The 115343-nt window shown below is 47.8% G+C and carries 114 protein-coding genes, 7 tRNA genes, 1 rRNA gene, 2 pseudogenes and 2 riboswitches (1 of these 126 running past the window's edge); of the genes and pseudogenes, 46 read left to right on the top strand and 78 right to left on the bottom strand.

The window, feature by feature from the left end:
* The 9 genes from KNP96_RS11775 to KNP96_RS16935 all read left to right on the top strand — a co-directional run.
* Positions 1–382, top strand: partial view of an NAD-dependent succinate-semialdehyde dehydrogenase gene (locus KNP96_RS11775; protein WP_214770639.1) — the 3' end only. It extends 1058 nt beyond the left edge of the window; 382 of the gene's 1440 nt are visible here — the last part of the coding sequence; its start codon lies off the left edge, out of view; the stop codon is at positions 380–382.
* Positions 379–2004, top strand: coding sequence for an acetolactate synthase large subunit (locus KNP96_RS11770; protein WP_214770636.1), 1626 nt, complete (start codon positions 379–381; stop codon positions 2002–2004). Before KNP96_RS11775 ends, KNP96_RS11770 begins: the two co-directional genes overlap by 4 nt.
* 4 nt (positions 2005–2008) lie before the next feature.
* Positions 2009–2335 (top strand): bacillithiol system redox-active protein YtxJ, encoded by a 327-nt coding sequence (gene ytxJ / locus KNP96_RS11765; protein WP_029332401.1) that lies wholly within the window; start codon positions 2009–2011, stop codon positions 2333–2335.
* 226 nt (positions 2336–2561) lie between these two features.
* Positions 2562–4094, top strand: a complete 1533-nt coding sequence (locus tag KNP96_RS11760; protein ID WP_088836109.1) for a DHA2 family efflux MFS transporter permease subunit — start codon at positions 2562–2564, stop codon at positions 4092–4094.
* 128 nt (positions 4095–4222) lie between these two features.
* Positions 4223–4519: a metal-sensitive transcriptional regulator gene (locus KNP96_RS11755; RefSeq protein WP_088836108.1), complete on the top strand. Its 297-nt coding sequence runs from the start codon at positions 4223–4225 to the stop codon at positions 4517–4519.
* A 12-nt stretch (positions 4520–4531) separates the two neighbouring features.
* The gene (locus KNP96_RS11750; RefSeq protein WP_214770633.1) at positions 4532–6664 is read left to right on the top strand and encodes a heavy metal translocating P-type ATPase; all 2133 of its coding nucleotides are present in this window, start codon (positions 4532–4534) and stop codon (positions 6662–6664) included.
* Complete coding sequence (locus KNP96_RS11745; protein WP_214770631.1) at positions 6661–6867, top strand: cation transporter; 207 nt, start codon at positions 6661–6663, stop codon at positions 6865–6867. The genes KNP96_RS11750 and KNP96_RS11745 overlap by 4 nt, the downstream gene beginning before the upstream one ends.
* An 86-nt stretch (positions 6868–6953) precedes the next feature.
* Entirely contained in the window at positions 6954–7178 is a 225-nt protein-coding gene (locus KNP96_RS11740; protein ID WP_029332396.1) for a hypothetical protein, read from the top strand.
* A 209-nt stretch (positions 7179–7387) separates the two neighbouring features.
* The gene (locus KNP96_RS16935) at positions 7388–8695 is read left to right on the top strand and encodes a globin-coupled sensor protein (protein WP_088836105.1); all 1308 of its coding nucleotides are present in this window, start codon (positions 7388–7390) and stop codon (positions 8693–8695) included.
* An 86-nt stretch (positions 8696–8781) separates the two neighbouring features.
* On the opposite strand, the gene KNP96_RS11730 is transcribed toward KNP96_RS16935, so the two are convergent.
* Together KNP96_RS11730 and KNP96_RS11725 are read right to left on the bottom strand one after the other, a co-directional pair.
* Positions 8782–9408: a class F sortase gene (locus KNP96_RS11730; protein ID WP_251135775.1), complete on the bottom strand. Its 627-nt coding sequence runs from the start codon at positions 9406–9408 to the stop codon at positions 8782–8784.
* On the bottom strand, positions 9368–10162 hold the full coding sequence (locus KNP96_RS11725; RefSeq protein WP_088836104.1) for a DUF4397 domain-containing protein: 795 nt from the start codon (positions 10160–10162) through the stop codon (positions 9368–9370). The genes KNP96_RS11730 and KNP96_RS11725 overlap by 41 nt, the downstream gene beginning before the upstream one ends.
* Before the next feature lie 689 nt (positions 10163–10851).
* Here KNP96_RS11725 and KNP96_RS11720 point away from each other — a divergent pair.
* Positions 10852–11262, top strand: a complete 411-nt coding sequence (locus KNP96_RS11720; protein ID WP_214770629.1) for a transposase — start codon at positions 10852–10854, stop codon at positions 11260–11262.
* 86 nt (positions 11263–11348) lie between these two features.
* Here KNP96_RS11720 and speB read toward each other — a convergent pair whose 3' ends face one another.
* The 3 genes from speB to KNP96_RS11705 form a co-directional block, all read right to left on the bottom strand.
* The gene (gene speB / locus KNP96_RS11715) at positions 11349–12221 is read right to left on the bottom strand and encodes an agmatinase (protein WP_204251415.1); all 873 of its coding nucleotides are present in this window, start codon (positions 12219–12221) and stop codon (positions 11349–11351) included.
* A 60-nt stretch (positions 12222–12281) separates the two neighbouring features.
* Positions 12282–13121 carry a polyamine aminopropyltransferase gene (gene speE, locus KNP96_RS11710; protein WP_014969274.1) on the bottom strand — a complete coding sequence of 280 codons (840 nt, stop codon included), beginning with the start codon at positions 13119–13121 and terminating at the stop codon, positions 12282–12284.
* Between the two features lie 142 nt (positions 13122–13263).
* Positions 13264–13938, bottom strand: a complete 675-nt coding sequence (locus KNP96_RS11705) for an NAD(P)H-dependent oxidoreductase (RefSeq protein WP_088836102.1) — start codon at positions 13936–13938, stop codon at positions 13264–13266.
* Between the two features lie 397 nt (positions 13939–14335).
* Between KNP96_RS11705 and KNP96_RS11700 the strand changes: the two genes are divergently transcribed.
* Together KNP96_RS11700 and KNP96_RS11695 are read left to right on the top strand one after the other, a co-directional pair.
* Entirely contained in the window at positions 14336–15892 is a 1557-nt protein-coding gene (locus KNP96_RS11700) for a BCCT family transporter (RefSeq protein WP_088836101.1), read from the top strand.
* Between the two features lie 75 nt (positions 15893–15967).
* Entirely contained in the window at positions 15968–16810 is an 843-nt protein-coding gene (locus KNP96_RS11695) for a metallophosphoesterase (RefSeq protein WP_251135774.1), read from the top strand.
* 40 nt (positions 16811–16850) lie between these two features.
* Here the strand turns inward: KNP96_RS11695 and KNP96_RS11690 are convergent, their stop codons facing one another.
* Complete coding sequence (locus tag KNP96_RS11690; protein WP_214770625.1) at positions 16851–17345, bottom strand: YwhD family protein; 495 nt, start codon at positions 17343–17345, stop codon at positions 16851–16853.
* 68 nt (positions 17346–17413) lie between these two features.
* Positions 17414–17941: a hypothetical protein gene (locus KNP96_RS11685; protein WP_214767698.1), complete on the bottom strand. Its 528-nt coding sequence runs from the start codon at positions 17939–17941 to the stop codon at positions 17414–17416.
* A gap of 171 nt (positions 17942–18112) precedes the next feature.
* On the opposite strand from KNP96_RS11685, the gene KNP96_RS11680 reads away from it, so the two are divergent.
* Positions 18113–18298 carry a 2-hydroxymuconate tautomerase gene (locus KNP96_RS11680; protein ID WP_029332386.1) on the top strand — a complete coding sequence of 62 codons (186 nt, stop codon included), beginning with the start codon at positions 18113–18115 and terminating at the stop codon, positions 18296–18298.
* Positions 18299–18387: 89 nt separating this feature from the next.
* Positions 18388–19017, top strand: coding sequence for an NAD(P)-dependent oxidoreductase (locus KNP96_RS11675; protein ID WP_214770623.1), 630 nt, complete (start codon positions 18388–18390; stop codon positions 19015–19017).
* 80 nt (positions 19018–19097) lie between these two features.
* Here the strand turns inward: KNP96_RS11675 and KNP96_RS11670 are convergent, their stop codons facing one another.
* From KNP96_RS11670 to KNP96_RS11655, 4 genes are all read right to left on the bottom strand, one after another.
* A complete protein-coding gene (locus tag KNP96_RS11670) occupies positions 19098–19442 on the bottom strand; it encodes a YciI family protein (RefSeq protein WP_251135778.1) in 345 nt (114 codons plus the stop codon).
* A 255-nt stretch (positions 19443–19697) separates the two neighbouring features.
* Positions 19698–20876, bottom strand: a complete 1179-nt coding sequence (locus KNP96_RS11665; RefSeq protein ID WP_029332383.1) for a NupC/NupG family nucleoside CNT transporter — start codon at positions 20874–20876, stop codon at positions 19698–19700.
* Positions 20877–20999: 123 nt separating this feature from the next.
* Positions 21000–21851, bottom strand: coding sequence for a phosphotransferase family protein (locus KNP96_RS11660; RefSeq protein ID WP_214767694.1), 852 nt, complete (start codon positions 21849–21851; stop codon positions 21000–21002).
* Entirely contained in the window at positions 21835–23154 is a 1320-nt protein-coding gene (locus tag KNP96_RS11655) for an HD domain-containing protein (RefSeq protein WP_088836094.1), read from the bottom strand. Before KNP96_RS11655 ends, KNP96_RS11660 begins: the two co-directional genes overlap by 17 nt.
* A gap of 146 nt (positions 23155–23300) precedes the next feature.
* Between KNP96_RS11655 and lipL the strand changes: the two genes are divergently transcribed.
* On the top strand, positions 23301–24125 hold the full coding sequence (gene lipL, locus KNP96_RS11650) for an octanoyl-[GcvH]:protein N-octanoyltransferase (RefSeq protein ID WP_088836093.1): 825 nt from the start codon (positions 23301–23303) through the stop codon (positions 24123–24125).
* 13 nt (positions 24126–24138) lie between these two features.
* Complete coding sequence (locus tag KNP96_RS11645; RefSeq protein ID WP_088836092.1) at positions 24139–24987, top strand: DegV family protein; 849 nt, start codon at positions 24139–24141, stop codon at positions 24985–24987.
* Between the two features lie 112 nt (positions 24988–25099).
* Here KNP96_RS11645 and KNP96_RS11640 read toward each other — a convergent pair whose 3' ends face one another.
* From KNP96_RS11640 to KNP96_RS11605, 8 genes are all read right to left on the bottom strand, one after another.
* On the bottom strand, positions 25100–25510 hold the full coding sequence (locus tag KNP96_RS11640; RefSeq protein ID WP_088836091.1) for a hypothetical protein: 411 nt from the start codon (positions 25508–25510) through the stop codon (positions 25100–25102).
* Entirely contained in the window at positions 25507–27114 is a 1608-nt protein-coding gene (locus tag KNP96_RS11635) for a flotillin lipid rafts scaffold protein FloT (RefSeq protein WP_214770619.1), read from the bottom strand. The genes KNP96_RS11640 and KNP96_RS11635 overlap by 4 nt, the downstream gene beginning before the upstream one ends.
* Positions 27090–27611 (bottom strand): NfeD family membrane protein, encoded by a 522-nt coding sequence (locus KNP96_RS11630; RefSeq protein WP_088836089.1) that lies wholly within the window; start codon positions 27609–27611, stop codon positions 27090–27092. The genes KNP96_RS11635 and KNP96_RS11630 overlap by 25 nt, the downstream gene beginning before the upstream one ends.
* Positions 27601–27840: a hypothetical protein gene (locus tag KNP96_RS11625; RefSeq protein ID WP_029332376.1), complete on the bottom strand. Its 240-nt coding sequence runs from the start codon at positions 27838–27840 to the stop codon at positions 27601–27603. Before KNP96_RS11625 ends, KNP96_RS11630 begins: the two co-directional genes overlap by 11 nt.
* 143 nt (positions 27841–27983) lie before the next feature.
* Entirely contained in the window at positions 27984–29183 is a 1200-nt protein-coding gene (locus tag KNP96_RS11620) for a multidrug effflux MFS transporter (protein WP_088836088.1), read from the bottom strand.
* Positions 29184–29195: 12 nt separating this feature from the next.
* Complete coding sequence (locus KNP96_RS11615; protein ID WP_214770617.1) at positions 29196–30329, bottom strand: YfbR-like 5'-deoxynucleotidase; 1134 nt, start codon at positions 30327–30329, stop codon at positions 29196–29198.
* 58 nt (positions 30330–30387) lie between these two features.
* Positions 30388–31143, bottom strand: a complete 756-nt coding sequence (locus tag KNP96_RS11610; protein WP_088836086.1) for a TerC family protein — start codon at positions 31141–31143, stop codon at positions 30388–30390.
* A gap of 149 nt (positions 31144–31292) precedes the next feature.
* A complete protein-coding gene (locus KNP96_RS11605) occupies positions 31293–32150 on the bottom strand; it encodes a TerC family protein (protein WP_088836085.1) in 858 nt (285 codons plus the stop codon).
* Between the two features lie 306 nt (positions 32151–32456).
* Between KNP96_RS11605 and folE2 the strand changes: the two genes are divergently transcribed.
* Complete coding sequence (gene folE2, locus KNP96_RS11600) at positions 32457–33362, top strand: GTP cyclohydrolase FolE2 (protein WP_029332371.1); 906 nt, start codon at positions 32457–32459, stop codon at positions 33360–33362.
* 174 nt (positions 33363–33536) lie between these two features.
* On the opposite strand, the gene KNP96_RS11595 is transcribed toward folE2, so the two are convergent.
* The 8 genes from KNP96_RS11595 to pta form a co-directional block, all read right to left on the bottom strand.
* Positions 33537–33983: a GDYXXLXY domain-containing protein gene (locus KNP96_RS11595; protein ID WP_214770614.1), complete on the bottom strand. Its 447-nt coding sequence runs from the start codon at positions 33981–33983 to the stop codon at positions 33537–33539.
* A complete protein-coding gene (locus tag KNP96_RS11590) occupies positions 33980–35173 on the bottom strand; it encodes a DUF2157 domain-containing protein (RefSeq protein WP_214770611.1) in 1194 nt (397 codons plus the stop codon). Before KNP96_RS11590 ends, KNP96_RS11595 begins: the two co-directional genes overlap by 4 nt.
* A gap of 129 nt (positions 35174–35302) precedes the next feature.
* Positions 35303–37282, bottom strand: a complete 1980-nt coding sequence (locus KNP96_RS11585; RefSeq protein ID WP_214770609.1) for a methyl-accepting chemotaxis protein — start codon at positions 37280–37282, stop codon at positions 35303–35305.
* Positions 37283–37468: 186 nt separating this feature from the next.
* On the bottom strand, positions 37469–37768 hold the full coding sequence (locus tag KNP96_RS11580) for a rhodanese-like domain-containing protein (protein WP_029332367.1): 300 nt from the start codon (positions 37766–37768) through the stop codon (positions 37469–37471).
* 94 nt (positions 37769–37862) lie between these two features.
* A complete protein-coding gene (locus KNP96_RS11575) occupies positions 37863–39239 on the bottom strand; it encodes an amino acid permease (RefSeq protein ID WP_214770606.1) in 1377 nt (458 codons plus the stop codon).
* A 223-nt stretch (positions 39240–39462) separates the two neighbouring features.
* The gene (locus KNP96_RS11570; RefSeq protein WP_214770603.1) at positions 39463–40770 is read right to left on the bottom strand and encodes a nucleobase:cation symporter-2 family protein; all 1308 of its coding nucleotides are present in this window, start codon (positions 40768–40770) and stop codon (positions 39463–39465) included.
* Positions 40767–41351 carry a xanthine phosphoribosyltransferase gene (locus KNP96_RS11565; protein ID WP_088836078.1) on the bottom strand — a complete coding sequence of 195 codons (585 nt, stop codon included), beginning with the start codon at positions 41349–41351 and terminating at the stop codon, positions 40767–40769. The genes KNP96_RS11570 and KNP96_RS11565 overlap by 4 nt, the downstream gene beginning before the upstream one ends.
* Positions 41352–41427: 76 nt before the next feature.
* Positions 41428–41527, bottom strand: a riboswitch (purine riboswitch).
* 59 nt (positions 41528–41586) lie between these two features.
* On the bottom strand, positions 41587–42570 hold the full coding sequence (gene pta, locus KNP96_RS11560) for a phosphate acetyltransferase (RefSeq protein ID WP_088836077.1): 984 nt from the start codon (positions 42568–42570) through the stop codon (positions 41587–41589).
* Between the two features lie 344 nt (positions 42571–42914).
* Here pta and hemQ point away from each other — a divergent pair, with 344 nt between their 5' ends.
* Both hemQ and KNP96_RS11550 read left to right on the top strand, forming a co-directional pair.
* Positions 42915–43691: a hydrogen peroxide-dependent heme synthase gene (hemQ, locus tag KNP96_RS11555; protein WP_159173997.1), complete on the top strand. Its 777-nt coding sequence runs from the start codon at positions 42915–42917 to the stop codon at positions 43689–43691.
* Between the two features lie 93 nt (positions 43692–43784).
* Positions 43785–43934 (top strand): hypothetical protein, encoded by a 150-nt coding sequence (locus KNP96_RS11550; RefSeq protein WP_204251414.1) that lies wholly within the window; start codon positions 43785–43787, stop codon positions 43932–43934.
* 340 nt (positions 43935–44274) lie between these two features.
* Here KNP96_RS11550 and KNP96_RS11545 read toward each other — a convergent pair whose 3' ends face one another.
* Positions 44275–44643: a DUF423 domain-containing protein gene (locus KNP96_RS11545; RefSeq protein ID WP_029332361.1), complete on the bottom strand. Its 369-nt coding sequence runs from the start codon at positions 44641–44643 to the stop codon at positions 44275–44277.
* A gap of 2 nt (positions 44644–44645) precedes the next feature.
* A complete protein-coding gene (locus KNP96_RS11540; RefSeq protein ID WP_029332360.1) occupies positions 44646–45251 on the bottom strand; it encodes a trimeric intracellular cation channel family protein in 606 nt (201 codons plus the stop codon).
* A gap of 165 nt (positions 45252–45416) precedes the next feature.
* On the opposite strand from KNP96_RS11540, the gene KNP96_RS11535 reads away from it, so the two are divergent.
* From KNP96_RS11535 to KNP96_RS11520, 4 genes are all read left to right on the top strand, one after another.
* Complete coding sequence (locus KNP96_RS11535) at positions 45417–47045, top strand: ABC1 kinase family protein (RefSeq protein WP_214770600.1); 1629 nt, start codon at positions 45417–45419, stop codon at positions 47043–47045.
* A gap of 132 nt (positions 47046–47177) precedes the next feature.
* The gene (locus KNP96_RS11530; RefSeq protein ID WP_214770642.1) at positions 47178–48029 is read left to right on the top strand and encodes a GRP family sugar transporter; all 852 of its coding nucleotides are present in this window, start codon (positions 47178–47180) and stop codon (positions 48027–48029) included.
* A gap of 21 nt (positions 48030–48050) precedes the next feature.
* On the top strand, positions 48051–48836 hold the full coding sequence (locus KNP96_RS11525) for a glucose 1-dehydrogenase (protein ID WP_214770597.1): 786 nt from the start codon (positions 48051–48053) through the stop codon (positions 48834–48836).
* A gap of 39 nt (positions 48837–48875) precedes the next feature.
* On the top strand, positions 48876–49850 hold the full coding sequence (locus KNP96_RS11520; protein ID WP_088836072.1) for a cation diffusion facilitator family transporter: 975 nt from the start codon (positions 48876–48878) through the stop codon (positions 49848–49850).
* A 260-nt stretch (positions 49851–50110) separates the two neighbouring features.
* On the opposite strand, the gene KNP96_RS11515 is transcribed toward KNP96_RS11520, so the two are convergent.
* The 4 genes from KNP96_RS11515 to KNP96_RS11500 form a co-directional block, all read right to left on the bottom strand.
* Positions 50111–50857 (bottom strand): thermonuclease family protein, encoded by a 747-nt coding sequence (locus KNP96_RS11515; RefSeq protein WP_239456793.1) that lies wholly within the window; start codon positions 50855–50857, stop codon positions 50111–50113.
* A gap of 79 nt (positions 50858–50936) precedes the next feature.
* The gene (locus KNP96_RS11510; RefSeq protein ID WP_214770594.1) at positions 50937–51290 is read right to left on the bottom strand and encodes a thiol-disulfide oxidoreductase DCC family protein; all 354 of its coding nucleotides are present in this window, start codon (positions 51288–51290) and stop codon (positions 50937–50939) included.
* Positions 51287–51937: an SDR family NAD(P)-dependent oxidoreductase gene (locus KNP96_RS11505; protein WP_214767672.1), complete on the bottom strand. Its 651-nt coding sequence runs from the start codon at positions 51935–51937 to the stop codon at positions 51287–51289. Before KNP96_RS11505 ends, KNP96_RS11510 begins: the two co-directional genes overlap by 4 nt.
* 57 nt (positions 51938–51994) lie before the next feature.
* Positions 51995–52261, bottom strand: a complete 267-nt coding sequence (locus tag KNP96_RS11500) for a DUF5327 family protein (RefSeq protein WP_088836068.1) — start codon at positions 52259–52261, stop codon at positions 51995–51997.
* A 56-nt stretch (positions 52262–52317) separates the two neighbouring features.
* Between KNP96_RS11500 and KNP96_RS11495 the strand changes: the two genes are divergently transcribed.
* Entirely contained in the window at positions 52318–53283 is a 966-nt protein-coding gene (locus KNP96_RS11495) for a Gfo/Idh/MocA family oxidoreductase (RefSeq protein ID WP_214767670.1), read from the top strand.
* A gap of 36 nt (positions 53284–53319) precedes the next feature.
* Positions 53320–54978 (top strand): glycerol-3-phosphate dehydrogenase/oxidase, encoded by a 1659-nt coding sequence (locus tag KNP96_RS11490; protein ID WP_088836066.1) that lies wholly within the window; start codon positions 53320–53322, stop codon positions 54976–54978.
* Between the two features lie 88 nt (positions 54979–55066).
* Here KNP96_RS11490 and KNP96_RS11485 read toward each other — a convergent pair whose 3' ends face one another.
* The 5 genes from KNP96_RS11485 to KNP96_RS11465 all read right to left on the bottom strand — a co-directional run bounded on the left by KNP96_RS11485 (position 55067) and on the right by KNP96_RS11465 (position 61451).
* Entirely contained in the window at positions 55067–56356 is a 1290-nt protein-coding gene (locus KNP96_RS11485; RefSeq protein WP_214770591.1) for a DUF2252 domain-containing protein, read from the bottom strand.
* A 69-nt stretch (positions 56357–56425) separates the two neighbouring features.
* On the bottom strand, positions 56426–57373 hold the full coding sequence (msrA, locus tag KNP96_RS11480; protein WP_029332348.1) for a peptide-methionine (S)-S-oxide reductase MsrA: 948 nt from the start codon (positions 57371–57373) through the stop codon (positions 56426–56428).
* Positions 57374–57444: 71 nt separating this feature from the next.
* Positions 57445–57627 (bottom strand): hypothetical protein, encoded by a 183-nt coding sequence (locus KNP96_RS11475; protein WP_029332347.1) that lies wholly within the window; start codon positions 57625–57627, stop codon positions 57445–57447.
* A 56-nt stretch (positions 57628–57683) separates the two neighbouring features.
* Positions 57684–59444: a solute:sodium symporter family transporter gene (locus KNP96_RS11470; protein WP_214770588.1), complete on the bottom strand. Its 1761-nt coding sequence runs from the start codon at positions 59442–59444 to the stop codon at positions 57684–57686.
* Positions 59445–59969: 525 nt separating this feature from the next.
* Positions 59970–61451, bottom strand: coding sequence for an amino acid permease (locus KNP96_RS11465; protein ID WP_214767664.1), 1482 nt, complete (start codon positions 61449–61451; stop codon positions 59970–59972).
* A 112-nt stretch (positions 61452–61563) separates the two neighbouring features.
* Positions 61564–61748: riboswitch (Lysine riboswitch) on the bottom strand.
* Between the two features lie 171 nt (positions 61749–61919).
* Here KNP96_RS11465 and KNP96_RS11460 point away from each other — a divergent pair.
* Positions 61920–62375 (top strand): MarR family winged helix-turn-helix transcriptional regulator, encoded by a 456-nt coding sequence (locus tag KNP96_RS11460; protein ID WP_088836062.1) that lies wholly within the window; start codon positions 61920–61922, stop codon positions 62373–62375.
* Between the two features lie 156 nt (positions 62376–62531).
* Complete coding sequence (locus KNP96_RS11455; RefSeq protein WP_251132222.1) at positions 62532–63623, top strand: GGDEF domain-containing protein; 1092 nt, start codon at positions 62532–62534, stop codon at positions 63621–63623.
* A 72-nt stretch (positions 63624–63695) separates the two neighbouring features.
* Here the strand turns inward: KNP96_RS11455 and KNP96_RS11450 are convergent, their stop codons facing one another.
* The gene (locus tag KNP96_RS11450) at positions 63696–64310 is read right to left on the bottom strand and encodes a TetR/AcrR family transcriptional regulator (protein ID WP_029332343.1); all 615 of its coding nucleotides are present in this window, start codon (positions 64308–64310) and stop codon (positions 63696–63698) included.
* 193 nt (positions 64311–64503) lie between these two features.
* On the opposite strand from KNP96_RS11450, the gene KNP96_RS11445 reads away from it, so the two are divergent.
* The 4 genes from KNP96_RS11445 to KNP96_RS11430 all read left to right on the top strand — a co-directional run bounded on the left by KNP96_RS11445 (position 64504) and on the right by KNP96_RS11430 (position 68218).
* Positions 64504–65160: an HlyD family secretion protein gene (locus KNP96_RS11445; protein WP_159174007.1), complete on the top strand. Its 657-nt coding sequence runs from the start codon at positions 64504–64506 to the stop codon at positions 65158–65160.
* Positions 65161–65172: 12 nt separating this feature from the next.
* A complete protein-coding gene (locus KNP96_RS11440; protein ID WP_214770582.1) occupies positions 65173–66867 on the top strand; it encodes a DHA2 family efflux MFS transporter permease subunit in 1695 nt (564 codons plus the stop codon).
* A 122-nt stretch (positions 66868–66989) separates the two neighbouring features.
* The gene (locus KNP96_RS11435; protein ID WP_159174009.1) at positions 66990–67532 is read left to right on the top strand and encodes a hypothetical protein; all 543 of its coding nucleotides are present in this window, start codon (positions 66990–66992) and stop codon (positions 67530–67532) included.
* Between the two features lie 128 nt (positions 67533–67660).
* On the top strand, positions 67661–68218 hold the full coding sequence (locus tag KNP96_RS11430; RefSeq protein ID WP_088836057.1) for a nitroreductase family protein: 558 nt from the start codon (positions 67661–67663) through the stop codon (positions 68216–68218).
* Positions 68219–68465: 247 nt separating this feature from the next.
* On the opposite strand, the gene KNP96_RS11425 is transcribed toward KNP96_RS11430, so the two are convergent.
* The 3 genes from KNP96_RS11425 to KNP96_RS11415 are packed head-to-tail and all read right to left on the bottom strand — an operon-like array spanning position 68466 to position 71438.
* Positions 68466–69671 carry a CDP-glycerol glycerophosphotransferase family protein gene (locus tag KNP96_RS11425; protein WP_214770579.1) on the bottom strand — a complete coding sequence of 402 codons (1206 nt, stop codon included), beginning with the start codon at positions 69669–69671 and terminating at the stop codon, positions 68466–68468.
* A gap of 31 nt (positions 69672–69702) precedes the next feature.
* Entirely contained in the window at positions 69703–70728 is a 1026-nt protein-coding gene (locus KNP96_RS11420) for a ribitol-5-phosphate dehydrogenase (RefSeq protein WP_029332337.1), read from the bottom strand.
* Positions 70725–71438, bottom strand: coding sequence for an IspD/TarI family cytidylyltransferase (locus tag KNP96_RS11415; RefSeq protein WP_029332336.1), 714 nt, complete (start codon positions 71436–71438; stop codon positions 70725–70727). Before KNP96_RS11415 ends, KNP96_RS11420 begins: the two co-directional genes overlap by 4 nt.
* 309 nt (positions 71439–71747) lie before the next feature.
* Between KNP96_RS11415 and KNP96_RS11410 the strand changes: the two genes are divergently transcribed.
* The 3 genes from KNP96_RS11410 to KNP96_RS11400 all read left to right on the top strand — a co-directional run bounded on the left by KNP96_RS11410 (position 71748) and on the right by KNP96_RS11400 (position 75985).
* Positions 71748–73511, top strand: a complete 1764-nt coding sequence (locus KNP96_RS11410) for a CDP-glycerol glycerophosphotransferase family protein (protein WP_239456790.1) — start codon at positions 71748–71750, stop codon at positions 73509–73511.
* The gene (locus KNP96_RS11405; protein WP_088836055.1) at positions 73508–74569 is read left to right on the top strand and encodes an acyltransferase family protein; all 1062 of its coding nucleotides are present in this window, start codon (positions 73508–73510) and stop codon (positions 74567–74569) included. The genes KNP96_RS11410 and KNP96_RS11405 overlap by 4 nt, the downstream gene beginning before the upstream one ends.
* Positions 74570–74788: 219 nt before the next feature.
* Complete coding sequence (locus KNP96_RS11400; protein WP_214770576.1) at positions 74789–75985, top strand: MFS transporter; 1197 nt, start codon at positions 74789–74791, stop codon at positions 75983–75985.
* Positions 75986–76084: 99 nt separating this feature from the next.
* Here KNP96_RS11400 and KNP96_RS11395 read toward each other — a convergent pair whose 3' ends face one another.
* The 3 genes from KNP96_RS11395 to KNP96_RS11385 form a co-directional block, all read right to left on the bottom strand.
* Complete coding sequence (locus KNP96_RS11395) at positions 76085–76417, bottom strand: hypothetical protein (protein WP_214770573.1); 333 nt, start codon at positions 76415–76417, stop codon at positions 76085–76087.
* A 172-nt stretch (positions 76418–76589) separates the two neighbouring features.
* A complete protein-coding gene (locus KNP96_RS11390) occupies positions 76590–77042 on the bottom strand; it encodes a DUF4385 domain-containing protein (RefSeq protein WP_088836053.1) in 453 nt (150 codons plus the stop codon).
* Between the two features lie 53 nt (positions 77043–77095).
* Positions 77096–77722, bottom strand: a complete 627-nt coding sequence (locus tag KNP96_RS11385) for a TetR/AcrR family transcriptional regulator (RefSeq protein ID WP_088836052.1) — start codon at positions 77720–77722, stop codon at positions 77096–77098.
* Positions 77723–77832: 110 nt separating this feature from the next.
* On the opposite strand from KNP96_RS11385, the gene kynU reads away from it, so the two are divergent.
* The 4 genes from kynU to kynB are packed head-to-tail and all read left to right on the top strand — an operon-like array spanning position 77833 to position 82000.
* Positions 77833–79110 (top strand): kynureninase, encoded by a 1278-nt coding sequence (gene kynU, locus KNP96_RS11380; RefSeq protein WP_214767651.1) that lies wholly within the window; start codon positions 77833–77835, stop codon positions 79108–79110.
* Between the two features lie 10 nt (positions 79111–79120).
* Entirely contained in the window at positions 79121–80503 is a 1383-nt protein-coding gene (locus KNP96_RS11375) for an amino acid permease (RefSeq protein WP_214770570.1), read from the top strand.
* Between the two features lie 20 nt (positions 80504–80523).
* Positions 80524–81363, top strand: coding sequence for a tryptophan 2,3-dioxygenase (gene kynA / locus KNP96_RS11370; protein ID WP_214770567.1), 840 nt, complete (start codon positions 80524–80526; stop codon positions 81361–81363).
* A 13-nt stretch (positions 81364–81376) separates the two neighbouring features.
* Entirely contained in the window at positions 81377–82000 is a 624-nt protein-coding gene (gene kynB, locus KNP96_RS11365; protein WP_214770564.1) for an arylformamidase, read from the top strand.
* A 260-nt stretch (positions 82001–82260) separates the two neighbouring features.
* Here kynB and KNP96_RS11360 read toward each other — a convergent pair whose 3' ends face one another.
* On the bottom strand, positions 82261–82908 hold the full coding sequence (locus KNP96_RS11360) for a cyclase (RefSeq protein ID WP_214770561.1): 648 nt from the start codon (positions 82906–82908) through the stop codon (positions 82261–82263).
* A 150-nt stretch (positions 82909–83058) separates the two neighbouring features.
* Here KNP96_RS11360 and KNP96_RS11355 point away from each other — a divergent pair, with 150 nt between their 5' ends.
* Entirely contained in the window at positions 83059–83562 is a 504-nt protein-coding gene (locus KNP96_RS11355) for a hypothetical protein (RefSeq protein WP_214770558.1), read from the top strand.
* 59 nt (positions 83563–83621) lie between these two features.
* Here KNP96_RS11355 and cydC read toward each other — a convergent pair whose 3' ends face one another.
* A complete protein-coding gene (gene cydC / locus KNP96_RS11350) occupies positions 83622–85337 on the bottom strand; it encodes a thiol reductant ABC exporter subunit CydC (protein WP_214770554.1) in 1716 nt (571 codons plus the stop codon).
* Positions 85334–87064 carry a thiol reductant ABC exporter subunit CydD gene (gene cydD / locus KNP96_RS11345; protein WP_214770551.1) on the bottom strand — a complete coding sequence of 577 codons (1731 nt, stop codon included), beginning with the start codon at positions 87062–87064 and terminating at the stop codon, positions 85334–85336. The genes cydC and cydD overlap by 4 nt, the downstream gene beginning before the upstream one ends.
* Before the next feature lie 211 nt (positions 87065–87275).
* On the opposite strand from cydD, the gene KNP96_RS11340 reads away from it, so the two are divergent.
* Both KNP96_RS11340 and KNP96_RS11335 read left to right on the top strand, forming a co-directional pair.
* Positions 87276–87758 (top strand): Rrf2 family transcriptional regulator, encoded by a 483-nt coding sequence (locus KNP96_RS11340; RefSeq protein WP_088836043.1) that lies wholly within the window; start codon positions 87276–87278, stop codon positions 87756–87758.
* A gap of 14 nt (positions 87759–87772) precedes the next feature.
* Complete coding sequence (locus KNP96_RS11335; RefSeq protein WP_088836042.1) at positions 87773–88156, top strand: nuclear transport factor 2 family protein; 384 nt, start codon at positions 87773–87775, stop codon at positions 88154–88156.
* A gap of 54 nt (positions 88157–88210) precedes the next feature.
* Here KNP96_RS11335 and ypfJ read toward each other — a convergent pair.
* Positions 88211–89053 (bottom strand): annotated as a pseudogene (gene ypfJ, locus KNP96_RS11330) (KPN_02809 family neutral zinc metallopeptidase); the annotation flags it as partial.
* Between the two features lie 208 nt (positions 89054–89261).
* On the opposite strand from ypfJ, the gene KNP96_RS11325 reads away from it, so the two are divergent.
* From KNP96_RS11325 to KNP96_RS11315, 3 genes are all read left to right on the top strand, one after another.
* Positions 89262–90785 carry a methyl-accepting chemotaxis protein gene (locus tag KNP96_RS11325; RefSeq protein WP_214770548.1) on the top strand — a complete coding sequence of 508 codons (1524 nt, stop codon included), beginning with the start codon at positions 89262–89264 and terminating at the stop codon, positions 90783–90785.
* A gap of 272 nt (positions 90786–91057) precedes the next feature.
* Positions 91058–92173, top strand: coding sequence for a glycosyltransferase family 4 protein (locus KNP96_RS11320; protein ID WP_088836039.1), 1116 nt, complete (start codon positions 91058–91060; stop codon positions 92171–92173).
* A gap of 151 nt (positions 92174–92324) precedes the next feature.
* On the top strand, positions 92325–93659 hold the full coding sequence (locus KNP96_RS11315) for a sugar phosphate nucleotidyltransferase (RefSeq protein ID WP_088836038.1): 1335 nt from the start codon (positions 92325–92327) through the stop codon (positions 93657–93659).
* 130 nt (positions 93660–93789) lie between these two features.
* On the opposite strand, the gene KNP96_RS11310 is transcribed toward KNP96_RS11315, so the two are convergent.
* Entirely contained in the window at positions 93790–94425 is a 636-nt protein-coding gene (locus tag KNP96_RS11310; protein ID WP_088836037.1) for a peroxiredoxin-like family protein, read from the bottom strand.
* 64 nt (positions 94426–94489) lie between these two features.
* Complete coding sequence (locus KNP96_RS11305) at positions 94490–95533, bottom strand: YcjF family protein (protein ID WP_088836036.1); 1044 nt, start codon at positions 95531–95533, stop codon at positions 94490–94492.
* 123 nt (positions 95534–95656) lie between these two features.
* On the opposite strand from KNP96_RS11305, the gene KNP96_RS11300 reads away from it, so the two are divergent.
* Positions 95657–96262, top strand: coding sequence for a hypothetical protein (locus tag KNP96_RS11300; RefSeq protein WP_088836035.1), 606 nt, complete (start codon positions 95657–95659; stop codon positions 96260–96262).
* Positions 96263–96411: 149 nt separating this feature from the next.
* On the opposite strand, the gene KNP96_RS11295 is transcribed toward KNP96_RS11300, so the two are convergent.
* From KNP96_RS11295 to KNP96_RS11260, 8 genes are all read right to left on the bottom strand, one after another.
* Positions 96412–96891: a GNAT family N-acetyltransferase gene (locus tag KNP96_RS11295; RefSeq protein WP_088836034.1), complete on the bottom strand. Its 480-nt coding sequence runs from the start codon at positions 96889–96891 to the stop codon at positions 96412–96414.
* Positions 96892–96953: 62 nt separating this feature from the next.
* The gene (locus KNP96_RS11290; RefSeq protein WP_088836033.1) at positions 96954–97655 is read right to left on the bottom strand and encodes a YjjG family noncanonical pyrimidine nucleotidase; all 702 of its coding nucleotides are present in this window, start codon (positions 97653–97655) and stop codon (positions 96954–96956) included.
* A 3-nt stretch (positions 97656–97658) separates the two neighbouring features.
* Entirely contained in the window at positions 97659–98129 is a 471-nt protein-coding gene (locus tag KNP96_RS11285; RefSeq protein ID WP_088836032.1) for a DMT family transporter, read from the bottom strand.
* A gap of 12 nt (positions 98130–98141) precedes the next feature.
* Complete coding sequence (locus tag KNP96_RS11280) at positions 98142–98810, bottom strand: Crp/Fnr family transcriptional regulator (protein ID WP_214770546.1); 669 nt, start codon at positions 98808–98810, stop codon at positions 98142–98144.
* 12 nt (positions 98811–98822) lie between these two features.
* On the bottom strand, positions 98823–99248 hold the full coding sequence (locus KNP96_RS11275) for a DMT family transporter (protein ID WP_088836030.1): 426 nt from the start codon (positions 99246–99248) through the stop codon (positions 98823–98825).
* A gap of 143 nt (positions 99249–99391) precedes the next feature.
* On the bottom strand, positions 99392–99730 hold the full coding sequence (locus KNP96_RS11270) for a zinc ribbon domain-containing protein YjdM (RefSeq protein ID WP_088836029.1): 339 nt from the start codon (positions 99728–99730) through the stop codon (positions 99392–99394).
* Positions 99731–100018: 288 nt separating this feature from the next.
* Positions 100019–100870, bottom strand: coding sequence for a PPK2 family polyphosphate kinase (locus KNP96_RS11265; protein ID WP_088836028.1), 852 nt, complete (start codon positions 100868–100870; stop codon positions 100019–100021).
* Between the two features lie 77 nt (positions 100871–100947).
* Positions 100948–101805, bottom strand: a complete 858-nt coding sequence (locus KNP96_RS11260; protein ID WP_088836027.1) for an SDR family oxidoreductase — start codon at positions 101803–101805, stop codon at positions 100948–100950.
* Positions 101806–101931: 126 nt separating this feature from the next.
* Between KNP96_RS11260 and KNP96_RS11255 the strand changes: the two genes are divergently transcribed.
* Positions 101932–102246 carry a winged helix-turn-helix transcriptional regulator gene (locus tag KNP96_RS11255; protein WP_214770544.1) on the top strand — a complete coding sequence of 105 codons (315 nt, stop codon included), beginning with the start codon at positions 101932–101934 and terminating at the stop codon, positions 102244–102246.
* 52 nt (positions 102247–102298) lie between these two features.
* Here KNP96_RS11255 and KNP96_RS11250 read toward each other — a convergent pair whose 3' ends face one another.
* From KNP96_RS11250 to rrf, 19 genes and pseudogenes are all read right to left on the bottom strand, one after another.
* Entirely contained in the window at positions 102299–103288 is a 990-nt protein-coding gene (locus tag KNP96_RS11250) for an NAD(P)/FAD-dependent oxidoreductase (protein WP_088836025.1), read from the bottom strand.
* A gap of 67 nt (positions 103289–103355) precedes the next feature.
* Positions 103356–104252 (bottom strand): phosphotransferase enzyme family protein, encoded by an 897-nt coding sequence (locus tag KNP96_RS11245; protein ID WP_088836024.1) that lies wholly within the window; start codon positions 104250–104252, stop codon positions 103356–103358.
* Positions 104253–104377: 125 nt separating this feature from the next.
* Positions 104378–104939: pseudogene (locus KNP96_RS11240) on the bottom strand (isochorismatase family protein).
* Positions 104940–105332: 393 nt separating this feature from the next.
* Positions 105333–105908: a hypothetical protein gene (locus KNP96_RS11235; protein ID WP_088836022.1), complete on the bottom strand. Its 576-nt coding sequence runs from the start codon at positions 105906–105908 to the stop codon at positions 105333–105335.
* 81 nt (positions 105909–105989) lie between these two features.
* The gene (gene glmS / locus KNP96_RS11230; RefSeq protein ID WP_088836021.1) at positions 105990–107786 is read right to left on the bottom strand and encodes a glutamine--fructose-6-phosphate transaminase (isomerizing); all 1797 of its coding nucleotides are present in this window, start codon (positions 107784–107786) and stop codon (positions 105990–105992) included.
* A gap of 794 nt (positions 107787–108580) precedes the next feature.
* Positions 108581–109936 carry a phosphoglucosamine mutase gene (gene glmM, locus KNP96_RS11225; RefSeq protein ID WP_088836020.1) on the bottom strand — a complete coding sequence of 452 codons (1356 nt, stop codon included), beginning with the start codon at positions 109934–109936 and terminating at the stop codon, positions 108581–108583.
* A 29-nt stretch (positions 109937–109965) separates the two neighbouring features.
* The gene (locus KNP96_RS11220) at positions 109966–111252 is read right to left on the bottom strand and encodes a CdaR family protein (protein WP_088836019.1); all 1287 of its coding nucleotides are present in this window, start codon (positions 111250–111252) and stop codon (positions 109966–109968) included.
* Positions 111252–112076, bottom strand: coding sequence for a diadenylate cyclase CdaA (gene cdaA / locus KNP96_RS11215; RefSeq protein ID WP_204251426.1), 825 nt, complete (start codon positions 112074–112076; stop codon positions 111252–111254). The genes KNP96_RS11220 and cdaA overlap by 1 nt, the downstream gene beginning before the upstream one ends.
* Before the next feature lie 115 nt (positions 112077–112191).
* Complete coding sequence (locus KNP96_RS11210; RefSeq protein ID WP_088836017.1) at positions 112192–112806, bottom strand: polymer-forming cytoskeletal protein; 615 nt, start codon at positions 112804–112806, stop codon at positions 112192–112194.
* Positions 112807–112822: 16 nt separating this feature from the next.
* Complete coding sequence (gene sigW, locus KNP96_RS11205) at positions 112823–113386, bottom strand: RNA polymerase sigma factor SigW (RefSeq protein WP_214767576.1); 564 nt, start codon at positions 113384–113386, stop codon at positions 112823–112825.
* A gap of 125 nt (positions 113387–113511) precedes the next feature.
* A complete protein-coding gene (rocF, locus tag KNP96_RS11200; protein WP_088836015.1) occupies positions 113512–114420 on the bottom strand; it encodes an arginase in 909 nt (302 codons plus the stop codon).
* Between the two features lie 221 nt (positions 114421–114641).
* Positions 114642–114717 (bottom strand) — tRNA-Ala (locus KNP96_RS11195).
* A 16-nt stretch (positions 114718–114733) separates the two neighbouring features.
* A tRNA-Gly gene (locus KNP96_RS11190) sits at positions 114734–114805 on the bottom strand.
* A gap of 7 nt (positions 114806–114812) precedes the next feature.
* A tRNA-Lys gene (locus KNP96_RS11185) sits at positions 114813–114885 on the bottom strand.
* A gap of 4 nt (positions 114886–114889) precedes the next feature.
* A tRNA-Tyr gene (locus KNP96_RS11180) sits at positions 114890–114973 on the bottom strand.
* Between the two features lie 33 nt (positions 114974–115006).
* Positions 115007–115079: transfer RNA gene (locus tag KNP96_RS11175), tRNA-Thr, on the bottom strand.
* Positions 115080–115088: 9 nt separating this feature from the next.
* A tRNA-Glu gene (locus KNP96_RS11170) sits at positions 115089–115163 on the bottom strand.
* Between the two features lie 2 nt (positions 115164–115165).
* Positions 115166–115240, bottom strand: a tRNA-Asn gene (locus KNP96_RS11165).
* 16 nt (positions 115241–115256) lie between these two features.
* Positions 115257–115343, bottom strand: a 5S ribosomal RNA gene (gene rrf / locus KNP96_RS11160); the annotation flags it as partial.

The following is a 115343-nucleotide window of genomic DNA, read 5'->3' as shown; positions in this document are numbered from 1 at the left end:
AGATGAAGAAAAAGATGTCTACTATTATGAAGCAACGGTCCTCGCCGATGTCACACCGCAAATGTTAATCATGAATGAAGAAACATTCGGTCCCGTCGCTCCCGTTCAACGTGTCAGCTCTGACGAAGAGGCCATCCGTTATGCAAACCAAACGCCGTTCGGTCTTGCATCTTACGTCTTTACGAATAACTATGCCCGCGCGATGCGGACGATTGAACAATTGAACTACGGCATCGTCGGTTGGAATGATGGTGTTCCCTCTGCCGCACAAGCACCATTCGGCGGTATGAAGCAGTCAGGAATCGGACGCGAAGGTGGATCGGAAGGTCTCGAAGCGTACCTTGAAACCAAATATGTTTCGATTGGAGGAATGGACGCATGAATGCGGCAGAACGGTTCGTCGCCTGCCTCGAAGCAGAAGGGGTCACGCACATCTTTGGCGTCCCGGGAGAAGAAAACATTACGTTACTCGACGCCATCAGTGAATCGGATATTACGTTCATCACGACACGCCATGAAACAAATGCTGCGTTTATGGCAGCGATGTTCGGTCGCTTAAGCGGTCGTGCCGGTGTTTGCTTATCGACGCTCGGACCAGGTGCGACGAACATGATGACGGGCATCGCAAGTGCAACGATGGACCACTCGCCTGTTGTCGCGATTACAGGACAAGGAGCGACATGGCGCCAGCACAAGGCATCCCATCAAATGTTCGATTTAGTCGAGATGTACCGACCGATCACGAAGTCGAGTACATCGGTCGTCTCAGGAGAAGTCATCCCGGAAATCGTGCGTCAAGCGTTCGCCCAGTCTTGTTGTGATAAGCCGGGTGCGACACATATTTCTTTTCCGGAAGATATCGCAAAGGCAGATGTCGATGCCAAGACACCACTTTTAAGCGACAGTGAACCGGATACGTTACACCCGACATCCGTAAAAGACAGCGCGGTCTTAAAACAAATCGAACAAGCGGAGCGGCCCGTCGTGATTGCCGGCTTTGGAATCAACCGGAGCGAAGCGACCGCTGTGTTCCGGACGTTCGTTGAAAAGCTTGGAGCACCTGTTGTCGAGACGATGATGGGTAAAGGGGTCATCTCCTCGCAACATGCGCTCGCCGCCCATACAATCGGTTTACCGAATACCGACTACAATCAACGGATTCTCGACCAAAGCGATCTCATCATCGCCATCGGTTACGATATTACCGAGTTGCCGCCTTCGAAGTGGAATCCGGACCGGACACCTGTCATCCACATCGACACGAACCGGCATGAGATTGACCAGTATTATCCTGTCGTTGCGAACTTGGTTGGTCCGCTGTCTGATTCGTTACGTCTGTTAGCAGAAGCGATTCCGACGCGGGCCTGGGAAGGTTGGCAGGCGGACCGTGATAAGTTGCGACAAGAAATTCAAGCAACCTATTCGATGGCATTGCCCCTCCACCCTCAAAGTATCGTTCGTGCCCTCGAGACGGCGACGGGTGAAGACGGCATGTTGTTCTCAGACGTCGGGGCCCATAAAGTTTGGCTCGGTCGTCATTTCCAAACGACACGCCCTAATCAATTATTCATCTCGAACGGCTTTTCTTCGATGGGCTATGGTCTGTCGAGCGCGATTGCTGCAAAACTGCTGCACCCGGAGCGTCGGGTACTCTGTGCTTCTGGTGATGGTGCATTCTTAATGAATGGTCAAGACCTCGAGACAGCAGTTCGTTTGAAACTCCCCATCACTGTCGTCATTTGGCGTGATGGCACATACGGCTTGATTGAATGGAAACAACAGCAGGCTTATGGCCGGGCACCGTTTACAGAATTCGATAACCCTGATCTCGTCGAACTCGCGACGGCTTTCGGTGCACTCGGACTTCGTGTCGGAGAACACGGCAGTCTCTCGAACTGTCTCGAACAGGCTCAAAACAGTGACGGACCTGTTTTGATTGACTGTCCGGTCGATTACAGGGAAAATCTAAAGTTAAGCGAACGTCTACGGACGTATGGAGGATGATACTATGCCACAACTTAGAAAACTTCAATCGATTTCTGACTTTGATCAATTCGTTTCCGAACACGACTCGTTCGTGATTTGTAAACACAGTACGACCTGTCCAATCAGTGCCGCCGGTTTTTCTGAATACACGAAATTTGCTGACGCGACGTCAGTACCGACTGCCTACTTGCTCGTCCAAGAAGCACGGACGCTGTCGAATCACATCGCCGAACATTACAATGTTCGTCATGAATCACCACAAGTCATCTTCATCGAAAAAGGACGTGCGACTTGGTCCGCAGCTCATTATGACATTACAAATGATGCCCTAAACACGCATGTCGGCTGAGACCTTTCATCACTACTGACGGTTTACAAAAAACATCCTACTCTTTTTTAGAGTCGGGTGTTTTTTTACTTTCAATAAGCTTCAGAGCCATTCGTTCTTCATTAAAAATAAAATTACCTTTCTTAGTTATTAATGTTTGTATTTATCTTGAAATCAGATTAAGATATACAACAGATATAACGACCGTATAGAAATGTGTACCGTCAGTTCATTAAGGAGGAAAATCATGCAACACAAAAAAACTGCTTCTAATCGTCCCCCCTACGGTATCCTTTCCGTATTGATGATTGGAGCCTTCATCGCTTTTTTAAATAACACGTTACTTAACATCGCCCTTCCTTCGATCATGAAGGATCTCAACATCGAAACATCGACCGTCCAGTGGCTGTCGACTGGTTTCATGCTCGTCAACGGGATTTTAATTCCGACATCTGCTTTTCTGATTCAAAAATTTTCTGTTCGTCGTCTATTCATCCTCGCGATGACATTATTCTCACTCGGTACAATCCTTGCTGGGTTCGCAAGTGAATTCCCCGTCCTGTTGGCAGGACGAATGATTCAGGCTTCTGGTTCAGCAATCATGATGCCGCTCTTGATGAACGTCATGCTCGTCAGTTTCCCGATTGAAAAACGCGGGACGGCGATGGGCTTCTTCGGGCTCATTATGATGGGTGCACCCGCAATCGGACCGACTTTGTCAGGCTGGATCATCGAACACTATGATTGGCGGATGTTATTCCACTTCATCACACCAATCGCTTTAGTCGTTCTCGTTGCCGGAATCGTCTTACTCCGTGACGTCAAAGAACGGTCGGATGCTAAACTCGACTTCATGTCAGTTGTTTTATCCTCATTCGGTTTCGGTGGACTCCTATACGGGTTTAGTTCTGCCGGTTCTAAAGGGTGGGATAGCCCACACGTCACAATCGCGCTGACAATCGGTGTGATTGCGCTCGTTTCTTTCATCCTGCGTCAGTTACGGATGGAGCGTCCGATGTTGAACTTCAAAATTTATCAGTATCCGATGTTCGCTCTCTCATCTGCCATTTCAATCGTCGTCACGGTGGCGATGTTCTCCGGGATGCTGCTCTTACCGATCTACGTCCAAAATATCCGTGGCATTTCTCCACTCGATGCAGGGTTGATGTTACTACCGGGAGCCATCCTCATGGCAGTCATGTCACCGATCAACGGGAAGTTGTTCGATAAGATTGGCGGACGCCCACTCGCAATCACCGGTCTCTTCATCACTGTCGTCACGAGTTATTTCTTCAGTCAACTGAAGATGGACACGACGTATACACACTTAATCATCTTGTATTCACTCCGGATGTTCGGGATGTCGATGGTCATGATGCCCGTCTCGACAAACGGCTTAAACCAGTTACCGACGCGCTACTATCCGCACGGAACGGCAATGAACAATACGTTGCAGCAAGTATCCGGCGCCATCGGAACGGCATTACTCGTTACGATCATGTCGACGCATGCGAAGACACGTGGGACGGAACTTGCCGAAGAGGCCGCTAAAAACATGACAAGTCAACCGACAGCAGAGGCTGCTGCTGCGTTGAAACAACAAATCATGATGCAAGCGACACTGGACGGCATCAATTACGCCTTCCTCATTTCGACGTTCATTGCGGGTGTTGCGTTCATCCTTTCGTTCTTCATAAAACGAGCGACGCAAGCGGAAGATATCATCAGTGGTCGTTCGCGCAACGAACAAATCATCAAACCTCAAGTGTCTAATCAATAAGGTCCGACTGAATACGCCATCCCATTCGGGTGGCGTATTTTTTTAATCCTGCAAATCAATATACTTGTACCCCCTACCCCTATATGATACAGTGTAGACATCAACCAACAACAGAAAGAGGTGTTCCTATGCAACACGATCATCCACTCGTTCCCCGCTCTTCTGAAGAGCAGGACGCATTGACTAAACGTTTGAAGCGTATCGAAGGGCAAGTCCGTGGTATCGCCAACATGGTCGCTGAAGATCGGTATTGTATCGATATTTTGACACAGACGGCATCGATTCAAGCCGCTCTTCGTCAAGTCGAACTGCAAGTCATCGAACGTCATGTCAAGATGTGTATGCATGATGCAGCTACCGGACAGAAAGACACAGATCTTTATGTCGACGAACTGATGTCCGTCATCGCCCGACTCAAAAAGTAAGGAGGTATACGTATGTCAAAAACAATCGAATTGAACATCGAAGGCATGACATGCGCCGCCTGTTCAGCCCGAATCGAAAAAGTCCTGAACCGGATGGACGGTGTCGATGCGACGGTCAACTTACCACTCGAGACGGCGCGGATTGCAGTCCCCGACGAACTCGATGAACAAGCAATCATTGATAAAATCAAGAAGGTCGGTTACGGCGCGACCATTAAGTCGGCCCCTCATGAAACAGTGCAAGATCGGCGGATGCTCTATCGTTTTTTCATCGCCGCCTTGTTGTCGTTACCGCTCTTACTCAGTATGGTGTCGCACATTCCAAATAGTACGGTCCATCTGACGTTCCTGATGAATCCGTGGCTCCAGTTCGCACTGGCTACACCCGTTCAATTCATTATCGGGGCGCCATTCTATGTCGGTGCCTATAAGAGTCTCCGGAGCGGTAGTGCCAACATGGATGTCCTCGTCGCACTTGGGACGTCTGCCGCTTACTTTTATTCGGTCGCAGAAATGCTCATCCATCCGGCAATGCCGAACCTTTATTTTGAAACAAGTGCCATCTTAATCACGCTCGTCCTTCTCGGTAAAGTACTCGAAGATCGGGCAAAACAACAAACAACCGGTGCAATCAAAAGTCTCTTGTCCCTGCAGGCAACGGATGCCGTCGTCCTCGACAATGGCACGGAACGAACTGTCGCGATTGATCAGATTCAACCAGGCATGCAGATCGTCGTCAAACCGGGACAGAAAATTCCGATGGACGGGATGATTTTATCCGGTGATGCCTATCTCGATGAATCGATGCTGACCGGTGAACCGCTTCCTGCGCATAAAGGTGCCGATGATACCGTCATTGGTGGAACCTTGAATACGAATGGGAATTTGTTGATTGAAGCAACGAAAGTCGGTCAGGAGACGATGCTTGCGAACATCATCCGCGTCGTTGAACAAGCGCAGACAGAAAAAGCGCCAATCCAACGACAAGCCGACCGGATTTCAGGCATCTTCGTGCCAATCGTCGTCGCCATCGCCCTCATCACACTTGGTGCCTGGTGGTTGACGACTGGATCATTCGCTGAAGCAATTCGTCCTGCAATCGCTGTTCTCGTCATCGCTTGTCCCTGTGCATTAGGACTCGCGACCCCGACATCGATCATGGTCGGAACGGGTAAAGGTGCTGAGCATGGTGTGCTTTTTAAAGGCGGTGCCCAGCTTGAATCGTTACAACATGTCGATGCCGTCGTTTTCGATAAAACAGGTACACTAACCGTCGGACGCCCTGTCGTCGTCGAGACGTTCGGGAACGAACAAGCACTCGACTTCGCAGCAGCCATCGAAAAAAAATCAGAGCATCCGCTCGCTCATGCCATCACGGAAGAACGTGATGTCGTGTTCGATATCGAACAGTTTCAAGTCGATGCCGGTCGTGGTGTCAGCGGGATGATTCTCGGTCGCAACATCCTGGTTGGTTCTGAACGAATGATGCGGGATCAACAGTTCGATGTCCCGGACTGGTCTTCTGCCGGCGCGACATTCGTCTATGTCGCCGTCGACGGGCACGTTGAAGCCGGTTATGCGATTCGCGATGAACTGAAGCCGACGACGAAACACGTCATCACTCAAATTCAACAGACAAAAGCAGTCTATCTCTTGACGGGTGACCGAAAAGACGTTGCCCTCAATCTAGCGACGGAACTCGGTATTCCAACAGACCATGTGTTTGCAGATGTCTTACCCATCGAAAAAGCCGATCACATCAAAGCCCTTCAAGATGCGGGACACCGCGTCGCCATGGTTGGTGACGGAATTAACGATGCGCCAGCGCTTGCGACGGCTGACGTCGGAATCGCTCTTGGTAGCGGGACGGATGTCGCCTTAGAAGCAGCTGACGTCACACTGCTTGGACACGATTTACAACAAGTCGCGACGGCGATTCGGTTGAGTGAACAGACGATGAAGAACATTCGTCAAAATCTCTTTTTCGCACTCGCCTATAATACGATCGGGATCCCCGTTGCTTTTCTCGGACTGCTCGCTCCGTGGCTCGCCGGAGCAGCGATGGCATTTAGCTCTGTTTCCGTCGTCACGAATGCGTTACGCTTAAAACGTACCCCACTCACTAAAGGAGGAACTCACTCATGAAAGAAACGACTTTAAACGTCATCGGTATGACATGTAACCACTGTAAAGCAAGTGTCGAATCGGCACTGAACGAACTGGACGGCGTCACAACGGCGACTGTTTCGCTCCCTGACAATTCAGTCACTGTCGTCCATGAGGATCTCACACAAGAACGTCTCGTCGAAGCCATCGAAGAAATCGGCTATGACGTCGCGCCCGCTTAATTTTCTCAAGTCAAACTGTTGCTACCGCACAGTTTGGCTTTTTTAATTGCGGAAAAAGGGGAATGGACTAACAAGGAGGGGTTCGTATGGTACCGAAAATCGAATTCGTACAACACTTCGACGACAACAAAGGAAAACGATTTAAAATCGAACTTTGGAATCTCGGAACCTTCACATTTAGTGCCGAATCAGCCAAAGGCCCCGTCACGCGGTTTAGTTCGATTGATATCCAGTTCATTCAATCGTGCGTTAGCCGGATGCGGGCACTTAACGATGCAAAACAAGCCTTCCAAGAAGATCAACCGGTCTAACTTTCTTTCACTTTCTCTTTAAAAATACATGATGTACGATCGAACACGCTTCCGCTCATGATCCAGGATCATGAGCTTTTTTCGTTTAAGGTCAATATTTTTTAACTTCTAGAGAGTTTCCTTCTAAAAAAGATACTGTTTTTTCCTTTAGCAACCGATAAAGAATAAGACTATTACATTCTTAATTTGAAGAAAATCGGAGGCTTACTGTGCGCAACCCATTTAAAACTAAATCATCAAGCTCAACCTATCAGGCAAAAATCGGATTTCCCGATAAAAAATTCATTACAAAAACAAGTGATCCCACTTTAGCAGGACGCCTTGAATATATGGGCTACACTGAAGAACAATTGCAAACGTTAAAAGCGATGGCTCCTGTCGTCAATTCTGTATTAGACGAAGTCCTCGAACAAGTACTTGACCAACTCCTTCTCCACCCGGAAATGGTGCAGATTGCTGAAAATGCTTCGACACGTCAACGCCTGAAAAAAGTATTTGCCGACTATTTCGGTAGCCTCTTGACCGGAAATATGGACGAGAAGTTTCTTGCGATGCGAAAACGCATGGGTAAAACGCATAACCGGAATTTCGTCCCTGTTACGTGGTTCATCGCTTCTTACGCAGCATTCAACACCTTACTGATTCCTAAAGTCGTCGAGCATTTCCAGGAAGATCCGGAGCAACTTGCAACAGCAATCCTCGCGTTGACTCATGCGATGAACTTGGATGCGCAAATCGTTACAAGTCAGTATGTCGACGCACGATTAGAAGAAGTAGGTGCAGCCAATGAAGCACGCACACGACTTCTGCAAGACGTCGTCCGTGTCAGCCAGGAGGTCGCGAGTACGGTCGAACAAACAGAAGGGGCCATTCTCGAAACGAGTCAACGGGCGACACAAATCTTATCCGAGACGGATCAGACCGAGAAAACAAGTCGCAATCTCGTTGGCTTAACATCAGAAAATGAAGCACAGATGGACAAAATGGAACAACAATTCGTCCAATCGACGGGTCAAGTCAATACATCATTAACAAGCATCCAACAGTTAAAAACGACATCTGACGAAATCGTCAAGATGACACAAGGTATCGAAGACATCGCGAACCAAACGAATCTCTTAGCTTTAAACGCCTCAATCGAAGCAGCACGTGCCGGTGAGCATGGGAAAGGATTCTCTGTCGTCGCAATCGAAGTCCGTAACCTCGCTGAAAATGCGAAATTGTTAAGCAGCAGCATTAATACGCTCATCCAAAAAAATAATGTCAACATTACTCAACTCGTCTCACAGATGGAAGACATCACACGTTCGAACTCCGCCTCTCGGACAGAACTGCAACAAGTGAAGAGTGGGATTCACACAGTGAAAAAAGAGATGGAGAATTACTTGGAGATGTTCGGGCGCAATAAGAACGACTTAGGCCAAATCGTTCAGACGATTCAAGGAATCAGTCAAACGACACAAGGTCTCTCGGCTTTGACAACGAACCTCGTCGCAGCATCGGAATCGAACGCGTAAGTTTTTTTGATTTGTTCAGGTTGAGCTTCATCTAAAAAAAGACCAACCCATGACGGATTGGTCTTTTTTTGATTCCGTATTGCTTGTTACTCTTCCACTTGATCGGCGGTTACGACTAACCGTTCATCATACCCTTTTGATTTCGTAAACGTTCCGATACACGAAATCAACGTCAGGCGTTTAGCGACCGTTGTCCCAAAAATCGAACCAACGGGTGCTTCATCTACAGGATAGGAGGTTACGTTTGTCACCACGTAAGATATCGTCTGCCCTGCTTTTGATCGTAACTCGATTTGTTGTCCTTGTTTCATCTTTGCTAAATCGTAAAATACGGCGGGACCTTCCGTGTCATCTAAATGACCTGCGAGGATGACATTTCCGGTTTGGTTCGCCTCCGCGCCGTATCGGTACCAACCCACTTGATCGGTTTTTTTCGGAACATCCATCCGCCCTTGCTTGTCTTTCCCCACGATTTCAACCTTTGCTTGCACGTCAATCGCATCAATCGATAGTGTCGCCGGGATAAAACTAGCCGTTTCACGACTTTCTTGTACGGATTCAGGTATTGCTTGCTCGATTGCAGGTGTCGCTTGCTCGACTGGCTTCGAAGGAGGAACAGATTCTTCTGTTCCTCCACATCCAGCGAGAATGAGAAAGATCAGAAAGAAACTGTTACGCGTTTTGTTTACGGCGAATGACATAACTTGTTCCAACTAGGGCCGCTCCAGCAAGTGCTACAAGTGCCCAAGTCGTTGCCATTGAAGATGTGTCTGCTGATCCACCAAGTCCTGTGTCTGGCATCGCAGCCATTTCACCGCCATCTGGAATCAAGAGCACATCAAACGCGGGTTCTCCTTCAAGAAGACCGATTGCAAGCGCTGTATAGTTTTTACCGCTATCTAATTTAACACCGTCGAGTGCTTTGACAACATCCATCGCGCCCGCTGGTCGTACTTCAAGATCATACGTGCCGGCATCGAGTGTTCCATAGTCTGAGACTTTCGAGAATTCAAGGTCACTGAAGAGTGCGTCTCCACCTTTAGGGGCGACATCAACAGCTGGTGCGTCCGGTGCAAAGTGCGCGACACGAACCATTGATTTTCCATCTTCACCTTGACCATTGTCTTCCATGACAGCGAGTTTAATATCTGCTAATTTACCGATTGCCGCGACTGAGTAAAATTTTCCGGCTTCAATGTTGAGTGTTTGAGAAAGTACAGGATCTTCTGTTGTTCCTGCAGCGAAGACTTCAACTTTATGTTCTCCTGCCGGAAGAGTGAGATAGTCTGTGACAGCTTTGAATTCCGCTCCTGAGACAGCTGTTTCGCCATCGACGGCAATATCAACTGCCGGAGCATCTGGTGAAGCGTGAATTACACGCACCATTGCGTCATCTGCTGCACCTACCGGTAGCACGAATAGTGCAAACAAAAACGCAGCGGTAACGAACGATATGAATTTCTTCATCATTTTTTCCACCTCTCGTGTCATAATGTATTTCGCTTCTCAAGCCAACCTTTCATTCTAGAATAAAATATTTCATTCGCGGTGACATCTTGAATTTAAACTAATTTGCAGTACTTTGTAAATATTCCGATGTGCTGAGAGTAACAGTTGTACGCTATCCCCTTTCGGAGTCTCCAGCATCTCACTACCGTATTCCATTCACCCCACCTTCTTTAACTGAAACTGATAAACTGTACAAATGAAGAAATGTACTGCCCATCCTATGTCTTTTTAGACGCATCATGTTTTTCAGCACCACATGGATCGGTTTATCGATCATATGATTCAAGCGGCAATCTTTCGGGATGTTGTAAAAAAAAACAGGCAGGCGTCTATATGATTACACTACCCTTTGCTAAGCATTTGTAACGTCCGAATGTAGATTCGAGACGGATTGCGCTCTAAACAATCTACATGCCCGGCTTTCTGTCACGATGTTACCTAAAAAGCGTCACGTTTCGTTGACTCCTACGGGAAAAAGTGCGTTTTTAACGCACTTTCAGAGGCAGGCAAGACCCTGCTCATTGTCCGCTAGGATCCAAGGAGCAGCGGCTTGCGCCTCGCCCGAAGAAAGCAACGAAAAAAGACGCTTTATCTCCCAATAGCACGTTGTCTACAGTCTGAAAAAAGTAGCGTACAAGGACAACCCCTTGTACGCTACTTTTTTACATATCCCGCAATCATTTCGGCAATGGCCGAAAAAGAATGAGAAAGACATCGCAGATGTTTCAGATTTGTTATGCGAATATCCGGATCTTTCAATCCCATTCTGCTTCATCCAAGGATTCCGAGAAGCAATACGTGTGCGAGATAGTGATGAACTACTTCGTTTGATTATGAACCCGAAAGTCACGGCACATCCGAGACTCGCTCGTTTTGTGCGTCGCCTCAAAAAAGACCTTCCGGTCATTTTGGCAGCTTGTCAGTATGAAGAAAACAATGGCTACGTGGAGGGCAATGTCAATCGATTGAAAATGATCAAACGCCTCATGTATGGGCGTGCTAACTTCGATCTACTCCGTATTCGAGTGCTCTGTCGCAATCCAGATCCGGAGTATTAATATTTTAAGAAAATGATAGTGTTTAGTTGGGAATATGCTCGTCAACATTCACTAACATTGCGTAAGAACCATCATTTCAGACAAATTTACTTAATGAAACCAATCATCATTTCACGTAAGACTTTCGCAGCGGCAATCGCTGTCATGTCAGACTGATCATATGCCGGGCAGACTTCAACGAGATCGGCTCCGATGACGTCGACGTCAGCACGTGAAATCATGTGGACGACTTCAAGTAACTCTTTTGTTGTCACGCCGCCGATTTCCTGTGTACCTGTTCCTGGTGCAGCAGACGGATCGAGGACGTCGATATCAATCGTCACATAAACTTTTTTACCGGCAAGCTTCGGCAAAACAGTCTTTAACGGTTCAACGATTTCATACTTGAACAAATTGTAACCGGACGTCTTCGCCCACTCGAATTCTTCTTTCATCCCTGAACGGATGCCGAATGAATAGCAGTTTTCCGGTCCAATCAAGTTGGCGATTTTTTTGAGTGGTGTCGAATGCGAGAGCGGTTCACCTTCATACTCGTCACGTAAATCCGTATGTGCGTCAAAATGTAAGACGACGAAATCATCGTAGTGTTTATCAAAGGCTTTAACGACCGGCCACGTCACGAGGTGTTCGCCCCCCATACCGAGCGGGAACTTACCTGCCGTCAGTAACGAATCGACATACTCTTCAATCATGTCGAGTGACTTTTGGGCATTGCCGAACGGCAACGGAATGTCACCCGCGTCAAACAATTTCGCATCGGCGATATCGCCGTTTAAATACGGACTGTATTCTTCGAGACCAAGTGATACTTCACGAATCCGCGCCGGGCCAAAACGTGATCCCGGGCGGAAACTGACCGTCCAGTCCATCGGCATGCCGTATAACACACCTTTTGCATCTTCGTGAGTCGGTTGACTCGCGATAAAGACTTTACCTGAATATGCTTCATCAAAACGCATTTCTATTCCTCCAGTCATAGAAAGGAGTGTCCCTGAAAACGGAACACTCCTACTTTGAAATTAAATCGTTAAATCTTTGACGAACTTTGGCAACGCGAACGCTGCTGTATGAAGTTCCGGTGTATAGTACTTCGTTTCGATTTCATGGAAACGCTCTGGTGCGACAGCGAGTGGATCATGTTTTTTCGATCCAATCGTAAATGTCCACAGACCGCTCGGGTACGTCGGAACGTTCGCGATGTATAGTTTTGTGATTGGGAAGATTTCTTTGACGTCACGTTGTACATCACGGATCAAGTCTGGTGTAAACCATGGGTTGTCCGATTGTGCGACGAAAATACCGTCTTCTTTTAATGCTTTCGAGATTCCAGAGTAGAATCCTTTTGTGAACAGGTTGACGGCAGGACCGACCGGCTCTGTCGAATCGACCATGATGACATCGTATTCGTTGACCGCTTCCGCGATGTGCATGAATCCGTCACCCACAATGACTTCGACGCGTGCGTCGTCTAAACCACCTGCGATGTTCGGAAGGTATTTCTTCGAGTACTCGATGACCTTGCCATCAATTTCGACGAGAACTGCTTTTTCGACCGATGGGTGTTTTAAGACTTCACGGATGACTCCGCCGTCTCCCCCACCTACGACGAGAACCGATTTCGGGTTCGGGTGTGTGAACAATGGGACGTGTGCGACCATTTCGTGATACACGAACTCATCTCTGTCCGTTGTCATGACCATCCCGTCAAGTAACAACATTGTACCGAACTCGTCCGTCTCAACCATCTCCAGGCGTTGAAACTCCGTTTGTTCGCTCTCATAAACGTGGTTGACACGGAATGTGATACCGTAATCTTCCGTTTGGTGTTCCGTGAACCATAACTTTAATTTTTGTTCCATTTGCGATAGAACCCCTTTCTTTCTCAAGACAAAAGTTGTTCGTATGCGAGTGGCGTTTACGGCGCTTCTTAATCATACAAATGCGAGTATACCGAATTTTGAAAGAAACTTCTATATAATTCGAAAAAAACTATCTGAGTGTTTACTCGACGAAAGTGACGATTTCATCCAAGTCACGGCGTTGTTTCGCACGTTTCGGTTCATCCGCCCGGTAACCGAACGCTACCATGACAGGAACCGTAAATACAGTCCGGTCGAGTAAATCATGGTCGACTAAGATTTTTTCAATCGCCTCTTGATCAAATCCTTCAATCGGACATGAATCGATTCCGATTTGTGCTGCCGTCGACATCATGTTTCCGAGCGCGATATAGGCCTGTTTCGCTGACCAGTCTTCCATCGCTTTTTCATTATTCCCGATTTTAAAGTCTTCTTCGAGGAAAAGACCATACCGCGTCGTCCGCCCTTGTTTTGCCTCGTCTGACAAACCGAGTGCGTCCATCATGTGCGTGACATGCGGACCATCTGGTTGCATTTGCGCACCTGTCCGTGCAAGGAAAATGACATAATGGCTCGCTGTCGGCAATTGTCCTTGGGCACCCCACGAGACGGCACGAAGTTCTTCACGCAATGCTTCATTTTGGATGACGAGCATGTTCCAAGGCTCATAACCAAATGAACTTGGGGAGAGACGCGCGGTTTCTAAAATAAATGCGAAGTCTGCTGGTGTGATCTTTTTCGAAGGATCAAATGCTTTCGTCGCATGACGTGATTGAAAGGCTGCTAAAATAGCTTGTTTTTTCTGTTCGTGACTCATCGTTCGATTCCTCCAGTGATTTTGATCGATTATTTCACAACGATAGCAAATCTGAAATCACCCGTCTGCTATTCTGCTTGATATTAAATATTACAAATCAATCTTTTCGGGAAATACTAGAGAAACAAAAGAAAAATTAGATTTTTTCATTTTTTTCAAAAATCGCTACGCAAAGCCAGTTCAAACGACTGTACCACCCTATTTTTCTAGAAATCCCCATCTTTCATTACCCACAGCATTTGCCATCCTTACTATAAGTTTGTTACGGTAGTAACTTGCGTGATAAGGTTTTGTTTTTGAAGTTACGGGTATTACTAATCGTTGTATAGCAATTTTTCAGTATTTACAACATGAAACAAAACAAACATGTAAAATTCGAAAGAAGGTGTTGACCACGATGGAAAATAATCGAAAAAGCAAGATCACGAACGTCTTTATTGTATCCGTCATTTTCTGTGTGCTCTTTACCATATGGGGAATCTTACCTGAATCACTCATTGGTGCCGCAAATCTTGGCAACGTAACAGCAGTCGCACAAAACTTTGTTACAAATGGCTTCGGCTGGCTCTACTTATTCGGTATGAGCGTCTTTTTATTAGTTGCAATCTTCCTCGTCTTCTCGCGTTTCGGTTCTATCCGACTCGGAAAAGACTCTGATCGCCCTGAATATAACCTGATTTCTTGGTTCGCGATGCTCTTTAGCGCCGGTATGGGGATTGGGCTTGTCTTCTGGGGTGTTTCAGAGCCATTGACACACTTCCATACACCACCGGTTGCGACGAGTGACCCGACTGAAGCAGCACGTCTTGCGATGCGCTATTCATTCTTCCACTGGGGACTTCACCCATGGGCACTTTATGCAATCGTCGCTTTAGCAATCGCTTACTCGACATTCCGTAAAGGACGTCCTGCGACAATCGGCGATACTGTCGCTTCACTTATGAAACCGAAATATGAAGCTGCAGGTAAAGGGACAGTTGAAGTTCTCGCGATCGTCGCAACAGCATTCGGTGTTGCCACTTCACTTGGACTTGGCGCCCAGCAAATCTCGGGCGGTTTACATTTCCTCGTCGGAGGTATTCCAAACTCGTTCATGACCCAGCTCCTGATCATCCTTGTTGTTTCAGTCCTTTATATGATTAGTGCTGCTTCTGGTCTCGACAAAGGTATTGTACGCCTCAGCCACGCGAACCTTGTTCTCGCGGCGCTCTTGATGGTCGGCGTCTTGTTCCTCGGACCATTCAGTTTCATCATGGATTTATTCGTTCAAACAACAGGTGCCTATTTACAAAACCTGCCGATCATGAGTTTCCGTGCCTCAGCCTTCAATCCGGACGAACGTTCATGGATTAACGGCTGGACGATCTTCTACTGGGCATGGTGGATTTCTTGGTCACCATTCGTCGGTACGTTCATCGCACGTGTTTCAAAAGGACGGACGATTCGTGAATTCGTTCTCGGTATCTTGCTCGTCCCAACAATTTTCGGACTGCTCTGGTTCTCTGTTTTCGGTGGATCGGCAATCTGGAACGAACTTTTCAACAGCGTAAACTTAATTGATACAGTTAACGATAAAGGTGTCGAAACAGGTATGTTCGCCTTGTTCGAGACATTTGGTACACTTGGTACGATTCTTAGTATCGTAGCTGTCTTCTTGATTACGACATTCTTCATTACGTCAGCTGACTCAGCAACGTACGTACTCGGAATGCTCTCTTCAGGCGGTAGCTTGATGCCAAGCCTTCGAATCAAATTGACATGGGGTGTCATCCAGTCTTCAATCGCAGCTGTTTTACTTTATGCCGGTGGGCTGAGTGCTCTCCAAGCTGCCGCGATTTTAGCCGCCTTCCCGTTCATCTTCGTTGTCGGGATGATGGTCATTGCCTTGTTCATTGATTTGTATAACGAACCTGAAGAAAAGAAAGCATCTGATGATTTAAAGAAAGAAGCATAATCATGTCAGGCACCTCTTCCGCAATGCGGACTGAGGTGCCTTTTTGGTATGCTTAGTGAAGAGAGGAGTGAGGTCTTGCGCGTCAGAAAACGCTGGTTCGTTTCATTAGGGGTTCTTGTCTTAGGCGGTTGGTTTTTATATCAAGAAAATAATGTGATTGAAACGACCGCAATCACGATTGAAACAGAACGACTGCCAAAAGCATTCGATGGCTATACAGTCGTCCAAATCGCTGACTTACATGGGAAATCCTTCGATCCAAAACAAACGAAGCTACTCAAAAAAATTACTCAAGCACAGCCTGACCTCATCGTGATGACCGGGGATTTAATCGACTCTCGCCGAAACGGAGAAGCCGCTGCGCTGACTTTGATGAAACAATTGACTGCGGACTATCCTGTCTATTTCGTCACGGGAAACCATGAAGTTCGTCGCAACTTGACCCTTTTACCAAAACTCGAAGCGATTGGTGTACAAATTTTACAGAATACGGCAGTCCCGCTCGAATATAACGGTGCAAACATTGCTCTACTCGGCATCGACGACCCAACGACGACACGCTGGAGCGAAGGTCTCCAAGAGTCTGACGGAACTCGGAAAAGCCTCGCCTCCGCACAAGAAGCTGTCGATCGATCGACGTTTCAACTCTTACTCGCCCATCGTCCGGAATATGTACCGCTCTATGCGGAGCGGCAAATTGATCTCGTTCTGTCCGGTCATGCTCACGGCGGTCAAATCCGACTTCCCTTCACAGATGGCTTGTATGCACCTGGACAAGGATTTTTCCCGAAACGGACGGCCGGTCAATATACAATGGATACGACACAACTCATCGTCAGTCGCGGTCTTGGCAACAGTCTCTTCCCGTTTCGGTTGTTCAATCGTCCCGAAATCGTTGTCATCACTTTAAAGTCATGATAAAAAATCGCCGCCTCCTAGGAGACGGCGATTTTTTTAGTTATGCGAGTGCATCATGTAACTCAGGCTCTGCGTTCGCCCACATTTCCGGTTTATGTGTCATCAGGAATTCACGAAGCAGTCCTTTTGACGTATCGTCCATCTGATCGACGACGATGCGTCCCTTGAGTGACTTGTCCATCTTATTGACGTGATCAGCTAAGATTTTAAACCCGCGCCGTGTTTCGACATCGACTAATAAATCGCATGCTGCGACGCCTCCATAATAAAACCCTTCTGGCTTACGTCCTACCGTGACCCAAACGATCCAGTACAGTTTCCCATTCGGTGCGTCCGCTCGATCCGTCGTGAACTTAATCCGCTTCTCAATCGCTGCTTTCGCATGCATGGCACCCATATCGATGTATGCTTCGCCGTCCTCTGGCGAGATGATGACCGGTGACATACTGTTCAAACTGAGTGTCCCGACGCCAAATCCACCATGTCCGTCTGTTGAATTATCTGAAATGATATTGAAGTTAATCTTCTTTTCCATCTTTACTCGACCCCTTTTACAGCTGTTGCCTCTATCATACCGCATTCAACTGCTGACGCAAGTCCCGCTTAGCGTTTCACTTGTTCCAGCTGTTCTTTCGTCACACGCCGAATCGTCGGCAGACGGAGACATTCAAGTGAGGTCAATTCTTCATGCACAGGTGGATTTGATTCTTCCAAGCGTGTCAATGCCCGGTCGTAAAGTGTCTGTGCCGCACGACCAAACAAAATCACGCGTTCAAGCGACGAGCAACGAGACCGAATCGCCCGCAGTTGTTTAGCAAGCTCCCGGACACGCTCCTCGACTTCTGTTTCAATCTCAGGCGGTAACTTCCGATTTTGGAACAAGGGCTTAAAGCGGTCATCCTCTTCAAGCAACGTCACCATTCCATAACGTTTCGCTTCCGGCGTACCAACGAGTGCCGCTAATTCTTTATCCGTCACAAGTCGACCAAACGGAATGCTTTCATCAAAAATGACTTCTGCGACTTCCAAACCCTTCGTCCCCGATAGTGGATACGTCGTGTCCTCTGGTAATGCCCGGTCGAAAATAAGCAATGTATGAATCTTTTTTCGTATAACAGATTCCATTTCCATTGGTGTCACCTCTTCATCCTAAGTTTTCCTCTCGACTACTTCTCTTTTACATGCCCCCACTCCTGTCTTATACCCGTCTTTTCGTGTTTCGATGTCGCTGTTTGACGGCTCCCCTGCTCCATACGGTATACTGAGGGCGTATTGCCATTATGTTTTTAGGAGGAACGATTTATGCCTTACGTTACCGTTAAAATGCTTTCAGGACGGACTGTCGAACAAAAACGTGCACTGATCGAAAAAGTAACAGAAGCTGTTTCAGAAACAGTCAATGCTCCAAAAGAAAACATTACCGTCTTCATCGAAGAAATGGAAAAGACGGACTATGGACAAGCAGGCGTCATGTTTGCCGATAAATAAGGAACTAAAAAAGGATGGACGATGCGTGTTGCTCGACCATCCTTCTTTCTTATACCTATAACACCATGAACGAGAGAGGATGAATTATGATGGCAACGCTTAGCCTTTTAGGGGCAACGGGACGGACAGGGCGCCCATTGCTCGATTTATTGTTACAAGCCGGTCACAATGTCCGCGCGCTCGTCCGCTCGACCGATCACATGTTACCGGAGCACCCGCAATTGACGATCATTCAAGGAGATGCAACGGAAGTAACAGATTTAGAGAACGTCATTCAAGGTTCATCTGCCGTCTTCAGTTGTCTTGGTACGGATCAGCAACATGTTCTTTCAACAGCGATTCCCCATCTCGTCACGAAAATGAAGGAACAACAGATCGAACGGATCATCTTCATCGGGACGGCTGGCATTCTCGATGCCTCAGAAGAACCCGGGAAGTACCGCTTCCAGTCAAGCGAATCGCGCCGCCGTTCGACAGTGGCTGCTGAAGATCATTTGAAAGCTTATTTGACATTAAAGGATGCTGACGTTGACTTCACTGTCATCTGTCCGACTCAATTGACGGAAGACGATGAAATCAATGATCTCTTAATTGAAGCACCCCGCTTCACACAGGAGACAGGACCGATTCCTCGTCGCAACGTCGCCCGTTTTGCTTTTGAAGCCTATCACGAACATCTCTTCAGTCGTAAGCGCGTGGGGATTGCTTCCCATCAATGATTTCAAAAATCAACATGACGATGAATCCCGTGCGCCGTCAGGCATGCTGGATTCATCGTCATGTTTTAGTTTGCTTACTTTCAATCAAACACTTGTCGTAGTTCAATTTCCCCTTCACCACGCCCTTGCGGATCCGGCATCCGTAGTGCCCAGTCGATTGCTTCTTTTCGTGACGCGACATCGATCAAAATAAATCCAGCAATCAATTCCTCTGTTTGCATGAATGGTCCTTCCGTAACGATCGGTCGATCTCCAGGTCCACGATAAGAAAAGCGCATCCCGTTCGAGCTCGGATGGAGTCCTTTCGCCATCACATGTATCCCTGCATCGCGTAACGCTTGATTGTACTCGGACATCGCTTCCATAAGCTCAGGACTTGGACGCTCACCCGCTTCTGCACGCTTTGATCCTTTAACGATCAACATAAATAGCACGTTCAGCATCTCCCTTTCTCGAAAGTCGCTAAAATGATGTATTAACCAATTCCACCATCCCCTTCTCCGCAAACCAAGATGCATCTAACCAAATCAATTCTTGTGGCGGATGTTTCCGACATCCTCGCTTTCCAGGTAAGCCTGGAGAGAGCAACGAAAATAGATGACGCTTGTCTGGTCCACAATTTTTTTCTACAATCTAAAATACCCGCTGACAACGATGTCAGCGGGTATTTTAAGTTCTCATTAGATGATGACACTGACGACGATTGCTGTCAGAACACTGACAAGCGTCGCACCGTACAATAATTTAAGACCGAAGCTCGCAGCGACACTGCCTTGGCGATCGTCGAGTCCTTTAACTGCACCCGCGATGATCCCGATTGACGAGAAGTTCGCGAATGAAATCAAGAAGACCGATACGATTCCGAGTGTACGCTCTGAGAATTCTTTCGTGTACTCAGGAAGACTGAGCATCGCGACGAATTCGTTCGTGATCAATTTCGTTGCCATGATGCTACCAGCACTGACTGCTTCTGCCCATGGAACACCCATGATGAAAGCGAATGGCGCAAAGATGTACCCGAGAATTTCTTGGAACGAGATACCAAGAACCATCAAGAAGATGTCGTTGACCATCCCAATCAATGCGTTGTATCCGATTAACATCGCACCGACGATGATTGCGACTTTAAATCCATCCAAGATGTATTCGCCGAGCATCTCGAAGAACGTTTGTTTCTCTTCGACGATTTCTAAGATATCTTCGTTTGGATCGACTGTATACGGATTGATGATTGAAACAATCATGAATCCACCAAAGAGGTTTAAGACGATGGCCGTAACGACATATTTCGGTTCCACCATTGTCATGTAAGCACCGACGATTGACATTGAAACGGTCGACATCGCCGAAGCACACAATGTATAGAGACGGTTTGCCGGTAATTTACCGATTTGTTTTTTGACTGTGATGAAGACTTCAGATTGACCGATCGCTGCCGAGGCGACGGCGTTGTATGATTCAAGTTGTCCCATGCCGTTAATCTTCGACAAGACAAATCCGATTCCGCGCATTAAGAGCGGGAGGATTTTCGTGAACTGTAAAATTCCGATTAATGCTGAGATAAAGACAATAGGAAGAAGAACGTTGATGAAGAATGGCTGTGCCCCTTCATTCGCAAGTCCACCAAAGACAAAGTTAATTCCGATTGCTGCATAACCAAGTAACTTTTCAAAGACACTCGCTACACCGCGGATGATAATATAACCGAACGACGTGTTCAATAAGATGAATCCGAGAACGAGCTGAAGCACTAGCATGACCGCAAGCGGTTTCAATTTGATACTTTTACGATTGCTGCTGACGAGTAGAGCTAGTCCAAAAACGACGACCAGTCCGAGTAACGCGATTAAATATTTCATGAAGTACCCCTCAATCTATTAGTTGTTTATCAGTTGTACATAAGTACGATGTCTGACGTTTAATCTCTGTCCCAAGTACTAGAATAATCAACATTCGTCAGAACTGCAATAGGTAAAGTTCATTTAGTAACCGCTTTCGTTATTTTCATAAACTTTCAAGACAAAGTTTTCCAGGCGTTTCCGAACATTGTCCTGACTGAGGTTTCGCTTTCCATATGCTTCCCACCCCGGATATACAGTAATTGTTTCGGGTCCAAAATCGAAAACAGCATTTAAGTCCCATCTCCGATCGTAAGTAAGCCCGCTCATCGCCTGATAAAATTTTAAAAACCGGTCCGCAACTTCGACGGACTCGAGTAAAGCAAGGTTCAGCCGGCAATGCGCCACGTCTGCTTCAATCGGTCCAACACATGCACTCACCCAATCAACTACGTTATACTTTTCCCCTAAATCGTATAACACATTAACCGGATGGAAATCACGATGGATGAATCGAATCTGTTCACTAGGCGCTGGTGCTGGTGCACTTGCCCAGTCCCAGGCGGCGATTTCGGTTGCCCAGGTCGGAACGACACGGGTTTTACTATAGGGTTTATATACATACGAAGTTTTTGGGACCGGTAAGCGATGAATTGCGACTAACGTCCGTGCCAGTCGCTCCACATACAGATCGTCAAGTGGCGTAAGTTGCACCACCCCTTGGACATACGTCATCTGAAGCCAAGGTGGAATCTCGCCGATCCACGCTTCTTGATACTTGAGGACGCGCGGTGCAAGCGGCCCCGCCGTCTTTAGCGCAAAGACCTCGTGCGCGACGAGGTCCTGTTCTTGTTGCAACCAGTTTGGATTCGTATGGATTCGGATAACACTGTCGCCCGCCCGTACGACGAGCGACGAGGTCGCCCCGGGTAAAACTTCCGTCTCAATTCCGGACAACCCGACCTGTTCTAAAATCTGCTCAATGACTCGTTTCATTTGAGTATCCTCCGAGCAACAGTTGATCAATCTGCATCTTTTCATTAGCGAACTCACGTAAGTCATACAAGATTTCTTGCGGATAAAACAACTTTTCATCCGTCTGTCTTGAATTCGCGATCGCTTCGACGAGTGGGGAGACTTGTGAGATTTCTTTTTTCTGCCCGTCTTTCATTTGGAGCATGATCGGCTGTTTACTGATTTCTCCGTTCTCTCCATATAAATCATACGGAAGGCGACTTAATTTATCTTCTAACAAGTAATATGCCGGATCGAGTCCGATTTTATTGAACAGTTCTGCTAGTTTTTCATGGATTGCTTCCCGCTTTTCTGGTGGGTAGTCGACGTACTTAAATAATTTTCGATTGACGAACCGACGTGACAAGTCACTAAGAATCGCATCGTGTTCTTCCATCCATTGTTGGAAATAGAAATAAACAATCGTTTCATCAAGCGCGAGGTAATTCTTCAACGCCATCGTTTGGTCAAATAACGGAATCAAATGAACCGGATGGATGTCAAACACATAACCCGAGGTATACAGTTCCTTCGCCCGCTCGAGAATCGCTTTTAATAAGTAATCGCTCGATCGTGTGACCGGGTGCAGATAGACTTGCCAGTACATCTGATACCGGCGCATGATGTAGTCTTCAATCGAGTGCATGCCTGATTGTTTGACGACCATCTGATTGTGTGCGGGACGTAAGACACGCAACATGCGTTCTAAATCAAACTTCCCGTAACTGACACCGGCGAAATGGGCGTCACGCAATAAGTAATCCATCCGGTCGACGTCGAGTTGCGAACTGATCATCGTCACGAGCAACTGGTTCGGATGCGTCTTATTGATGACGGAGGCGACTTCTTCCGCAAAGCCTTCGCCAACTTGATCGAGGACTCGTTTGATTTCCGTATCCCCGAGAATGATTCGTTCCGTCCACTCCTCGTGATCGACACCAAAGACATTTTCGAAGGCATGGGAAAAGGGTCCGTGCCCGACGTCATGAAGCAAGGCTGCGACGAGCGTCAGCTCGCGGTATTGGTCATCCCAGTCAGCACGACCGTTAAAGACGTCAATCAGTTGGCGTGTAATCTCATACACACCAAGCGAATGATGAAACCGTGTATGCTCCGCTCCGTGAAACGTCAAAAAGGATGTCCCGAGTTGTTTGACCCTGCGAAGCCGTTGAAACTCCTTTGTTCCAATCAGTTGCCAAATCAATTGGTCGCTGACATAAATATAACGATGAACCGGATCTTTAAAGACCTTAGTTTCTCTTAATTGACCTAGTGACTGATACATGTCATTCTCCCCTTCATCTGGTCGTTCTCTTCGTTGTTTTCAATTTAGGGGCAGTCTGTTCCTGTCAGACTATCCGCTTCTTACATAAAGTTTACACTGGCTATGCTATAATGATGTCGCAAATCTACAAAAAAAGGAACGAGCCAATGGGAATCGAACTCTTAAAACAAGAACAATATCGTATTTTTGATCAAACGTCACTCGGAACGACATTTCATGCCACCCAATCGTTCGCGATGGACGACACGCTTTGTGCCTCCGTCGCAACAGAAGGTGCGGCACTTCGTTCTTGGGTGCACCACGAAACGGTCGTCCTCGGGATTCAAGATGCCCGTCTGCCTCACTTAACAGAAGGAATCGACGTCTTGAATACACACGGCTTTCACCCCGTCGTCCGAAATTCGGGCGGACTCGCGGTCGTCCTCGATGCAGGTGTCTTGAACATTTCGCTTGTCCTACCAGAACGGGGCGGCATTGATATCGACAGCGGCTACGAAGCGATGCTCGCCCTTGTGCAGCACATGTTCAGAGACGAAACCGATGCGATCGTCGCTGGCGAAGTCGTCGGCTCATATTGCCCCGGCTCTTACGACCTTTCGATATTCGGTAAAAAGTTCGCCGGGATTTCGCAACGACGTGTCCGCGGGGGGGTCGCCGTTCAGATTTATTTATGTGTCAACGGAAGCGGGAGTAAGCGCGCAGCACTCGTGCGCGACTTTTATGAAGCCGCCCTGCAAGGCGAGGAAACAAAATTCACGTATCCTGTCATCATTCCGGACACAATGGCCTCTCTTGAGGAGTTACTTCAACTTCCGCTTACGGTCGAACAGTGTTTACTCCGTGCTTACCGTGCCTTGATGGCACTCGGCACAAATTTAGTCCCGTCCGTCCTCGATGAAGTCGAAAATGAACGATTCGGTGTAAACCTGGGCCGGATGCTCGAACGAAACGAAAAAGCCCTAGGTAAGTAAAGGAGAGAACGCAATGGTACGATTCATTACCGATAGTGGTGCCGATGCACCGCAAGAATTATTAGATGCCCATGACATCACAATCATGCCGTTCGGTGTATTGATTGGAGACGACACGTATTTTGACGGCGAAACGATTTCGCCGGAGGAGCTCTATGCTAAAATGCGTGACGGTGCTGCGCCAAAAACTTTCCAAGTCGAGGTCACGCGGATCGCGGAAGTCTTCAAAGCACACTTCGAACAAGGGGAACCGTTCCTCTATCTCGCTTTTTCAAGTGATCTATCCGGCACCTATCAAACGGCAACGATGCTCGCAGAAGAACTCGCCGAACAATATCCCGATGTTCCGTACGCCGTCATTGATACGAAAACAGCATCGACCGGTCAAGGACTCTTCGTCCTTGATGTCGCGACCTTCGCGAAAACACATACGTTTGACGAAACAAAAGCCTATGCAGAACAAAAAGTGAATTCGATCCGTCACTTGTTCACGGTTGAATCACTCGAGTACCTGATGCGTGGTGGTCGTGTGTCACGTGCGAGTGCCTTCATCGGTGGATTATTATCGATTCTGCCGCTCTTGACGGTCGAAGACGGTAAGTTGATCCCGAAAGAAAAGATTCGTGGTCAGAAAAAGGTCATGAACCGGATCGTCGAATGGATGGAAGAAGCGCGTCCGATGATTGACGGACACCGCATCATCATCGGTCACGGTGACTCGATTGAACGGGCCGAGATGCTCAAACAATTGATTGAAGCCCAGTTCTCTCCAAGCGAAGTCTTGATTACGATTGCCGGAGCGGCCATCGGTTCGCACACCGGACCGGGACTGCTTGTCATCGGCTATGATTTGCCGGCCTGACAGCCGCTTGATTTTATCCACACTAAAAAATCCGAATGATTCCCCTCTTCTTTATCAGAAAAGGTTGGATCATCCGGATTTTTTTGTTTTTAAAACCTGTCATTTCACGGTTTCATCGTCTCGATGCATACGGTGTCCGCTCTGTTCTCGGTTCAAAAAGTCCGAGCAACAAAAAGCGGAACAATACATACACAAACAAAAGCAATGTCACCAGTTCAAAGAACAAATAGCCGACATCTTGCAAGGACAGTCCTGTCCGGATTCCGTTCCACAAGTAGGCCAGATCTATTGTCAACAGACCGATTAGACCGGCAGCGAGCGCTTCCGCCCGTGTCAGCGGATGGTGAAGCGAATAGGAAACCCGCTTGACGTTGAAGATGTTCTGGATTCCGTCCTCTGATGTATAGCCTTTATACAGCGCGAACGCCGAACCGATTGCTACGAGGAAAAGTGCCGAAAGCGGGGCAACCAGATTTACGATAACCAGCAGAAACAGCATCGGCAAGACAACGTTCGGTTTCATTCAGACTTCGTTCCCGACGCGACCGGTTCCCCTTGATTCAAGTTGACCGTCAACGGTTTGGCTGTCCCTTTTCCAGAAAAGTTCTCAATCAATTCTTTGACATCGATTCCGGAAGAAGCCTTCAACGTCTCTTGGAGTGACGCCATCAAGTCCGTCGCATAACCCGTCACACGGTTCGCACCGCCACCTTCACCGTTCCCTGTATCGACGACCGTGATCTTGTCGATGTTACCGAGTGGTGCTGCGATTTCTTTCGCATACTCCGGCATCATGCGAATGACCATGTCGATGTTACCGAGTGGTGCTGCGATTTCTTTCGCATACTCCGGCATCATGCGAATGACCATGTCGAGAATCGCCGCTTGTCCGAATTGTTCGAAGGCTTGGGCAATCTTCTCTTTTGCTTCTGCTTCCGCAAGACCTTTCAGGCGGATGATGTCCGCCTCGGTTTCCCCTTGTGCCCGCTCGGCGTCGGCTTTTGCGAGACCATCAAGGCGAATCCGTTCCGCATCGGCCTTCGCTGACGCTTCAATCCGGTATTTCGTCGCATCGGCTTCTGCATATTGTTTCGCCCGGTCCGCTTGTGCTGCCTGTTCGATCGAGTACCGATCGGCATCGGCACGTTTTTTAACTTCTGCGTCGTACTGTTTCTCGCGACGGAGAATTTCACGTTCTTCGAGTTCGATTTGTTTTTGCCGTTCGATGATTTTGATTTGCATTTGTTGCTCTGTGACTTCTTGTTGCGCGCGTGCATTTTCTAAGTCGTAGGCTTGGTCGGCTTTCGCCTTCGCGATGTCTTGTTCGCGACGATAGTCTGCCATCTTCAGCTGGTTTTCTTTTTCCGCTTCCGCGATTTCAGTCGCGCGCTCGAGCTCTGCTTTTTTCGCATCTTTTGAAGCTTCCGCCCGCTTGATCCGCGTTTCTTTTTCAGCATCCGCCGTCGCGATATCAGCGTCACGGCGTACTTGCGCGATGCGTGGTTTCCCGAGTGATTCGAGATAACCGTTTTTATCGCGGACATCTTTAATCGTGAACGAGACGATGATCAGTCCCATTTTCGCGAGATCTTGTGACGCGACACGTTGCACTTCTTGCGAAAATTTATCGCGGTTCTTATAGATTTCTTCGACCGTCATCGATCCAAGAATCGACCGCAAGTGACCTTCGAGGACTTCCCGCGCCTCACTTTCACGGTCTTCCTTTGATTTCCCGAGGAATTGCTCGGCTGCCGTCGCGATTTCCGAAATCGAGCTGCCGATTTTAATGATTGCCGTTCCATCCGCCATGACCGGAACACCTTGTTCCGTATAAACTTCAGGCGTTGTTACTTCGAGCTTGCTCGACAGTAAACTGAGCGGTGTCGCCTGTTGGAAGACAGGCAAGATGAATGCCCCGCCACCGCGAATGATTTTAACGCGGTTACCGGATTCATCCGTATTGACACTTGGACTATTTCCGAGATAACTCCCCGACACGATTAACGCTTCTTCTGGCCCAACTGTCCGATACTTCGTGATAAATAGAGCAACAAGCGCTAAAATGAGCGCGCCGGCGATAATCGCCACAATAATAACTGGATTCACGTAAACATCTCCTCTTTCCATTGGTTCGGGTAGGTCATGACGTGCGCCACCCCTTGTTTGATTTCAATGATGATGACTTTCGTTCCTTGATCGAGTGGCGGTCCTTCAAATAAAACGGCTGATTTTGAAATCCGTCCGGAGACATCATCGACTAAAATTTCTCCATATCCGTCACTCGGGATCGATAAAATGACCGTTGCACTTCTTCCTTCTAGCATCTGCTCGGAAAAACCCAGCGACTGCTCGGCTTCGGCAAGCGGTACAAAAATGAACAAGTGCACTAAGGTCGTCAAAATAAGACTGATGAATCCACTGAGCAATAAGATCATCAATGAGCTCATGGCTGTTAAATGCTCAAGTCCGAATCCGAAAGCCGACGTTAAAATGACGAATGATAAAATCAACGTCGGATGAAAAATTTGATCGACGCCCGGAACCAGGTCCGAGAACACGACCGATAACAAAACGCCACATCCTGCTGCTGCCAGTGCATAGAGATACAACGTACTAACGTCCATCTTCTGTCACCTCGATAAAAGCACTCGAGCCATAAAGCTGATGATAAATCCGTTTGTATTCATGCCGGTTTTCTTCATACAGCAGGTGTGCCAGCTCACGCTCACGCGGACTGGTGTCTTCTTGCAAACGCCGTGCATACTTTTTCTGTGCCGCGTAATGACGCGCTAGCAAACTTTCGAGTGCTCCTTGACTTGGCGTGGCCGCGACAGGTTGACGTCGTTTTCTCATCTTCGTGCTCCTTTCCTGTTTAATCCGTTCAGTTTTATGTACGCTAGTTTTTGGAAATGGTTTCAAAAACCAATTTCCTTTTTCCATTTTTCATGCGGATAAACAAAAAAACCGAAGAGCAATGCTCCTCGGTTTTAATCCGTTTACTTTTTCCGTTTAACAATCAAAACATAGTAGATGACGAGTGCTGCACAATCAAGTGTCATGATAATCAACCCCATCGGTAAAGCCGAGTCCTCGCCCATGATTCCGACGAGTGGTGAAACGAGTGAACCGACGAGCATCGGCAAGAGACCGAGCAAAGCAGATGCGCTCCCTGCCGTCTTCCCGTAGTTTTGCATCGCAAGTGTAAAACCAAGCGTTGAAATCAGACCGACGCTCGACACAACGAAGAAAAGTGGAATCATGACAAAAATCAAGGCATCGGATAAGGTCAAGCCGAGGAACAACAAGATGCTTGCCGTCGCAACAATCATTAAGGCAATCCGCATCAATTTCTCACTATCGACGCGACCGGCGAGTCGTCCTGCGATTTGAGCCGCGATGATGATTCCAATCCCGTTCAAGCCGAACAGGAAACTAAACTGTTGCGGACTCGCACCGTAAATGTTTTGTAAAACGAACGGCGAACCGGAGATATAGGCGAACATCGCACCCATGACGAACGCTTGTGCAAAGGCGTAACCGATGAACACGCGGTCCGTCAATAAACGACCAAACGTCCGAACCGTCGTCGCGAGATTCCCTTCGACCCGGTGATGCACCGGCAGTGTTTCCGGTAACCGGAAAGCAACGGCAAGCAGCATCATCGTACTTAAGATGGCCAGTAAATAGAACACCACATGCCAATCACCGAACCGTAAAATTTGTCCACCGATGACTGGTGCTAAAATCGGAGCCGTCCCGTTAACAAGAGATAAAGCAGCAAAGAACTTCGTCAATTCCGGTCCTTCAAACAAATCACGAACGATCGCGCGCGAAATGACGATGCCGGAAGCACCAGCCGCCCCTTGCACAAAACGAAGTGCAATCAACACTTCGATTGTCGGAGCAAACGCACATGCAAGCGAGGCGAGGAGATAGGCGACGAGTGCGAGCATTAAGGGACGTTTCCGTCCACGGACATCGCTAAGCGGTCCGACAATCAATTGACCGAGCGCCATGCCAAGCATACATGCCGTCAAACTCAATTGAATCATCGACGCACTCGCCCCGAATGAACGGGACATGTCGGGGAAAGCAGGTAAATACATGTCGATCGAGAGCGGACCGAGTGCTGCCAATGAGCCTAAAATTAAAATCAAGGTAAGTCGTTTCGTTTTCACGAGTGAAACATCTGCCATCCGATTTCCTCCTTAAGTCGTTACGTAATCCAAGTCGTGCAAGACATAGGCGAGGAAAAAGACGACAGATGGATTTTCGTAAGCCGTCTGGACTTTCTTCAGTTGCGCCCGGTAGCCTGTCTCATATTCCACTCCGTTCAACTTGCGTTCCATATTCATTTTAATCAACGCATCGAGCTTATCGACGACATCTACCATCTGTCCTTCATACGTATCATCTTTCGCTTCGACGAGAAAACGATAAAATTCTGTTCGCATCACGTCAGGTAATAATCCAATCAACGCCTCCCCTTCTGCCCGTTCATAGGCCTCAAAGGCAGCTGCCGTGACCGGCGTCGCATGTTTGACCGGTCCGAGGACGTCCCCTGTCGTCCCTTCGACTAAATCGTGACAGAGCAAACGCGAAACGACTTCAGCCGTATCGATCGTAACCCCGTACTTTTTCGACTCGATCAGACCGTTGAACAAGCCGAGGGAAGCCGCCCGAAACGCATGTGTCGCGTCATTGTCATCAATCGTATTGAAGCGCCCTTTCCAGCGTCGAATCGTATCCATCATCAATGCATTGTCAATGAAATGTGCCATCTCGTCTTCGGCAAAGACGGATGTCGTCAAGCGACGGATGGCATATAACGAGTGTTCGAGTAAATAGTTTTTCAGTTCAAGCGTTTTTGCTTCAAAGAACGGTGACGCCGTCATCCGTGCTTCCCGTCTTGCGAACAACATCGCGTCGAACGTATCGATCGCTTTAACGATTTGCCCTTCAATCGTGTCATCTTCGGCATGGACGAGATAGTCTGTAAATTCTGTTTGAAGCGATTTTGACAATAAGGCGACGAGTTTCTCACTCGCCTGTTGCTCCATCGCCTGAATGTGATCATGAAGTGTCGGCTCTTTTTTCGTCCGGTGTTTGATTGGACCGGTGATCACTTCGTTCATATCGTGAAACAGTGCCTTTCCTAATAAGCGCAGGCGATCGATTTCAACGGGTTGCTGCTCTTGTTCGATATAGCTCGCCATTAAACTAAATAGAGCGACGCGAAAACTATGACTTGCGGCGTTGTCTTGAAAACGCGGAGCATACTCATCCCAACGTGGTACGTTCTGCATCCGTGTCAGCATTCGAATAAAGTTACCGTTTTGCATGAAATCTCCCCCAAAATCAAAAAGGACAGAGGAGTTGTGACCCTGTCCAATTTTTGTATTATTTTTCTTCTTTGACACCACTTCTAAACCAGCCGATGACAAGAATCAGTCCGAGAACGACCCAGAAAATCGTCTGCCAGAGCGTGCTTTCCGGAAACTCGTGCGGTAAGACATGAATGGTCGGGTGTGCAAGCGTCATGATGACGAGCTTAACCCCGACCCAAGCGACGAGCCAAAATGCTGCTTCTTCAATCCCTGGTCGTTTTTGGAGTAAAACAACGAACCAGCTTGCGAAATATCGCATGATGACAAGTCCGATGATCCCACTGAAGAAGACGACCCAAAATTGTCCCGTGTTCAGTCCACCAATCATCCCGCCGACCATCGGTAATGTCGTCGCCATGGCAACGGCCGCGAGTGTCGAATCGACGGCAAACGCTAAATCAGATAATTCGACCTTGACGACCGTCCACCAAAAATTCGGCGATTCTTTTTTGGATGCCATCGCATCCGGTATTTGATGTTTGTTTGATCGTGCCTCGACGATTCCTTTAAAGGCGACATAAAAGAGGTACGCTGCACCAAGTGCCTGTAACTCCCAAACAGTCGCTAAGTACGACGCAAAGAAAATCGCGATGAAACGAAGGACGAGTGCCCCGATTAGTCCGTAAAACAACGCTTTTTTTCGTTGATCGTCCGGTAAAGGACGAACGAGTACCGCCATGACCATCGCATTATCAGCCGACAGCAATCCTTGTAAGATGATCAGGACGAGCCCGACCGTCGCATACTGCGTAATTAATCCAATATCCATAAAAACGAATCCCCTTTTTGTTCACTAGGTTCATTATAATCTTTGTACCTGTAAAAGAAAAAGACGGAAGCTTGAACCTTGTGTTTCTATCTTCCCCCTTTTTTCGGAGTTCACACTAAAAAAGACCCTCCAGTCGGAGAGCCTTTCGCTTAAAGATGTTGATCCACTTTTTTCTCAGCATCTGGATTTGGTTTTGTTTTCGGTGAAGAGAACCAACCCCAAACTGCGAGACCGACCATGACCGTCCAGAAGAACGCTTGCCATGGCGTACTGTGAGCAAAGCCTTCCGGTAACTTCATCGCTTCAAAGATTGTTCCTTCAATCGATGCGTGATATTTCGGATGCTCAAGGGCAAGAACGGCGAGCTTGACTCCGACCCAAGCGACGATTGCGAATGCCGCTGTTTCAAGTCCAGGACGTTCTGCGAGTAGTCTGACGAAGACGCGCGCTGCGAAACGCATCAAGACGACACCCATCAAACCACCTGTCAGGATGACGACGAAATGTCCGGCATTCAATCCACCAATTTCATTTGTCCCCCAGTCAGGTAATGCGACGGCGAGTGCGACCGCTGCAAGAATCGAATCGACGGCGAATGCAAGATCGGCGAATTCAATTTTAGCGACTGTTTTCCAAAACTCCGCTTTTGAGACGGGCTCATCCGATTTCGGTTCTTGATCGAGCTCACTGTCCGCCCCATGATTTTCACCGAGCCGTCGTGCCTTGACCGTTTTATAAATATGCCGTAACCCCATGATAAGCAGGTATGCTGCACCAAGTGCTTGAATCTGCCAAATATCAACGAGGAACGAAATCGCGAACAATGCCGCGAAGCGGAGGACGAACGCTCCTGCCAAACCATAAAATAAAGCCTTTTTCTGTTGTTCGCCTGGTAAGTGTTTTACCATGACGGCGAGGACGAGTGCATTATCTGCTGAAAGTAGTCCTTCGAGTGCGATTAAAACGACGACTACCCAGGCATATTGTAGTACTAACTGCCAATCCATCTACTTCATTCCTTCCTATCTTATAAGTTTCACAAAGGCATTAACTAAAAAAAGATTTACGCGTTCATATGAACATATACTATCCGATTCAGTACAGACTTGCAAGTGTCCCTTATGATGAGTTTAGCAAACTGTTGATTCTGAGCCTTGCTAGTTTCGTTTTGCTAGCAGTTCATGATAAAATTCATATCAACAGTTCAACATAGTGCAAACACATTTGCGGAATCATCAGAGTTGCTCGTCTCTAGCATTCCTGTCATGTTATTACTATTGATAAAATACAAAAGGACAAAGGGGCCAATTGAAATGTCTACCTACCCGATTACACTACCAACAAAAGAAGAGCGTCATAAGCTTTTCGGTTCTGTTCCCCCTGTTAAAGGAACAAAACCTACTGAAAAAGATAAAATGGTTGATCTTCAAAATACACCAAAGAATTTCTTGTTTGCACTTGATGCAGTCGGTATTTCAAACGTCAAACATCCTGTCGTCATCCAAGATGGTGACAAAACGCAGGCCACTGTCGCGACGTTCGAGCTTTCGACATCACTCGTTCAAGACCGTAAAGGCATCAACATGAGTCGCTTAACGGAGCAACTCGATCAGTACCATCAAGAAGGATGGGTCGTCACGAACGAATCACTGATTCAGTTCGCGCGCGATTTAGCCGAGCGGATGGAGCAGTCTGAAGGTCAATTAACGATTCGCTACCCATGGTTCTTCACGCGTAAAGCACCGGCAACTGGACTCAGCGGTCTGATGAATGCCGAAGTCTGGCAAACGGTCAGTGTCGATACGGAAACGAATGAAGCAACGTTGACGGTCGGGTTAACGATCAATGTCACGACACTCTGCCCATGTTCAAAAGAAATCAGTGAGTACAGTGCCCATAATCAACGTGGTTACGTCACGATGGAAGCATCGCTTCGTGACGAGGCAGATGACTTTGACTGGAAACAAGAATTACTGGATGCGGCTGAATCAAATGCATCAGCACCACTTCACCCGGTCCTCAAACGTCCGGATGAAAAACGTGTTACGGAGATGGCTTACGAAAACCCACGCTTCGTCGAAGATATGGTCCGCTTAATCGCGGCTGATCTCTACGAAATGGATGCGATCGCAACGTTCTTCGTCGAATGCCGAAACGAAGAAACCATTCACCAACACGATGCCATCGCTCGAATCACGTTCGATAAAGACGCACAATAAGTCTTATACCACCCTCGCCCTAGATGACCTCTTCGTTGTCTAGGGCGTTTTTTCATTAACCGGATGCACTTTTTTGAAACGCCTGGAAGCAATGAAGAAATCGGCATGACTTGAAACAATATTAAAAATGAGAGGAAGGACCTAGTAATGGTCCATCCTCTCATTTTGTTTTTTTTACTCGTTTCGGAGCAATAAGTCCGTCGCCCGAACGGTTCCCCATGGCGAAACATCAGCTTTGACTTCTAATTTTTCCGCATCCTCATACCCTTTCCCTGTACCTTGTTCGACATAATATTGAGTCAGCTGAGAAATCGTCACGTATTCATCGTAATACTCACCAGCAACCGAACCGAAAAAGCGGTCATTCGAGATTTTATCAATTCTTGCATATCCATCTTCCCCCGTTATAAACGTAACGTAGACAAGTCCTTGTTTGACAGAAGCATCCGGTTTTAAATCTGGATACTGCAACACGACGTACTCCCCGTAAATCGGATCAAATGGATCAAACGGCTCTGCCCGGAAGCGGTAACTCTCTCCAAACCACGAAATCGCATAAAAACTGAGCACGACAAGCAAAACAATCAGTGTCTGAATAAACGCAAACCCGTACTTTTTCATGCCGACTGACCTCCTTCACGACGTCGTTGCATCCACCAGAGCACACCGGCAATCAAGAACACGAGTAAGGCCCCGCCTAAGAAAAAGAGTGACATATTCAGACGATTCCAAGCATAAATGAAGTAAACCGTCAGTTGAACGGCAATGAAATACACGAACGGAATCAGTAAACGATGACCGGTTCGTTCTCGCTCAATCAAATAAACGAATGCCATCACTTCAACTAAAATCGCCATCAAGATCGCTTGATCCTCGAACCATAAGAGTCCGACCAAACCGAGCGGGACGATGAAAAGGAGCGGACGGTAACGTACATAAATCAAACTTCCGACCGCCGCTGCGGCAAGTACAAGTAAAATCGTTTCGACGAGCGAAATCGGAGCAGTTGTCGTTTCTGCGCGGACAGAGAGATAGACCAGTGAGTTAATGGCTGCCGTAACTAAATAAAGTGCGTAAAGGAGCGGGCGTTTTTGTTCCTCTCGAACAAGTAACAGTAATGGAACGAGGAAAAATAAAGTCCAAATCGGCCAAAGAATGCCTTCGTATGACACGAGAAAAAACAATTCCAATCCTGCGAAGTAGAGGAGCAACCAGCTAAAGATCAGTGACGGAAACGTTTGACTGAAATAGAACCAGGCTACGGATATCAGAATTAAACAGACAAATGACGTCCAGTCGAGAAACGTCGCGTACTCACTCCCGAAGCTGCCGATTCCCGTAAAAATATTCAATCCCGCCAAAAAAGCGACGACAGCGTAGGCAGCGTGACGCCAAACGAAAAAATGACCGAGTGCCATAAGAAAGATTACCCAGGCAATGAATGAGCTTTCAAGCGACATATGAAAAGTTTGGACCGTGACAATCAATGCACCAAGGAACGCGAGAATCCCGAGTATCCGGAACGCCACGGGATTCCAAATCGTCCGGCGTTCGGAAATATCAGCTAGCACATAACAACTGATCATGATGACAAGAACGAGTCCGATTTTGACCAATGCCGGAATGACTTGCCAATTAGCCGCTAAAAAACTGAGTAAGGCCAAGCCGACAAACGTCAAGCCGACAATCAACAGTAAGGGCGTCCGCTTTTTGAATTGGTGTCTGTGTTCGTACGCTTCAATCCGATCGACGGTTTCTGCATCAAGCAATCCTGCTTCCTGCCATTCTTTCAACTTTGTCAATCGCGCCATCTTTCCACCTCCTAGGACTCAACACTACACTTATATTTTTCCCGTTTTCCTATCGCTTCAAGCAAATTCACAATAAAAAAAGCGACTACGCCCAGCTCAGTTTCGCTGATGTAGTCGCCTTCATCTGGTTTAAACGCGGAATTGCGTCACCATTTCTTGTAGTTCTTCTGCCATATCCGACAATGCTTTCGCGGATTGCGAAATTTCTTCCATCGAACCGAGCTGTTCTTCCGTCGTCGTCGCAACACGTTCGGATGCTGTCGAATTTTCATCCGCAATATGAGCGATTTCCGTTGCCGAAGCCGACACTTCTTGGACGTTCGCCGCGATTTCTTCGACCGTCGCTGTGACATCTTCGATTCGTGGCGTCATCTCTTGTGTCCGTAACATAATTTTCTTGAAACGTTCCGCTGAATCTTCTGTCGTCTCAAGTCCGGCTTTCGTATGATGCGATACTTCTTTCATCAAGGAAACCGACCGTTCTGTTTCCTGCTTGATGTTTGTAATCAGGCCCGAAATTTGTTTTGTCGACTCTTGTGACTGTTCGGCTAGCTTCCGAACTTCACTCGCGACGACCGCAAATCCTTTGCCATTTTCGCCGGCCCGTGCTGCTTCGATCGCTGCATTCAAGGCAAGCAAGTTCGTTTGGGCTGCAATCCCGTTGATGACATCGACAATCTTTCCGATTTCGTTTGAGCGATGAGCCAAGGATTGAATGACTTCACCGAAGTTTTCGACCGATGCATCAATCGCTTTCATCTGTGTCACATTTTTCCCGACCGCAATCGTTCCGTCTTCTGCTTCGAGTGCTGTTGCCCGTGATAGCTCGGAGACGTTCGTCGAACTCTCTGCGATTCGCATGACACCTGACGTAATCGCTTGGAGTGATACAGCATTTCCTTCGAGTTGACGTTTCGAGTGGTCAGCACCTGCTGCCATCTGTTGGACGGAACCTGCGATTTGCTCGGAAGCTGCTGTCGTTTGCGCTGCGTTCGCCATCAATTCTTCTGAAGACGCCGCAACTTGCCCAATCGATTGATCGAGGTTCGTCACGATCGACCGGAGTGATGTGACCATGACATTAAAACTTTGGGCCACCTGACCGATTTCGTCATTGGATTCGACGATGACTTGCTCCGTCAAATCACCTTCTTTAATCCGATCGGCACTTTCCGTCAAACGACTTAACGGACGGAGGATCGAACGGAGAATAAAGTAGAGTAAGACAGCTGCTAACAAGAACGTTCCAGCGATAACGGCAACTGTTGTCCAAAGAATGCCCGATGTTTCATTTGCAATTTCTTTATCGTACAGTGTTCCGGCGACTTTCCATCCCGTCAGACTGTTCGTCATATAGTCCATTTTCTTTCCTTGATTCTCAAACTCATAAGAAAACTGACCATTTTTTCCGGCATAAAGGGACGTGACCCAGTCTCCAGATGCCTTTTCTCCAGCCTTCTTCGTCGGATGTGTGACGAAATTCTTATTGGAATCGAGAATCGTGACATAACCTTCTTGACCGATTTTAACTTTTTTAGCAATTTCAGAAATTCGATCGACATCCACGTCGACAGCAATGACGCCACGTCCATTCCCACCTGTTTGTGAAAGGGTGACCATCATCTTCCCTGAAGCTGCGTCGACGTATGGATCAGTAATGACGACTTTCCCACCGGCGTCCTCCGCCGCCTGATACCACGGACGTTCTCGTGGATCATAGTCATCTTCAAATGACTGCTCCGGATAGATAGTCATATCACCTTCCGTCGTCGCGTAATAAATATTTGCTGCTTGCGGGTGTGTATCGAGATATTCTGTCATCTTTTCTTTCAATGCTAAATTCTGTTTCCCTTTTTGATAGAGCATTCCATCAATCCGGTCTGCAAAGAACGCGACATCTCGTCGTACGGGATCAATGATATTGGTGATTTCATCGTTCATCCGGTCAACACCGGCATGTGCTGATTGCAGGATTTGATCTGTGATTTTCTGTTTCGCTTGATTGTATGCAACAAAACCAATCAATAACGATGGAATCAATAATAAGAGTAAAGATGTAATAATTAGTTTCTGCTTGATGCTAATCGTTCGTTTTTTTGTCTGTTCCATACATGACTCCTCTTCCCGATATGTAAACTCATTGTTCTAATCTATATATCGGTCAGAACGTGTCATTTTTCACAACTAAATGAAAAAGAAGGTAATCCATTTTCATGAATTACCTTCTTGGACTACCTATAAAATGATGCGGAATAACTTCGCGAACAGAACGTTTGAGAAAAGAACACTATCGCTTTACGCTTCTTGATCGCCCTTCCAGTTCATCATCCCGCCTTCGACGTTGACGATGTCGTAGCCATACTGTTCGAGGAAACGTCCGACGTTCTCGCTGCGTCCACCTGCTTTGCAAATCAGGTAGTATGTTTCACCTTCTTGCAGCTCCGTATAGCGTTCACCGATTTCAGACATTGGTAAAAAACGGACGTTCGGGATATGACCCGCGTCATATTCATCCTGCTCGCGCACGTCCACGACGTGGAGTACTTCACCGGCTTCAAGCTTTTCTTGTAACTGATCGACATGGATTGTTTTCATCGTAAGTTCCTCCTCTTGTTTCATCTTTGTTCAGTGTAGCAAAATTGATGCCGAAACAGAACAAAAGAGACCGGCCGAAGCCGGTCTCCCTGATTCATTCCCCTGATGCCCGGTCGAACGAGCGTCGTGTCTGCTTATGCATCCCCCGCGCATAGTAGACCGCAATCAAAATCACATACCAAAGTGGTCCGACGATGAGCGCAATGCGCGTACTGGCATCAAACGCCATCAAGACGATGACGCCAGCCAGTGCGAGCAAGGCGATGTAGTTCGCGACCGGGAAAAATGGAACGCCGAATTCTGCCGTACCATAGACTTTCCGAGCCCGCATTTGCGAAATCAAAATCATCGCCCATGTCCAGACGGCTCCGAACGTCGCGATACTCGTCACGATCGCAAAAACGTTTTCCGGTAAGAAGTAGTTTAAGGCGACGCCGACGAGCAGCGCGATTCCTGAAAGAATCGTTGCGATTGCTGGGACTCCGTTCTTCGAAATCTTCGCGAACCGTTTTGGTGCTTCTTCATTTTGTGCCAGGTTCATCATCATCCGTGCCGTCGAGAAAATACCCGAGTTACATGACGACAATGCCGCTGTCAGGACAACGAAGTTGATAATGCCGGCAGCTGCCGGAATGCCCAGTTGATCAAATAGTAAGACAAATGGGCTACTGTTATTTTGTCCGACTTGATCCCATGGATAAATCGACAAGATGACGAATAGCGCACCGATGTAGAAAATCAAGATCCGTAAAAAGACGTTGTTGACTGCCTTACGAATCGTTTTCTTCGGATTTTTAGCTTCCCCAGCTGTGACCCCAATCACTTCAATGCCTAAGAACGCAAACATGACCATTTGCATCGCCAGCAGGACTCCCCCGAATCCGTTTGGCAAAAATCCACCATGCGACCAAAGATTAGAAATCCCGACCGGTGTACCCCCGTTGCCAAGTCCGACGACAATCGTCAATGTCCCAAGAATAATCATCGCAACAATCGCGACAATCTTAATCAAGGCGAACCAAAATTCGAATTCGCCATAAAATTTGACGGCAATGAAATTAATGCTCGTCATAAGTAGTAATGCTGAAAGCGCCCAAATCCAGCGTTCCGACTGCGGGAACCATTCCTGCATATAAATTCCGACTGCTGTGATTTCTGCCATACATGTAAAAATCCACAGAAGCCAATAATTCCACCCGGTCAAAAATCCAGCGAGTGGACTGACATATTTCCGGGCGTATTCAGCAAAGCTTCCCGCCACCGGTTCACGTACCGCGAGCTCCCCAAGTGCCCGCATGATGATGAAGATGATGATACCGCCGATTAAATAACCAATCAGAATCCCTGGTCCTGCCAACTGAATGGCTTTTGCCGAGCCTAGGAAAAGTCCAACGCCGATTGCCGCCCCCAGCGACATCAACGTAATATGACGCTCTTCCAGTCCCCGATTTAGCTCTGTCTGTTGCTTCATTTGTACGACGTCCTTCCTGTCTCTCTATCGTTCTTAGCAGTTCCCCAAACCGCTACGTTGTCAGTATAAAGAAGAGGTGTCTGATTTGTAAACGTTTTCAAGTGAGATTTACCACTTTCTTCCCATACTCGAAATATTCTGATTTGTGTAACGTTCTCTCATCACAAAAAAGAGACCTCCATCCGAAGATGCAGGTCTGCTCGTAACACAATCGTTCTACTATTTACTCAGCTTTTGCGAATTGTTCGTCTTCTGTACGCTGCTTGCGATCAGCCAAACGGAACAAACCATTGAGAAGCAATGCCGTCAACGAACCGGCGACAATCGGACTATCCGTCAAGACGCGGATTTGTTCCGGTAAACCGGACACGATCGCCGGGTTCATACTGATGCCGAGTCCGACGCCAAGCGATAAGGCGACTGTCAAGACGTGGTCGTTTTTTGCGAAGTCGACGCGAGACAGAATTCGAATTCCGCTTGCTGCAACCGTCCCAAACATGATGAGCATTGCCCCACCAAGCACTGGTTTCGGAATCAGTGTCGTAAAGGTGGCGACTTTCGGCAAGAAACCGAGGATGACTAAAAACAACCCGGCAAAGATGATGACTTTTCGTGTTTTAACGCCCGTCAGTTGAACAAGCCCGACATTTTGACTGTAGGTCGTGTATGGAAAACTGTTGAAAATCCCGCCGATGATTGTCGCAGCACCCTCTGCCCGGTAACCGCGTGCTAAGTCTTGCTTCGAGAGTTTTTTATCCGTGATTTCACCAAGCGTCAAGAAGACGCCTGTCGATTCAACCATTGAGACGAGACCAACGAGCGTCATCGTCAAAATCGCCGTGATATTAAACGTCGGTGCACCAAAGTAAAACGGTGTAATCATTTGGAACCACGAGGCGTCAGCAACTGGACTAAAATCAATCATCCCCGTGCCGAATGCGACAAGTGTTCCGATGAGCACCGCAATCAAGACAGCCGCTGCCTTCGAAAAAACGGTGCCGTAACGATTTAAAATCAAGATTAAAGCAATCGTTAATCCGGCGAGACCGAGGTATCGGAAGTCACCAAAATCTTTAACGCCTTGTCCGCCACCGATATCATTGATGGCCGCCGGAATGAGTGATATTCCGATAATCGTCACGACGGATCCGAGCACGACCGGTGGAAATAAAATCGCAATCCGGCTAAAGAGTCCGGAAATCAATAAAATGATGATGCCGCTTGCGATTAATGCGCCGTAAATCGCCGTGATGCCCTGCAGGCTACCGATCGCAATCATCGGTCCGACTGCCGTAAACGTACATCCGAGCACGACCGGCAGTCCGACACCGGTATACTTCGTGACGAAGACTTGGAGTAACGTCGCGATTCCACACATGAATAGGTCAATCGCGACAAGATACGCGAGGCCTTCTCCGGATAGTCCGATTGCACTGCCGACGATCAACGGAACGATGGCTGCTCCTGTATACATGGCAAGGACATGTTGGAGTCCGAGCCCTGCCGCTTTAAAATTCGATAAGGATTTCATACGTTCACCGAGCGGACGAACGTCGCTTTCCCGTTCTCTAATTTTTCAATTCGCGCGAGCGATTCAACACGGAATCCTGCATCAAGTAACTTCTCTCGCCCCGGTTGGAATGATTTTTCGATCACGATTCCGATACCGACGACTTCTGCTCCTGCCTGCTCGACTAATTTAGCAAGACCGAACGCCGCTTCCCCGTTCGCTAAAAAGTCATCGATGATCAGCACACGTTCACCTTGCTGTAAGTATTTTTCAGCGACCGTGATCGTACTCGTCTGCTGTTTCGTAAACGAGTAGACTTCTGCTGAAATCGTTCCTTCGTTTAACGTCAGCGACTTCGTTTTTCGTGCATAGACCATCGGTACACCGAGACGAAGCGCCGTCATCATCGCCGGTGCGATTCCACCTGCTTCAATCGTTAAAATCCGCGTAATGCCTGCGTCTTGAAACCGATGCATGAATTCATAAGCAATTTCCCACATCAATGTCGGATCGACTTGATGGTTAAGGAATGCATCGACTTTCAAGACTTGATCGGACAGGACGATTCCTTCTTTGTTAATCATTTCTTCTAAACGTTTCATAGCTGAGTTCTCCTTTATTGACGAAAAAAAACGTACAGCGCTACCCCCGGGGGCAGCCACTGTACGCCAAAAAAGAGAGCAGTAACTCACCACCCGTAGTCGGATCGTTACGGCGATCCGGTAGAGACTCGTGGGCCAATTCCCACTATTATACGAGCGTTGCTATACGTTTATGATTCGTGCATGATGTGTTTCATTTTACGATGTTCTCTGAAAAAGTAAAGACTTTTCCGTTTTATGCGTTTGCTTCAACTGCCTGAGCTGCCGTGATGATCGCAAGTTTGTAGACATCTTCTTCGTTACATCCACGTGAAAGATCGTTGACCGGTTTGTTGAGACCTTGGAGAATCGGTCCGATCGCTTCGAATCCACCAAGACGTTGTGCGATTTTGTAGCCGATGTTTCCTGACTCAAGGCTTGGGAAGATGAAGACGTTGGCTTGACCGGCAACATCTGATTCTGGTGCTTTTGATTTCGCGACACTCGGGACGAACGCTGCATCAAATTGTAATTCTCCATCGATTGCAAGTTCAGGCGCACGTTCTTTTGCGAGACGTGTTGCTTCGACGACGCGTTCTGTTTCAGGTGATTTTGCTGAACCTTTTGTCGAGAAGCTGAGCAATGCCACTTTCGGCTCGATGCCGAATGTTTTTGCTGTTTTTGCTGATGCGATTGCATTTTCTGCTAAGTCGTTTGCGTCAGGTGCGATATTGATTGCGCAGTCAGCGAAGACATACTGCTCATCATCGCGAACCATGATGAAGACACCCGATGTTTTCTTATAGCCTTCTTGCATTTTGATGATTTGAAGTGCCGGGCGGACTGTATCGCCAGTCGCGTGCATCGCACCCGAGACGAGACCTGCTGCTTTACCTGTATGCACGAGCATCGTTCCGAATGTGTTGACGTCCTTTAAGATGACTTCACGTGCTTGTTCTTCTGTCGCTTTTCCTTTACGGCGCTCGACGAATGAAGCAACAAGTTCTTCCATCGCATCGTACGAAGCCGGGTCGATTGTTTCAAGATCCGTTACGTCGATTCCGTTCGCCGACGCCGTCTCTTCAATCTTCACGCGTGGTCCGATAACGACTGGTGTGACGAGACCATCTTTTTTCAGGCGGACAGCAGCACCAAGAACACGTGCGTCGATTCCTTCTGGGAAAACGATTGATGGTTGGTGTGCTTTTACTTTTGTCTCAAGCATTTCGAATAATTGCATGATTTTCTCTCCTTTTATGTCAATCAAGTGTCGGTTTCTATTCCTTATACATTCCATCGTTCATTATACACAGTTCTGTTTCGTTATTAAAACAATTTGCAAAAAACTTCTTTTACCCATTACACGGAGCGATTTTTTATCACTATTACAGTTATTTCTAGGAATAGTACAGAAGGCGCTTAACGCGTTTTAGCACACCCTTTTACTTCATACCCCGATTCGTGTTACTTCATGTCTCTATCCCTAATGAGAGACGGTTGTTTTGTTGCGATGAACCGTCCGATCTATGATAAGATTAGCAATGGAGAATGTACTTTTCATTATAGATTTCAGGAGGTTTTTTCATGGAACATCAAACATCAGAACCAACTGCTACACAGCAAGCCGCCGAAACTCTCGACGGTTGGTATACATTACATGATTTCCGCCGGATTGACTGGTCGCGCTTAAAACAAGTCGAAACAACTGTCCGGACGAAAATGATCAACGAATTCCAAACGTTCTTAGCTGAGCTCGGACAAGTCGAAGAACAAAAAGAAGGCAGTCATGCCCTCTATACGATCATCGGTCAAAAAGCAGATCTCGTTTTGATGGTCCTTCGTCCGACAATGGAAGACATCCAAGCCGTCGAAGTGAAGATGCAAAAACTCGACTTATATGACTATCTCATCCCGACGTATTCATATGTCTCCGTCGTCGAACTCGGCACATACCGTGGATCTGGCGAAGGGAACCCGTATGAGAACCCGTATGTACGCGACCGTCTCTATCCAATCTTGCCAAAATCGAAGCACATCTGTTTCTATCCGATGAGTAAATCTCGTCGCGATGGCGATAACTGGTACACGCTTTCGATGGAGAAACGGAAAGAGCTCATGTACCGTCATGGTATGATCGGGCGGAGCTACGCTGGGAAGATTCAACAGATTATCGGTGGATCAACTGGCTTTGACGATTGGGAATGGGGCGTCACCTTGTTCGCGAATGATATCCTCCAGTTCAAAAAAATCGTCTATGAAATGCGTTTTGACGAAGTGAGTGCAAAATACGGTGAATTCGGTGAGTTCTTCATCGGCAACCGTCTTGAGTCAAGCGAGCTCGAAACACATTTCGCGCTTTAATATGCTAAAAGACGTTTCATAGAAAAACCCTATGGGAATATACTCTTTGCGGCCATAAAAGATGTACGTTTTATACGTTAAGGAGGAATGATCATGGGGAATGCTATGAACCGGTCAACGCGATCGCGTGAGTTGCAATTCGCTGTGCTTTCAAAAGAGCTAAAGCCAGTCGCACAACGTGTACTGGATCGCTATGAGCAAGCATTATCGAAGTTAAATAAAACACAACCAATAAAGCATTGAGGCAGTTGCTTCAATCGTAATCGGTCAAGAGGCAGTGATGTCTCTTGACCGTTTTTTTTATTTCGATGGCGTAATCGTCGTAAAAAGACAAAAAAAAGAGAGTGGATATACATCCACTCCCAGTGTGTAGACAAACTTTGAACATGCGATATCGGGAGGCAAAACCCTGCTCGTTTTCCGTGAGGATCAAGGAGCAACGGCTTGCGCCTCGCCCGAGGAAAGCAACGAAAAAAGACGCTTTCAACTCCCGCTAGCACGTTGTCTACATCCTAAGAGAGTGGCTATAAAATCCACTCCCTTACTTTCGTTTAACGACCAACTTTTCAAGTCAGTCGACGGATCATAATCCCTTATACGCACCAATCGCAACAAAAATCCATGCTGCGATGAACAGAACGCCGCCAATCGGTGTGATTGCACCGAGTTTTGTAATCCCTGTCAGCGCCATGACATATAAGCTGCCGGAGAAGAAAACGATTCCGGCGAGCATCAACCAACCTGCAAGCGAAAATTGTGAAATCGAAACTTTCAGTAACATGCCACCGAGTGCCAAAATCCCAAGTGAGTGCACCATCTGATAGAGGACACCCGTCTGCCAGTTCGCAAGCATCCGCTCAGATAACATATCTTTTAGCGCATGCGCTCCGAACGCACCGAGTGCGACCGCTACCATCATCGACAAAGAACCAATCATGATTAATACTTTCATTTTCATTCTCCCCCTAAACGTCGTGCCGGTAAATTCCATTCATAATAATAAGATAGCATACGTAAAATCGTAATGAGTCCGAGTAATGTGAACAAATGCAGAGGATTCGTCAGTTGGAACCGATCGATGACGAGCGCGGCCATGACGGCCCACATCGCATAGATTTCCTTATGCAGGACAAGCGGTTTGCGTCCGGCGAGTAAATCCCGGATGACACCACCGCCGACACCCGTTAAAACAGCTGCTGAAATCGTTGCTGAAAGAGGTAAGCCTTTTGCAGATGCCATGAGTGCACCCTGGATCGCAAATGCGGATAAACCGAGTGCATCGGCGAGCACGCCCCACCGTGACCAATGTGGTAAAAATAATTGTGGTAAAACAAAGATTAATAATGCGACTAAAATCGCGATCAAGAACAATCCGCCTTGCGACCAAAGTGCCGAGACGGGTACACCAATCAACAAGTTCCGGATTGCACCGCCTCCGAACGCCGTAATCAATGCCAATAACCAAACCCCAAACAAATCATATTTTTCTTCCATCGCGACGATCGCGCCACTCATCGCAAATGCGACCGTTCCGATGATATTTAATAAGTCCCAGGACATGCACACATTTCACCTTTCCACATTGAAATTCCATTACTTACTATACTCTCTTTTTGCGTCGCGTCCACCTTATTTTTACGATTCTTTTTTCAGCCGTTTGTAAGTGACGTTTTTAGGTAAAGTAACCTATACTGAAACAAACTGTACAGGAAGCTAGGTGACCGTATGAAACGTTGGGCGCTCTACCGGATTTTCGTCATCGTGACGATGTTCGCTCGTTATATTTGGACTATCTATCGATTCACCCGGAAAAACCGACCAGGTACGAATACTGAAGAATTCGAGCGCATCATGATCACGATTGCGCGTGATTATAAGAAGAAAGCACTGCGTCTCGAAGGACTCCTGATTAAACTCGGGCAGTTTTTATCGATTCGTGCCGACTTATTCCCACCAACCGTTTTAATGGAGTTAACTGAACTCGTCGATAAGGTCCCATCGAGCAAACTCGGGGAATCTCGAAAAATCATCGAGGAAGAATGGGGCATGCCGATCGAAGACGTCGTCGATAATATCAGTCCTCGCCCCATCGCATCTGCTTCAATCGGAGAAGTATATAGTGCGACACTCAAATCGAACGGGCGAAAAGTCGCAATCAAAGTCCAGCGTCCTAACATCGAACGAATCATTAAAACGGATTTCCGCGCGATGCGTCTCGTCATCGCGATGCTTCGACGGACGTCACTCAATAAATCGACTGATCTCCAAAGTCTTTATCGCCAAATGGTCTTCGTCATCGGAGATGAACTGAATTATCGGACCGAATTAAAAAATGGTCTCTACTTTAAAAAGATGTATGAAACGAACCCTGTCATCTACATTCCAGACTATTATGAAGAACACTGTACGAATCGCGTCTTGATGATGGAGTGGATTGACGGTACACGGATCACGGACCTCGAGTTTTTAGCAGAACATCAAATCGATCGTGACGAACTCGCGCGTAACCTCTTCCTGAATGCGGGTGAACAGTTGCTGTTCGGCGGGAAATTTCATGCCGATCCCCACCCGGGCAACGTCCTCGTCCAGGCAGACGGAAAAATCGTTCTGCTCGACTTCGGGATGATTGGTGCGACGACCCCGGACGACATGCGGGCGATTCAAGGAATCTTACAGTCGTTCGTCACACTCGATTACGATGCAATCGTCGACGGTCTGGAAGACTTACGTTTCTTATTACCGAACGCCAACAAACAAAATATCCGCCAGGCGATTGAAAAAGCCGTCAACTTTTACCTTGAAAGCGACATGGAGAACGTCGATACGAAATTAATTGAAAAAGTACTGTCTGATATTGAATTACTCGTTCGGAATGAACCGATTCAATTACCGGCCGAGTTTGCCTTTTTCGGTCGTGCCGCTTCGACGATCCTAGGTATCCTGCAAATCCTCTCACCAAAAATTAACTTGCTTGAACTTGCTAAACCGATGGTCCGCCGTTGGCTGGACGAAGAAGGGAAAAACCAGAATCGTTACTTACAGATTGCAGGGTCTTACGGCGCACGTCTTCTCGCCTTTCCTCGCCTAGTCAATGATGCCCTCAGTGAACCAACACGCTGGCGGTTGTTCGAACAGCAAAAATTTTCACGCGTCGCGAATATGGAATCTCTTAAAATTCGTCAGTGGACCAGTTCACTCGTCGGAATCGTCAGCTTACCTGTCAGTTACGGTGGCTATTTCTTAAGTCAGTATGACTTGATGGGGATTTCTTTAACGATTGCTGTCGTCGCCCTCTGGAACGCTCGACGAATCGGACGACACATCGTCCGCATCGCTGATGAACCCTTTAAATAATAATTTTCACGTCCCATTCGTGGGGCGTTTTTTATTTTAAGATAATATTCGTTACCCATTAGAGGTTTTTCGTCGGGATTCCCGGGGTACATCTTCAAGTAGATAGAACAAATGGAAGAGGTGAATCACTTGATTGATATTTTAATTGCCATCGTTCCTGCATTGATGTGGGGGACGTTGCCTCTCGTCGTTTCAAAAATCGGCGGTTCAACAGAACAACAAATTATCGGGACAACACTCGGTGCGTTAGCATTCGCCCTCGTGACGTTCTTATTTATCAGTCCAGAACTGTCGATGACAGCCTGGGTTGCCGGTCTTTTCTCCGGTGCTTTTTGGGCACTTGGTCAAATGAACCAATTTGCTGCTTTTAAACAAATGGGTGTTTCGAAAACGATGCCGATTTCGACCGGGATGCAACTCGTCGGAACATCCTTGTTTGGCGTCCTCGCTTTTGGTGAATGGTCAAATACATCCGCACTTATTCTTGGAATTAGCGCTTTAGTACTGATTGTCGCCGGTGCTGCTTTTACATCGTATAAAGAAGATAAGAGCAAGAAGGATGAAAACATCGGAAAAGGATTGCTTCTACTCGTCATCTCGACGATTGGTTATGTCGGCTATGTCGTCATCGCCCGTTGGTTCAACATCAATGGTTGGGAAGCCGTTTTACCACAAGCAATCGGGATGGTCGTCAGCGCCATTTTACTTTCATTACGCAAAGGGAATTTGTTTGCGAGACAGACGTTCACAAATGGCCTTGCCGGTATCATGTGGGCTATCGGGAATATTGCCCTATTGCTCGCAACGGCACGTGTCGGCGTCGCAACAAGCTTTTCGTTATCACAAACCGGTGTCGTCATCTCGACAATCGGCGGCGTTCTGTTCTTGAAAGAAGCTAAAACGAAAAAAGAAATGACGTTCGTTATCATCGGCTGTACTCTCGTCGTAGCGGGCGGTATCATGATCGGGTTTACAAAACAATAATCTAAAAGGGAGTCGATTTTCATGTATAATAGTCTAAACGGAAAAGTAGCTATCGTCACAGGCGGTTCAATGGGAATTGGCGAAGCCGTCGTCCGCCGTTACGCGGAAGAAGGTACAAAGGTCGTCATCAACTATCGGAGCCACCCGGAAGAAGCGAATCAGATTGCTGAAGACATCAAGCAAGCCGGTGGAAAAGCCATTACGATTCAAGCTGACGTATCGAAAGAGGACGACATGATTCGTCTTGTTAAAGAAACAGTTGACCACTTTGGTCGACTCGATATCTTCGTCAACAATGCCGGTGTCGAAATGCCATCACCGTCGCACGAAATGTCCCTCGAAGACTGGCAAAAAGTCATTGATGTCAACTTAACCGGTTCATTCCTCGGCGCACGTGAAGCCTTGAAATACTTTGTCGAGAACGACATTAAAGGGAACATTATCAATATGTCGAGCGTTCACGAAATCATTCCATGGCCAACATTTGTTCACTATGCGGCAAGTAAAGGTGGCGTCAAACTGATGACGCAGACGCTCGCGATGGAGTACGCACCAAAAGGCATTCGAATCAATGCGATTGGGCCGGGAGCGATCAACACACCAATCAATGCAGAGAAATTTGAAGACCCGGAACAACGTAAAGAAGTCGAAAGCATGATTCCAATGGGGAACATCGGGAAGCCTGAAGAAATTTCCGCTGTCGCTGCATGGCTTGCTTCTGACGAATCCAGTTACGTGACCGGCATCACACTATTTGCAGACGGTGGCATGTCACTTTATCCATCATTCCAAGCAGGACGCGGTTAATTCCGCTTTCCTGCTTTTTTAAAAGGAGAGGATCACACTATGGCCAACTTTTTCTCACTAATGAGGCGTGGTAACAAATCTGCTTTAGCTGCCGCTATCGTCAATACGATTATTGCCATTATTAAATTCATCGCTTATATCTTAACCGGTAACATCGCCATGTTCGCAGAAATGATGCATACGATCGGTGACGCTGCCAATCAAATGTTCGTTTATGTCGGATCTGCGTTAAGTAAAAAAGCACCAACAAAACGATTCCCGAATGGATTCGGTCGACTCGTCAATCTCGTCCTGCTCGCAGCAATTATCGTCGTCGCCATTTTAGCGTATGAGACGATCCGTGAAGGCGTGTTGCATATTCTACATGCTCCAGGAGAAGAAACAAGCGGACTGTGGATCATCTTAACAGCGCTTGGAATCGGCGTTGTCCTTGAAATGGGTGTCTTTTATAAAGCGATGATTGAAATCGCTCATGAAACCGGTCTGAAATCGCGTGGATTCACGCTCGTTCGCGAAAGTTTCTCGAAGCTTGGACAAGCAAAACCAGCGACGCGACTCGTCTTTATGGAAGACTTAGTTGCGACACTAGGTGGTCTCATCGCCATTATCGCCGTCCTCATTTCGCACTATACATCGTTTTATCAAGCAGAAGGGATTGCTTCTGTTTTAATCGGATTGATGATGTTTTACGTCGTCTATAACGTCTTCATCCAAAATGCAGCCGGTGCGCTCGGTGAAACTGATGAAGTCTTGACGGCAAAAATCGCAGAGATTTTACTCCGTGATAAAGATGTCCGTGATATCGAAAAACTTGAAGTCATCAAAGAGGGCGATCATTTCCACGTTGATCTTGAAATCGAAGTCGACCGTGGCATGACAATCGCGCAAGCCGATGACATCAAAGACCGTCTCGAACTGCAAATCCGGATTTTAAAAGGCGTGACCGACGTCACGATTGCCTTTGATGAGGATGATCAAATTCCGCATTATAAACCCTTCCCGCCTTCAGAATAAGAGGGAGTAACCACAAACAGTGGGCACCTGTTAGGGTGTCTCAGACTGTAGACAACGTGCTATCGGGAGATACGCGTGCTTCCCTCGGGCGAGGCGGACATGCAGACCGTTTAGAAAACGCCGATGATTCCATGAAAAACGTGATCATCGGCGTTTCGTGCGTACAGGACGGAACCGTCCGTCATGAGTTTGAGTTTGAAGCGCCTTTAACATCGGCCCCTTCAGACAATAAAGGACAAACTCTCATGGGGCGTGCATCATTAATTCGCAGCGCGTCGAAAACCCGCTTGTTTCGCTTCCTGTTCGCTACAGAACATTTCCTCTGGCTTGACGTCCTCGTATGAACGACCGCCTCTGACATGATAAATCTTATTCCCTTGCCGGTTGATATTTCCTTTGATGTCTTCACACTGACCTTTTGCCGAAGAAGTCGATTCCTTCGTCAAGACCGTTTCGTCAAATCCACGATTCGTCGCATAGCCTTCCGTTTCCCAAATGCCTTTTTTCGCTGCTTTTGCTTCTTGTTCAATGTCTTCGAACGTTTTGACATACCGCGTATCCGGTTCGTACACATAGGCGACACGCGCAAGCCCTTGACGTAACAGCTCTTGATTAACCATCTTGCCATCAATCCAGACGTACGCTAGGAGACGACCGTAACGATCCGCCTTTGAGTGATCTCGCTCGATGACGATTTTGCTCCCTTTCGGTAAGAGGTCTTTCGTAAAGCTTGAAGCTTCCGGTCCGAACGGTTGAACCGGTTTTTCCGGGTTTACCGTTTCTGGCGTATCGATTAACAAAAAACGGACGTCTTCAATCTTCCCATCCGGTAACCGGACTTTAATTGTATCCCCGTCGACGACCCGCTCGACGGTCACTTGTGTGGCCTTTGTATCATCCGGTTGTGCGATACCGAACTTCGTTTCTGTTTCCGGATCTGCCTCTAAGGCACAGCCTGTACTGAATACTAGTCCGACTAGCATCAATGCCTTCATCCAAAACTTCATCATGCTCCTCCTTTTTGTTAGTGAGCCCGTCCATTCAAAAAACGCCGACCTTGCTTGCGTCGGCGCTTCGCTACATGTATTAATTGATGGAACACTCCGTCGTACAGCTCATCGGAATGACGCGATTTTTCGCGACTCGGTCATAGAGTGGTGCTCCGATTCGTAAAACAATCGCTAACGAGACCACTGGAGAGGCAGGTAAAAGGACTGGCAAGGTTTTCGTCAACAGACGAATTCCTTCGATTCCCGGGTACCGGACCCCTCGCTCGGTTTCGACATGCATCCGTTCGAGCAATCGCGGTTGTTGTTCCACCGGCATCCGTCGCGCATCGGAAAACGTCAACTGCTGAAAACAATCAATCCGTTCAAGCAGCCGTTTCGATTTTTGACAGAGTGGACAGAGACCATCGTAGTAGACGATTAACTGTTTCATTCTGCAGACAAGACTTTTTCGACATCCGTCCGGTTCGAATACAGTGTGTAGAAGGCTTCAGCGACATTCGCCGGATCGAGCGCCGTCCCCCGCTTCACTTCTCCTGCAATCGTGACCGTCCCGACGTAAACGTTATTTTCTTTTAGCGTGTCATGCAGCATGTGTGTCAATTGACGGACACCCGCTTTTCCAATCGATAGTCCGGGTAATGATTTAATCGCATGAATTCCAGCCCCGCCACCTGTGATTAAGATGGCGCCGTCTTTTCGTTCCACCATATCCGGTGCGACGAGCTGCGCAGCATCGAGTGCCCCGAGGACGTCGATTTCAAATTCTTTCGTGATTTGTTCTGCTGAGACGTCGAGAACCGATGACTGATGCAGAATCGATGCATTGTAGACAAGGACGTCGACTTGTCCGTATTGTTCCTTCGTCCATTCGACAAGGGATGCGATATCCGTTCGGCGTGATGCGTCACACTCGACACCGACTGCTTCGACCCCATGCTCTTTCAATTCCGTGACGACAGCAGCAAGTGTGTCTTGCGTTCGCGCTGCACAAACGATTTGGAAGCCTTCTTTCCCGAATCGTTTACTGATTTCGACACCATTTCCTGGACCTGCTCCAATGATGATTGCTGTTTTCATACTGTTTCCCCCTCTGGCTTGTCTGTCTTTTCTATTCCCAAAAAGTTACGTATCTAGTCAAAAATCAAGCAATGACGGACCTTTTTGTTCATCTTCTTGTGCAACGCCCATGAAGCGTGCGAGCATCGGATCGACGTCCGGTTTTGCTGCCGGAGCTGTCTGTGAACGCACGACGTTTGCTGCCGGTGTGCCCGGTTGCTCAAGCAACAGCTCACAGTATGCTTTCATTGTCGCCAGTTGTTCGACTTGCGCCGTACCGCTCGTCTGCTCGATTTTTGCCATCGTCTGCCGCATTTTTTCAATGACATGTTGTTCTGAAATCATCTTCTTCACCTCACTTGTGCTAAATTGAAGGGACTAACCGAAAAGGAAGTGTCCTTATGATTCGTACTGCTTTAGTTGGATTTGGTCTTGCTGGAGAACACCTGCATGCCCCCTATATTACATCGCCCGATTATCAGCTCATTGCTGTTCAGTCGAGTCGTCCGGATGCAGTTGCAAAAAGCTACCCAAACGTGCCTGTATATCCATCGCTCGAAACATTACTCGCCGAGGAAACGATCGATCTCGTCGTTATCGCGACACCGAATTCTGAGCATTATCCTCTCGCACGCCTTGCGTTAGAGGCAGACTGCCATGTTCTCGTCGAAAAACCGTTTACCGTGACGTTCGCTGAAGCAGAACGATTAACTGAACTGTCTCGTCAACAAAATCGCTTACTGACAGTCTATCATAATCGTCGTTACAAAAAAGACTTCGAAACGCTACTGGAACTCGTCCGGACCGATCAGCTCGGCGACGTTCAGACGTTCGAAGCCCATTATGACCGCTACCGTCCGACCGTCCGTGAACGCTGGCGGGAACAGGACGTACCCGGTGCCGGACTCTTGTACGATTTAGGATCGCATTTAATCGATCAGGCTCTGACTTTATTCGGAGAACGACCGGATCGTGTCTTTTGTGACCAAACGATTCAGCGGATCGACGGTCCGGTTGACGATTATACGCACCTCATTCTCGCCTTCGGAACACGGCGTGCGATTCTTCACATCGGTTCGCTCGTTCCGATGTCTGGACGTTCTTTGAGCGTGCACGGAACGAAAGCAAGTTACTTCGTTGACATGGTCGATACGGAGAATGCGACCTATACATTCGGCCTTCCGGAACAACCACCTGAAGAACGCCCTTTCTTAAAGCCGGCTTCTACGTATTACACGGATCTTGCACGGGCAATCCGAAACGAAATTCCGCTCGTCGTGACGACAGAACAAGCGTTATTTGTCATGAAAATCATTGATTATGCTCAAAAGAGTGCAAAAGAGGGTACATGGATATCAGTAGAGTAATTCAATCCAATTCATAACGAACAGGGGGAACTATTCATGTTTTCAAGTACAGAACGCACGGCATGGTTAGAAGAGATGGGACAAGAACTGCTCGATGTATTAGTCATCGGAGGCGGAATCACGGGCGCCGGGATTTTGCTCGACGCACAAAGCCGCGGTATGCGTACCGGTTTAATCGAAATGCAAGACTTTGCTGAAGGCACATCAAGTCGCTCAACGAAACTCGTTCACGGGGGACTGCGTTACCTCAAACAATTCGAAATCAAGCTCGTCGCAGAAGTCGGAAAAGAGCGGGAAATCGTCTATGAGAATGCGCCCCACGTCACGACACCGGAATGGATGATGTTACCGCTCGTCGAAGGGGGAACATTCGGAAGTTTTTCAACTTCTATCGGTTTACGTGTCTACGACCAACTCGCTGGTGTACGACGCAATGAACGCAGAACGATGTTATCAAAAGAAGAAACACTCGGTTATGAACCACTCCTGCGCTCAGAACACCTCGTCGGTGGCGGGCGCTACGTGGAATACAAAACGGATGATGCTCGCTTGACGATGGAGGTCCTAAAATCCGCTATCAGTTATGGGGGACGTCCCGTCAACTATACGAAAGCAGAATCACTCGTCTATCATAACGGGAAAGCTGTCGGCGTCGAAGTCCGTGACCTCTTAACAGACCGGACGTATACGATTCGGGCGAAAAAAATCATCAATGCGACGGGTCCATGGGTCGATGAATTACGGGAACAAGATGGTTCAAAATCTGGTAAGTCGCTCCATCTGACAAAAGGGATTCACCTTGTCATCGATCAAGCTGATTTCCCGCTCCGTCAAGCCGTTTATTTTGATGTCTCAGACGGACGGATGATCTTCGCGATTCCACGCGAAGGGAAAACCTACGTCGGAACAACCGACACGAACTATAAAGGTGACATTCTCGAGCCTGGTGTCACGGAAGAAGACCGCGACTATATCTTAAAAGCGACAAATGATATGTTCAATATCGAGCTTCGTCCGGAGCACGTCGAGTCGACGTGGTCTGGTCTCCGTCCATTGATTCATGAAGATGGCAAAGATCCGAGTGAACTGTCTCGTAAGGATGAAATCTTCATTTCGAAATCCGGCTTGATGTCGATTGCTGGTGGTAAACTAACCGGTTACCGGAAAATGGCGGAACGCATCATCAATATGGTCGCCGAACAATTCAAAAAAGAAGAAGACCGGATTTATCTTGAATCACGGACGCGTCATATCTTACTTGGCGGCGGACATAAAGATGGTAGTAAAGGATTTGCCCGCTACTTGAAAGAGCAACAACCGAAAGGAGAAGCCCTCGGTCTCTCGCCAGACGAGACGACATGGCTCATCCAACGCTACGGAACGAACGTCGAACGGGTGTATGAACTCATTCGTTCACGTGGCAGTGAAGCGGAACGTTACCAGTTACCACTTCACTGGTTCGGTGCACTGCTTTACGGACTCGAAGCCGAGCTCGTCATGCAACCCGGTGATTTCTTGAATCGCCGTGCGTCCGCCGTCTTCTTCGATTATCCAAATGCCGAGAAATATGCGGACGGCGTACTCGCTCTCATGCGTAGCGAACTCGGTTGGTCGGCTGAAGAAGAAGCAAAAGCCAATGAAAGCATCAAACGTGAGTTTGACGCTGTTCGTGTAAAAAGTTCAGTTCCCTCTTAAATTAAGAAATTAGCCTAAAAAAGGCAGGAGACGCCGAAGTTCAATTCGGTGTTTCCTGCCTTTTTCCAATTCCCAAAAGACCATTTTCTTATCGGTTCGTCATCCAGTTCAAAAACACGTGGAAGTCTAGCTTCGTTCTTTCCGCATAGGCGTTTGACCAGCGTTGAATTTGCTGAAGGAAAACTTGCTCTGACTGTCCGATTGCTTCGATAATCGCGACATCCGCATGATGAGTGAGAACCGTCGCCTTAATTCCTGCATCCATATCGGCTCGCGCATGGATTTTCGCCGTAATCCGACCTTGAAGAGCTAATACATTTTCAAGATCATCCTGGCTTTTAATATGCTTTGCTTTTAATTTCTTTTTGTACGGAGAGCGCTCTCGAATGTAATACTCCTTTTGATGCATCGTCACGTATCCAAGATGAGGATCTTCATGCGCTTGCATCGCTTTTTGAGACGCGATGACCCGTAATCCTTGATGGACGGTCTCGACATCTTCGCGGTAAACAGGAACGAATAAGGACGGCACAGCCGTTTGTGCTTGTTTCATCTCAAGGATGACGTCCGGCTCTTCCTTCCCTTCCCCATTGATCAAAATGTAATAGCGTTCCAGACCAATCGAGGCGGTTCCGCTATCCAGTTTGTGGACGATGTCCTTGATCGTATAAAACGCGTCGTCTCTTCGATCGTTCTCATCGACTGATGCAATGTAATCCGGCCAAATCGCTTCGATTGCTGCGTACGTCTCTTTTTCGACACGCTTCATATCCGGTAGATCAAGAAACTTCCGGTGTCCATCAATCACAGTAGTTCGTTCACCAAGCAAGTCTGCTTTCTTCTTTTCAGCTTTTTTAATTAATTTTCGAATCGGTCCTTTCGTATTCTTGACCGTAAAACAGATGTCACTCGGGTTTTTACCATTCGCGTATTCATGAAGGTCGTGTAAGTAGTTTTCAATGTAGACCTTAATCGCCGGTTCCGCATCATAAGCGACCTCGTCTGCAAATAGACGGACCGAAACGGCCATCCGGATGACATCGTAAAGATAGGATCCGAGATACCCTTCATCAAAGTCATTAACGTCGTAAATGATTTCACCCTTCGCATTTCCATGAACACCGAAGTTCTCAAAGTGGAGATCGCCTTGAATCCATGTCGGTGTCTCAACCGGTGTGTCGAACCCTAATGGAATACGGGTCAAATCATAGTAAAACAGATGGGAACTGCCGCGGAAAAACAGAAACGGACTTTGGCTCATCTTGTCATATTTTTTCCGTCGAGCCGTTTCATCGAGTCCTCGCACTTTATCATCATAAAAATCCAATACTTTGGCAATCGTCATCTGTCGAATGTCGTCATAAACTGCTGTAAACAAAACATGACCTCCTTTCGATTCTAAAAAAGGCAGCCAAAACGAATTCGTTTTGCTGCCTTACGATTTGACTTACTCGAAGTGTTTTTTATATTCCCCATATCCGGCAGAGTCAAGCTCTTCTACCGGAATAAATCGAAGAGCAGCGGAATTGATGCAGTAACGCAGACCACCGAGCTCTTTTGGACCATCATCAAAGATATGACCGAGGTGACTATCGGCATCAGCTGAACGAACTTCTGTCCGCGTCATGCCGTGCGTCGTATCAAGATTTACTTCCATCTTGTCTTCTGCGATCGGCTTCGCGAAACTCGGCCATCCGCAACTTGAGTTGAACTTGTCTTTTGACGTGAAGAGTGGCGTTCCATCGACGATATCGACATACAGCCCCGGACGTTCTTCATCCCAGTATTCATTTCGGAAGGCCGGTTCTGTCCCGCTCTCCTGTGTCACTTTATACTGGATGGGTGTTAAGCGTTGTTTCAATTCCTGTTCCTTACCGTGATCTTTCCAAGCTTCTTTGACGAACTTGGCACGACCCGATCCGACACTATACATTTGATAGCGGAACGGATTCTTTTTGTAGTAGTCCTGATGATATTCTTCCGCCGGCCAAAATGGTGCTGCCGGACGGATGTCGACGGCAACCGGTTTTGAAAAACGACCAGAAGCATCAAGCGCTGCTTTTGATTGTTCCGCCGCTTGCTTTTGCGCTTCATCAACATAAAAAATAGCAGGTTCGTACGATTGACCTCGGTCATTAAACTGACCGCCACCGTCCGTTGGATCAATTTGACGCCAAAATACTTCAAGTAATTCTTCATATGTGATGACAGACGGATCATACGTCACCTCGACTGCTTCGAGATGTCCCGTCGTCTCAGAACAAACTTCTTTATAGGTCGGGTTTTCTGTATGACCACCGGTGTAGCCGGAAATCACCTGGTCGACACCATCATACTTATGAAACGGTTTGACCATACACCAGAAACAACCACCTGCAAATATTGCTTTTGCCATCTATCTTCCCCTCCTCTTTCTATCTCTCTAGTCTACTGCTTTTTAAAGCATGCCCCTACTATCTTGCTCACTCAATCTTCTGGATTTGCCTTCAGGCGTCGCATGACAAAATAAATCGCTGCAAAAACTAAAATCAATCCGCCGAGCGAATACCAAATGTTGTTCATACGATAAATCATTTGATAAATCGCTAATGTAATCAATAAAATCGCAATCGGGATGAATGCCCGTTTAAAGTGGTACCAGTAGTTCACGATGCTCGCCTCCGTTTTTCTTTAATCTTAATCGATTTGAGCCGTCAACTGTGAACTTATTCCGCTCGTTTGTACTCTTCCTCGAGATAAGTCGTATACCGCGCATGCCACGACTTCAAGGCAAAGCGCCAGAGGAAGACCGTCCCGACAAGCAAGACAAGCGTGATTGGCCAGAACCAGCCTGAAACGATACCATCCGGATAGGCGAGTCCTATTTTCGAGAAGAGGACATACATCAAGATGATACTCGACACGAGTAAGACCGAGACAGGCATCGCATATTTCCATGGTGTCATCCCCGTCGTACGTACCGGTCGACGACGATTCACCTGCATAACAGGACGATATTTCCCCATGAACCACATGAACAGCACTTCGATCACCAATAAAATACCGTAGCCATGGATAAAGCTGATGCCGTGATCGATTCCGAACAACTGTCTGAGTCCGAAAACAAAGAAGTAATAGGCAATGACATGAAAAACAATGACGATTTTGGCAGCAATCGGCGGAATCGTCCGCACGAGCATTCCCATCATGACGATGACGAGAATCGGAATGTTGAAAAATCCTGTGAACTGACGAATCAACGTCCAAAGACCGTCTGGTGCATACATTAAGAATGGAGCGACGACAAATGAAATCAAGGCAACGATCGTTCCGAAGATTTTACTGACACGAATCAGCTGCCGGTCGGTCGCTTCTTTCGCAAAGACCGGGCGATAAATATCGAGTACGAACAACGTCGCGATACTATTTAAGAGTGAGTTGAATGAACTAAAGACTGCTCCCAGCAAGACGGCCAAGAAAAATCCCATCAATGAGACAGGGAGCAACTCCGTGATTAATTTCGGATAGGCCAAATCTCCACTTGCTAGATTATCTCCATACAAATGGTACGCAATCACACCCGGAATCAACATGAATACCGGGACGAGTAGTTTCAGGAAGCCTGTCATCAAGACACCCTTTTGTCCCTCTTTTAAGTCCTTTGCTCCAAGCACGCGCTGAATCACATATTGATTGAGTGACCAATAGAAGAGATTCGCAAACAGAATCCCTGTAAAAATCGAAAAGAACGGAACGGCGTCGGTTGACAACCCAATCGCATTCAATTTTTCAGGGTGTGTCGTTGCGAGACGCTTCATTCCGTCGACCATGTTTCCGTCCCCGAGTGCAAAAAAACCAAGAATCGGAACGAGGAAACCGATGATGACAAGGCCGACTCCATTTAATGTATCGGAGACGGCGACAGCCCGTAGTCCTCCGAAAATTGCATAGATGGCCCCGATGATCCCGACAACCCAAATGACGAGCCACAGCGACTGCGTATAACTCAATCCAAATAACTCCGGTACGTTAAACAGCTGTAAGACGGCAATCCCGCCGGAGTAAAGCATCGATGGAATCGTCACGCACATGTAGCCAAGTAAGAATAAGAGCACCGTCATCCGCCGGACCGTTTCATCATAGCGCTGACTTAAAAATTCAGGTAACGTCGAAATCCCCATCCCCAAAAACTTAGGCAACAGGTAGATCGCCATGATGATGGCAGCAAACCCTGCCGTGACTTCCCACGCCATGCTCGACATATTCCCCATGAACGACTGACCGTTCAAACCAATCAGTTGTTCTGCCGAAAGGTTGGTCAGAAGCAAGGAACCGGCAATAAAGATTCCGCTTAGTCCACGTCCTGCCAAAAAATATTCGTCAACTCCCTGTTCCTTTCCTCGTGTCATGCGATAGGACACATAAGCAACGAGCGCCATGAAGAACGCGGCCGAACCCAGTGTCAAAATCAATTCATATGTACTCATTTCACACTTCCTCCATCCCGATTGTTTTAGTAGATTTACTGTAAAGAATTTATTCCTTATTCTTACTTTATTGAAACAATATTTTTAGATAAAAATAAAATTATTAAAAAGAAATAATCCAATTACGGATTGACATACTTGAAGGGACATATCATGGAAAGAAACTGAAAAAATCTTTCGGGAATTATTCGCTTCTTCTATACAGAAAAACCCTCTCGCAAGTGAGAGGGTTTTGGTGTGTAGACAAACTATTAATAAGCGTAAACATGCGATAACGAGAGACAATCCGTCACGATACTACCTAAAAAGCGTCATGTTTCGTTGACTCCTAAGGGAAAAGTGCGTTTTCAACGCACTGTCAGAGGCAGGCAAGACCCTGCTCATTGTCCGTTAGGATCAAGGAGCAACGGCTTGCGCCTCGCCCGAGGAAAGCAACGAAAAAAGACGCTTGATCTCCCGATTCCCGATAACACTTTGCCTATAGTCTGACCTCTCGTAAGCGAGAGGGTCCTTTAGCTTATACTATTATTTTTTCGGATGCTTCGGAAACTCCATCTCATCATACCGGACAACCGATGTCCGGTGTTTGACTTTATGTCCGAGCCAGAAGACCAAGAATAACGGAATTCCGATATACGTTGCTGCAATCCCAACCCAGTCGATTTGATCAGCGAGGAACGCGGCATAGTTTTGCCCAACGATAACGAGGAAACACAGGCCAAATGCGAATAGCGGACCAAACGGGAACGCCGGTGCAACGTACGGTAAGTCACGTAACGCATGCCCTTGGGCGACGAAACCTTTTCGGAAACGGTAATGGCTGATCGCGATCCCGAGCCACGCGATAAATCCTGTCATTCCGGAAGCATTCAGTAACCAAAGATAAACTTGTCCACCGAACATCGACGTCAAGAAACAAAGCGCACCAATCGCCCCTGTCGCGAGTAACGCATTCCGCGGCACACCGTTTTTTGAGACTTTTGCAAATAGTTTCGGTGCATCACCTTGTCGTGCCAGTGTGTAGAGCATCCGGGTTGAAGCATACATCCCGGAGTTCCCGGCAGACAAGACGGACGTCAAGATGACCGCATTCATCAATGCTGCTGCAAACACGAGTCCTGCTTTTTCGAAGACGAGTGTGAACGGACTGACGGCAACATCCGTAATATCATTTGAGACAAGGCTCGGACTTGTGTATGGAATCAACATTCCGATGACGAAGATCGCAAATACATAAAATAATAAAATCCGCCAAAACACCTGTTTAACTGCTTTCGGGACATTTTTTTCCGGATCTTCCGACTCGCCTGCTGCGATTCCGACGAGCTCCGTCCCTTGAAAGCTAAAACCTGCGACAAGAATGATACCGATGACAGCTGGAATCCCTCCGACAAACGGTGCATCACCTAAGCCAAAGTTTTTGAACCCTGCTGGTGGCTCCGAAGTAAAGATACCAAAAATCATCGCGACTCCTACACCAAGAAACACGATGACCGTGACGACTTTAATCATCGCAAACCAGTACTCGGCTTCACCGAATCCTTTGACCGAAAAATAATTTAATCCAATCATTAAAAGTAAAAACAGCGCGCTAAAATAGACGCCCGGAATGTTCGGGAACCAGTAATGCATGACGATTTGTGCTGCGACGAGCTCGACGGCAATCGTGACGGCCCAGTTGTACCAATAGTTCCATCCTAAGGCGAATCCGAATGAAGGGTCGACGAACTTCGTCCCGTACGTCGAGAATGATCCTGCGACCGGCATATAGGCGGCCATCTCCCCAAGGCTCGTCATCAAGAAGTAGACCATCAATCCGACGATTGTATAAGAAAGTAACGCACCACCCGGTCCTGCCGCTGCAACAGAGGCACCTGACGCGATGAATAAACCGGTCCCAATCGCTCCGCCAATTGCAATCATCGACATATGCCGGGCTTGAAGCCCTCGTTGTAGCCCTTCTGCTGTGGAATCGAGGGGTTGTTGTTGCTGTTGTAAATTGTTCATGTCTGTCGCTTCTCTCTTTTTATAATTTTTGAGAGGGCGTAAAAAAGCGCCCTCACCTTCCAAGAGGAAGATGAGAACGCAACATATCGATGATGCGTCTCATTCTACCGTCGTGAAAGATAGCTCCCCATAAACCGCAAACGGTTCATGACAGTATTAGACCTGTTTGATCTAATCCCAATCGCTGACTTTCAAAGTAGTCTACGATTTCGGCAATTCTTCCTTTTGAGCTATTTCATCTGCCGCTTGACGACATCCGTAACCCGACTCATAAGAATCGCAACCTCCATCCCACTGGTTGAGTGAGAACTAATTAAGTTGATTTACTAATTCATTACTTCGACATAGTACATAATATGTTTCTTGTTTGTCAATTTATATTTTTGAATCCTACCGTGCTCATAGTAAAATTCCGATATTTTTAGTACACTAAATGGTAGAAGGTAGTACAGAAAGGATGTTGCTCAGATGGGACAAGAACAACATGACCAATTGACATATCGATTAGAAGAACAAATGCGCGTGATTCTCCGGACGTTGCGCCGTGAGTTGAATCAACTGTTTGAAGGTACTGCCACGCGAAGTGAATTCTTCATCTTACGTAGCTTATCTGAAAACGGCCCCCAGCGTCCGACATTACTCGCGGAACAGTTCGAACTTGCGACAAGTCAGGTCACCGCTTTGACAGATAAACTTTATAAGACCGGTTTTGTGACACGGACACGTTCGACGGAAGATCGTCGTTCAATCGTCCTTGCCTTGACTGACGAGGGAGAGGCCGCTTTTCGGAATCTCGAAGTCGTCCGTCGCAAATATCTTCAGGAGCGATTCGGCACTTTGTCTGAAGAGGAACTGAACGTGATGATCCATGTATTTGATAAAATCCTCGCGACAATGGATGAAGAAGTCGTCTCATCCAATTAATAAATTAAAAATCAAGAGAAGGACAGAGGTTTTATTCTGTTTTTCTTTTTTTATTCTAAACATTCAGACCTCCTATACCGTTAGTAGAACGAGTATACTCAAAGTATATAATTGGAAGTATACTGCAGGGGGAGTTGGGAGGATTTGTTGTCTATTATGAATAACTTCATCATAAATTTTTGTCTCTTATTCACGACGATCACGCTTTTATTTTTACCTTTTCGAAATCAACCAAGAATTACACCAAAATCAAAGCTTGAATCACGCCTTATTTTAGGTTGTGTAGCTGGTGCAATTGCTGTACTCCTCATGTTCAACAGCATTCAAATTGATATTGCCCGGATTGACTTACGTATCATTCCTGTCGCGATTGCCACATTATTTGGCGGATTGCCTAGTGCCTTCATCACGGGAGTCATGATTATCGGAACGCGTTTTTTAATTACACCTGCTGATCAAATCGAAGGAGCGATTCTCGCTTCCGTCATCATGATTTTATTCATTTTGACAATTGGCATAGCACGCAGATTTTTACGTAATACATTGCTGACCTTTGAATTAATGATCGGAATCGGTATTCTCTATTCGTTACCAGCCATCTATGCACTGACAAACAGTTGGGAAACGTTTTTCAAAGTATCGGTTACGTACATTTTCTTTAATTTATTAGCCGGACTCGTCACCTATCGCTTATTAGCCGAACTGCGACGACATTTTGAAAATATCCAGTACCAGCAAAAACTTGCGATGACCGACGCCTTGACGGGTCTCGCCAATCGCCGACGTCTGGACGACTCCCTATCACTCGTCGGATCGGATGACGACGGATATTCACTTATCCTGATCGATATCGATTTCTTCAAACACGTTAACGATACATATGGTCACGATGCCGGCGACGATGTGTTGCGGCAACTCGGAACGACACTTGCCTCTATTGTACGTCCGGATGATTTAGTCGGTCGGTACGGTGGAGAAGAATTCTTGATCATTTTACCGAACACATCATTGAAGGATGCGAAAAAAATCTCTGAATTAGCGCGGACGACAGTCGCCCGTAACCTGTTCCCGACTGCAAATGTACCTGATTTGAAGATTACGATTTCGTTAGGAATTGCCCATTCGGGTGGATCCCATACATCACTCGAAGCATTGCAACAAGCGGATAAAGCACTCTATGCTTCAAAAGAGCACGGACGTAACCAAAGTACGATTTATACGAAACAGCTGGAATTCCGTCAAGCGTAATCTAACGTTATATCCGACTAGCACAAAAAGCGCCATTCCCTCACATCGGAATGGCGCTTTTTAGTTCATTTTTTAGACAGTCCCTGGGCGTGTCTGAGGAAAACCAATACTTTCAACTGTTCCGAAGACGATCATCTGACTGAGCTGATTTGCCATATACTCGGAGGAATACGGACGATCATTTCGTAACCACGACATCAAGAGCCCGAGTTGACCACCAATGACGTAGTTCAGTAATAAATCCCGATCCACCGGAACAGAGACACTTGTCGTCTCCCGGAAAGCAAGACGGTAGTTTTCTTTTAACGTATCCAAGAAACGGGAGATGAACGTCTTGACTGTTCCTTGGAGCAGCATCGTCCGGTAAAAGCGCTCGTTTTGCTCAATGTGGATGAACAAACGTGCAAAGTAACGACTGACGCGTTCGACTGTCGGAGGCTCGGCCGATTGTTTTCCTGTAATCCGAATCGCTTCTGCGAGCAACGTCATGTGTTCCTCAACGATTTGATCCAGCAAATCGTATTTATCTTTATAGTGCGCATAGAAGGTCGAACGATTGACCTCAGCACCATCCGTCAACATTTTGACGGTGATCGTCGAAAAGGAATGGTGTTCAAGTAAATGAAATAGCTCTGTCGTAATACGTTCACGTGAACGTTTAGGACGCGGATCGCACGACTGATTCATTTAAAATTCAGCTCCTTTTTACGTATTGTATCCGTTAACAAAGACTTTTCCAACATTTTGTCGGAAATTGTTGGTTGTTTGTTTGTTATGCACCCATATAATTAACTGTATTAACTACTCCTCCCCAGAGGAGTCTTTTTTATGAGACCGCACTGGGGCGATCAGCTAGTAACAGAAAGGATGCAACTTACTCATGAACATGAAGAAATTATTAATCATCAATATTTTAACGCTCGTCGTTTTAATTGGTGGTGGCGCAATCGGTTATTATTACTACGATCAAGCAACAAGTTACGTCAAAACAGAAAATGCCAAAATCGACGGTAAGATGATTACGATTGCTAGTCCTGGCGCTGGAAAACTCACTGACTGGACGGCAAAAACAGGACAGACACTCGATAACGGGGCGACACTTGGTCACGTCATGATGGCACAAACTGGTCAAAAACCGGTTGATGCGTCAATCGAAATGCCAGCAAAAGCAACCGTCGTTCAGTCGATGGCGACAGAGAACGGTTTTGTTGGTGCCGGTACGCCGCTCGCTTACGGATTTAACTTAAATGAATTATGGGTCACAGCAAACGTCGAAGAAACAGAAATCGATGAAGTCAAAGTCGGACAAGCCGTCGATGTCTATGTCGATAGTTATCCCGATACAACACTTTCGGGTGAAGTCGAACAAATCGGGATGACAACAGCAGGCACGTTCTCGATGATGCCGTCATCGAATGGAAACGCAAACTATACAAAAGTCGCGCAAGTGATTCCCGTGAAGGTGTCGCTCTCACAAGAAAAATCACTCGACATTCGCCCTGGTATGAATGTGACCGTCCGCATTCATAAGGATTAAGGAGGGACGCTTATGTCTACGACCTTCCTCTTTGGATACATTGTGTTCATGCTTGTCACGTTCCTTGCAGTCAATTTGATTGCACGCCGGGCACGGCAACCGCGGGTAGCTGGCGCAGGAGGTCCGGCGCTTGATGAAACATTGATTGAAGCAGAAGCGGTTGGCGCGATTCCAGCCGCCCCTGCTCCGCAAGCGCAAGCGACGATTTCAACGGAAAACATCAGTATCCCGAAAGTCATCACTGTCCTGTTAATTGGAATGTTCATCGCGATTTTGAATCAGACATTAATCAACGTCGCTCTTCCTGTCTTGATCAACGACTTCAACGTCACGACGTCGACAGCACAGTGGTTGACGACCGGATTCATGCTCGTCAACGGGATCTTGATTCCAATCAGTGCGTTCCTCATGCGAAGCTATACGTTTCGCCGCTTGTTTCTCGTCTCGATGACGTTGTTCTTCTTCGGATCGATCATTTGTTCGATGGCGATGAACTTCCCGGTCATGATGATCGGACGTGTGGTCCAAGCAGCCGGGGCCGGGGTCTTGATGCCGCTCGGTACGAACGTCTTCATGACATTGTTCCCACCCCATAAACGGGGAGCTGCGATGGGCATGCTCGGGATTGCGATGATTCTTGCACCGGCGATCGGACCAACGATCACAGGATATGTCATTCAAAACTACGATTGGCACGTCATGTTCTATGCAATGGCCTTCTTTGGTCTCTTAACACTTTTACTTGGATTTGCCTGGTTCAAACTCGTCCAACCGTTATCAAAACCAAAGTTCGATGCCCTCGGTGTTGTCTTTAGTACGATCGGGTTTGGTAGTCTCTTATACGGATTCAGTGAAGCCGGAAACGACGGTTGGGACAGCCCTGTCGTCATCAGTACGATCGTCATCGGGTTACTTGGTATTGCCGCCTTCGCTTTGCGTGAGCTTGCGATGGACGACCCGATGTTGAACATCCGTGTCCTAAAAGTACCGGAATTTTCATTCACCCTCTTCATTAACGTCATCGTCACGATGGCCTTGTTCGGCGGGATGTTGCTGCTGCCGATTTACTTGCAGAGCATCCGTGGTTTTTCACCCATCGACTCAGGTCTCTTATTATTGCCTGGTTCATTGATCATGGGAATCACCGGTCCCTTCGCCGGTCGACTGTTCGACCGGTTCGGCATTCGACCGCTTGCCATCTTCGGTCTGACGTTGATGACGTACGGAACATGGGAATTGACGCAACTTGATTTAAACACGTCTTACTATTCCATCATGGGCATCTATATGCTCCGGTCCTTCGGGATGGCGTTCATCATGATGCCGATTATGACAGCTGGCATGAACGCTCTGCCGATGAAGATGATTCCTCACGGAAACGCGACACAAAATACATTACGCCAAGTCGCTGGATCAATCGGGACGGCCATCCTCGTCACGGTCATGACCCGTCAGACGACAGCTCATCTCGCGGACGATGCCAACCAGTTTACGACACTTGACCCAACACTCTCGCAACACCTTGGTGAGCTCGGACAACAGCTTGGTAGTCCACAAGCCGCATCCGTTAGCTGGTTGACGCAATTGACGAAACAAGCGACGATCAGTGGAATTACAGATGCCTTTTGGGTGGCGACTGTCTTGTCTGCTCTTGCACTCGTATTGTCATTCTTCCTTCATGGAAAAAAAGAACCGAATTTAGATTAACGTGTCTTATCCAGCCAGTTGACGGCACATCGTCAGCTGGCTTTTTAATCGTTCACCTTTGCACTTCTTCTCTAATATCGCTACACTAGGTTCATTGAGTTCATATCAAAAGGAGATGCTTTATGGTTGCCTTCCTTCAATTTTACGCGTTCATTTTCGCCTGTTGCTTCGCGTGGCAGGTCGGACGACCATCTCTTTCCTGGTCGCAAAAAATCTCGCGTGCGTTTTTAACGAGTATAAACAGTCTCTTCGTCTTTTTCCGTGCTTCGGTCTCGATTTTCTTACTCGTCGGTCCGTTAGTGCTTGTCTCGTACTATGTCTTTCCGAACCTCTTACAGTTCGAAGGTGGTCTCGCAATCGTCATCAGCGTGCTCGTGATTGGTCTAATTGATCGGCTCGTCAGCCTCGTCATCTTACCGCTTATCCGCTCGTTTTTCTTGAAGCGTAAACGCATCATGCCGCAGTTGCTTGAAGCAACTTTTTATACGTTGTCCATGACGGTCTTGCTTTACATTAACTTGACGGCTGTTCCGGGTGTCGAACTCGGACTTGCGATCCCGATTTTCTTTGGTTTCACAATTTATTTTGCACATTATTTAATGGCATTACTGCGATTACGCCAAGTCAAAAAGAAACTCGCTACGACAGCAAGCAAAAAACAATAACCACATGAAACGAACGATGACTTCCATTGAATTCTAGTCACCGTTCGTTTTATTTTTCGGATTACCATTGACAATGATAATCGTTATCATTTATATTTTAAGAGTACTTAGGTCAGGAGATGATAGTGATGAATGCACGACAACTCATTTTAGAACGACGTTCGGTTCGTTCCTACACCGATCAACCTGTTCCATCCGAAATGATTGAAGAAATCTTAGAAGCAGCAATTTATGCACCGAATCATAAGTTACGCGAACCATGGCGTTTTGTTCTCGCGATTGGTGAAGGACAAGTCCGGTATGTCGAACAATTGATGGAGCTCCTTGAAGCACGTGGTCAATTCGATCAAAAAACGGATGAGCAACGCCTATCATTTAAAGAAAAAATAAGTGAAGTCCCGGTGTTTTTGACGGTCCTTTATCACGTTCAAGGAACAGACGATCAACAGACAGAAGATTTACTTGCGACTGCTGCGATGATTCAAAACATCCAACTGCTTGCATCAGAACTTGGTTTAGGAAGCTGCTGGAAAAGCGGGAAACATTGGTTTACAGACGAATATGCGACACTCGTCGGTGCCCATGATGAAGAACGTGTCGCCGGTGTCATCCAACTCGGTTGGCCTGCGATGATTCCACCACTAAAAAAACGGACACCTGCCCGCGAAAAGTTAACGCACTTTTAAGGAGTGCGCATCCTGCGAGCTACCCCTGCTCGCGCCAATCAAGCCCCATTTATACAGTCATAAGCGATTATTTTGCAACTTCCTCCCCAAACGAAGTTGATCAAATAATCGCTTTTTCTTCTGCACGTTTCCCTCATTCCTGTCAGGAAACCAATCAAAAAAACCCGGATGATTCTCACTTTTTTTTAAAAGCAGAATCGTCCGGGTTTCTCTATATACTGTGTGATGTCCTTCAAGATGATCGTATTTACACGATTGTCGTTTTTTCAGGTGACACTGCAGGCGACTGCACATGATCTAACAGATGATCCACGATGCGTTTTGTCGCTTGCCCATCTTGATACGTGAAGAATTGACGGGCGAATTCCTCAATCTTCTCTGATTCGAACTGCCCTTGTTTCACCCAAGCGATGACTTCGTTGAACGAGGAAACAATCGGCCCCGGGACAAACGATTCATACGGGAAGTAAAAATCACGTTCTTCCTTATAGGATGTCAAATCATTCACGAGGAAGATGATTGGTTTTTTGAGTAAAGCGAACTCAAAGATGACGGACGAATAATCCGTGACCAAAATGTCTGAAATCTGCATCAAATCATTGATATCCGGATAATCCGTCATATCGATGATTTGGTCCGAAAATTCAGCCGGGACGACAGGACGATTAAGCACGAACGGATGCATCCGTAACAATAAAATATACTCGCTCCCGAGCTCTTGGCGGAACTGTTCGAAATTTAGTTCCTCATCATAATGTGCCGTCGTCTGACCGTTGCCCCGGAAAGTCGGAGCAAGAAGAATGATTTTCTTCGAACGCCACTCCGGATAGTCAGCATACAGTTTTTGTTCGACATGTGCTTGGCGCGCCGGATTCAAGAGTTGATCCGTTCGTGGGACACCGAGTGGATGAACACGGGCCGCGTCCATCCCGAATGCTTCAGCATACGGTTCGATACAGGCTGTTCCCGAGACATAGACTTTCGAGTAGTTTCGGTGAATTTGAACCATCTTCAAGTAATCATCGTCCGGTGAATAGGATTTATCGAGCACACTGTAACCGAACTTTTTAAAGGCGCCACATGCATGCCACAGTTGAATGACCTCAGTCCCTTGACGCAGTGACGAGACATAGACCGGATAATAGTAGTCATCGATGATGAAATAGCGGGCAGTCGCGAGTTCATACGTCGCCCGCATCATGTGGAAGACGTATTTAATCTGACCGAAAAGACCTTGTGGGAACCGCTTTAACAGGAACACATAGCTGAATCCAAGATCGCGGCTCTCAAGTTCGTCATAAACGGCACGGAAGTTATCAACGAGCTTGTCTGAACGATATGTCGCAAACACGACTTTTTGCTTGTCAATCGGCAAGCGTCTCGCAAGCCAATACGTCATGACCAGTAAATAATGAACCGTCCGCCGCTGAATTAAACGTATTTTTTGTTTCATGAGTGATCCCTTCTGTTGCACCTACTAATTTTTACATGCACCATTCCATGACGGTTTTTCCGAAACGGTTCGTTAAATCGCTTTCGAACGCTTGATGGATGTCCTCGATTTGACGAATTTGGAATACACCTGCGACTAAGTTCGACAAGTATTCTGGAATATCCGGGTACGTTTGATACAGTTCCATCGTCCGAGCGAAGTCCGTTGGTGTACTGCGACTCGACCCATAGACACGTAATCCTTTTTCGAGAATCATCCGTGTATTGACAGAAACAGGCTCCTCAGATACACCGAGCAATGCCATCGTCCCTTCTGGAATGATATAGTCAATCATTTGATTGATTGCATATTGACTGCCGATGCCGCCTACACACTCAAACCCGTGATTGAAGGCAACACCTTCTGGAATTTGGTCGATATGATACGTCTCATCCGCGAACGAGAAGTAATCGAGCTTCGATTGTGTTTTTCCGAAGACGAGTAATTTCGCTTCCGGATACAGTTTACGTAACAACAGTGCTGTGATGAAACCAAGGTTTCCGTCACCCCAAATTCCGAACGTTTCCCGACGCGCATGTGCGATTTGGTCGAAACGTGTCACGGCGTGTACAGCGACACTGACGAGTTCTGTAAAGGCTGCGACTTCCGGGTTAAGATCTGCCGGTACTTCGACGAGACGATCGGCTTGAATGAAAACATAATCTTGCATGTAGCCATCATAACCGCTTGAACGGAAACGACTTGTCCGCAAGTAGTTTTCGCCGATGATGTCATCCGTCTCAGACGGCGTATTCGGTACCATCGCAACGAGCGTCCCTTTTGCGAATGTTCCTGACGGGTCATGAACGACTTTTCCGATTCCTTCGTGAATCATCGCCATCGGTAATTTTTTCGCGAGTACTTCTGCACTACGGCTTCCTGTGAAGTAACGTTGATCCGCGTGACAGATTGACAAGTAAGTCGGCCGGACGACGACGCGATCAGATTTTAACGACCGCTCATCATACGTCACCTCGATTTGACGAGGTGCAACGAGTTGATAGACTTGGTTAATCATTGGTTAATCCGCTCCTTCAGGATTGCGTTAGCAATACGTAAATCATAAGGTGTCGTGACTTTGATGTTGAAGAGTTCTCCTGTGACGAGTGCGACATCTTCACCTTTGAGCAATAGAATCTTACACGCATCCGTTAAAATGGCACGCTCTTCAGCAGACAAGGCTTCATAATGTGATTTCAGCTTCGTGATTTGGAAGCTTTGTGGTGTTTGCCCTTGATACATCTGGTCACGGACCGGAATGTCTGTGATTGTTTTTCCGTCTGTCGATGCAACGATTGTATCGATGGCTGAAATGACAGTATCACATGCACCATACTCAAGTGCTGTCGAGATATTTTCTTTAATGATCCGGTGTGTCAGGAATGGACGGACCGCATCGTGCGTTACGATAATATCTTCATCTGTGATGCCATTCTTTTCGTCGATCCAGTTGATCGCCGCCATGATGGATTCGTTCCGGTCATTTCCACCAGCCGTGATGACGATGCGCTCATCTTGTCCGATGTATTTTTCTAAGATATCGCGTGTATAGTTAATCCACGCTGTTGGTGTGACGATGATGACACGGTCAAAATCATCGTTCAGTAAGAATTTTTCGACCGTATGGACGAGAATCGGACGTTCCCCAATTGAAAGAAATTGTTTTGGACGATCGACGTTCCCCATGCGTGTTCCTTTTCCCCCAGCTAAAATTGCTGCATAAATCATCTTGTATCGCAGATGTCTCATCCGTCGCGTGACGGCGCTGTCATGAAACAACCTGCTTCCCTCCCTTATCAAAAATCTTTTTTGGTTTCCACCTACCAGCGATGTGGGTATATCTTCGAATAGAGTCGGATAATCGGATCACACTTGACGAAAAAAACAAAAAAAATATACAAAGCACTATTTTTTTTGCTTTGTCACGATATAATGATTGGTGATTTCTAATACAACTATACTATGTTCCTGGTGATTTTAAAAACCTATTACTTTTGTGTAAATACATTGTAATCATTTACGTGAGGAGAGATTGTTTTGACAGAAGAAACACTGATGCCGACTTTACAAGCGAAAGTCGACTATTTAGAGCTTGCCGGTACGACATTCCGCTTTGAGGCACGCTTGTTTGGATTAACTGAATTCTTGCAAGCAGAACAATTACTTTTCGAAAACCCGACAGCACAAGAAGGACAGGAAACAGAACGAGAAGATGACTACATTCAATCGGAAGCACCAGAAGCACCCATTCCGCTTGAACGTGCCATCGTCTTCCGCAATAAACGGAATAAACGGACGTTCATCCTCCGCTTCCCATTTGAAGGGGACTGGACAGAAGAGACCTTTACCGGCTCATTGAACCTCAATCACATCACACCGACGGGACGTCCTTTACCAATGGGCTATTTTGATGCCTTCTTCGCAATCGTCCAGGGCAACTCGATTTTACACGAAGCCCCATTCGGCGACACACGTGCACTGATTCCGGTCATTTACCGTGTCGATACGAAACATAGCAATCTGTTATTGAAACTCGAATATGAACTGGTCGTCCAACATTCTGAGTATAGCAACACCTTAAGCTTCCATTCCCTAAAACGCGGGGAGTCAAAACGTTTCATCCGGATGATTGACCGGTACAACAAATATAAAAAGGATTTCCGCAAACGCGCCTTTAAATTCCGTCGGTTTACGTTTAAAGCCATCTACAACGTCACGAAATGGACGCAGCCGATTGCGGAAGACAAAGTCTTGTTCGCTTCCGACTCACGGAGTGATGTCAGCGGAAACTTCGCCTACATTCTCGACGAAATCGAGCGACGCGATTTGAACCTCGACGTCAAGACATTCTTCAAACCGAATCTTCAATCCCGACGCGACTGGCGTGATAAATTCACATTGCCATATCACCTGGCGACAGCCAAAACAATTCTCGTCGATGATTTCTATCCGATGATCTATCCACTCAAAATCCGTAAAGGAACGGACCTCGTCCAGGTATGGCATGCTGTCGGAGCATTCAAGACGTTCGGTTACAGCCGCCTCGGTAAACCGGGTGGTCCAAGCGCCAACTCGCTCAGTCACCGGAACTATACGAAAGCAATCGTCAGTTCACATAATGTCGCGCGCCACTACGCTGAAGGATTCGGTCTCCGCGAAGATCAAGTCATCGCAACAGGTATTCCGCGGACGGATATGTTCTTCGACCAGGACTACATCGCTGCTGCGAAAGAACGGATTTATGAAGATTATCCAACATTCAAAACGAAAAAAGTCATCATGTTCGCGCCGACCTTCCGCGGTAATGGTGCGAAAAGTGCTTATTACGACTTCGACCAACTTGATTTAGATGCTTTGTACGAAGCGTTCCACGAAGAGTATGTCTTCGTCTTAAAAATGCATCCATTCGTTCGTCGTCGGATGGAAATTCCAGAACTGTACGCTGATTTCTTCATCGATTTGACGGATCACCGTGAAATCAATGAGTTGTTGTTCGTCTCAGACATTTTGATTACGGATTATTCTTCGACGTGTTTCGAATTTTCACTCTTGAACCGACCAATGTTGTTCTTTGCTTATGACTTAGACGACTACATCTCTAAACGTGACTTCTATTACGACTTTGAAGAATTCGTGCCCGGACCAATCGTCAAAAATTCGGATGAATTGATTGAACGGATTAAAAATGAAGACTTCGAAATGGACAACGTCAAAGCGTTCGCTGAGTACTTCTTCGAGCATCAGGACGGGAAATCAAGTGCCCGGTTCGTCGATCAAATCATTCTTGGAGAAAACAAATGACGGTTGCTCCAAAGCCGATTCCCGTGCCGGCTTACGATCACTGGCTCGGGAATTACAAAGTCTTGTTGATTTTCACGGTCGTCTTCGGTCACTTGATCGAGACGTTCCGCAATCTTGACGGCAATGATTCGGTCCAAATCGCTTACAATGTCATCTACTTGTTGCACATGCCGGCCTTCATCTTCATGAGCGGATACTTCTTCAAACAAGTCCGACCAAAACGAATCATTTCGTTTGTCGTTCTCTATTTTATTTGGCAGTCGATTCATGAAGTCTACCTAGCTTATGCGAACGATAAGACGCTCGAAGGACTGATTGACGGATTACTTCATCCGCTCGTCCCAAGCTGGACATTGTGGTACTTGCTCGGCATTATCATTTGGCAAATCGTCACACCGGGATTCCTCATCTTACGCTTCCCGCTCTTGGTCAGTGTCGCTGTTGCGCTTTTAATCAATGCAGACCCGGGTGCGATCACAAACTTCCTGTCGCTCCAAAAGGTGATTAGCTTTTATCCGTTCTTCTTGATGGGATATCTCGTCAAAGAACGCGGATGGTTAGCGAATGACGGCTTCCGCGATCGGTTGACGGGGCCTGCCGGACGACTCGTCGGTCTCGTCGTTTCACTGACGATTGCGATTTTTATGGGCATCTGGACAAAAAACGGTTTTGATACGGCATGGCTCTTTTACCGGGATACATACGGTGAATTTGAGGTCTCTCTCCTTAAGGGAGCGGCGACGCAACTGTTCCTTTATGCAGTCAGTACGGTCATGATTTTCTCCGTCCTCCTGATTGTCCCAAGACGATCTTTCGGTGAACGGTTTGACGAAATCGGGATTCAGACGTTAGCGATTTATTTACTCCATTCGTTCATCGTCCGTCTCTTCCGGGATTCCTTACCACCGGCCATCGCAGAATCACCGTTCCTGTTGATCGGCTTAGGGCTCTTGCTCGCGACAGTTCTTGTCTTTGTCCTGTCGAGTCGCCCGGTCGTCCGGATTTTGCGACCGTTGCTATCGCCGAATGTGAATTGGTTATTCAAGAAAACAAGCTGATGCTTTACCTGATACGTGTAGAAGCAGGTGACTTCATCTAAAACATCCAAAAAGGGATTGTCCATCGATTTTCAGATGGCAATCCCTTTTTCCGTATCCATTTCAAAATCAATCCGGTCTTTTCAGCCCTCTAAATTGACACAGTCTTTCTCTTGAAACTAAGATGATAAGGATGACACAATAATCGCTTACATAAGCGCGCAGAAAGAAGGGGTCCCCTTGCAAGCGGATCAACGTAAAAAATTAACGGTCTTGATGATCAACATGTTCATCGCCGTCGGGAGCTTCGGGATCATCATTCCGATTCTGCCTGCTTATCTCGCCTCCATCGGACAAGGTGGAACGGCTGCCGGGCTGATGATTGCCATCTTTGCCGGCGCCCAGCTCGTCATGTCTCCCGTTGCCGGAAAATGGGCCGATCAATACGGCCGTCGCAAGATGATCATCTATGGACTGATTGGTCTGACACTGTCGATGTTCGTCTTTTACTTCTCGAACTCGGTCGCAATTCTTTATCTGTCCCGTGCAATCGGTGGTATCGGTGCTGCCTTACTGATTCCGGCAATCTTTGCTTACGTCGCCGATATCACGACGATGGATCAACGGGCGAAAGGAAACAGTTATGTCTCGGCCGCGATGTCGCTTGGAATCGTCATCGGACCGGGAATCGGTGGGTTCCTCGCCGAATATGACTTAAAGTTGCCGCTACTCGTCTCAGCTCTCGTCTCGGGACTCGCCGTCTTGTTCAGCATCTTGTTGCTCAAAGAAAGTGATGTCCATGACGCAACAGCGATGGCACCGGACGAAGGATCGATGCTCAGTAAAATCTGTGCGTCGTTCCAAAAACCGTACTTCGTCCCACTCGTCATTACACTTGTCATGAGTTTTGGTCTGATGGCGTATGAATCCGTCCTTGGTCTCTTCATTGATAACCAATTCGGTGCTTCACCAAAGGATATCGCCGTCATGGTGACATCGACGGGTATCATCAGCGTTATTGCTCAAATCTTTATCGTCGACAAAATCACCCGGAGTCTGGGTGAAGGCAAAGTATTGAATATCTTTTTATTGATTGCGACACTCGGGTTTCTCGTCTCACTCTTCGCCTCGAGTTACGGCGGCTTCTTCGCCGTCACGCTGGTCATCTTCCTCGCGACGTCGATTTTACGACCTGTCTTGAACACGATGATTTCAAAACTCGCCGGGAACGAACAAGGCTTTGCGATGGGGATGAACAATGCCTATATGAGCATCGGAAACGTCCTCGGACCAACACTCGCCGGTCTGCTGTATGACGTCAATATCTTATATCCGTTCATGCTGGGACTTGTCTTCCTCGCCGTGACGTTAGTCGGCTCTGTCGTATGGCAACGCCGCCAGTCCCGGTTGATTGAAAAAATCGAACGTACGTCTTAAGTTTCACCCACTAAAAAAGAGTAGGACGACTCCGGATATATAGCGGAGACCGCCCTACTCTTTGTTTATCGTACGACATCTAAATGAATCGGTCTTTTCTTAACGTTGCAGCTCTTTTCGAAGACGGAATTCGGTCGCAATTAAACGAAGTCCTTTCACACTGACTTCTACCGCAAGCAAGACAAACAAGAAAGCCGTCCATTCTAACCAAAGAACATGATTGAAGAGCAGTCCGCAGAGCAGTGTCGTCAGAAAAACGCGACGCGTCGTAAAAAAGCTCGCTTCCTGTATTTCGCCTACGAAACTAAGTCCCACACTGCTTACGAATAACACGAGCAAAATAGAATACGCAACGGTCTCGATGTAATATTCCGTCACTGCATACATACTCAATCCGAACAGGATTAACACGACTTGCTTCAGCTTTTTCATCCTTTCACACTCCATGATTGATTTGTTTCATAATAACAAATCGTTCCCCTTCAAATCCGTCTTTTTTAGTGCAATATGGAAACTGATTTTTAAGAAAAATCGGAGGAAGCGTCGTCAAAGATATGTGCATCGCTGCAAGGTTACTGACGTATTGGATCCTCTTCGATTCATTTTAACCATATGCTTTTTGATGGGCTTTTTTTAACTTCAGGTAGTCTTCATCGGCCCGGATCAAGTCCCACTTCTCTTGAAAGATTTCAGCGGATTTTGCTTTTTCCGGGTCAATGTCCCGTTCGTTCAACTCGCCTTTTTCTTTATCCTTATATTTCCGCCCTCCCGGATAGTTCGCATAACGACGGGCACGTGTGTGTCCCATCTGAATGAACTTCCGTGCCATATCCATCCCGACGAAATCACCCGCCGCTTTATAGGCTAAGTACATTTCATAGATTTTTTCAGAGGACTCCTTTGCAATCTCCGGTGTCTTGAACCGCCAGTGCGGCAGGATTTCACCTTTATACGGTTCGACAAGCAGGACACCTTGCTCCCCCCGTCCGACGCGGTATTTTTCCGGTTCCTTCCGAAAGTCCGTCGTCTCGAAATCGATCTCATAATCAAATGCCACGGTTCCCACATCCCTTTAGTTAATTACAGGACAATTCCCCGCCATGCCTTCACTTAATCTTCTCGATACAATCCATGTGCATACACTTCCGTCAGCGTCCGCGCAATCTCATCGATCGTCGCCGTCGTTTCTGACCGGACGACTTCAAACAAATACATTTCATTTGCGAAAAACCACCCGCGTGCGACGAGTTTCGGATCAAGATCCATCCGGGCAAGCCCTTGCTGCTGGGCATATAAAATGTCTTGGCTGATTTGTTCAATGAACCGTTCCCGAATCTGTTTCCACTTCGTCCGGACGACGTACGATACGCCAATCGCTTGCTCGACGATCCGAAGCATCGCCCGCTCCTCATCCGCTAACCGAAGAAAGGCCGTCGCCTGTTCCAAAATCTGCTGTTTTGCGTCCGCACGCGAACGCGGCTCAAACACTTGCTCGGCAATTTTGTAAAACCGGTCCATGACGTCTTCCATCAGGACGATCAACAATTCATCCTTCCCTTCAAAATGAACGTATGCCGTTCCGTAACCGACACCTGCTTGTTTGATGATTTGTGAGATGGTTGCCGTTTGAAAGTCTTGCGATAAAAAGACGTCACGTGCTGCAACGAGCAGCTTTTCACGTGTTCGCACCGTCCGTAGATGACGTTTGTCGACTTTCGCCTGTCCTGGTTCCTTCATCCTCACACCACTCCTTTTGATTCGTTATTCGATAATATTGACACAGTGTCAATTTGTTTGCTACGCTTTTGTCAAAATTGATTGAGGATTCAGTTCGAGGAGGAACCGAGATGACACTTACCGCAAACCGTGAAGATGCAGTCCGCATGGATCAGCAAGACCAACTTGCACCGTACCGTAATGAATTTTATCTCCGTGAAGGGTCGATTTATATGGATGGCAACTCGCTTGGTCTCTTATCCAAACGTGCCGAACAGACATTGCTTGAGTCGCTGGCCGATTGGCGCGAACTCGGAATTGACGGCTGGATGCAAGGACGCCATCCTTGGTTCGAATTGTCGGAAAAACTCGCTGCCTTAAACGCCCCACTCGTCGGCGGGCGGGCAAACGAAGTCATGGTGACAGGCTCGACGACCGTCAACCTGCATCAACTCGTCTCGACGTTCTTTGCGCCGAGCGGACAACGGACAAAAATTTTAGCAGACAGTCTGACGTTCCCGTCAGACATTTATGCACTGCAAAGCCAGCTTCGCTTACGTGGACTCGACCCAGCCGAGCACCTTGTCCAAGTCGAGAGTCGTGACGGACGTTTCCTTGACGAAGAGGATTTAATTGCTGCAATGACAGATGACATCGCCTTGATCGTCCTCCCGACCGTTTTATACCGGAGCGGGCAAGTCCTCGACATGGAGCGCTTGACGAAGGCCGCCCATGACCGGGGAATCCTGATCGGTTTTGACGGCTGTCACTCCGTCGGTGCCGTCCCCCATGCGTTTCACGACTGGGGCGTCGACTTTGCGTACTGGTGCAACTATAAACATTTAAATGGTGGACCGGGAACCGTCGGTGGTCTATTCGTCCATGAGCGGCACTTCGGGACACTCCCCGGTTTAACCGGGTGGTTCGGTTCGCGCAAGGACAAACAATTCGACATGGATCACACATTGACGCCGGCAGAAGATGCGGGTGCCTTCCAGATTGGAACACCACATGTCTTAAGTCTTGCGCCGCAAATCGGTGCCCTCGAACTGTTCGCAGAAGTCGGAATCGGTGCCGTCCGGGAAAAATCGCTCGCCTTGACGGATTATATGATGCGCCTGGTCGATGAAGAACTTGCGCCTTACGGCTTCTTTATCGGAAGTCCTCGCGATCATAAGCAGCGTGGTGCACACTTGAGCCTCGAACATCCGGAAGCGGCGCGGATCTGTAAAGCGTTAAAAGCCCATCACATCATTCCCGACTTCCGTGCACCGAACATCGTTCGCCTCGCACCGGTCGCATTGTACAATACGTTTAGCGATGTCTACGACGTCGTTGCGACACTGAAGACCATTATGGAAGAGAAGGAATACGCGCAATTCGCAAATGAACGCGAAGTCGTCGCGTAAGGAGGTCATCATGAAAGAACACCCTACTGAACTACGACGTGACTTAAAAACACGTCAACTGACGATGATAGCGATGGGGTCTGCCATCGGGACGGGACTATTTCTCGGAAGCGGTCTCGCGATCAGTCTCGCCGGACCAAGCGTGCTGATCAGTTATGCGATCGGCGCCTTCATCGTCTTATTACTGATGGGCTGCCTCGCCGAAATGACGGTCGCCCATCCGACTTCCGGTGCGTTTGGAACAATTGCCGAACGCTATATCAGTCCCTACGCCGGCTTTCTCGTCCGCTATTCGTACTGGGTCGCGAACGTTCTCGCCATCGGGGTCGAGGTCAGTGCGATTGCAATTTACATGAAATACTGGTTCCCGGACGTTCCCGGTTACTTATGGATTTTATTGTTTGCCGGTGCACTCATTTATATCAATGCTACGACGGTCCATACGTTTGCGACGTTTGAATACTGGTTCTCCGTCATCAAAATCAGTGCCATTCTCATGTTCATCGTTCTTGGTGCGTACTTGATCATCGGTAGTCCGGCACCGGAAATCGGCCCGCAAAACTTCACGAATGATGGCGGATTCATGCCGTTCGGAATTTCCGGTCTGTGGGTCGCCGTCTTTATCTCGCTCTTTAGTTTTATCGGAACAGAATTAATCGCGGTCACGGCGGGTGAAGCAAAGGACCCGGACGTTGCCGTGCCGAAAGCATTAAAAGCGACGGTCTTCCGTCTCTCGACGTTTTATGTTCTGACGATCGCCGTCATGTTGATGATCGTCCCGTGGCAACAGGCCGGTGGGATTGATCAAAGTCCGTTCGTCAAAGTGATGGAGCTTCTGTCGATTCCGTATGCAGGCGGCATCATGAACTTCATCATCCTGACAGCTGCCTTGTCAGCGATGAACAGTCAACTGTATGCCTCGACGCGGATGATGTACTCGCTCTCGAAAGCGACCTACGCCCCGCGGATCTTCAGTCGTCTGAACGCAAAAGGTGTTCCGCTGTTCGCACTCGGAATCTCGACACTCGGTATCTTCTTAGCTGCCGTCATCAGCAGCCAATCGAGCGTCTCCTACCCGTTCATGATGGGGATTTCGATGTTCGGTGCGATTTTCACCTGGTTCATGATTTTTATTTCCCACCTCTACTTCCGCAAAGCCTGGGAACGGGACGGAGGGCGGAAACTACCTGTCCGGATGATGGGGTATCCGTATTTGACGGCGCTCGGCGCGATCTTGTTAGTCGCGCTCGTCATCACGACATGGTTCACGGACTTCCAAATTGTCCTGAAGTTCGGAATCCCATGGTTGATTTTCTTGACGATTGCCTACGCGTTTTGGAAACGAAATCATCCACCGCAAGCAGATCAACAGAAACGTTCACAATCACTTTAACGTAAAGGGGATCGATTGGAATGGAACAGACCGGTCACAATGAAATCGAGTCGACGATTCAAACGGATTTCAAGAAAGACATGTCGTACGGGGATTATTTACAGCTTGATCCACTACTCAGCAGCCAACACCGCTTATCGGATCATCATGATGAAATGCTGTTCATCATCATCCACCAGACAAGCGAGCTTTGGATGAAGTTGATTTTGCATGAGATGACGGCTGCGACAAAGGCAATTGCGGACGATCAGCTTGAACGTTCATTCAAGATGCTCGCCCGTGTCTCAAAGATTCAGCAACAATTGATTCAATCCTGGTCCGTCCTCTCGACGTTGACACCGGCAGAGTACCTCGAGTTCCGGGATTCGCTCGGGCACTCGTCCGGTTTCCAGTCCTATCAAAACCGGCAAATCGAATTTGCACTCGGCTTTAAAAACGCGCAGATGTTGCGTGTTTATGAACATGAAACAGAATTATTCGCTCAGCTGAACACTGATTTAAAAACGCCCAGCATCTACGATGAGACCGTCCGCGCGATGGCACGACGCGGTCTCGCGATTGATTCTGCTATCCTTGAGCGCGATGTCACACAGGACTGGGAAGCTGATGCCAGTGTCGAAGCAGCCTGGGGTGAAATTTACCGTGACGTCGCACAATACTGGGACCTGTACGAACTCGGTGAGAAGTTACTCGATATCGGCAGCCAACAACAAATGTGGCGCTTCAATCACATGAGTACGGTCGAACGGATCATCGGACAAAAACCGGGTACGGGCGGCTCGTCCGGCGTCAGTTATCTCCGGCGTGTCCTTGACCACCGCTTCTTCCCGGAACTCTGGTCCGTCCGTACAAAATTATGAGGGGGAATTCCTGATGAACCGCTGGATTGATGTTTCACAACCACTGTCTTCGTCCGTGACGACATGGCCGGGAGATACGAAGTTCGACTATACGATCAGTTGGAGTAAGGCTGACACCGGGTCCGTCAACGTCGGTAAGGTCACGATGAGCTTACACACGGGCACACATATCGATGCGCCGTTCCACTTTGGCGATGCAGGCAAAAAAGTCATCGAACTCGACCCCGATCTTTACATCGGTCATGCACGGGTCATCTACTTACCCGGTCGGACGGAACTCGTCGCAAGTGACCTTGACAGATTCGATTTGACGGATGTCCGCCGTCTCATCATCAAGACGGACGGCTGGGTCGATAAATCGGTTTTTCCTGAGTCGATTCCCGTCCTGACACCCAGTCTCGCCGAGCGACTCGGTACTCTCGGCGTCGAACTGATCGGTCTCGATCTTCCGTCCGTCGATGCGATCGACAGTAAGGAGATGGCTGCCCATCATGCCCTTGCGACACATGGTGTGCATATTTTAGAAGGACTTGTCCTCGATAAAATCGCACCTGGGGACTATCACCTGAACGCGGTCCCGCTCCCGCTCGTCGATGGTGACGGCAGTCCGGTCCGTGCGTTATTACGTCCGTATTGAACAGAAAAAAGAACGTTCTCGTTTTTTCGAGGACGTTCTTTTTTGACTGTAATGAAGTAACTTTCGGACAAACGTTTCACTTTTCGTGACTCCTACGGGGAAAAGTGCACGATTTTTGCGCTGTCAGAGGCAGGCAAGACCCTGCTACTTGGTTCGTTAGAACCAGGTAGCAACGGCTTGCGCCTCGCCCGAGGAAAGCACGAGAAGGAAGACACGTTTGTCAGTCACTCACTTCGCCTAGAAACGATAGACAACACCGTTCAACGAATTACCGTCACGGGAAAGAGTGTTTCTTCAATCCGTTTCGTCACATGCGCAACCGTCGCAAGCGACTGATCGACTTGAAAACCGATATCTAACGAATGATTCGCTCCAGGAATCAGCTCAACCATTAAGTGACTGGCCCGGCACCGTTCGAGTGCCGACGTTTCATGAAAGCGGTCCGCATCGCCGATGACGAGTAATCCCCGTTGCCGACTTGCGACAATCCCTTCCGCGATGAAAGGCACGGTCAAAAGCGGCGTCAGTAAAATGACTGTCGCTTCCGAAAAAACCGGTCGTTGCATCAACGTAACGAGCGGACCCGTTCCAAGGGATTTCGCGATGAACTGGTGCGTCAGATAGGTTTTTTCTTGTAAGACTTTCGCGATGACGGCCTCGATCCGGCGAAGGATTTCGTCGTCCGCTTCCTCGTCCGGCAACTCATAGATGTCGTCCGACATATAGTGAATCTCAATGATATTGACATCATGGTTCAGCAACATCATCCGACTATAGTAAAAGTAAGGATGATCGTAAACATAACTTGCGCCTGACAACAAAAAACAGACCTGTGACGACTCGGAGTAGTAATGCGTATATGAAACCAGTTGCTTCCCGACTGCGATTGTTTCGTGACGGATATCCATTGAACTCCCCCTTTTTAATTTTCCTTACTTTACCATCGATACATTATAAGGTCCATTAAAATTCCATTTCCATTCTGTAGGAAAACGGTCACCTGGCACTGACGATTCTTTTGTACACTGAATCCATCACATATCCTCTGGAGGTGCAGAATGGATTCAAAACGAAATGATGGGTTGATTGCTGTCGGTCTCCTGTGCGTCGAAGCCGGTCTTTTTGGTTTCGGTCATGCGATGTCCGTTTCACCTGAAGTCAGTTCCGGTAACGGCAATCCGGCCATTTTATTGGCAATGCTGTTAATCTTCTTATTCGTCACCAGCGTCCGTTCCGTCATCCGTTTCCTGCACCGTCTTCAAGTCCGTCCACCCGGACTGACGATTTTGCTGCTGCTCAGCGGGAGTTCCGCGCTGTTCGGTTCAATCTATCAAATCCATCACTACCGGACGTACCGGGCTGACTTGATTGATCATTTGATGCATCGCAAAGGAACGACACGTGATTTAGAATACATTCGTTCCATCACATCCGTCTTCGACATCCATATGAATGATCAGACTTTCAATAGTACGACTTTTTTTATTTTTACTTGTGCCATCCTTCTCGTTAGTAGCTCGTTCCTGCTCCTCCATCACTGGTGGCTCAACGTACCCCGTTAAACCACACGAAAAAACAGGATCCGCTGGCGCCGTTCGTGGCACAAGTGGATCCTGTTTGTTTAACGTGCGATTTGATCCGGCGTAAAGACGGATTGTTCGACTTGTTTTAATGCGTAGAAGGCACCTTGTCGGTTCATCAACTCATCATATGTTCCGACTTCGATGACTTGTCCCTGTTCCATGACGACGATTTGATCCATCTGTTCAAGACCCGCGAGACGATGGCTGACGAGTAACACGGTTGCGTCTGTCGCACGTGCGAACAGTTGACGTAAAATCATCTGTTCCGTCAAGGCATCGACGGACGATGTCGGTTCATCCAGCAAGTAGAGCGGTGCTTCGCGTAAGAAAATCCTGGCAATCGCGAGGCGTTGTTTTTCGCCTCCCGATAGATTTTCCCCTTTCTCGAGCACCTTGTCAGCCAGACTAAACGTCAAATCAACCTGCCGCAACGCCAATTCCATCGCTTCATCCGTCGCTTCCTCATGTGCGAGCTGCAAGTTTTCACGAATCGTTCCGTAAAAGAAATGATTCTGTTGCAAAACGACATTCGTTTGTCGCCACAAGGCTTCCGGATCGATTTCCGCTCCATGGACACCAGCAATCGTGATTCCGTCTACCGGATACATCCGGAGCAACAGTTGGAGCAAGGTCGATTTTCCGGAGCCACTCGCGCCGACGATCGCCGTCTTCGAGCCACGAGGGAATGTCACGCTGACGTTACGGAGGACGGGCCGGACTTCACCCGGAAATGAAAACGTGACGTCCGTTGCCGTAAGCGTCGGGGCAGCGTCCAGTTCAAACGGAGGATATGTCGGCATGACTTCGTCCGTTACGACGTCATCGAGACGCCGTGCAGCATGGCGGCTATCTTCGAAGAAGCCGGGTAAAATCGCCATCGGTGCCGCATTTTCGAATACCGTCAGTGATGTCATGACGAGCAACGCAAGGAAGACACCATCGAGTTGACCATCCGCGACGAGGTAAGCGCCCAGTCCGAGGACGAGCCACGAGATGACTAACGTCACCAGTGTATTGAGCGCCAGGTTCGAGACGGCATGCAGTCCGTTTCGCCGTTCTTCTGCAACATAGCGGGCTGCGACTTCGTTCAGTTCCGTCTCTTTGTTCGCGAGTTGCTGATAGATTTTTAAGTCACGGTAGCCTTGGAACAACTCTGTCACTTCCGTCGACAGTTCCCCGCGCCGCGCGCGAACGGTCCGCGCGAAACGCTGTTCCCGGTAAGCGAACCAGCCCGGGATGATAAATCCCGTCAAGAGCAGTCCGAACACGAGGACGAGCGCGACACTGAGTGAGAAGAAGCTGACAAAAAAGATTGTACACAGAAAGACGAGGACGAGAATGATCGGCGGATAGACGACACGTAAAAACGTGTTCTGCAGACTCTCGACATCGCCGACGATTCGCGCGAGCAAGTCACCGCTCCGGTACTTCGCGAAGATGCCCGGCGCAAGCGGTTCGAGCCGTTTGTAAAACGTCGTCCGTAAATCACTCAAAATCGTAAACGTTGCCCGGTGCGAGTAATAACGCTCCGCATACCGACTGACGGCACGCGTCAGGCTTGATATTTTTTGCAAGGCAATCAGTACAGCGAGTGTTTGAATCGGTGGCAACAGTGCCGCCTTCGAAATCAGGAAGCCGCTTGCTGCAAACAGACCCACCGCCGTGACGCCGGCAAGAACACCAAAGACAATCGAGAGGACGATATCCCGTTTCTGGTGCAGCATCAATCGAAAAATACCCATCAATTCTTTCATCGTGTTTCCTCCCCTCGTTGGACGGCACGCATCCGTGCGTATTCCGAATCCCGTGTGAGTAACGCCTCATGTGTGCCTTGGTCGACGATCCGGCCGGCCTCTAAAATGACGATGTTGTCCGACTGTTCGATCGTATGCAGACGGTGTGCGACCGTGATGACGGTCGCCGTCCGTCCGAGTTCCTGGATTGCCTGCTGTAACAGGTGTTCCGTCTTGACGTCGAGTCCCGTCGTCGGTTCATCGAACAGGATGACGTCCGGCCGTTTTAAGAAGGCACGGGCGAGTGCGACCCGTTGTTTTTCGCCACCCGATAGACCGCGCCCCCCTTCACCGATTCCGGTGTCGAGCCCGTCTGGTAAACTCGCAATCAGTTCCCCGAGTCCTGCGGCAGCTGCCGCACGCTCGATGTCTGTCCGCGTCGCCTCCCGTAATTCACCAATGGCGATGTTGTCGGCGAGTGTCCCCGCATACAGGTAAGGATGCTGCGAGATATAGCTGAGCTGTCCGAACCAGCTCGTTTCCGTGATTTGTGCGCGTGGCTGACCATTCAGGAGAACTTCGCCGTTCTTTGGATCGGCCAGTCCCGCGAGTAACTGCAGGACGGTCGACTTCCCGGCACCACTTCGTCCGATCAAGGCGACTTTTTGGTACGGTTCGATGCGCAGCGTGACGTCGGTCAGTGCAAACCGCTCGTCCTGATACGTAAAGTCCACGTTTTTTAATTCAATCCGCGGTGGTGTCGCGGACTTTAATTCAACCGTTCCGAACGTTACGCCCCGGTCGTCTTGCGTCAGTTCAGACGCAATCTGTTTCGCCGCCGCAACACTGCCCCGTCCGGTATGGAATGCTGCCCCCATCTCTTTTAAGGCCAAATAATACTCCGGTGCAAGCACGAGCATCAGGAAGGCCGGAACAAAGGTGATGCTTTGGAATAAAATCAACCGCAAGCTGACCTCAAGCGCAATCATCCCCATGCTGAGCATCGAGATGAACTCAAGCATCAACGACGACAAGAAGGCGAGCTTCAGCACGGTCAGCGTCGCATCGCGGAAGTCGAGACTACTCCGTTCGATGACGTCCTGCTGTGCTTTCGCGCGACCAAACAACTTTAACGTCGTGATGCCTTGCAGCGTATCGAGGAAGGTTCCGGAGAACGCCGTCATCTTCTCGAGCTGCGTATCGGCACGTTTTTGCGTCATGATTCCGATGACGATGTAGAACAGTGGAATGAATGGTGCCGTGATCATCATGACGAGTCCCGTAATCCAGTCATAACTGAATGCTGCGATCAGCACCATCAAGGGAACGATCGACGTCTGGATGACTTTCGGCAAGTATTGGCTGTAATAGCTGTCCATCTCATCGACCGCGTCAAGCAACACACTGACCTTTTGTCCCGACTGTCCTTGCGACATCACTTCGACGGAACTCATCGTATACTTCGCGACGAGCGCCTGGCGAATGTCTTGTTTGACACGTGCCGCGAGAACCGTCCCGAGCCGCCCGTTCCAGTACGTGACAGCGACCCGTAACATCAGCATGAGCAGTAAGATACCGAGTAGCGGAACAATTGCCGCAAAGGCGTCCCCTTGGAGAAAAATGCGGTCGACGATGATGACGATCAAGTACGATTGACCGATGACCGCAATCCCCATCAGGACAGCCGCCAGCATCAATTGCAACATGATCGTACGTGGAATCGAGATGATTCCTTTAAGTGGATTCATATAAAAACGCCCCTTCACAAATTGTGAACGACTTTTAGTGAATATTTTCACATATCGTACATTCAGTATACCGAATCCTTCGTTTAGTTGCCATGAGAATGCCGCTCCAAAGGTGTGACGGTTTTGTGAGAAGCGTTTTACTCGACAAAATTGCTAACGTCCACTATTATAGACAATAGTTATCTACGTTATACAGAAAGGGCGAATTACCATGCAAATGAAAACCGGAGTCGAACAATCCGTCTACGCGATGCTGTTACTGACCTTTTTGCCGGAGAAAGGACTTTTACCCGGTGAGTTCATCAGTCAGCAGCTCGGCGCTTCACCGACGTACTTTCAAAAACTATTGCGTAAACTCGTCAGTGCCGACCTCCTTCTGTCTGTCCCGGGGGTCAAAGGCGGTTTCCGACTGAATCAACCTTCCGATCGGATTCGTATCTTTGACGTCTACGAAGCCATCGAAGGAAAACAATCCCTTTATGCTTCAAGTGGTGTCTTTGAAGACTTGATGGGCATCAAAGAACAGAACGTCCGCCTCTTATCTAACTTGATGACGGAAGCGGAAGATGCTTGGCAATCGACCTTAAAACGTGAAACGATTGGATCGCTCCGACAGGAAATCGACAGGAACTGTCCCCCTGACCACTTAACGACATTGCAAGCCTTGATTGAACAACAAATGATTCGCAACTAAAAGGAGACTTACGCATGACTACACTTGACCGCTACTTTGAGTTATTTGACGCTTCCCGGACCGATGAACAGGCTTTTAGTGACCTCTCTTCCCTCTTTTCGGACGACATCACGTTCGTCTTGAGTGGACAGGAACAACATGGCATCGACGCCTGGAAAAAATTCGTCCGCCTGGTCTTCACTGCCAACCAGGACATCAAGCACATGTATGAAGCCTGGCTCCCGTCAGCAGATGGCGATACATTCGAGACACGCTGGGCCGTCTGCGGCAAGCGGGCTGACGGAGCGGTCTTCACGCAGGACGGGACGGATATCGCCCGCCTTGATGCAGACGGAAAAATCGTCTACCTCGCCAATGTGCCGGATGATGCGAAGATGTTTAACAATTACAACGACTAACCCAGAGAGACCGTTCCCCACTCGGAACGGTCTCTTTTTGAAGTCATCCGCTTGTAAGTTTGCTGCTTCGAACGTGTCGCCGCCTTCAATCGTTCCGTTATCAAAACCTTTTTGGAACCAGCTTTTCCGTTGTTTCGATGTCCCGTGCGTAAAGCTTTCCGGCACGACGTATCCTTGACCTTTTTTCTGAAGGGTATCGTCACCGACGGCATTTGCAGCACCAAGCGCTTCTTCAAGGTCGCCTTCTTCCAACAAGTTCTCCCCTTGCGCGTGATGTGCCCACACGCCGGCATAATAATCTGCCTGCAGTTCGAACCGGACGAGGTATTTATTGAATTTCTCTTCGCTCATCTTTTGACGGAGCGGCATGATCTCATCTGACGTCCCGAGTAACGTCTGGACGTGATGACCGACTTCATGGGCAATGACGTAAGCCATCGCAAAGTCGCCAGGCGCCCCGTACTTAGTTTGTAATTCATCATAAAAACTTAAATCAATGTATAATTTCTGATCGCCTGGACAATAAAAAGGACCGACCGATTTTCCGGCTTGTCCACACGCTGAACTGACTTGGTCGGTATAAAGGACAAGTGTCGGTTCTTTGTATGTCATCCCGTCTTGTTTAAACTCCTTCGTCCAGACACGTTCCGTATCGGCGAGCACGACCGAGACAAAATCGGCGGCTTCTTTTTCTTTCGCTGTTTCTTGATAGCCTGAGTTCGTCCCGCTCTCTGAACCGGATAAATCCCCAAGCAAATCAGCAGGATTCCCACCCATCAACGTCACGACGATCAAGATGATGATGCCAAGTCCACCTCCGATTCCCGCGATTCCTTTCCCACCCATTCCCCGGCGGTCTTCTACGTTTGAACTTCGTTCTCTTCCCTTCCACTTCATGCGGCTTCCTCCTACCAATTTCGATGTTTTTATATACCCGTTCAGGCATTTATTCATGCCACGTTCTTTTAGAAAAATAATGGATGTGCATCTAACTTTTTTTCCAGTCAACAAACACATGCGTGCAACCGATAGTCTTGATACGTCTACCAAAACAGGACTTTGTCTTTGTTTTAGTTTCAACTAGAAATCGGAGGAATTTTATTTTATGAAACGTCATCAACTCATGCTCAGCATCACGTCTCTTATCGTCGTTTTATCTTTAATCGTCCATGGACTCCACCGCTTCACAACGTTTGGAGAAGGCTACTCCCTTTTACAGGGAAAAGGACCAGCCGCGTCGCTCGCTATGTTAACGGTCGTCGCGCTGATTCCTATCTTTTTTCTCTTCGCAGCTGTTATCCTGTACCGCCTTAATCCGCAGAGTAAACAGGTCGCCATCCTCTTGACACTGACGCTGACATTCGCAAGCATGTCAATCATCGCCGGTGGAGAGGGTCTCGTCGAATATCACTTCTCGATTTTCATGGTTCTGGCATTGATTGCCTATTTCCGGCGAATCGATTTAATTCTAATCAGCACGGTATTATTTGCGATTCAGCATCTTGCCGGATTCTTTTTTGCACCGACGCTACTGTGCGGAACGACCGGGTATCCGTTTAGTTTGTTGCTGATTCATGCAGTGTTCTTAGTTTTAACGAGCAGTGCCCTGATCATTCAAGTATTCGTTCAAAATCGTGAACGTCACGCGGCGCACGCACGGGAAACGGAAGCAAACACGTTAATCACGAACGTCAGTCAACAAATCGAAGCACTGGTCGGTCATTTAAAAACGAATACGACACACTTGAAGCAAGCTGCTGCAAACTCAGTTGTCGTCACAGATCAGATTGCTACTGCCATCGAACCGATCGTCGACTCTGCCGACGGTCAATATCAATCGATGCAACATGGAACGAATCAGTTACAGCAAGTCAATCAAGCAATCGCGACGATTCAAACACAGATGGCGACGACGGCAGACACAGCCGTCCACATGACAGCCACCGCACGTGAAGGAAATGAAGAGATGCAGTCGATGGAACGCCGGGTCGAAGCAATGGTCGAAGCGACGAACCGCTTAAACGATTCCGTCGAGACGATGACAGGACGCTCCGATCAAATCCAGACGATTCTCGCGAGTCTTGAAGCAATTGCCGGGCAAACGAACTTACTTGCACTCAATGCAGCGATTGAAGCTGCGCGCGCCGGTGAAGCGGGACGCGGCTTCGCCGTCGTTGCGACCGAAGTCGGGCATCTCGCCGTCCAGTCACGAAGCTATGCCAATGAAGTGACGGAAGTGTTAGAGGCTCTTGTCGAAGACACAAACCAAATCAAGGCGACGGCCCGAGCGTATGCCGAGACGTTGACGGAAAACCGTCAGATGACGAAACGCGTCGGTCAGACCTTCGCTGATATTACAGGAATGATTCAAGATGTCGAACAGCATATTCGCTCGATTCAAACAGCACGCCAAGGTGTCGGTACGCAAATGCTTGAAATCGGTGAACGCATGGATACGACACGTGTCGCCTCGCTCGAGGTACGGCGCGGGATCGAATCTACAGCTGCAGGACTCGAAGAACAGGCTGGTGTCCAACACGAATTTGAAACGATGACCGATTCACTCAATCAAATGACCGATTCGCTCGAACAACTCGTCGATAAATTAACGAATCATGTTAAATCCTAAAAAGCAGGTCCCTTCGTTAACGGGGACCTGCTTTTTAAAATTAAATGAAACCCTTCTAGGAATCTGCGATCCCTACCTCGAATAACTAATTAAGACTGACAGTATTAAAGAAAAATCCCTGATATTATACTGCAGAGTCTTGCGGTGAGAAAATGGACTTCAGATGACGTTGTCAGCTCTCACCTCCCTTTAAATAGCGAGGCGGTAGCTTACTCGCCCTTTCGAGACCCTCTTTTTGAATGGACCTACTACACGTATAGGAGGACATGATAATGAAACCACACCTCTTATTTTTGTCTTGGCGTGATATTAAACATCCGAAAGCAGGCAGTGCTGAAGTTTTCATTCACGAAGTATTGAAACGGGTTGCCGAAGATTATCGCCTTACCCACATCTCACCTGGCTTTGATGGTGGTCACGACGTTGAATTTCTTGATGGTGTCACCTATATCCGACGCGGAACAAACGCAACGGTCCTTCTGTATGCTTTTCACTATTACCAGATACATGCATCGACAATTGATCTCGTTGTCGATCAAGTCAATACCCATCACTTTTTCACTCCGCTTTATGTACCACGAGAAAAACGTGCCCTATTCATTTATCGACTAACACGTGAAATTTGGAAGATCAACGTCAACCAACCGTATGCCTGGTTAGGAGAACGGACGGAAACGCCCCGCCTCCGCCTCTACCGGAACGATTTGGCGGTGACTGTCAGCAAATCGACCACTGACGATTTAATCGATGTCGGATTCGCTCCAAAACGAATTACGATTTTACCGGCAGGAATCAATTTCACCCCATGGCCAGAGATAGACTGGAAAAATAAAGAAGAAAAACCGACTTTTCTTTACATTGGTCGTATGTCCGCCTATAAAGGAATCAACGATGCGATTAAAGCGTTCGTCATATTCAAACAGGAGTTTCCGGAAGCCCGTTTTTGGGTGATTGGTGAAAAAGATGAGACCTACATTGAAGAGCAACTAAATCCTCTTCTTCCGGAAGAAATGCGTCAAGATATTACCTATTTCGGCTTCGTCAGTCATGAAGAGAAACTTGAGCGAATGAGCCGGGCGACCGCTTTATTATTTCCATCAAAGCGCGAAGGCTGGGGGTTGGCAGTCAGTGAAGCTGCTGCTGTCGGGACGCCATCCATCGTCTATCATGCTCCCGGTCTTCAAGATGCTGTACAGTATGGATTAGCTGGATATATGACAACGTTCCAGACTCCAGGCGCATTAGCCATTGAAATGCGATCATGCATTCGGGATACAGAACAGTATGATACGATTCGTTACGCCTCTTACCTTTTCGCAAAAACACGCCACTGGGACTATACCGGATCCCGTTTTCGGGAATGGATACAGAAAACGTTGACTCGGTGACTAATGGTTTCTTAAAAGACCATTAGTCTATAAGTGAATTATGTGTTTTCCACTTTTCAACTCAGAACATGTCTCAATTGTCCAAAGAAATAGGAACTATTATTCATTTGCATAAATACAGTTAACCGTTTCATTGAAAGGATGGATTGGCATGTACATTTTATTATTGTCTGGCGGGTCCGGAAAAAGATTATGGCCCCTTTCAAATGACTTAAACTCAAAACAATTTTTACGCATTTTAGAAGACCCGTCCGGGAAAAAACAGTCCATGATTGAACGTGTTTTTCTCCAACTTCAAGAAATCAAGTTAGCTGAACGCACTCTGATTTCAACAACAAAATCACAGCTCGATGCTATCGAGCATCAATTAGGTCCAGATGTCGCCGTTATTTGTGAACCTTCGCGTCGTGATACGTTTCCTGCCATCATGCTTGCAACAAGTTACTTAGCTGAAAACATTGATTCGACAGAGACAATTGTCATCATGCCCGTCGATTCTTATGTAGATATGTCCTTTTTCGAGAGGTTTAGTTTACTCGATACGGCTGTCCAATCCCATCCTGACGCGTTGCATTTAATGGGTGTCGAACCACTTCATCCAACCTCAAAGTATGGTTACATTATTCCAGAAACAGCCAATCAGATGGCACGGGTAAAGAAGTTTCAAGAAAAGCCGACAATCATCTTAGCTGAACAATTAATTAAAGAAGATGCACTTTGGAGTTGCGGTGTCTTTGCTTGCCAACTCGATTTTCTTATTAAACAATTGTTTGCTCAAAACGTTCCTACCACCTACTGTGATCTACTCCGCTCTTACGACTCTCTTGAAAAAACATCTTTTGACTATGCGGTTGTCGAAAAAACGGAACTGATTTACGTACATCGGTATGAAGGTCCGTGGAAAGATCTCGGAACCTGGAATACGTTAACGGAGGAAATGCCGAGTGTTCTTCATGGAAATGCTCATCTTCTGAAATCAACAAATACACATATTGTAAACGAACTTCAAATTCCAGTTCTCGGAATTGGATTGGATGATTTAATAGTTTCCGTTAGTCCTGACGGTGTCTTGGTTTCTTCTAAAGAAGAAACGACCCATTTAAAAGAATATCTCGTCCACCAAGACCGACCTCCACAATTTGAATGGAAACGCTGGGGCTATGCGACAATTTTGCATCAACAATTACTTGAAGATGGACGATATGCAATTACACGACGCTTGCACATTAAAGAAAATCATCAAATCAGTCATCACTATCATGAACATACCGCCTCAACCTGGAGCATTCTTAAAGGAAGAGCGGAAGCAATCATTGATGGTAAACATCAGACGCTTGAAGCACCATCGGTTGTCCACATCCCCCAAGGCGTCTCACATACATTAAGAACGGTAAATGACTTAATTATGATTGAAATCAAACACTCCGTCGATTGGACAGAAGAAGACAACTATCCATTTCCAACCTCATTTCCCACTCAAGATTAATTCGTTTTTTATACTGTAGTTCTTTTTAAAATAATTCCGTCGCATACATCAAACAGCAGTCCTTCGTCTTATGAACGAAGGACTGCTGTTTACGAATAGAAAAATAAAGGAGTTGATCATTTATAACATTTTAAAGTTTTGAGATGATCGTTAACGGATCAACACGTTGCGTGTAGTCAGACGGAACGTCAGCAAACGAAATTTCACCTGACGGCTGAATGATGAACGTTGCTGGTTTCGGTAGCTGCCAGTCTTCATTCCCGTTATGTCCGGCAACGTCCAGCCCTGATTCTTTGTACACTTCAACTAAATAGTCCGGCATCTCGAAGACGAGATCAAATTGCCCTGCGACGACATTATCGACGTCACTGAGGACAGCGAACTCTAAGTCATTTTTTTCTTGCGTCGAGAGTGAATGATCCGGTGTCTCAGGACTGATTGCGACGAGTGTCGCTCCTTTTTCCTGAATCTTCGCCAGTTCACGTTGGTACGCACGGAGCTCTAAGTTACAGTACGGGCACCATCCGCCACGATAGAACGTGACGATGACGGGACCTTGTTCAAGTAAATCCGCTAAAGCGACGGATGTCCCTGCCGCGTTCGGTAGCGTAAAGCGAGGTGCCTCATCTCCGACAGCTAATCCTTTTGCTCCGTTTGATGCTGCGAGTTCTTCTGTTGCTTGCGTCATCAGCTTCTGCTTTTCAGCCGGTGCTTTTTGACGGAACTGTTCTTGATACGCTTGAATTTCTTCTAATAATGTAGACATGACAATCCCTCCCTGTTGTTTTTCATAGCATAACAGGGTATTTCAAAAAAGACTGAGATTATGCTCACTCCGATTTTTTTCGGAATCGTTTCACAAATCCTATCAAGCTTTCCGGTGTCAGTTCGAGTTTGTTCTCGTACGCATATTTTGTTCCGTAACCAAGTGCGAGTGTCGCCGTCGAGGCGATACCCGCTCCGAATACAGCCCCGTACCCGGGCACCATCTTCGCCAGTTGGCGAAAAGCCGTTTTTCCTGAATTGCCGACGATCGTCACGACAAGCAACTCTTTCGCACTTTCTTTCGATAAGTTCCGTTCATATAAGTTCGACAGCTTCAGCATCAAACCGATTTGAATCGACGTCAACGGAATGATATCTGCGCCCGGGAACGGGACCGCTCCGATTGCACCAGCCGCCGTCCCGGCCCCGACAATCCAGTTGTTAGCGACTTTCCCCCGTAACGAAGGATCGATTTCGCGGACAAACAGATTATCCTTGTCGAACTTTTTTAGGATATCGAGGACCTCACGCCGCAACCGGTCGATATTCGTCCCATCCTTCGCTGATACAGGGACAAGGGTCGGTCCCGGTAACTTCGTTTCGATGTGCCGGGTGACGGTCTCTAAGTCGTTCGTCGCATCAATCTTCGTCACGACGATGATGATGTTTTTATTATGGGCATAAATCTTATTGAAATTTTTTGTTTCCGTCTCCGATAAGACGGTCCCCGCTGCATTCAAGAAATACAAAATAACATCCGCACTTTCGTAAAACTGCCACGTCGTATCTGAATTCAAGCTGTTCGCGTCATTGAGTCCCGGCGTATCGACGAAGATGACTTTATCTTCCGGGTGCTGCCGAATCTGATCGATGCGTGTCGTTTCACCCGGTTGCGCTCCGACCGTCGCGACGTCACGCCCAAGAATCGCATTTAATGTCGACGATTTACCGGCATTGACGTCGCCAATCAGGGCGACGGTCACTTCTTGATTAAGCGACTGGTTAAAGTCGCGCCGTTCTGCTTCAAACGATTGGTCAAATACTTCCTCAAGCTTTGATTTCCGTTTCTGTTCATTCGTCTCAAGTCCCTCACCAAAAAAGTCGTCCATCGTTACCCCTCCTGAAAATATGTGCTGTCAGTCTTTTCCCGTTCTTCATTGAAATCATCCAAGGAAAACGATAAGCTTGATGATGGATAATGTTTCCAACACACGAAGGAAGGGGCTTCTTCTATGAAAAACTGGATGTACATACCACTTGCCGCCCTTATCTTGACAGGGTGCAGCCAAAACCACGATCAAATCGAATCCGCTACGAAAAAAGTACCTATCACCCAGGCCACTTCTACCTTCACACTCTCCCCCCTACCCGTTACAGAAGGGGAAGAAAAATTTGCCACACTTGCCAACCAACAGATTGGCGCCGTTCAGCTAAAAGGAACATTAAAGGCGACCCACTGGCTAAAAGGTGTCGAATATCTCCCGGACAAACAAGAACGGGTACTGTTCTCGATGGAACTTGAACCGAAAAAGTACGATACCACGATCCGGTTTTCCCAGTCTTTCTCGGATGATCTGATTCAATTCGGGATTGATGTCGGTGATACGGTACTCTTCGGTGACGATACGTTTACGCATCTTGATGATTACATCGTTCGCGGTGCCGACTTCCGCTCAAAAACGGCTACGGCGACCCCTTATAATCTTTTGATGGTCTATCATCTGTCAAAAAATAAAGAAATGCGCGGGTTTAATTTAAATGAGGTCACGCGTCCCGCTGACGTACCACTCAAAAAAGGAGAGCGGATTTTCGGAATCGTATTATCCAATCAGAAGTAAAGCAGAACCCGTCCCGCACTTCTAGTTCAGACGGGTTTTTCCTTGTCCTTTCATGTCGTTCTGAAACGAATAATTCAACAAAGAGTGGCAGACTCAATCGCTGCCACTCTTTGTTGTATAGAAACTGACTTTTGCGTCAGCCCCATTTTTTAAATTTCACTTCTCCGCTCGAGTAACACGGTATCCCGCCAGACACCAGCCAACTGTCCGATTCGTTCCCGACGACCGACTTCCCGGAAACCGAACCGTTGATGGAGTTTGAGGCTGGCGATGTTTTCCGGAAAGATTTGTGAATGCAACGTCCAGATGCCTGCTGCTTCACTCGACGTAATGACCGCCTGCATCAATACCGTCCCGACTCCTTTTCCCCGTGCGTCTTCATCGATATACAAACTGACTTCGGCAACACCGGCATAGGCCGGAATCGACGAAAATGGACTGATGGCGATCCATCCGAGCATTTTCCCGTCTTTTTCCACCACAATCCGGCTGTGTATGTGGTGATGGGCATCCCAGTAGTCAAACGACGGTACTTCCGTTCGGAACGTCGCATTTTGTGTCTCGATTCCTTGCTGGTAAATCCGACCGACTTCCGGATAATCTGCTGCGGTCATCGCTCGTAGATTCATGACAACCTGCTCCTTTTCTAGTCTTTTATCGCTTCGCGTCAAACGATCTTGACATATTTTCGTTATCGAACTCGTTCCGTCGTCCGCAACAGATCAAGCAACTGTTCGAGCCGTTCGATGGTGTAGGTCGGTGTCAACTCACTCGGAGCCGTTTCCTGACCCGGGTTAAACCAACACGTATCAATTCCGGCCGAAATGCCGCCTTGGATATCTGCAGTCAAGGAGTCGCCGATGAGCAGTGTTTGCTCCGGACGGAATTCCGGAATCCGGTCGAACACATACGTAAAGAAAGCACGCATCGGTTTTTGATAGCCCGTGTCTTCGGAAACAAAAATCTGATCGAAGTACGGCAACAGTCCTGAACCAGCGAGCCGTGCATGTTGTGTCCGCGAGACACCGTTCGTCACGACGTAGAGTTGGTAATGTCCTTTTAACTGCCCGAGTAATTCGTGTGCTCCGTCAATCAAATCCGTTCCCTGACCGAGATACGTCCGGTAGCGCTCATCCATCTGTTTCCCGTCGACCACCCATCCCTGCTCTGCAAAAAACGTCACGAAACGTTCCGAGATGACTGCGTCTCGCGTCACTTCCCCCCGTTCGAGGGCTGCCCATAAGGCTTTGTTAATGGACCGGTACCGGGTTTCACGTTCTTCCGTCCATTCGAGCTGTTCGTCCACGAATAGTTTTCGCAGCGCCCAGCGTTCCGTTGCGTCAAAATCAAGTAAAGTATGATCGATATCAAAGAGTAATGTTGTATAGTTCATTCGTCATGCTCCTTTTCGTAAGATCCGTTTTTCTGTCAGCTTCCCGCCGAGTTGGAACAAAAGCACCCCGCCGCCAATCAAGAGAACGCCGACTGCCTTCGTCCATGTGAAGGCGACCTGTTCGAGACCGAACCAGCCGAGCGTGTCCCAGAGCAGGGCAAAGAGGATTTGTGAGACCATGACGATCGAGATGGCGTAGCTCGGTCCGAGTTGCTGGACGCCTTGCGTCACAGACAGGACGACGCCGACACCGATGATGCCACTGAACCAAAACCACGGCTGCATGCCGGTCATTGAAAAAAGTGCCGTCCCTTCAACGAGCAATCCAATCGTCATTGAAGCGAGAAAGCCGAGTCCAAGGACTAACGTCGTCGTTGCCCAGGCTCCGACCCGTTCTTTGACTTTGGCGTTAAAGGTGTTTTGCATACAGACGAGCATCCCGCCAAATAAGGCGAGTAAAATCCCAAGTGTCATCGTGCTTGCCTCCTATTCATAGATACTTTCCCCGACACGCTCCATTAAACCCGCGCGGTCGATGATCTCAATCGTCCGTTTCGTCCGGTCAATCAATCCCTCCCTGCCGAACTGGAGTAACACCCGGTTCAGGTGCCGGTAGCTCGTCCCGATCAAATCCGCTGCATCGACTAAATCCGTGACCGGCAGAGTTTGTTTTTCCGGTGTCATCGACAACAGATAACTCGCGAGCCGGACTTCGACCGGATATAAAAGATTAAAGCTCATCGAGTGCGATTTCAGTTCGAACTTCATCGTGATCGTCTCGAGCAAAAAACGTAAGAATGCCGGATTGTCCGTTCCTGCTTGTTCGAGTGCCGCGTAACTGATCCGGAAGACTTGGACCGGCGTTACAGCCTCGACCGTATTCATCAAGGGGATACGGCGGACATATTCGATATCGCCGACCAGATCGAACGGATGCTTGAAGGAAAGAACGAGCCGTCGTCCTGCCGCTGACATATGCGTGATCTTCAACTTTCCTTCGACGAGCAAATACAGCTGTTTCGCGTCATCGCCCTGCTGGCATAAGTATTCACCCGGCTCGACCTCGACACGTTCGAGATGACGGCGTAAGCGCTCGTCAAAGACATGCGTCAATTGAAAACGGTCCAAGTATGTCGCAAGTCGCTCATCCTCCACACGAATCCCTCCTTATAGTTTCAAGATTAAGACACCGCCGACCATCAACAAAATTCCGATGACTTGCGGCAGCTGCAACCGACGTTTCATCATTCCGAACCAACCGTTCCAGTCAATCAAAAGGGCCAGACCGAGCTGGGCGATCAAAAAGAGTGAAATCGTCAATGTCACACCCATCAAATGCACGGCTGTGATATTACTGAACAAAACAGCCGCCGCCAGTGCGCCTCCTGATAGATAAAGCGGCTTGACGCGACGCATCTCTTGAAACGTCCGATCGCGTAAGGCGAATGTGATCAATAAGGCGACGATGAAGCCTGTCATTTGGGTCACGGTCGCTGCCTGCCAGGTCCCGATTCCATCACTGATTCGGGCATTGGCGACACTTTGGAGCGTCAGAAAAAAACCGCCGCTGATTGCAAAAAGGATGCCTCGCATCTGTATCGCCTTCCTTTCGTTATCTTCTTTCATCCTATCCTAAAACGACGGTGGATGATTGATAAAGGACATTTGTCCTGAACATAAATTCATTCGTCGAACATACAAAACCGCCATGTCGACCTGACTGGCGGTTTTTTACATCAGATTTTTTTAACGAACTCGGATTTCAGCTTCATTGCACCTAGGCCATCAATCTTGCAATCGATGTCGTGATCTCCATCGACGAGACGAATTCCTTTGACACGGGTTCCTTGTTTGACGACGAGCGATGTGCCTTTGACCTTCAAGTCTTTGATGACCGTAATCGTGTCGCCGTCATGCAATTCGTTTCCGTTCGCGTCACGGATGACCGCCGTCTCTTCCGTCACGTCCGCTTCAGCCTGCGTCCATTCATGCGCACATTCCGGACAGACGAACAGATTTCCATCTTCATATGTATAGCTCGATCCACAGTTCGGACAGTTTGGGTATTCAGTCATGTGTGATTCCTCCAAATCGTTCATCGTTTCTTCCCTGTTTAGTATAACGTGTCTGACAAAAACGAAAATAACAAATTAAAAAAATGCTTAGACAACCTCTTATGAAGCGTGAATATGCTAGAACGAGAGGCAATCCGTTCGCGCTGCCCTGTCCCGCCTCGTCTTCAAAGCGGCACGTTTCGTTGACTCCTACGGGGGGGAAGAAACGAAACGTGACGCTTTATCTCCCGACAGAACTTTGTCTACAGCCTAAAAAACCGTTCATCGTCTGACGATGAACGGTTTTGATTATTCATTTTCCAGCTTTTTGATTGCTTCATCTAGTTTTTCTTGATCCTCGTCCGACACTTCAGGAAACTGCGGATTGATATCGCGTAAAACGTCGTTCATGACTTCTGTCACGATGTAACGTCCGAACCAGTCATCATCGGCCGGTAGCACGTACCATGGCGCATTTTCCGTTGATGTGTTTGAAATCAAATCGGCAAAGATGTCTTGATACTCATCCCAATGTTCCCGCTCCTCAACGTCACTAAAAGAAAATTCAAAGTTCTTTTTCGGGTCTTTCATCCGTTCGAGCAACCGTTCCTTTTGTTTGTCCTTCGAAACATTGAAGAGAAACTTGACGACACGGATTCCGTTCTCGACCAGGTACTGCTCGAAGTCATTGATTTGCCGGTACCGCATCTGCCAAACGTCTTGATCGTTCGGGAGTTCTTCCTCCTCAAGCAGGTTATGAATACGCGGTGCGATGACATCTTCATAATATGAGCGATTTAAAATGCCGACTTCTCCTTTGGCCGGCAACCCGTCATGAATCCGCCATAGAAAATCGTGTTTTTGTTCTTCTTCTGACGGTTTCTTGACGGAAATCGTCTTCAAGCCCTGAGCATTCAGATTTGAAAAGATATAGCTGATCGCTTCATCTTTCCCACCGGCATCGATTGCCTGCAGGACGACTAAAATACCTTGTTTTTCTTCTGCATGAAGCCGCCAGTGTAGCTCTTTCAATTCCTCGACGCTCTCTGGAATGTATGTCTTGAGTAATTGTTCTTCAGAAATCCGGTCCGGATCAGATGTTTGGTAATCAGCTAAACTGACGTTCGCATCCGGAGCAACTCGATATTTTTTGATGTCCATTTGAATCCTCCTCTAACTTTCGCTCACTCTCAAAAGAATACCCTGAGAAGGACTTCGGAAAACCCGTTCAAATGAACTTATCTTTTAATCAATCGTTCTAATGCATTGTTGATTACGACAGGCGGGCGACCGAGAATTTGTGCAAAGTCCTGACTTTCAACAGCAAGCGTATCGTTTGCAATCCCTTCTTGAATCGAGACAAGCATCGGGATGAGGAAGTCCGGGAGACCCGCTTGTTTCATGATATCAGCATACGTTGCTACATCCACTTGTTGAACAGTGACAGGTCGAGCAAGAACCGCTCCGAGTGCCTCGGCGATTTCTGTTTGTGTCAACAATGGACCCGACAGTTCATAGATAGCTTGTTTTGGAGCATCTGTTGTCAAAACAGTAGCGATTGCTTCTGCATAGTCGTCCTGCAACGCCCAGCCGACTTTTCCGTCACCCGCTGCTGTCAACCAGTCTGCTCCGTTACGTACAGCGTCAATCGTCGCCTGCTCGTTTTCAAGATACCAGTTGTTCCGGAAGAAAATATAAGGGATACCTGTCTGTTCAATCAATCGTTCTGTTACCTGGTGCGTCCGTGCCAAGAAATTTTGACTTGCTTGTGCATTGGCAATACTCGTGTAGGCGATCAGGCCGACGCCTGCAGCCTGCGCTGCCTCGACTGCTGCCGTGTGTTGCCGGATCCGTGTAGCTTCTTCCCCGTCCGTTGAAATGATCAACAAACGATCAATCCCTGCAAAGGCCGTTGCTAACGTAGTTGGCGCATCAAAATCTCCATGACGGACTTCGACACCACGTTCTTTGAGATTCGCTGCTTTTTCGACATTTCGGACACTGACGACAAGGTCGTCCGCACTAATCCGCCCTAACAGATGATTGACAATCTTAGTTCCTAATTTTCCAGTTGCTCCTGTAATCAATAGCTTCATGGGTATTCGCTCCTTTTTCTATCAAATGCCTATCCTGTACCTAATCTTATTACAGGTGGTACACTAATCCTAGTAGGCACCTTTTAGATACTTGGTCACCTAAACAGAACCATTGGAGGACACTAAATGAATCTTACCGAACAGCGGACGGCTTGTCCGGTCACTCGTGTGCAAACCATCATTTCTGGTAAATGGAAAATCCTCATCCTGTGGCATCTCAAACAAGGAACACAACGCTTTGGCGCCTTACAACGTCTGCTGCCCGGAATTTCTAAGGGCATCTTAGCACGTCAACTACGCGAACTTGAGCAGGATGGCATGTTGCTTCGAAAAGTCTACCGGGAAGTGCCGATAAAGGTCGAATACTCATTGTCCGACACGGGACTTAATTTTTTGCCGATTTTAGATGCAATGGCTGCTTGGAGCCTGTCGCACATTTAGAATCTGATCAATAATAAAGGAGTATGCCATGTCGCATACTCCTGCTTTTACTTCATTTCGTCAGAACGTGTTGCTTAAAATGCGCATCGATTGTCGCTGCGACACGTAGACCGGATATGACGGCACTCTCAACCCGTGTCCGTCCCGAGGCATCATCTGCTTCAAGGAAGGCATCCCCGGCAAGCCACAGCGGATGGTGATTCAGTTTTAGAAACGGCGTGTGGAAGACATCGCGTGCCTGAGCGTAACGCCATCGTTTCAACTGACGGGAGATGAGTTCGACGGGACCGAGTTGTGCTTGCAGGAGCCGTTCGATTTCAGTGAGCGTCTCCGCTTCCTCCTTGTCATACCAGGATTCACTCCACTCACCCGTCATGTAGACACTCAGTAAAGGTGTCGCCGAGATTTCTTTTTCTGCGTTGTTGACGAGCTTCAGCATCCCGGGGACAAGTCCTTCGTCCGCCAGACCGACCTCCCCAATTTCGAGCGGTTCTTTCAGTTCAAACAGGCCGACAAATGTCGGTTCGAACGTGACACGGCTTAACGCTGTATGATCGGCTGCGTCAAGCGTCAGCCGGGACGCTTCCAGTAAGTCATAGGCTTGCGGAACCGGTGCTGTCACGAGCATCGCGTCATAGACCCGTGTCCGGCTATCTGCAATCGTCCGCAAAACCGTGTCCGCTTCAATCCGTACGACCTGTTCGTTCAAGTGGACCGGAATCCCGCGTGCAATCGACTGAACGAGTTGATTCATCCCGTTAATCGCGATATACCGTGGAAAATCATCACCGAACCATTTCCGAATCAATCCGCGTTCGAGCCATTCATCGACTTCCTGCGCCAGTTCATCCGTCCGGACGGTGAAAAAGACAGCTCCGTGGTCCGCCTTTCCCTGATCGATTCGTCGTGTCGCCATGCGTCCCCCGACACTTTGGCTTTTTTCGATGATCTCGACCTCGTATCCTTCGACTTGTAATTGACGGGCAGCGAACGTCCCCGCAAGTCCACCGCCGATAATTCCGATTCGTTTTGGTTGTTCCATCTGATACATCCCCCTCCACTTGCTTCATTTCCACAAGTATAGCGGTTCGCTCGTCAAACGACGTCTTTTAACGTTCTTCGAATATGCTCGTCCGTTCGAGTTCAATTAACAAGCGGGCATGGTTGTTGTCAAAAAACTGTTGGTGCTGCGCTAATCCACGCTGGACGCACCAGCCGATTCCCGTCAGTGCTTCAAACAGACGGTAGTACGGCAAATAGACTTCAATCGGTTCCGGTGTCCGAATTTGGCCGTATCCGTTTTGATAAGCACCCAGCAGAGCGCTGCCACCTTGGAAGACGTCCCGGTCGAGTTTCGTGAAGTCGATCTCCGTCGCTCCGAAACGTGAAGTTTCAAAGTCGATCAGTCCAGTGAGGTTTCCGCCGTCTGCGAGCAGATTCCCGAGCCGGAAATCGAGATGGACGGCGACCGGACGCGACGGTTCCGGTAACTCACGTTCACGCCGTTTTAATTCTGTAAAGGCGGCTTGATAAAGGGCAGGCGGCAAAACTTGTTGAATCGCCGGCTCGAATGAGGTCATCTTCGCATTTCGGAAGACACGCCAGTCCTGTGAGGTAAACGCGGTGAAGCCGTTCTCCTCAAAATCGCCGTACGCCTCACGGGTACACGTATGGAGTGTTGCGTGAAGCCGCCCGATTTGCGAGACCAGTTCCGGTGTCACTTTTTCAATCGTCGAACCGGCAAGTGCTTCGAGCACAAACGCACCCGTCGTCTGTTCGGTTGGTCGCGCCGCCATGAGAATCTTCGGGACAGCGACACGACTGGCTAAATACGTCAGCCATCCGTGCTCCCGGTACCATTTATCAGCCGTATAGGGTCGCTTTAAAAAAACAGTCCGACCGTCACGCAGAACCAGCCGGTCGACTTCGGAACTGTACGAATCCGTGACGGAAAAAATCTCTGCTACATCGAGATCAAACGATTGAATCCACTCTTCGCGGGTCATAATGCATCCCCCAGTCGTTTTTCAAGGATTTCGGGCAGTCCGTCAATTGCGGCTGTATCGAGCATCTGATAGGTTAAATAAACAGTCTCTTTTATCTTTCGCAGTTCAATCATAACTTCACTCCTTTATGTTCTGTGCTGATCGTGGATCGGTTCAAACAACTTTTCGGTTGACGGCCGGACCAGCGCAAAATGTTCGACATTGTAGTGACCGTGCAAAACTTGATTGTGATGGGCAATCATCTACTCCGCCGATAAAACATCGGAGCCGTTCGTCGTATGTCCGTCAGCAACGAGCGTCACATCAAATCCATTGACGGTTGCACTGCGGACCGCGGTATCGATGCAGTGTTCCGTCTTACAGCCGAGGATGACGACATGTTCGATTTGTCGTTCATTCAGATACTCAAGCAGTGGTGTCCCGTGAAACGCATTCGTTGCAGCTTTATCGAACGTCACCGCCTGATCTGGAATCTGAATCGAGGAGTGCACCTCAAACCCCGGTCCGTTTCCGTCCGCGACATCAAGATCCCGGATGAAGACAATCGTATGAGCATGATTCTGTGCTTCTTGCACGACTTGATTGATGACCTGACTGACGGGCATCTTTCGCATGAACACCTGACTCTTCTGCCGTCCCTTCGACGAGATCCTGTTGAAAATCAATAATGAGTACCGCTTGTCGCATCTGAATGTCCCTCCTTTTGGTTTCTTTACTTTTCTTCTTTCCCTTCCCTACTGGAAAGTCCTGTTTTTCACAAGAGATTTTAAGCTTTGCGAAACTTTTGATTGACTTGATGCGTTGAATAAGATGATGGAAAGGATGTTACATATGGACCTATTGCCACTCTTTTTCGTGATTTTCGTAATTGTCTTAGCTGTTAATCTGTTTCTCGATAAGATAATCATGAACCGGCGCCTTTCTCGGAACGTCTTCATGAAGAATCTCTTCGTCTGCTTTTTGATTTCACTTGTTTTGTTAAGCTTCTTCTATCTTCAGTCCATGATGAACTAACAAATAGACCGTACACTCTCTGTTGAGCGTGTACGGTCTATTGACGATTACTCGATTTCAGTATTTCTACTGCTTTGTTACCTTGCGTAAACGGTAGTATTTTGTAAGTCGAAATCCGACATAGGCTGAATCCCCTAAGAGTGGATAAGATGTCCGCTGATATATATTCCAGTAGCTGATGATGCGACACTCAATCCGTGTCATGTAAACATCATTTGCTTGTAGAAAGGAACACAGATTTTCCTCAGGCCACCTCTCTAAAATCGGTTCGATTCGTTCTAGAATTTCTCTTACATATTCCCCAGTCAATTCAATCAGATAAAGCAACACCCAGTCTGTATCCGCCTGTTCTTCTTGTAATCGTTGAACATATTTCTCGCGGATATAACCATTGTGATGGCGCGTATACAAGCAATAGAGCAGCCACCGTTGTTGTTTCGTCAACGTCTCGATTTTCACCTTTGGTACTTCATCCAAGTACACGCGAGACGGCAAATTCAACTTTTCTTGCCAATACGCGATTTCAATCGTCCCCCACGTCACCGGTCTAAACAATCGGTGGGGGAAGAGACGTCTCACAGCCTCCACGTCTACTGCACAGGATTGCGGAAAAGCTTGGAGCCAGTTTGTTTTCATCTGCATATGTGTTTCACCACTCATTCCTTCAGTGCTAGGTAATAAAAAAGTCATACTCCAACTGGAAGGAGTATGACTTGAATGTTTTTATTCGACTGTTACTGACTTCGCCAAGTTACGTGGCTTGTCGACGTCGCAATCACGGCCGAGTGCCGCGTAGTACGAGATCAACTGAAGTGGTAAGACTGAAAGTAATGGTGACAAGAGCGGCTCGACTGACGGGATGACGAATGCATCCGTCGGCAATTCGAGACCTTCTGAAGCGATGACACATGCGTTCGCGCCACGTGCGACGACTTCCTTGACGTTGCCTCGGTTGTTGAGGTGAACGTGCGGTTGTGTCACGAGGGCGATGACCGGTGTGTTGTCTTCAATCAAAGCGATTGGACCGTGTTTCAATTCGCCGCCAGCGTACCCTTCTGCCTGGATGTACGAAATTTCTTTGAGCTTGAGTGCCCCTTCCATTCCGACATACGCATCTTGACCACGGCCGATGAAGAAGGCGTTGCGTGATTCAGACAAGTATTCTGCAGCGATCTCTTGGAACCGTTCTTTTTGTGACATGACGGATTCCATTGCGCTTGAAATTTTACCGAGTTCTTTCATGAGATCGAAGTTGACGTCGACGCCTTTTGCTTGAGCCAGGTCAAACGCGAGGACCGCAAGAACAGCAATTTGCGCTGTGTATGCTTTTGTTGAGGCAACTGCGATTTCAGGACCGGCATGCAACAAGAGTGTTGCGTTTGCTTCACGTGAAAGTGTTGATCCCGCGACGTTCGTGACCGTCAATGCTGGGTGACCAAGTTTTTTCGCTTCAACGAGAACGGCACGGCTATCCGCTGTTTCACCTGATTGTGAAAGGAAGAGGAAGAGTGGTTTCTCTGTCAAAAGTGGCATGTTGTAGCCGAATTCAGACGAGATGTGGACCTCTGCCGGAATCCCAGCGATTTGTTCAATCAATTGTTTCCCGATCAAACCAGCATGGTAGCTTGTTCCGCAACCAATGATATAGACGCGGTCACGACCAAGGACTAAATCACGAACCGATTGATCGAGTGTGATTTCGCCAGCTTCGTTTTGGTATTTTTGAACGATGTTCCGGATGACGGCTGGCTGCTCATCCATTTCTTTAAGCATATAGTGCGCGTATGTCCCTTTTTCGATATCAGAAGCATCAATTTCAGCTGTATACGCGTCACGCTCTTGCACGTTTCCGTCTAAATCCTGGATTGTGACACTGTCACGCGTTAAGATGATCATTTCACCGTCATGTAACTCAACGAACTGATCCGTTACTTGAAGCATGGCCATTGCATCAGACGCAACGACGTTGAACGTGCCGTCTCCGAGACCAACGAGAAGTGGTGATTTATTTTTTGCGATATAAAGAACGTCCGGGTTTTCTGCATCGATTAAAGCGAGCGCATACGAACCGTGGAGCACGCGAAGTGTTTGACGGAAGGCTTCCGTGACATCACCTGTTGCGTCAAAGTTCTTTTCAATCATCTGAACGATGACTTCTGTATCCGTGTCGCTGAGTAAATCGACGTTAAGTTCTGCTTTTAACTGCTCATCGTTTTCGATGACACCGTTATGCACGAGTGTAAAGCGTGATGATGCACTTTGGTGTGGGTGGGCGTTCGGAACACTTGGTACACCGTGTGTTGCCCAACGTGTGTGACCGATTCCTACTGTACCGTCTGCTTCTGCAGGGACGACTTCGCGTAGCGCAGCGATGCGACCGACTTCTTTATGAACCTGAACGCCGTCATTGACGAACGCAAGACCTGCCGAGTCATAACCGCGGTACTCGAGTTTTTCGAGACCCTTTAGTAAAATTTCTTTCGTGTTAACTTCTCCGATCATACCTACGATTCCGCACATATTGATTCTCTCCCATATCAAGTATTTCCCTGAAGAGGAAACGGCTCTTGTCGAGAGTTATCAGCACTTGCTTGTTTGTCCGTCTAATCACTTAGACGATTTCAAGTAAGTTTACGGTACTGATAAGGTACCGGGAGGCATCCGCCGAATGATTCGATAAACCTCCACCTCGTCAGCTGCCTATCACATAGTCAGCCCTGGCGCTTCTGTTTCTGTCCGACTCCGTTTCTGTCCGACTTTACAATCATACGAACTTTAATTGGAAAAAGCAAGGAAGGTAACGTATTTGTAACTATTCCCGATATCTTTCTAAACAATACTTCTAATCCCTAGATTTTGTAAAAAAAAGAATTAAGCTTCTGTACCTACTCATCCACCCTCCAACGAACCCGTGTCCCTGTCCGACTTCTACAGGAAAAGGAAGCTCTGCTTACGGCAGGAACAAGCAAGACCCGGGCAGCCTCAAGTTGGCCGCGGCTTGCGTTCCGCCTGAGAAAAGCGGGCAGAGGACAGCGGTGTCGTCCCCTTCTCTCTCCTATGATCCAAACACTGTTCCTACTCCAGACCCACGCTATTTCTGAAACGAACCCGTACCCCTGTCCGACTTCTACAGGAAAAGGAAGCTCCGCTTCCGACAGGAACAAGCGAGACCCGGGCAGCCCCAAGCTGGCCGCGGCTTGCGTTCCGCCTGAGAAAAGCGGGCACAGGACAACGGGTTCGTGCTAATTCCCCTCCTTAACATTCCTCCCTTACACAAAAAAAGGAGCAGCACGTAGCTACTCCTTTTCGTCGACTCAATTTTCTTGTAACGCGTAATTTTCACGCACGACGTTCGCGATCCGCTCGACGTACATGTCACACGCTTCTTGCGACTCTGCTTCCGCCATGACACGGACGAGTGGTTCTGTTCCAGATGCCCGAACGAGAATCCGACCGTTTCCAGCCATTTCCGCTTCGACTTCCGCAATGATCGCTTGAACGGCAGGACCGTTCATTGCCCCATTCTTATCCGATACACGAATGTTGACAAGACGTTGCGGGAAGATTGGCATCTCGGCTGCGAGTTCCGATAACTTCTTGCCTGTCGCCTTCATGATTTGGAGTAACTGAACGCCGGACAACATGCCGTCGCCTGTCGTCGAGTAATCCATGAAGATGATATGACCTGACTGTTCGCCACCGAGTGTGTAGTCGTTTTTACGCATCTCTTCGACGACGTAACGGTCACCGACTGCTGTTTGTAAGGCTGTCATGCCGTGTTCTGCGACTGTTTTATGGAAGCCGAGGTTACTCATGACTGTCGCGACGATCGTGTTATCTTTCAAACGACCGATTTCGTTCAAGTATTTTCCACAGATGAACATGATTTTATCGCCATCGACGATATCCCCATTTTCATCGACTGCAATCAAGCGATCGCCGTCACCGTCAAACGAGAGACCGACGTCGGCATTTTTTTCTTTGACGAATGCCGCGAGGTGCTCAGGGTGTGTCGATCCGACACCATCATTAATGTTCAAACCGTTTGGCGTTGTACCGATTGTCGAGACTTCTGCTTCGAGGTCCCCGAACAAACGTGGTGCAAGGCTTGATGTCGCGCCGTGCGCGCCATCAATTGCGACATGAATCCCGGAAAAATCTTCATCCGATGTTTGACGAAGCATATGGAGGTATTTTTGCGCACCTTCATAATAATCGTGGACGAAACCAAGCTCTTTCCCCGATGGTCGCGGGAGTGTGTCCTCTGTTTCGTCGAGCAATGCTTCGATTTCGCGTTCTGTTGCGTCATTGAGCTTAAAACCGTCTGTTCCGAAGAACTTGATGCCGTTGTCTTCAACCGGGTTGTGTGACGCTGAAATCATGACGCCCGCAGTCGCATCCATCGTTTTCGTCAAGTATGCGACGCCCGGTGTCGAGATGACACCAAGACGCATAACTTCCGCGCCGATTGATAACAATCCTGCAATCATCGCGTTCTCAAGCATTTGACCCGAGACGCGTGTATCGCGTCCGATTAAGACTTTCGGACGTGTGCTCTCGTGTTTCGTCAACACGTATCCGCCAATCCGTCCAAGACGGTAGGCGAGTTCCGGTGTCAATTCTACGTTTGCGACGCCGCGGACGCCGTCAGTTCCAAAATACTTACCCATGTGCTATTTCCTCATTTCACTGATTGGTTTTAATTGGTCTGTACCGATGTCCGGGGAATCGTCTTTAACGTGACGTCCATGTTATCCGGTCGTAAGACATCGAATGCTTTAGATGTCTGATATGAAATCGGTAAGCCGTGTGTGCCTTCTTTTAATCCTGTTACGTCGATGACAGCCTTGATGTCGGTTGCATCAATCGAAGCTAAGTCCGCTTCGCTGCCACGGACGACGAGATCAATCGTTTCAGCATAGTCAATTGTATACTTCGACTCGTCGAAACCGTTAAGCGTCACAGGAACACCTGTAATCGTCTTCTCTGCTCGCTCCTCGACCGTTTCCGTCGTCGATTTAGCATTTTCTTTCTCGACGACGATACTGACCGTAATCGAAGTCGGATCCATTGCCGTCACATTATCCGGTTCGACGAGTTCGATCGTCTTATCGGTCGTCTTCGTCAAATCTTTCAGTGAGATTGCCTTTGTATCGACTGAACCGATTCGCGTCAATTCTTCCTTCGTTCCGTACAGACGCGCTTCCGTGACGACGGGAACGATCTTGACGACCTTGTAGCCTTTTTTGACGCTACCTGTTGTTTTAACGTTGATCGGGACTGTTTTACTTTCCTTATAGACAGGAACTGTCACTTCAAGCTGTTCCGGATCGTACGTCGCGCTAATCGCGTTCCCATTCGTATCCGTCGCTTTAACGTTGAACGACTCCATGAAAGTCGACGCGCGACCCGTCACGTCGATCGGGACTTGAATCGATGTGATGGCTTGGAGCTTTTCTGCTCCTCCCGTCACAGCAACCGTTTGTTTACTCGGTTGTGCTTCACCGACGACATACCCTTCGGCGATTTTATTTTTGTTGAGTAAAGCGACTTGAACCGGGACTTGTTTCGTGACTTTTTTATCAAGAAAAACTTCGACCGTCTCCTGTTTCGGTGTCACTTCAACATCTTTTCCAAATCCATTCGCTGTCACACGAACACGGTGGTACCCAGGGTCGAGTCCCTCTAAATCTAACGATAGACCAAAGTCTTTGACGAGGCGAAGCATCGTCAAGCTACTCGATGGTCCTTTGACCGTCGTTTCGATTGTAGTTGGAATATTATAGGCGACCCACTGCGATTCATCATAATTCACTGTGACCGGTACGTCAAACGTCGTCGAGCCCTGACCAGCGATCGGCAATAGACTCGCCGCGTCACTTTTCCCGCTCGAACTCGAGCCTGCGACCATCAAATAGAGCATCACAGCAAGTAGTACCGCAACGATTCGTAAAAACCATCGTTCATTGAACCACTTTTCGAACATTATTTTTTCGCCCCCATCCAGTTAAAGAAGGACGTATTCGCCGGTTCGACTTTGACGAGCGTCTCAAGCAACTTCGTCCGAAGTGAATCTTCGTCGAGTTCCCGGTAAAGACGACCATTGATTGCGAGAGATACGCCTCCCGTCTCTTCCGATACGACAAGCGTGACACTATCCGTAACTTCACTGACACCAATCGCGGCCCGGTGACGCGTCCCGAGATCTTTAGAGATGTGGGCACTTTCTGAGAGCGGTAAATAACAAGCCGCTGCCGCAAGTTTGCCTTGCTGAACGATGACCGCACCATCATGCAACGGCGTGTTTGGGATAAAGAGGTTAATCAAAAGCTGACTCGTAATTTGTGAGCCGAGCGGAATCCCCGTCTCGACATATTCACTGAGACCGGTTTCCCGTTCAAACGTGACGAGCGCACCAATCCGGCGTTTCGACATGTATTGTGCTGACGAAACGAGTGCGTCGACGATTCGCGTTTGCTCATCTTCATCACTGATGGCACTCCGTGAAAAGAATTTACTCGTTCGTCCCAGGTGCTCCAGTCCTCGACGGAGCTCTGGCTGGAAGATGATGATAATTCCGAGTAATCCATAGGTGATGATTTGATTCAATAGAAATTGTAAGGTCTTCAGTCCGAAGAAGCCGCTTAAGAACCAGCTGATCAAAATGACAGAAATCCCTTTAATCAATTGAACCGCTTTTGTGCCTTTGACGATAATCATCAGGCGGTAAATGACGAATGTCACGACCGCGATATCAAGCACATCATTAATATAATCGTACCAGTGTACGTTTTCGCCCAGTTTCAACATTTGAAATTGAAGTGGTTGCCAGTTGAAGTAATTCACCAACCGTGCCCCCTATCTCATCTAATTTAAACAGCTTTCATTATAGCACAAAGGGGCGAGTTAGACTCGCCCCAACTGATTAATCAAAGATTCGTTTGATTCCGTACCAGACGCGTTCGAACAACTGATCGATTTCTTTAATTTCTCCAGTTACGTTTCCGGCACTGGCTGTGTAAGCCGTCCCGTCAACGGTCATGACGTCTCCATTGACTTTGCCTTCAATCCGGACATTGCCGCCTTCGACGTATAAATCTTGATTGACCGTCACTCCTTTTGGAACAACAACTTCGCCATTTTCAGCGACGATACCGGGAGCGTTCGTATACGACAAGTCTTTATCTTCTTGCGTCATGTACCCCCCGAGGCTACCGACCGAAAGTAACGCAAAGATCGAGGCAGCTGCAAGGAGTGGATACTGTTTCATCTTCCCTCCAAAACGAGAAGGTTTACGAAGCGGTGTCACATTCGACGTGTCCACCTGTTCAGGCAGTTGTGCCAGCACGCGGGATGTAAAGTCTGCCGAGAGCTTCGGCTTCGGAAGCGTGCGTAACTGTGCATCGAGGAGTCGATACTCTTCGAAGTCGTCCATCGCATTCGCCTCCCGTAACTCCGCTTCGAGTTGTTTAAAGTCTTCTGGAGGTTGGTTTTGGTCTAAATAATCTTGGATGCGTTCGTTTACGTGTTCTCGTGTCATGGTGAGATCCTCCTTCTCACCGCGTTCCGAAGTGCTTCTTCAGCGCTTCTCGGCCACGGTGAATTCTAGTTTTGACTGTGGCGACTGGTAAATCGATCAGTTCACTGATTTCCTTTAATGAAAGGTCTTCAATATATTTCAAGACAAGTGGAATTCGATACTTTTCAGGTAAAGCGGCAATCGCGTCACCGACAGCATTTCGTTCTTCTGAATCAACGACTTGATCTTCTGGCAATTGCTCCTTACTTTCAAGCTGGGAATACAGCGTCAAGCCTTCAGTACCTGACATTTCGGCATCAAGGGAATAATCTGGACGTTTCTTCCGTAAGCGGTCAATTGAAACATTTGTCACGATCCGGTAGAGCCACGTACGGAATTTCCATTGTGCATTATACGATTCAATCTTTGTAAATACGCGAATAAAGGCTTCTTGCGTGGCATCCTCTGCTTCCATCCGATCACGTAATACACGGAAGGCAACTAAAAATGCCCCTTCTTTATATAGATCAACAAGTGCCGCAAATGCATCGCGGTCGCCTTGCTTCACTCGCTCAATCAAGCGTAGTGTTGTTTCTTCCACTTCAAATACCCCCCGCTCTATGCGGTCAATCTCTTATACGGAGTCGACCGATAAATGTTTCATCTCAATTTAAATTGTAACAAAAAAAACTTGAACCCCGATGAAAAGAGTTCAAGTTCTATCCATTATTTTACTAAATGTTGGTTTTGCATCGCTTGAAGTAGGTTTCCGATCAAGGCATTCGCAAGAATCGCGGTTCCGTTCCCTTCTTCTAACAACGGATTCACTTCGACGAACTCCGCTGCAATAAAGTTTTCTTGTTCCGCACAAGAGTTCAAGACGGTCTGAGCATCCTCTAACATGACACCGTCCGCAACCCGCGTCCCGGTCCCTTCGACTAAACTCGGGTCAAGACCATCCATGTCGAAACTTAAGTAAAATGCGTCTGTCGTTTCGTTCAGGTAAGCAATCGCTTCCTTCATGATGGCTTCCATTCCCCGTGTCCGAATCGCTTCCATGTCATAAACGCGAATCCCAAGCCGATCAATCAATTCCTGTTCTCCCGGATCGACGTCACGCAAGCCGATAAAGACAAGATGCTCCGGTTGTAACTTGACGTCTGTCCCACCGATTTCCGTTAGGCGCTGATGCCCTTCCCCAAGAGCAACAGCGAGTGGCATTCCATGAATATTACCTGTAGGTGACGTTTCCGGTGTATTTAAATCACCATGCGCATCGAACCAAATCGCACCGAGCCGCGGAATCGATCGACGAAGTCCTGCGATCGTTCCGATTGCCATGCTGTGGTCGCCCCCGACGAGTAACGGAAAACGTCGTTCGGACAGCGCATCATGTACAAGTAGCTGTAAATCATTCGTCGTATGGACGACTCCTTCGAGACGCTTTAACTTCGCATCTTCCTCACGTACCGCGTCTTCTGGTAAGACAGCCGCTTCCCCGTAGCGGACCGCTTCTTGTCCATGTGTTGCTAACGTTTGAAATAGGCCTGCTTGTTCGACTGCTGCCGGACCATGCTCTGTTCCTGGCTTTCCTTGACCGTAACGATATGGCACGCTGATATATGCAATGTTCATCCCCGCATCCCCTTTGCTTAATTAAGTTACCTTAATTGTAAGCGGTAACATACAGCTGGTTCAACTCGACAAGATGACGCATCTTTATACAGTAGAAAACAACAAAAAAGCACTGTGAAGGGAATCACAGTGCTTTCGCGTACGTACTCTGGTTAACAGGCATTTCAAGTATAAAAAAACTTAAGACGAACGAAACTCGCCTAAGATCTTTAAGCAAAATTTGGTGGAGCCTAGCGGGATCGAACCGCTGACCTCCTGCGTGCAAGGCAGGCGCTCTCCCAGCTGAGCTAAGGCCCCAAAAAAATAAACAAAAAGCGGAAGACGGGATTCGAACCCGCGACCCCGACCTTGGCAAGGTCGTATTCTACCACTGAACTACTTCCGCAAGAAAATGAGCCATGCAGGATTCGAACCTGCGACCCTCTGATTAAAAGTCAGATGCTCTACCAACTGAGCTAATGGCTCGACATGGTGGGGGGGGGCGGATTCGAACCGCCGAACCCGAGGGAGCGGATTTACAGTCCGCCGCGTTTAGCCACTTCGCTACCCCCCCAGTTTGTCTAGGAAAATTTAATTAAAAAAACAGTGCCGGCAACAGGAGTCGAACCCGCGACCTACTGATTACAAGTCAGTTGCTCTACCAGCTGAGCTACACCGGCACAATAAAATGGTGACCCGTACGGGAATCGAACCCGTGATACCGCCGTGAAAGGGCGGTGTCTTAACCGCTTGACCAACGGGCCATTGGCTCCGCAAGTAGGATTTGAACCTACGACCTACCGGTTAACAGCCGGTTGCTCTACCACTGAGCTATTGCGGAATAAAAAAACAAAATTGCCTGGCAACGTCCTATCCTCACAGGGGGAAGCCCCCAACTACTTTCGGCGTTCAAGTGCTTAACTTCCGTGTTCGGCATGGGAACG

Origin of the sequence: Exiguobacterium sp. s133, assembly GCF_018618595.1 — a bacterium.
Classification (GTDB): domain Bacteria; phylum Bacillota; class Bacilli; order Exiguobacteriales; family Exiguobacteriaceae; genus Exiguobacterium_A; species Exiguobacterium_A oxidotolerans.
Note: the sequence above shows the minus strand (reverse complement) of the source record. Positions and strands in the feature narration are given on the sequence as shown.

Coding starts and splice junctions, on each gene's coding strand:
- KNP96_RS11770 (WP_214770636.1), top strand. CDS start 379: ATGAATGCGGCAGAACGGTTCGTCGCCTGCCTCGAAGCAGAAGGGGTC.
- ytxJ (WP_029332401.1), top strand. CDS start 2,009: ATGCCACAACTTAGAAAACTTCAATCGATTTCTGACTTTGATCAATTC.
- KNP96_RS11760 (WP_088836109.1), top strand. CDS start 2,562: ATGCAACACAAAAAAACTGCTTCTAATCGTCCCCCCTACGGTATCCTT.
- KNP96_RS11755 (WP_088836108.1), top strand. CDS start 4,223: ATGCAACACGATCATCCACTCGTTCCCCGCTCTTCTGAAGAGCAGGAC.
- KNP96_RS11750 (WP_214770633.1), top strand. CDS start 4,532: ATGTCAAAAACAATCGAATTGAACATCGAAGGCATGACATGCGCCGCC.
- KNP96_RS11745 (WP_214770631.1), top strand. CDS start 6,661: ATGAAAGAAACGACTTTAAACGTCATCGGTATGACATGTAACCACTGT.
- KNP96_RS11740 (WP_029332396.1), top strand. CDS start 6,954: ATGGTACCGAAAATCGAATTCGTACAACACTTCGACGACAACAAAGGA.
- KNP96_RS11725 (WP_088836104.1), bottom strand. CDS start 10,162: ATGAAGAAATTCATATCGTTCGTTACCGCTGCGTTTTTGTTTGCACTA.
- speB (WP_204251415.1), bottom strand. CDS start 12,221: ATGCGTTTTGATGAAGCATATTCAGGTAAAGTCTTTATCGCGAGTCAA.
- speE (WP_014969274.1), bottom strand. CDS start 13,121: ATGGAACAAAAATTAAAGTTATGGTTCACGGAACACCAAACGGAAGAT.
- KNP96_RS11705 (WP_088836102.1), bottom strand. CDS start 13,938: ATGAGTCACGAACAGAAAAAACAAGCTATTTTAGCAGCCTTTCAATCA.
- KNP96_RS11700 (WP_088836101.1), top strand. CDS start 14,336: ATGGAAAATAATCGAAAAAGCAAGATCACGAACGTCTTTATTGTATCC.
- KNP96_RS11690 (WP_214770625.1), bottom strand. CDS start 17,345: ATGGAAAAGAAGATTAACTTCAATATCATTTCAGATAATTCAACAGAC.
- KNP96_RS11685 (WP_214767698.1), bottom strand. CDS start 17,941: ATGGAAATGGAATCTGTTATACGAAAAAAGATTCATACATTGCTTATT.
- KNP96_RS11680 (WP_029332386.1), top strand. CDS start 18,113: ATGCCTTACGTTACCGTTAAAATGCTTTCAGGACGGACTGTCGAACAA.
- KNP96_RS11675 (WP_214770623.1), top strand. CDS start 18,388: ATGGCAACGCTTAGCCTTTTAGGGGCAACGGGACGGACAGGGCGCCCA.
- KNP96_RS11670 (WP_251135778.1), bottom strand. CDS start 19,442: ATGTTGATCGTTAAAGGATCAAAGCGTGCAGAAGCGGGTGAGCGTCCA.
- KNP96_RS11665 (WP_029332383.1), bottom strand. CDS start 20,876: ATGAAATATTTAATCGCGTTACTCGGACTGGTCGTCGTTTTTGGACTA.
- KNP96_RS11660 (WP_214767694.1), bottom strand. CDS start 21,851: ATGAAACGAGTCATTGAGCAGATTTTAGAACAGGTCGGGTTGTCCGGA.
- KNP96_RS11655 (WP_088836094.1), bottom strand. CDS start 23,154: ATGTATCAGTCACTAGGTCAATTAAGAGAAACTAAGGTCTTTAAAGAT.
- lipL (WP_088836093.1), top strand. CDS start 23,301: ATGGGAATCGAACTCTTAAAACAAGAACAATATCGTATTTTTGATCAA.
- KNP96_RS11645 (WP_088836092.1), top strand. CDS start 24,139: ATGGTACGATTCATTACCGATAGTGGTGCCGATGCACCGCAAGAATTA.
- KNP96_RS11640 (WP_088836091.1), bottom strand. CDS start 25,510: ATGAAACCGAACGTTGTCTTGCCGATGCTGTTTCTGCTGGTTATCGTA.
- KNP96_RS11635 (WP_214770619.1), bottom strand. CDS start 27,114: ATGGAAAGAGGAGATGTTTACGTGAATCCAGTTATTATTGTGGCGATT.
- KNP96_RS11630 (WP_088836089.1), bottom strand. CDS start 27,611: ATGGACGTTAGTACGTTGTATCTCTATGCACTGGCAGCAGCAGGATGT.
- KNP96_RS11625 (WP_029332376.1), bottom strand. CDS start 27,840: ATGAGAAAACGACGTCAACCTGTCGCGGCCACGCCAAGTCAAGGAGCA.
- KNP96_RS11620 (WP_088836088.1), bottom strand. CDS start 29,183: ATGGCAGATGTTTCACTCGTGAAAACGAAACGACTTACCTTGATTTTA.
- KNP96_RS11615 (WP_214770617.1), bottom strand. CDS start 30,329: ATGCAAAACGGTAACTTTATTCGAATGCTGACACGGATGCAGAACGTA.
- KNP96_RS11610 (WP_088836086.1), bottom strand. CDS start 31,143: ATGGATATTGGATTAATTACGCAGTATGCGACGGTCGGGCTCGTCCTG.
- KNP96_RS11605 (WP_088836085.1), bottom strand. CDS start 32,150: ATGGATTGGCAGTTAGTACTACAATATGCCTGGGTAGTCGTCGTTTTA.
- folE2 (WP_029332371.1), top strand. CDS start 32,457: ATGTCTACCTACCCGATTACACTACCAACAAAAGAAGAGCGTCATAAG.
- KNP96_RS11595 (WP_214770614.1), bottom strand. CDS start 33,983: ATGAAAAAGTACGGGTTTGCGTTTATTCAGACACTGATTGTTTTGCTT.
- KNP96_RS11590 (WP_214770611.1), bottom strand. CDS start 35,173: ATGGCGCGATTGACAAAGTTGAAAGAATGGCAGGAAGCAGGATTGCTT.
- KNP96_RS11585 (WP_214770609.1), bottom strand. CDS start 37,282: ATGGAACAGACAAAAAAACGAACGATTAGCATCAAGCAGAAACTAATT.
- KNP96_RS11580 (WP_029332367.1), bottom strand. CDS start 37,768: ATGAAAACAATCCATGTCGATCAGTTACAAGAAAAGCTTGAAGCCGGT.
- KNP96_RS11575 (WP_214770606.1), bottom strand. CDS start 39,239: ATGAAGCAACAGACAGAGCTAAATCGGGGACTGGAAGAGCGTCATATT.
- KNP96_RS11570 (WP_214770603.1), bottom strand. CDS start 40,770: ATGAAATCCTTATCGAATTTTAAAGCGGCAGGGCTCGGACTCCAACAT.
- KNP96_RS11565 (WP_088836078.1), bottom strand. CDS start 41,351: ATGAAACGTTTAGAAGAAATGATTAACAAAGAAGGAATCGTCCTGTCC.
- pta (WP_088836077.1), bottom strand. CDS start 42,570: ATGCAATTATTCGAAATGCTTGAGACAAAAGTAAAAGCACACCAACCA.
- hemQ (WP_159173997.1), top strand. CDS start 42,915: ATGGAACATCAAACATCAGAACCAACTGCTACACAGCAAGCCGCCGAA.
- KNP96_RS11550 (WP_204251414.1), top strand. CDS start 43,785: ATGGGGAATGCTATGAACCGGTCAACGCGATCGCGTGAGTTGCAATTC.
- KNP96_RS11545 (WP_029332361.1), bottom strand. CDS start 44,643: ATGAAAGTATTAATCATGATTGGTTCTTTGTCGATGATGGTAGCGGTC.
- KNP96_RS11540 (WP_029332360.1), bottom strand. CDS start 45,251: ATGTCCTGGGACTTATTAAATATCATCGGAACGGTCGCATTTGCGATG.
- KNP96_RS11535 (WP_214770600.1), top strand. CDS start 45,417: ATGAAACGTTGGGCGCTCTACCGGATTTTCGTCATCGTGACGATGTTC.
- KNP96_RS11525 (WP_214770597.1), top strand. CDS start 48,051: ATGTATAATAGTCTAAACGGAAAAGTAGCTATCGTCACAGGCGGTTCA.
- KNP96_RS11520 (WP_088836072.1), top strand. CDS start 48,876: ATGGCCAACTTTTTCTCACTAATGAGGCGTGGTAACAAATCTGCTTTA.
- KNP96_RS11515 (WP_239456793.1), bottom strand. CDS start 50,857: ATGAAGTTTTGGATGAAGGCATTGATGCTAGTCGGACTAGTATTCAGT.
- KNP96_RS11510 (WP_214770594.1), bottom strand. CDS start 51,290: ATGAAACAGTTAATCGTCTACTACGATGGTCTCTGTCCACTCTGTCAA.
- KNP96_RS11505 (WP_214767672.1), bottom strand. CDS start 51,937: ATGAAAACAGCAATCATCATTGGAGCAGGTCCAGGAAATGGTGTCGAA.
- KNP96_RS11500 (WP_088836068.1), bottom strand. CDS start 52,261: ATGATTTCAGAACAACATGTCATTGAAAAAATGCGGCAGACGATGGCA.
- KNP96_RS11495 (WP_214767670.1), top strand. CDS start 52,318: ATGATTCGTACTGCTTTAGTTGGATTTGGTCTTGCTGGAGAACACCTG.
- KNP96_RS11490 (WP_088836066.1), top strand. CDS start 53,320: ATGTTTTCAAGTACAGAACGCACGGCATGGTTAGAAGAGATGGGACAA.
- msrA (WP_029332348.1), bottom strand. CDS start 57,373: ATGGCAAAAGCAATATTTGCAGGTGGTTGTTTCTGGTGTATGGTCAAA.
- KNP96_RS11470 (WP_214770588.1), bottom strand. CDS start 59,444: ATGAGTACATATGAATTGATTTTGACACTGGGTTCGGCCGCGTTCTTC.
- KNP96_RS11465 (WP_214767664.1), bottom strand. CDS start 61,451: ATGAACAATTTACAACAGCAACAACAACCCCTCGATTCCACAGCAGAA.
- KNP96_RS11460 (WP_088836062.1), top strand. CDS start 61,920: ATGGGACAAGAACAACATGACCAATTGACATATCGATTAGAAGAACAA.
- KNP96_RS11455 (WP_251132222.1), top strand. CDS start 62,532: ATGAATAACTTCATCATAAATTTTTGTCTCTTATTCACGACGATCACG.
- KNP96_RS11450 (WP_029332343.1), bottom strand. CDS start 64,310: ATGAATCAGTCGTGCGATCCGCGTCCTAAACGTTCACGTGAACGTATT.
- KNP96_RS11445 (WP_159174007.1), top strand. CDS start 64,504: ATGAACATGAAGAAATTATTAATCATCAATATTTTAACGCTCGTCGTT.
- KNP96_RS11440 (WP_214770582.1), top strand. CDS start 65,173: ATGTCTACGACCTTCCTCTTTGGATACATTGTGTTCATGCTTGTCACG.
- KNP96_RS11435 (WP_159174009.1), top strand. CDS start 66,990: ATGGTTGCCTTCCTTCAATTTTACGCGTTCATTTTCGCCTGTTGCTTC.
- KNP96_RS11430 (WP_088836057.1), top strand. CDS start 67,661: ATGAATGCACGACAACTCATTTTAGAACGACGTTCGGTTCGTTCCTAC.
- KNP96_RS11425 (WP_214770579.1), bottom strand. CDS start 69,671: ATGAAACAAAAAATACGTTTAATTCAGCGGCGGACGGTTCATTATTTA.
- KNP96_RS11420 (WP_029332337.1), bottom strand. CDS start 70,728: ATGATTAACCAAGTCTATCAACTCGTTGCACCTCGTCAAATCGAGGTG.
- KNP96_RS11415 (WP_029332336.1), bottom strand. CDS start 71,438: ATGATTTATGCAGCAATTTTAGCTGGGGGAAAAGGAACACGCATGGGG.
- KNP96_RS11405 (WP_088836055.1), top strand. CDS start 73,508: ATGACGGTTGCTCCAAAGCCGATTCCCGTGCCGGCTTACGATCACTGG.
- KNP96_RS11395 (WP_214770573.1), bottom strand. CDS start 76,417: ATGAAAAAGCTGAAGCAAGTCGTGTTAATCCTGTTCGGATTGAGTATG.
- KNP96_RS11385 (WP_088836052.1), bottom strand. CDS start 77,722: ATGAAGGAACCAGGACAGGCGAAAGTCGACAAACGTCATCTACGGACG.
- kynU (WP_214767651.1), top strand. CDS start 77,833: ATGACACTTACCGCAAACCGTGAAGATGCAGTCCGCATGGATCAGCAA.
- KNP96_RS11375 (WP_214770570.1), top strand. CDS start 79,121: ATGAAAGAACACCCTACTGAACTACGACGTGACTTAAAAACACGTCAA.
- kynA (WP_214770567.1), top strand. CDS start 80,524: ATGGAACAGACCGGTCACAATGAAATCGAGTCGACGATTCAAACGGAT.
- kynB (WP_214770564.1), top strand. CDS start 81,377: ATGAACCGCTGGATTGATGTTTCACAACCACTGTCTTCGTCCGTGACG.
- KNP96_RS11360 (WP_214770561.1), bottom strand. CDS start 82,908: ATGGATATCCGTCACGAAACAATCGCAGTCGGGAAGCAACTGGTTTCA.
- KNP96_RS11355 (WP_214770558.1), top strand. CDS start 83,059: ATGGATTCAAAACGAAATGATGGGTTGATTGCTGTCGGTCTCCTGTGC.
- cydC (WP_214770554.1), bottom strand. CDS start 85,337: ATGAAAGAATTGATGGGTATTTTTCGATTGATGCTGCACCAGAAACGG.
- cydD (WP_214770551.1), bottom strand. CDS start 87,064: ATGAATCCACTTAAAGGAATCATCTCGATTCCACGTACGATCATGTTG.
- KNP96_RS11340 (WP_088836043.1), top strand. CDS start 87,276: ATGCAAATGAAAACCGGAGTCGAACAATCCGTCTACGCGATGCTGTTA.
- KNP96_RS11335 (WP_088836042.1), top strand. CDS start 87,773: ATGACTACACTTGACCGCTACTTTGAGTTATTTGACGCTTCCCGGACC.
- KNP96_RS11325 (WP_214770548.1), top strand. CDS start 89,262: ATGAAACGTCATCAACTCATGCTCAGCATCACGTCTCTTATCGTCGTT.
- KNP96_RS11320 (WP_088836039.1), top strand. CDS start 91,058: ATGAAACCACACCTCTTATTTTTGTCTTGGCGTGATATTAAACATCCG.
- KNP96_RS11315 (WP_088836038.1), top strand. CDS start 92,325: ATGTACATTTTATTATTGTCTGGCGGGTCCGGAAAAAGATTATGGCCC.
- KNP96_RS11310 (WP_088836037.1), bottom strand. CDS start 94,425: ATGTCTACATTATTAGAAGAAATTCAAGCGTATCAAGAACAGTTCCGT.
- KNP96_RS11305 (WP_088836036.1), bottom strand. CDS start 95,533: ATGGACGACTTTTTTGGTGAGGGACTTGAGACGAATGAACAGAAACGG.
- KNP96_RS11300 (WP_088836035.1), top strand. CDS start 95,657: ATGAAAAACTGGATGTACATACCACTTGCCGCCCTTATCTTGACAGGG.
- KNP96_RS11295 (WP_088836034.1), bottom strand. CDS start 96,891: ATGAATCTACGAGCGATGACCGCAGCAGATTATCCGGAAGTCGGTCGG.
- KNP96_RS11290 (WP_088836033.1), bottom strand. CDS start 97,655: ATGAACTATACAACATTACTCTTTGATATCGATCATACTTTACTTGAT.
- KNP96_RS11285 (WP_088836032.1), bottom strand. CDS start 98,129: ATGACACTTGGGATTTTACTCGCCTTATTTGGCGGGATGCTCGTCTGT.
- KNP96_RS11275 (WP_088836030.1), bottom strand. CDS start 99,248: ATGCGAGGCATCCTTTTTGCAATCAGCGGCGGTTTTTTTCTGACGCTC.
- KNP96_RS11270 (WP_088836029.1), bottom strand. CDS start 99,730: ATGACTGAATACCCAAACTGTCCGAACTGTGGATCGAGCTATACATAT.
- KNP96_RS11265 (WP_088836028.1), bottom strand. CDS start 100,870: ATGGACATCAAAAAATATCGAGTTGCTCCGGATGCGAACGTCAGTTTA.
- KNP96_RS11260 (WP_088836027.1), bottom strand. CDS start 101,805: ATGAAGCTATTGATTACAGGAGCAACTGGAAAATTAGGAACTAAGATT.
- KNP96_RS11255 (WP_214770544.1), top strand. CDS start 101,932: ATGAATCTTACCGAACAGCGGACGGCTTGTCCGGTCACTCGTGTGCAA.
- KNP96_RS11250 (WP_088836025.1), bottom strand. CDS start 103,288: ATGGAACAACCAAAACGAATCGGAATTATCGGCGGTGGACTTGCGGGG.
- KNP96_RS11245 (WP_088836024.1), bottom strand. CDS start 104,252: ATGACCCGCGAAGAGTGGATTCAATCGTTTGATCTCGATGTAGCAGAG.
- KNP96_RS11235 (WP_088836022.1), bottom strand. CDS start 105,908: ATGCAGATGAAAACAAACTGGCTCCAAGCTTTTCCGCAATCCTGTGCA.
- glmS (WP_088836021.1), bottom strand. CDS start 107,786: ATGTGCGGAATCGTAGGTATGATCGGAGAAGTTAACACGAAAGAAATT.
- glmM (WP_088836020.1), bottom strand. CDS start 109,936: ATGGGTAAGTATTTTGGAACTGACGGCGTCCGCGGCGTCGCAAACGTA.
- KNP96_RS11220 (WP_088836019.1), bottom strand. CDS start 111,252: ATGTTCGAAAAGTGGTTCAATGAACGATGGTTTTTACGAATCGTTGCG.
- cdaA (WP_204251426.1), bottom strand. CDS start 112,076: ATGTTGAAACTGGGCGAAAACGTACACTGGTACGATTATATTAATGAT.
- KNP96_RS11210 (WP_088836017.1), bottom strand. CDS start 112,806: ATGACACGAGAACACGTAAACGAACGCATCCAAGATTATTTAGACCAA.
- rocF (WP_088836015.1), bottom strand. CDS start 114,420: ATGAACATTGCATATATCAGCGTGCCATATCGTTACGGTCAAGGAAAG.